At 68.5% G+C, this 110,280-nt stretch carries 107 protein-coding genes (1 of these 107 only partly in view); 48 read left to right on the top strand and 59 right to left on the bottom strand.

From position 1 onward, the window contains the following. The 4 genes from OCL97_RS03695 to OCL97_RS03680 form a co-directional block, all read left to right on the top strand. Window positions 1-37, top strand: partial view of an aldo/keto reductase gene (locus tag OCL97_RS03695; RefSeq protein WP_304782197.1) — the 3' portion only. The gene continues 854 nt to the left of window position 1, outside the view; the window shows 37 of its 891 coding nt (coding positions 855-891); the start codon falls outside the window, past its left edge; it ends in the stop codon at window positions 35-37. 66 nt (window positions 38-103) lie between these two features. Further along, window positions 104-1,120 (top strand): type 2 periplasmic-binding domain-containing protein, encoded by a 1,017-nt coding sequence (locus OCL97_RS03690; protein ID WP_377367698.1) that lies wholly within the window; start codon window positions 104-106, stop codon window positions 1,118-1,120. Further along, window positions 1,120-2,982: a tripartite tricarboxylate transporter permease gene (locus OCL97_RS03685; RefSeq protein ID WP_377367696.1), complete on the top strand. Its 1,863-nt coding sequence runs from the start codon at window positions 1,120-1,122 to the stop codon at window positions 2,980-2,982. The genes OCL97_RS03690 and OCL97_RS03685 overlap by 1 nt, the downstream gene beginning before the upstream one ends. Next, the gene (locus OCL97_RS03680) at window positions 2,979-3,800 is read left to right on the top strand and encodes a methyltransferase domain-containing protein (protein ID WP_377367694.1); all 822 of its coding nucleotides are present in this window, start codon (window positions 2,979-2,981) and stop codon (window positions 3,798-3,800) included. Before OCL97_RS03685 ends, OCL97_RS03680 begins: the two co-directional genes overlap by 4 nt. Here OCL97_RS03680 and OCL97_RS03675 read toward each other — a convergent pair. Both OCL97_RS03675 and OCL97_RS03670 read right to left on the bottom strand, forming a co-directional pair. Further along, the gene (locus OCL97_RS03675; protein ID WP_377367692.1) at window positions 3,779-4,795 is read right to left on the bottom strand and encodes an ATP-grasp domain-containing protein; all 1,017 of its coding nucleotides are present in this window, start codon (window positions 4,793-4,795) and stop codon (window positions 3,779-3,781) included. The genes OCL97_RS03680 and OCL97_RS03675 overlap by 22 nt on opposite strands. Next, complete coding sequence (locus OCL97_RS03670) at window positions 4,795-7,569, bottom strand: TonB-dependent receptor (RefSeq protein ID WP_377367690.1); 2,775 nt, start codon at window positions 7,567-7,569, stop codon at window positions 4,795-4,797. Before OCL97_RS03670 ends, OCL97_RS03675 begins: the two co-directional genes overlap by 1 nt. A gap of 195 nt (window positions 7,570-7,764) precedes the next feature. Here OCL97_RS03670 and grxD point away from each other — a divergent pair, with 195 nt between their 5' ends. Both grxD and OCL97_RS03660 read left to right on the top strand, forming a co-directional pair. Continuing rightward, the gene (gene grxD, locus OCL97_RS03665; RefSeq protein ID WP_304782194.1) at window positions 7,765-8,109 is read left to right on the top strand and encodes a Grx4 family monothiol glutaredoxin; all 345 of its coding nucleotides are present in this window, start codon (window positions 7,765-7,767) and stop codon (window positions 8,107-8,109) included. A 6-nt stretch (window positions 8,110-8,115) separates the two neighbouring features. Beyond that, entirely contained in the window at window positions 8,116-8,535 is a 420-nt protein-coding gene (locus tag OCL97_RS03660; protein ID WP_377367688.1) for an acyl-CoA thioesterase, read from the top strand. A gap of 3 nt (window positions 8,536-8,538) precedes the next feature. Here the strand turns inward: OCL97_RS03660 and OCL97_RS03655 are convergent, their stop codons facing one another. The 6 genes from OCL97_RS03655 to OCL97_RS03630 all read right to left on the bottom strand — a co-directional run bounded on the left by OCL97_RS03655 (window position 8,539) and on the right by OCL97_RS03630 (window position 14,009). Further along, complete coding sequence (locus OCL97_RS03655) at window positions 8,539-8,916, bottom strand: hypothetical protein (RefSeq protein ID WP_377367686.1); 378 nt, start codon at window positions 8,914-8,916, stop codon at window positions 8,539-8,541. Window positions 8,917-9,001: 85 nt separating this feature from the next. Continuing rightward, window positions 9,002-9,619 carry a 30S ribosomal protein S4 gene (gene rpsD, locus OCL97_RS03650; protein WP_304782186.1) on the bottom strand — a complete coding sequence of 206 codons (618 nt, stop codon included), beginning with the start codon at window positions 9,617-9,619 and terminating at the stop codon, window positions 9,002-9,004. Between the two features lie 293 nt (window positions 9,620-9,912). Then, complete coding sequence (locus OCL97_RS03645; protein ID WP_305339194.1) at window positions 9,913-10,581, bottom strand: M48 family metallopeptidase; 669 nt, start codon at window positions 10,579-10,581, stop codon at window positions 9,913-9,915. A 168-nt stretch (window positions 10,582-10,749) separates the two neighbouring features. Further along, entirely contained in the window at window positions 10,750-12,000 is a 1,251-nt protein-coding gene (locus OCL97_RS03640; protein WP_377367684.1) for a DUF1254 domain-containing protein, read from the bottom strand. A 150-nt stretch (window positions 12,001-12,150) separates the two neighbouring features. Then, the gene (locus OCL97_RS03635) at window positions 12,151-13,224 is read right to left on the bottom strand and encodes an NAD(P)H-dependent flavin oxidoreductase (RefSeq protein WP_377367682.1); all 1,074 of its coding nucleotides are present in this window, start codon (window positions 13,222-13,224) and stop codon (window positions 12,151-12,153) included. Window positions 13,225-13,229: 5 nt separating this feature from the next. After that, a complete protein-coding gene (locus OCL97_RS03630) occupies window positions 13,230-14,009 on the bottom strand; it encodes an RNA methyltransferase (RefSeq protein WP_304782173.1) in 780 nt (259 codons plus the stop codon). Window positions 14,010-14,068: 59 nt separating this feature from the next. Between OCL97_RS03630 and bla the strand changes: the two genes are divergently transcribed. Further along, window positions 14,069-15,085 (top strand): class A beta-lactamase, encoded by a 1,017-nt coding sequence (gene bla / locus OCL97_RS03625; protein ID WP_377367680.1) that lies wholly within the window; start codon window positions 14,069-14,071, stop codon window positions 15,083-15,085. Window positions 15,086-15,209: 124 nt separating this feature from the next. Continuing rightward, window positions 15,210-16,430 carry an NADP-dependent isocitrate dehydrogenase gene (locus OCL97_RS03620; protein ID WP_304782167.1) on the top strand — a complete coding sequence of 407 codons (1,221 nt, stop codon included), beginning with the start codon at window positions 15,210-15,212 and terminating at the stop codon, window positions 16,428-16,430. A 46-nt stretch (window positions 16,431-16,476) separates the two neighbouring features. On the opposite strand, the gene OCL97_RS03615 is transcribed toward OCL97_RS03620, so the two are convergent. From OCL97_RS03615 to OCL97_RS03605, 3 genes are all read right to left on the bottom strand, one after another. Beyond that, on the bottom strand, window positions 16,477-17,298 hold the full coding sequence (locus OCL97_RS03615) for a flagellin (protein WP_304782164.1): 822 nt from the start codon (window positions 17,296-17,298) through the stop codon (window positions 16,477-16,479). A 385-nt stretch (window positions 17,299-17,683) separates the two neighbouring features. After that, complete coding sequence (locus OCL97_RS03610) at window positions 17,684-18,487, bottom strand: pseudouridine synthase (protein WP_377367677.1); 804 nt, start codon at window positions 18,485-18,487, stop codon at window positions 17,684-17,686. Window positions 18,488-18,581: 94 nt separating this feature from the next. Next, window positions 18,582-21,560, bottom strand: coding sequence for a TonB-dependent receptor (locus OCL97_RS03605; RefSeq protein ID WP_377367675.1), 2,979 nt, complete (start codon window positions 21,558-21,560; stop codon window positions 18,582-18,584). Window positions 21,561-21,731: 171 nt separating this feature from the next. Between OCL97_RS03605 and OCL97_RS03600 the strand changes: the two genes are divergently transcribed. Next, window positions 21,732-22,469, top strand: a complete 738-nt coding sequence (locus tag OCL97_RS03600; protein WP_377367673.1) for an IclR family transcriptional regulator — start codon at window positions 21,732-21,734, stop codon at window positions 22,467-22,469. A gap of 43 nt (window positions 22,470-22,512) precedes the next feature. Next, on the top strand, window positions 22,513-23,331 hold the full coding sequence (locus tag OCL97_RS03595; protein WP_377367671.1) for a thioesterase family protein: 819 nt from the start codon (window positions 22,513-22,515) through the stop codon (window positions 23,329-23,331). 11 nt (window positions 23,332-23,342) lie between these two features. Here OCL97_RS03595 and OCL97_RS03590 read toward each other — a convergent pair whose 3' ends face one another. The 3 genes from OCL97_RS03590 to OCL97_RS03580 form a co-directional block, all read right to left on the bottom strand. Further along, window positions 23,343-25,526 (bottom strand): S9 family peptidase, encoded by a 2,184-nt coding sequence (locus OCL97_RS03590; RefSeq protein WP_377367669.1) that lies wholly within the window; start codon window positions 25,524-25,526, stop codon window positions 23,343-23,345. A 100-nt stretch (window positions 25,527-25,626) separates the two neighbouring features. Continuing rightward, the gene (locus tag OCL97_RS03585) at window positions 25,627-26,400 is read right to left on the bottom strand and encodes a GNAT family N-acetyltransferase (RefSeq protein ID WP_377367667.1); all 774 of its coding nucleotides are present in this window, start codon (window positions 26,398-26,400) and stop codon (window positions 25,627-25,629) included. Window positions 26,401-26,525: 125 nt separating this feature from the next. After that, window positions 26,526-27,341 carry an SDR family NAD(P)-dependent oxidoreductase gene (locus OCL97_RS03580; protein ID WP_377367665.1) on the bottom strand — a complete coding sequence of 272 codons (816 nt, stop codon included), beginning with the start codon at window positions 27,339-27,341 and terminating at the stop codon, window positions 26,526-26,528. A gap of 173 nt (window positions 27,342-27,514) precedes the next feature. Here OCL97_RS03580 and OCL97_RS03575 point away from each other — a divergent pair, with 173 nt between their 5' ends. The 3 genes from OCL97_RS03575 to OCL97_RS03565 are packed head-to-tail and all read left to right on the top strand — an operon-like array spanning window position 27,515 to window position 29,515. Further along, complete coding sequence (locus OCL97_RS03575) at window positions 27,515-28,090, top strand: DUF2939 domain-containing protein (protein ID WP_305338122.1); 576 nt, start codon at window positions 27,515-27,517, stop codon at window positions 28,088-28,090. 58 nt (window positions 28,091-28,148) lie between these two features. Continuing rightward, the gene (locus OCL97_RS03570) at window positions 28,149-28,529 is read left to right on the top strand and encodes a VOC family protein (protein WP_377367663.1); all 381 of its coding nucleotides are present in this window, start codon (window positions 28,149-28,151) and stop codon (window positions 28,527-28,529) included. Window positions 28,530-28,588: 59 nt separating this feature from the next. Beyond that, the gene (locus OCL97_RS03565; RefSeq protein WP_377367661.1) at window positions 28,589-29,515 is read left to right on the top strand and encodes a hypothetical protein; all 927 of its coding nucleotides are present in this window, start codon (window positions 28,589-28,591) and stop codon (window positions 29,513-29,515) included. Between the two features lie 345 nt (window positions 29,516-29,860). On the opposite strand, the gene OCL97_RS03560 is transcribed toward OCL97_RS03565, so the two are convergent. The 3 genes from OCL97_RS03560 to recA form a co-directional block, all read right to left on the bottom strand. Next, window positions 29,861-30,883 (bottom strand): IS110 family RNA-guided transposase, encoded by a 1,023-nt coding sequence (locus tag OCL97_RS03560; protein WP_377367659.1) that lies wholly within the window; start codon window positions 30,881-30,883, stop codon window positions 29,861-29,863. Between the two features lie 840 nt (window positions 30,884-31,723). Next, the gene (alaS, locus tag OCL97_RS03555) at window positions 31,724-34,363 is read right to left on the bottom strand and encodes an alanine--tRNA ligase (protein ID WP_377367657.1); all 2,640 of its coding nucleotides are present in this window, start codon (window positions 34,361-34,363) and stop codon (window positions 31,724-31,726) included. 274 nt (window positions 34,364-34,637) lie between these two features. After that, on the bottom strand, window positions 34,638-35,708 hold the full coding sequence (recA, locus tag OCL97_RS03550) for a recombinase RecA (RefSeq protein ID WP_304782116.1): 1,071 nt from the start codon (window positions 35,706-35,708) through the stop codon (window positions 34,638-34,640). 232 nt (window positions 35,709-35,940) lie between these two features. Here recA and OCL97_RS03545 point away from each other — a divergent pair, with 232 nt between their 5' ends. Both OCL97_RS03545 and OCL97_RS03540 read left to right on the top strand, forming a co-directional pair. Next, window positions 35,941-36,192, top strand: coding sequence for a hypothetical protein (locus tag OCL97_RS03545; protein WP_377367655.1), 252 nt, complete (start codon window positions 35,941-35,943; stop codon window positions 36,190-36,192). 2 nt (window positions 36,193-36,194) lie between these two features. Further along, window positions 36,195-36,596, top strand: coding sequence for a GFA family protein (locus tag OCL97_RS03540; RefSeq protein WP_304782110.1), 402 nt, complete (start codon window positions 36,195-36,197; stop codon window positions 36,594-36,596). On the opposite strand, the gene OCL97_RS03535 is transcribed toward OCL97_RS03540, so the two are convergent. Continuing rightward, window positions 36,597-37,697, bottom strand: coding sequence for a phosphatidylinositol-specific phospholipase C1-like protein (locus OCL97_RS03535; protein ID WP_377367653.1), 1,101 nt, complete (start codon window positions 37,695-37,697; stop codon window positions 36,597-36,599). A 161-nt stretch (window positions 37,698-37,858) separates the two neighbouring features. Here OCL97_RS03535 and OCL97_RS03530 point away from each other — a divergent pair, with 161 nt between their 5' ends. Next, window positions 37,859-39,370: an ATP-binding protein gene (locus OCL97_RS03530; RefSeq protein WP_377367651.1), complete on the top strand. Its 1,512-nt coding sequence runs from the start codon at window positions 37,859-37,861 to the stop codon at window positions 39,368-39,370. A gap of 110 nt (window positions 39,371-39,480) precedes the next feature. Here OCL97_RS03530 and OCL97_RS03525 read toward each other — a convergent pair whose 3' ends face one another. Beyond that, entirely contained in the window at window positions 39,481-39,966 is a 486-nt protein-coding gene (locus tag OCL97_RS03525; RefSeq protein ID WP_377367649.1) for an NUDIX hydrolase, read from the bottom strand. A 233-nt stretch (window positions 39,967-40,199) separates the two neighbouring features. Here OCL97_RS03525 and OCL97_RS03520 point away from each other — a divergent pair, with 233 nt between their 5' ends. After that, a complete protein-coding gene (locus OCL97_RS03520; RefSeq protein WP_377367647.1) occupies window positions 40,200-41,822 on the top strand; it encodes an EAL domain-containing protein in 1,623 nt (540 codons plus the stop codon). A gap of 34 nt (window positions 41,823-41,856) precedes the next feature. On the opposite strand, the gene OCL97_RS03515 is transcribed toward OCL97_RS03520, so the two are convergent. Together OCL97_RS03515 and OCL97_RS03510 are read right to left on the bottom strand one after the other, a co-directional pair. Further along, window positions 41,857-43,680 carry a DUF885 domain-containing protein gene (locus tag OCL97_RS03515; protein WP_377367645.1) on the bottom strand — a complete coding sequence of 608 codons (1,824 nt, stop codon included), beginning with the start codon at window positions 43,678-43,680 and terminating at the stop codon, window positions 41,857-41,859. A gap of 4 nt (window positions 43,681-43,684) precedes the next feature. Further along, window positions 43,685-45,538, bottom strand: coding sequence for a DUF885 domain-containing protein (locus OCL97_RS03510; protein WP_377367643.1), 1,854 nt, complete (start codon window positions 45,536-45,538; stop codon window positions 43,685-43,687). Between the two features lie 151 nt (window positions 45,539-45,689). Between OCL97_RS03510 and OCL97_RS03505 the strand changes: the two genes are divergently transcribed. Beyond that, the gene (locus OCL97_RS03505) at window positions 45,690-46,379 is read left to right on the top strand and encodes an SOS response-associated peptidase family protein (protein ID WP_377367641.1); all 690 of its coding nucleotides are present in this window, start codon (window positions 45,690-45,692) and stop codon (window positions 46,377-46,379) included. On the opposite strand, the gene OCL97_RS03500 is transcribed toward OCL97_RS03505, so the two are convergent. After that, on the bottom strand, window positions 46,376-46,849 hold the full coding sequence (locus OCL97_RS03500; protein WP_377367639.1) for a hypothetical protein: 474 nt from the start codon (window positions 46,847-46,849) through the stop codon (window positions 46,376-46,378). The genes OCL97_RS03505 and OCL97_RS03500 overlap by 4 nt on opposite strands. Beyond that, window positions 46,846-47,439 (bottom strand): response regulator, encoded by a 594-nt coding sequence (locus tag OCL97_RS03495; protein WP_377367637.1) that lies wholly within the window; start codon window positions 47,437-47,439, stop codon window positions 46,846-46,848. Before OCL97_RS03495 ends, OCL97_RS03500 begins: the two co-directional genes overlap by 4 nt. Window positions 47,440-47,644: 205 nt before the next feature. Between OCL97_RS03495 and OCL97_RS03490 the strand changes: the two genes are divergently transcribed. Continuing rightward, window positions 47,645-48,925 carry a M20/M25/M40 family metallo-hydrolase gene (locus tag OCL97_RS03490; RefSeq protein ID WP_377367635.1) on the top strand — a complete coding sequence of 427 codons (1,281 nt, stop codon included), beginning with the start codon at window positions 47,645-47,647 and terminating at the stop codon, window positions 48,923-48,925. Window positions 48,926-48,955: 30 nt separating this feature from the next. Here OCL97_RS03490 and OCL97_RS03485 read toward each other — a convergent pair whose 3' ends face one another. Continuing rightward, complete coding sequence (locus tag OCL97_RS03485; RefSeq protein ID WP_377367633.1) at window positions 48,956-50,929, bottom strand: DEAD/DEAH box helicase; 1,974 nt, start codon at window positions 50,927-50,929, stop codon at window positions 48,956-48,958. A gap of 260 nt (window positions 50,930-51,189) precedes the next feature. Between OCL97_RS03485 and OCL97_RS03480 the strand changes: the two genes are divergently transcribed. Further along, window positions 51,190-51,471 carry a hypothetical protein gene (locus OCL97_RS03480; RefSeq protein ID WP_304782073.1) on the top strand — a complete coding sequence of 94 codons (282 nt, stop codon included), beginning with the start codon at window positions 51,190-51,192 and terminating at the stop codon, window positions 51,469-51,471. Window positions 51,472-51,728: 257 nt separating this feature from the next. On the opposite strand, the gene OCL97_RS03475 is transcribed toward OCL97_RS03480, so the two are convergent. From OCL97_RS03475 to flgB, 10 genes are all read right to left on the bottom strand, one after another. After that, window positions 51,729-52,715: an SDR family oxidoreductase gene (locus OCL97_RS03475; protein WP_377367631.1), complete on the bottom strand. Its 987-nt coding sequence runs from the start codon at window positions 52,713-52,715 to the stop codon at window positions 51,729-51,731. Window positions 52,716-52,819: 104 nt separating this feature from the next. Further along, complete coding sequence (gene cckA, locus OCL97_RS03470; RefSeq protein ID WP_377367629.1) at window positions 52,820-54,886, bottom strand: cell cycle histidine kinase CckA; 2,067 nt, start codon at window positions 54,884-54,886, stop codon at window positions 52,820-52,822. A 111-nt stretch (window positions 54,887-54,997) separates the two neighbouring features. Further along, on the bottom strand, window positions 54,998-56,122 hold the full coding sequence (flhB, locus tag OCL97_RS03465) for a flagellar biosynthesis protein FlhB (protein ID WP_377367627.1): 1,125 nt from the start codon (window positions 56,120-56,122) through the stop codon (window positions 54,998-55,000). A gap of 1 nt (window position 56,123) precedes the next feature. Continuing rightward, window positions 56,124-56,882 (bottom strand): flagellar biosynthetic protein FliR, encoded by a 759-nt coding sequence (gene fliR / locus OCL97_RS03460; RefSeq protein WP_304782061.1) that lies wholly within the window; start codon window positions 56,880-56,882, stop codon window positions 56,124-56,126. A 5-nt stretch (window positions 56,883-56,887) separates the two neighbouring features. Next, window positions 56,888-57,151 carry a flagellar biosynthesis protein FliQ gene (gene fliQ, locus OCL97_RS03455; RefSeq protein WP_377367625.1) on the bottom strand — a complete coding sequence of 88 codons (264 nt, stop codon included), beginning with the start codon at window positions 57,149-57,151 and terminating at the stop codon, window positions 56,888-56,890. A gap of 141 nt (window positions 57,152-57,292) precedes the next feature. Continuing rightward, the gene (locus tag OCL97_RS03450) at window positions 57,293-58,831 is read right to left on the bottom strand and encodes a glycine betaine ABC transporter substrate-binding protein (RefSeq protein WP_377367623.1); all 1,539 of its coding nucleotides are present in this window, start codon (window positions 58,829-58,831) and stop codon (window positions 57,293-57,295) included. Further along, entirely contained in the window at window positions 58,828-59,604 is a 777-nt protein-coding gene (locus tag OCL97_RS03445) for an ATP-binding cassette domain-containing protein (RefSeq protein WP_304782053.1), read from the bottom strand. The genes OCL97_RS03450 and OCL97_RS03445 overlap by 4 nt, the downstream gene beginning before the upstream one ends. Before the next feature lie 103 nt (window positions 59,605-59,707). Next, window positions 59,708-60,013, bottom strand: a complete 306-nt coding sequence (locus tag OCL97_RS03440) for a flagellar hook-basal body complex protein FliE (RefSeq protein WP_304782049.1) — start codon at window positions 60,011-60,013, stop codon at window positions 59,708-59,710. Between the two features lie 11 nt (window positions 60,014-60,024). Continuing rightward, on the bottom strand, window positions 60,025-60,444 hold the full coding sequence (gene flgC, locus OCL97_RS03435; RefSeq protein WP_377367620.1) for a flagellar basal body rod protein FlgC: 420 nt from the start codon (window positions 60,442-60,444) through the stop codon (window positions 60,025-60,027). An 11-nt stretch (window positions 60,445-60,455) separates the two neighbouring features. Continuing rightward, the gene (gene flgB / locus OCL97_RS03430) at window positions 60,456-60,869 is read right to left on the bottom strand and encodes a flagellar basal body rod protein FlgB (protein ID WP_377367743.1); all 414 of its coding nucleotides are present in this window, start codon (window positions 60,867-60,869) and stop codon (window positions 60,456-60,458) included. A gap of 106 nt (window positions 60,870-60,975) precedes the next feature. On the opposite strand from flgB, the gene OCL97_RS03425 reads away from it, so the two are divergent. Then, window positions 60,976-61,251, top strand: a complete 276-nt coding sequence (locus OCL97_RS03425; protein WP_377367618.1) for a flagellar biosynthetic protein FliO — start codon at window positions 60,976-60,978, stop codon at window positions 61,249-61,251. Next, complete coding sequence (gene fliP / locus OCL97_RS03420; RefSeq protein ID WP_370690245.1) at window positions 61,251-62,048, top strand: flagellar type III secretion system pore protein FliP; 798 nt, start codon at window positions 61,251-61,253, stop codon at window positions 62,046-62,048. Before OCL97_RS03425 ends, fliP begins: the two co-directional genes overlap by 1 nt. Here fliP and OCL97_RS03415 read toward each other — a convergent pair whose 3' ends face one another. From OCL97_RS03415 to OCL97_RS03395, 5 genes are all read right to left on the bottom strand, one after another. Further along, on the bottom strand, window positions 62,049-64,976 hold the full coding sequence (locus tag OCL97_RS03415) for a tetratricopeptide repeat protein (protein WP_377367615.1): 2,928 nt from the start codon (window positions 64,974-64,976) through the stop codon (window positions 62,049-62,051). It abuts the gene before it with no gap. Between the two features lie 4 nt (window positions 64,977-64,980). Then, window positions 64,981-65,958: a MotE family protein gene (locus OCL97_RS03410; protein WP_377367613.1), complete on the bottom strand. Its 978-nt coding sequence runs from the start codon at window positions 65,956-65,958 to the stop codon at window positions 64,981-64,983. Further along, the gene (locus OCL97_RS03405; RefSeq protein WP_377367611.1) at window positions 65,955-66,572 is read right to left on the bottom strand and encodes a DUF6468 domain-containing protein; all 618 of its coding nucleotides are present in this window, start codon (window positions 66,570-66,572) and stop codon (window positions 65,955-65,957) included. Before OCL97_RS03405 ends, OCL97_RS03410 begins: the two co-directional genes overlap by 4 nt. Beyond that, on the bottom strand, window positions 66,569-67,561 hold the full coding sequence (fliM, locus tag OCL97_RS03400; RefSeq protein WP_370868426.1) for a flagellar motor switch protein FliM: 993 nt from the start codon (window positions 67,559-67,561) through the stop codon (window positions 66,569-66,571). The genes OCL97_RS03405 and fliM overlap by 4 nt, the downstream gene beginning before the upstream one ends. Before the next feature lie 101 nt (window positions 67,562-67,662). Then, window positions 67,663-68,259 (bottom strand): flagellar basal body-associated FliL family protein, encoded by a 597-nt coding sequence (locus tag OCL97_RS03395; RefSeq protein WP_377367609.1) that lies wholly within the window; start codon window positions 68,257-68,259, stop codon window positions 67,663-67,665. Between the two features lie 223 nt (window positions 68,260-68,482). Here OCL97_RS03395 and flgF point away from each other — a divergent pair, with 223 nt between their 5' ends. From flgF to OCL97_RS03365, 6 genes are read left to right on the top strand one after another with little or no spacing between them, the layout of a single operon-like run. Next, on the top strand, window positions 68,483-69,220 hold the full coding sequence (gene flgF / locus OCL97_RS03390) for a flagellar basal-body rod protein FlgF (RefSeq protein WP_377367607.1): 738 nt from the start codon (window positions 68,483-68,485) through the stop codon (window positions 69,218-69,220). 14 nt (window positions 69,221-69,234) lie between these two features. After that, window positions 69,235-70,023 (top strand): flagellar basal-body rod protein FlgG, encoded by a 789-nt coding sequence (gene flgG, locus OCL97_RS03385; RefSeq protein ID WP_304782025.1) that lies wholly within the window; start codon window positions 69,235-69,237, stop codon window positions 70,021-70,023. Between the two features lie 4 nt (window positions 70,024-70,027). Next, entirely contained in the window at window positions 70,028-70,768 is a 741-nt protein-coding gene (gene flgA / locus OCL97_RS03380) for a flagellar basal body P-ring formation chaperone FlgA (protein ID WP_305336826.1), read from the top strand. Between the two features lie 14 nt (window positions 70,769-70,782). Further along, complete coding sequence (gene flgH, locus OCL97_RS03375; RefSeq protein ID WP_377367605.1) at window positions 70,783-71,505, top strand: flagellar basal body L-ring protein FlgH; 723 nt, start codon at window positions 70,783-70,785, stop codon at window positions 71,503-71,505. 59 nt (window positions 71,506-71,564) lie between these two features. Next, complete coding sequence (locus tag OCL97_RS03370; protein WP_377367603.1) at window positions 71,565-72,038, top strand: hypothetical protein; 474 nt, start codon at window positions 71,565-71,567, stop codon at window positions 72,036-72,038. A 32-nt stretch (window positions 72,039-72,070) separates the two neighbouring features. After that, entirely contained in the window at window positions 72,071-72,568 is a 498-nt protein-coding gene (locus OCL97_RS03365) for a hypothetical protein (protein WP_377367601.1), read from the top strand. Between the two features lie 4 nt (window positions 72,569-72,572). On the opposite strand, the gene dxs is transcribed toward OCL97_RS03365, so the two are convergent. The 4 genes from dxs to OCL97_RS03345 all read right to left on the bottom strand — a co-directional run bounded on the left by dxs (window position 72,573) and on the right by OCL97_RS03345 (window position 76,638). Further along, window positions 72,573-74,495 carry a 1-deoxy-D-xylulose-5-phosphate synthase gene (dxs, locus tag OCL97_RS03360; RefSeq protein WP_377367599.1) on the bottom strand — a complete coding sequence of 641 codons (1,923 nt, stop codon included), beginning with the start codon at window positions 74,493-74,495 and terminating at the stop codon, window positions 72,573-72,575. A 24-nt stretch (window positions 74,496-74,519) separates the two neighbouring features. Then, window positions 74,520-75,401, bottom strand: a complete 882-nt coding sequence (locus OCL97_RS03355) for a polyprenyl synthetase family protein (protein ID WP_377367597.1) — start codon at window positions 75,399-75,401, stop codon at window positions 74,520-74,522. Beyond that, window positions 75,401-75,643 carry an exodeoxyribonuclease VII small subunit gene (locus OCL97_RS03350; RefSeq protein ID WP_304782001.1) on the bottom strand — a complete coding sequence of 81 codons (243 nt, stop codon included), beginning with the start codon at window positions 75,641-75,643 and terminating at the stop codon, window positions 75,401-75,403. Before OCL97_RS03350 ends, OCL97_RS03355 begins: the two co-directional genes overlap by 1 nt. Window positions 75,644-75,711: 68 nt before the next feature. Then, the gene (locus tag OCL97_RS03345) at window positions 75,712-76,638 is read right to left on the bottom strand and encodes a histone deacetylase family protein (RefSeq protein ID WP_377367595.1); all 927 of its coding nucleotides are present in this window, start codon (window positions 76,636-76,638) and stop codon (window positions 75,712-75,714) included. 37 nt (window positions 76,639-76,675) lie between these two features. Between OCL97_RS03345 and OCL97_RS03340 the strand changes: the two genes are divergently transcribed. The 5 genes from OCL97_RS03340 (at window position 76,676) to OCL97_RS03320 (ending at window position 81,105) form a co-directional block, all read left to right on the top strand. After that, window positions 76,676-77,251 (top strand): GNAT family N-acetyltransferase, encoded by a 576-nt coding sequence (locus OCL97_RS03340; protein ID WP_377367593.1) that lies wholly within the window; start codon window positions 76,676-76,678, stop codon window positions 77,249-77,251. Window positions 77,252-77,364: 113 nt separating this feature from the next. Beyond that, the gene (locus tag OCL97_RS03335) at window positions 77,365-77,874 is read left to right on the top strand and encodes a recombinase family protein (protein ID WP_377367591.1); all 510 of its coding nucleotides are present in this window, start codon (window positions 77,365-77,367) and stop codon (window positions 77,872-77,874) included. A 143-nt stretch (window positions 77,875-78,017) separates the two neighbouring features. After that, entirely contained in the window at window positions 78,018-79,202 is a 1,185-nt protein-coding gene (locus OCL97_RS03330; RefSeq protein WP_304781989.1) for a vWA domain-containing protein, read from the top strand. Between the two features lie 75 nt (window positions 79,203-79,277). After that, window positions 79,278-79,934, top strand: coding sequence for a TetR/AcrR family transcriptional regulator (locus OCL97_RS03325; RefSeq protein ID WP_377367588.1), 657 nt, complete (start codon window positions 79,278-79,280; stop codon window positions 79,932-79,934). A 1-nt stretch (window position 79,935) separates the two neighbouring features. Next, complete coding sequence (locus OCL97_RS03320) at window positions 79,936-81,105, top strand: MFS transporter (protein WP_377367586.1); 1,170 nt, start codon at window positions 79,936-79,938, stop codon at window positions 81,103-81,105. Here OCL97_RS03320 and OCL97_RS03315 read toward each other — a convergent pair. Genes OCL97_RS03315 through OCL97_RS03305 form a run of 3 tightly spaced genes read right to left on the bottom strand, consistent with a single transcriptional unit; the run spans window position 81,077 to window position 84,697 of the window. Further along, on the bottom strand, window positions 81,077-82,501 hold the full coding sequence (locus OCL97_RS03315) for a UdgX family uracil-DNA binding protein (RefSeq protein WP_377367584.1): 1,425 nt from the start codon (window positions 82,499-82,501) through the stop codon (window positions 81,077-81,079). The two genes, OCL97_RS03320 and OCL97_RS03315, sit on opposite strands and share 29 nt — an antisense overlap. Beyond that, on the bottom strand, window positions 82,501-83,727 hold the full coding sequence (locus OCL97_RS03310) for a putative DNA modification/repair radical SAM protein (protein ID WP_377367582.1): 1,227 nt from the start codon (window positions 83,725-83,727) through the stop codon (window positions 82,501-82,503). Before OCL97_RS03310 ends, OCL97_RS03315 begins: the two co-directional genes overlap by 1 nt. Before the next feature lie 43 nt (window positions 83,728-83,770). Continuing rightward, a complete protein-coding gene (locus tag OCL97_RS03305) occupies window positions 83,771-84,697 on the bottom strand; it encodes a LysR family transcriptional regulator (protein WP_377367580.1) in 927 nt (308 codons plus the stop codon). A 123-nt stretch (window positions 84,698-84,820) separates the two neighbouring features. On the opposite strand from OCL97_RS03305, the gene OCL97_RS03300 reads away from it, so the two are divergent. Continuing rightward, entirely contained in the window at window positions 84,821-85,366 is a 546-nt protein-coding gene (locus OCL97_RS03300; RefSeq protein WP_377367578.1) for a hypothetical protein, read from the top strand. Beyond that, window positions 85,363-86,781: an MFS transporter gene (locus tag OCL97_RS03295; RefSeq protein ID WP_377367576.1), complete on the top strand. Its 1,419-nt coding sequence runs from the start codon at window positions 85,363-85,365 to the stop codon at window positions 86,779-86,781. The genes OCL97_RS03300 and OCL97_RS03295 overlap by 4 nt, the downstream gene beginning before the upstream one ends. Window positions 86,782-86,793: 12 nt before the next feature. Here the strand turns inward: OCL97_RS03295 and OCL97_RS03290 are convergent, their stop codons facing one another. After that, window positions 86,794-89,040: a transglycosylase domain-containing protein gene (locus OCL97_RS03290; RefSeq protein WP_377367574.1), complete on the bottom strand. Its 2,247-nt coding sequence runs from the start codon at window positions 89,038-89,040 to the stop codon at window positions 86,794-86,796. Between the two features lie 152 nt (window positions 89,041-89,192). On the opposite strand from OCL97_RS03290, the gene OCL97_RS03285 reads away from it, so the two are divergent. From OCL97_RS03285 to OCL97_RS03265, 5 genes are all read left to right on the top strand, one after another. After that, window positions 89,193-89,465: a hypothetical protein gene (locus OCL97_RS03285; protein ID WP_377367573.1), complete on the top strand. Its 273-nt coding sequence runs from the start codon at window positions 89,193-89,195 to the stop codon at window positions 89,463-89,465. A 38-nt stretch (window positions 89,466-89,503) separates the two neighbouring features. After that, window positions 89,504-90,382 (top strand): transglutaminase family protein, encoded by an 879-nt coding sequence (locus tag OCL97_RS03280; protein ID WP_377367572.1) that lies wholly within the window; start codon window positions 89,504-89,506, stop codon window positions 90,380-90,382. Between the two features lie 26 nt (window positions 90,383-90,408). Then, the gene (locus tag OCL97_RS03275; RefSeq protein ID WP_377367571.1) at window positions 90,409-90,555 is read left to right on the top strand and encodes a hypothetical protein; all 147 of its coding nucleotides are present in this window, start codon (window positions 90,409-90,411) and stop codon (window positions 90,553-90,555) included. A 117-nt stretch (window positions 90,556-90,672) separates the two neighbouring features. After that, window positions 90,673-91,836, top strand: a complete 1,164-nt coding sequence (locus tag OCL97_RS03270; protein ID WP_304781954.1) for an MFS transporter — start codon at window positions 90,673-90,675, stop codon at window positions 91,834-91,836. Window positions 91,837-92,036: 200 nt separating this feature from the next. Further along, window positions 92,037-93,308 carry an MFS transporter gene (locus OCL97_RS03265; RefSeq protein WP_377367570.1) on the top strand — a complete coding sequence of 424 codons (1,272 nt, stop codon included), beginning with the start codon at window positions 92,037-92,039 and terminating at the stop codon, window positions 93,306-93,308. Here OCL97_RS03265 and OCL97_RS03260 read toward each other — a convergent pair. The 7 genes from OCL97_RS03260 to pcaF are packed head-to-tail and all read right to left on the bottom strand — an operon-like array spanning window position 93,305 to window position 99,370. Next, on the bottom strand, window positions 93,305-94,381 hold the full coding sequence (locus OCL97_RS03260) for a Glu/Leu/Phe/Val dehydrogenase dimerization domain-containing protein (RefSeq protein WP_377367568.1): 1,077 nt from the start codon (window positions 94,379-94,381) through the stop codon (window positions 93,305-93,307). The two genes, OCL97_RS03265 and OCL97_RS03260, sit on opposite strands and share 4 nt — an antisense overlap. 60 nt (window positions 94,382-94,441) lie before the next feature. Next, complete coding sequence (locus OCL97_RS03255; protein WP_377367566.1) at window positions 94,442-95,461, bottom strand: alpha/beta fold hydrolase; 1,020 nt, start codon at window positions 95,459-95,461, stop codon at window positions 94,442-94,444. Beyond that, window positions 95,458-96,042, bottom strand: coding sequence for a uracil-DNA glycosylase family protein (locus OCL97_RS03250; protein ID WP_377367564.1), 585 nt, complete (start codon window positions 96,040-96,042; stop codon window positions 95,458-95,460). The genes OCL97_RS03255 and OCL97_RS03250 overlap by 4 nt, the downstream gene beginning before the upstream one ends. Before the next feature lie 35 nt (window positions 96,043-96,077). Then, window positions 96,078-96,395: a DUF3253 domain-containing protein gene (locus OCL97_RS03245; RefSeq protein WP_377367562.1), complete on the bottom strand. Its 318-nt coding sequence runs from the start codon at window positions 96,393-96,395 to the stop codon at window positions 96,078-96,080. A gap of 2 nt (window positions 96,396-96,397) precedes the next feature. Beyond that, window positions 96,398-97,546: an acyl-CoA dehydrogenase family protein gene (locus OCL97_RS03240; protein ID WP_377367560.1), complete on the bottom strand. Its 1,149-nt coding sequence runs from the start codon at window positions 97,544-97,546 to the stop codon at window positions 96,398-96,400. A gap of 16 nt (window positions 97,547-97,562) precedes the next feature. Continuing rightward, a complete protein-coding gene (locus OCL97_RS03235; protein ID WP_377367558.1) occupies window positions 97,563-98,165 on the bottom strand; it encodes a hypothetical protein in 603 nt (200 codons plus the stop codon). After that, window positions 98,162-99,370 (bottom strand): 3-oxoadipyl-CoA thiolase, encoded by a 1,209-nt coding sequence (gene pcaF, locus OCL97_RS03230; RefSeq protein ID WP_377367556.1) that lies wholly within the window; start codon window positions 99,368-99,370, stop codon window positions 98,162-98,164. The genes OCL97_RS03235 and pcaF overlap by 4 nt, the downstream gene beginning before the upstream one ends. Window positions 99,371-99,478: 108 nt before the next feature. On the opposite strand from pcaF, the gene OCL97_RS03225 reads away from it, so the two are divergent. Beyond that, on the top strand, window positions 99,479-99,937 hold the full coding sequence (locus tag OCL97_RS03225) for a PaaI family thioesterase (protein ID WP_377367554.1): 459 nt from the start codon (window positions 99,479-99,481) through the stop codon (window positions 99,935-99,937). Continuing rightward, entirely contained in the window at window positions 99,937-100,935 is a 999-nt protein-coding gene (locus OCL97_RS03220) for an LLM class flavin-dependent oxidoreductase (protein ID WP_377367552.1), read from the top strand. The genes OCL97_RS03225 and OCL97_RS03220 overlap by 1 nt, the downstream gene beginning before the upstream one ends. Here OCL97_RS03220 and OCL97_RS03215 read toward each other — a convergent pair. Both OCL97_RS03215 and OCL97_RS03210 read right to left on the bottom strand, forming a co-directional pair. After that, complete coding sequence (locus OCL97_RS03215; RefSeq protein WP_377367550.1) at window positions 100,932-101,429, bottom strand: hypothetical protein; 498 nt, start codon at window positions 101,427-101,429, stop codon at window positions 100,932-100,934. The genes OCL97_RS03220 and OCL97_RS03215 overlap by 4 nt on opposite strands. After that, window positions 101,426-102,703: a NupC/NupG family nucleoside CNT transporter gene (locus OCL97_RS03210; RefSeq protein ID WP_377367548.1), complete on the bottom strand. Its 1,278-nt coding sequence runs from the start codon at window positions 102,701-102,703 to the stop codon at window positions 101,426-101,428. Before OCL97_RS03210 ends, OCL97_RS03215 begins: the two co-directional genes overlap by 4 nt. Before the next feature lie 172 nt (window positions 102,704-102,875). On the opposite strand from OCL97_RS03210, the gene OCL97_RS03205 reads away from it, so the two are divergent. Beyond that, window positions 102,876-103,295, top strand: coding sequence for an organic hydroperoxide resistance protein (locus tag OCL97_RS03205; protein WP_377367546.1), 420 nt, complete (start codon window positions 102,876-102,878; stop codon window positions 103,293-103,295). Beyond that, window positions 103,292-103,792 carry a MarR family winged helix-turn-helix transcriptional regulator gene (locus tag OCL97_RS03200; RefSeq protein ID WP_377367544.1) on the top strand — a complete coding sequence of 167 codons (501 nt, stop codon included), beginning with the start codon at window positions 103,292-103,294 and terminating at the stop codon, window positions 103,790-103,792. Before OCL97_RS03205 ends, OCL97_RS03200 begins: the two co-directional genes overlap by 4 nt. A 360-nt stretch (window positions 103,793-104,152) precedes the next feature. Here OCL97_RS03200 and OCL97_RS03195 read toward each other — a convergent pair whose 3' ends face one another. After that, complete coding sequence (locus OCL97_RS03195) at window positions 104,153-104,848, bottom strand: glutathione S-transferase family protein (protein ID WP_377367542.1); 696 nt, start codon at window positions 104,846-104,848, stop codon at window positions 104,153-104,155. A 213-nt stretch (window positions 104,849-105,061) separates the two neighbouring features. On the opposite strand from OCL97_RS03195, the gene OCL97_RS03190 reads away from it, so the two are divergent. Then, window positions 105,062-105,448, top strand: coding sequence for a limonene-1,2-epoxide hydrolase family protein (locus OCL97_RS03190; protein ID WP_377367540.1), 387 nt, complete (start codon window positions 105,062-105,064; stop codon window positions 105,446-105,448). Window positions 105,449-105,766: 318 nt separating this feature from the next. Here OCL97_RS03190 and OCL97_RS03185 read toward each other — a convergent pair whose 3' ends face one another. Next, on the bottom strand, window positions 105,767-107,080 hold the full coding sequence (locus OCL97_RS03185) for a cytochrome P450 (protein ID WP_377367538.1): 1,314 nt from the start codon (window positions 107,078-107,080) through the stop codon (window positions 105,767-105,769). A gap of 156 nt (window positions 107,081-107,236) precedes the next feature. On the opposite strand from OCL97_RS03185, the gene OCL97_RS03180 reads away from it, so the two are divergent. The 3 genes from OCL97_RS03180 (at window position 107,237) to OCL97_RS03170 (ending at window position 109,266) form a co-directional block, all read left to right on the top strand. Continuing rightward, a complete protein-coding gene (locus tag OCL97_RS03180) occupies window positions 107,237-107,992 on the top strand; it encodes a hypothetical protein (RefSeq protein ID WP_377367536.1) in 756 nt (251 codons plus the stop codon). Between the two features lie 98 nt (window positions 107,993-108,090). Beyond that, window positions 108,091-108,741, top strand: a complete 651-nt coding sequence (locus tag OCL97_RS03175) for a glutathione S-transferase family protein (RefSeq protein WP_377367534.1) — start codon at window positions 108,091-108,093, stop codon at window positions 108,739-108,741. A 105-nt stretch (window positions 108,742-108,846) separates the two neighbouring features. Beyond that, window positions 108,847-109,266: a hypothetical protein gene (locus OCL97_RS03170; RefSeq protein WP_377367532.1), complete on the top strand. Its 420-nt coding sequence runs from the start codon at window positions 108,847-108,849 to the stop codon at window positions 109,264-109,266. Between the two features lie 43 nt (window positions 109,267-109,309). On the opposite strand, the gene OCL97_RS03165 is transcribed toward OCL97_RS03170, so the two are convergent. Then, window positions 109,310-110,104 (bottom strand): SDR family oxidoreductase, encoded by a 795-nt coding sequence (locus OCL97_RS03165; protein ID WP_304781883.1) that lies wholly within the window; start codon window positions 110,102-110,104, stop codon window positions 109,310-109,312. Window positions 110,105-110,280: the final 176 nt, after the last annotated feature.

The following is a 110,280-nucleotide window of genomic DNA, read 5'->3' as shown; positions in this document are numbered from 1 at the left end:
CTTCAGCGCTGACAACAACGAGCAGCGACGCGCCTGACCGGCCTGCGGCGCGTTGAGATTCCCGGCCGGCGCGCGCATGATGCCCCGTTGTCGGGAGAGACTCGTGCTGCAAACTCAGTGGCCTACCCAGCAGGTCACGCGGCGCGGATTTCTCGCGCTTGGCGCGGCCTCCGGCCTGGCGGCGTGCGCGCCCCGGCGTTCGGAAGGCCCCGTCCGGCTGATCATCGGCACCGCAGCGGGCGGGGGTAATGACGGCTTCAGCCGCCTGTTCGCCCAGCACCTGCAACGGCTCACCGGCCAGGCGATCCAGGCCGAGAACGACGGCCGCGCCGGCGGCCGGCTGGCGGCCAGCGCGCTCTCGAAGGCGCCGGACGACGGGTCGGTGATCGCCTTCCTGCCCACGCCGCTGATCTATGAGAACCTGCTGGCGGCCACCCAGGGGGTGCTCGATCTCACCCGCTTCCGGTGGATCGGCGGGGTCGGCGCGGACCGCCGGGTCCTGGTGGTCAACGGTCGCTGCGGCGTCACCGCCTTCGCGCAGCTTCGCACCCGGACCCAGCCGCTCATCCTCGCGGCGTCGACCGTGTCCGGGTCCAGCTATGTGGAGCCGCACATCATCAGCCACCTCACCGGCGCCCGGCTCAAGGCGGTCCCCGGATACAGCGGCGGCGCCCGGAACCTGGCGGTCCTCTCGGGGGAGGCCGACGGCGTGGTGGGAGACTTGGCCAGCCTTGGCCCCCTGCTCGAGACTCCGGGCGCCCAGGTGCTGCTGCGGCTCAACGACATCGCGGTTCCAGCCGCCGCCCAGGCGCCGAGCCTGGCCCGTGTCGCCGGCGGATCTGACTCGGCGCCCCTGCTGGCCCTGGTGGCCGCCACCGCGAGCCTCGGCCGCATGTTCGCCCTGCCCCCGGCGACCCCCGCCGCCGCCGTGGCGGCGTGGCGCGGGCGACTGGACCAGGTGGTGGCCGATCCTCAGTTCCGGGCCGCGGCCTCGCAGCGCGGGTTCGCCCTGGAACAGGTCGCTGGCGCCGAGGTCGAGGCGACCCTGGGCCGGCTGTTCGATCCCGCCGCACCCGTCCGACCCGCGTTGCAACGCGCCGTGGCCGCCGCGCGCGCCTGATGCCTGCGGGGATCGAAGCCCTGCTGGGACTGCTGGCGTCGCCCATGGTGTTCGCAGCCCTGCTGGCCGGCGCCTTGTCCGGCCTGCTGGCGGGGCTGACACCGGGGGTCAACGGCCGCGCGGGTCTGATCCTGGTGACCCCGATCGCCATCGGCTTCGGTCCCAGCGCCGGGGCGGTGTTCCTGATCGCCTTCCACTCGGTGGTGCACACCTCGGGCTCAATCCCCGCCATTCTCCTGGGAACGCCCACCTCCTCGACGGAGGCCGCCACCGCCATCGACGGCTACGCCATGGCGCGCCGCGGCCAGGCCGCCCGGGCCATCGGCGCCACCCTCAGCGCCTCGGCCTTCGGTGGGCTGGTGGGCGCCCTCTTCCTGTTCCTGGCGGTCCCGCTGGCGCTCGTCCTCGTCACCCATGTCGGCGCTCCGGAGATCGTCACCCTCTCGGCGCTGGGTCTACTCTCCATCGCCGCCCTGTCCGGCGGCTGGCTGGCGGGGGGCCTGATGGCGGTGGCCCTGGGGATGCTGATCGCCTGCGTCGGGATCGACCCCTTCTCAGGAACACCGCGCTTTACCCTCGGCCTCCTCACGCTGTGGGACGGCGTCAACGCCGCGGCCCTGGTCACCGGCCTCTTCGTCGTCCCGGAGCTCTGCGCGCGGGAACCCGCGCCGCAAGCCGAGCCCCCGCCACCCACGCGCCTGGACGGCGTGCTGAAAGGCTGCCTCGAGGTGATCGAGCATCGCTGGATCCTGCTGCGCAGCTCGATCATCGGCGTGGTGGTCGGCTTCATTCCCGGACTGGGCGCCAGCGCCGCTGTCTGGATCGCCTATGGCCACGCCCGCCAGACCCACGCCTCGGCCATCCCCTATGGCGAAGGCGCCATCGCCGGGGTGATCGCCCCGGAGGCGGCCAACAATTCCAAGGAGGGCGGGTCCCTGGTCCCCACCCTCTTCCTGGGCATTCCGGGGTCCTCGGGCATGGGCATCCTGCTGGCGGCCTTCGCCACCCTGGGCATCGAGGTCGGCCCCCGGATGCTGACCAAGGCCCCGGAGTTCATCTTCCTGTTGGGCTGGTCCAACATCGCCTCCAACCTCCTGGCCGTGCCCCTGTGCCTGCTGCTGGCGCCGGCCATGGCGCGGTTCGCCAGCCTCCGGCGCGAGCAGGTGACCCCCGTGGCCCTGGCTGCCGCCCTGGCGGCGACGGCGCTCACCCAGCCCGGCGTGTCGACCGTGGCGCAGCTCCTGGTCTTCTCGGCCCTGGGGCTGCTGCTCAAGTCCGCCAACCTGCCTCGCGCGCCCCTGCTGCTGGGGTTCGTGCTCGGTCCCGGCCTGGAACTGGGCCTCACCCGGTCGGCCATGATCTATGGCTGGAGCGCTCTGGCCCGTCCCGGCGTGCTGATCATCCTTGGCCTGGCGGCCGCCGTGATCCTCGGTTCAGCCTGGACGCGCTTCAGGTCCGGACCCGGCGCGAGGGAGGTCGGCACCCGGCTGACGCCGCACGCCATCGCCGTGATCGCGCTACTGGCCGCCCTCGCCCTATGGCAGGCGACCACCTTCGCCGCCCCGGCGGCGGGCATGGTCTATGTCGCGGGGGGCCTGGCCCTGAGCGCCGCCGCGCTCGCGGCGCTCCGCGTCTGGCCCCACCGGGCGGTCACACCTTGGCCCGACGCGCCGGACGCCCCGATGCTGGCCCTGTTCGTCGCGGCCCTCGGCGTCACAGGCCTGATCAGCCTGCCCCTGGCCGCCGGCGCGATGGTCTGCCTGGCCTTGGTGTTGAGGGCCGGCGTCGGCTACAGGAAGGCCGCCCTCGTGGCCGGGCTCACCGTCGGCGCCATCCTCGCCTTGGAGCGACTTCAACCGTGACCGGGACCTCACTCTCGCCCCACGACCTGATCGGCCTGGCCCGGGCGGGCTGGCGGCATGGGGCGACGCACTGCGTGGCCTGCGATGGCTATCACCAGGTCTGGGGGTCGTTGCGGGCCGCCGGCTTGAACGCGGGCCTGGCCTCCGACGAGCAGGGCCTCGCCCCACAGATCGCCGCGGCCCTGTCACCCGGCGCCCATGTGCTCGTGGCCGGCGCGGCGGACCCGGCCCTGCTGGACCTGGTGGTCCGGACGGCGTCGGGCATGCCGCTCAGCATCCTGGTGGCCGATCTCTGCCGCACGCCGCTCGCCGTGATCGACGAGCTGGAGCCCTACGCGGAGACAGACGTGCTGACAGAGCAGCTCGACCTGACCCGGCTCGACCATGTCGCGCGCTGGGACCTCATCCTGTCTCACCTGATGATCGCCCATGTCCCGGCGGGCGATCGCGTGGAGGTGCTGAAACGGCTGCGCCGCGCGCTTGCGCCCGGGGGGCGTCTGATCCTGGTGGCCCGGACCGTCGGCGAGGCCGCGCGCGATGAGGCGGCGGACGACGAGGCGGCCTGGGTGGACCGGACCCTGGCGCGGCTCGCGTCGCGAGGCGTCCCTACCCCTGGCGCGCCCGGCGAATTCGACGCCCTGCTGCGGGTCTATGCCGCTCACCGCACGGACCGTCTTTGGGACCTGGCGACCCCCGAGGCCATCGCCGGCCTGCTGACCGCGGGCGGGTTCGAGGTCGTCGAGTTCGCCAGGCTGGCCCGGGCGGACCGGGAGCCGGGCGCCGACGGCAAGGCGCGCTACGTCTTCGTCGCGCGCTGAGCGGCCTTGGCCAGCAGGAGCTTGCGCACCGCCGCGACCATCGGCGCCAGGGCGGCGGCGCTGCGGCCCCGCATGTGGCCGGCACGCGGCAGGAAGTTCATCGTGGCGTTGGCCTCGAAGACCAGCACCCGGCCCTCGCTGTCCAGGCTGGCGTCGAGACCGAAATAGTCGAGGCCGATCTGATCGCCGATGGCCCGCAGCGCGGTCCGCGCGGTCGCCGGCAGGCCCGCGAAGCCGCCGCCGACCCAGGTCTGGGCCTCGGCGAGCCGGTCGGGATGATCGGCCATCCCCCGGCCCGAGCGGCCGTGGATGTTCCAGGTCTCCGAGACCACGTGCTGCCGCAGGACGATCTCGTCACCGACGAAGAAGAACCGGGTCTTGCGATAGCCGCCGTCCGGCGAGCGGAAATCGACGAATTCCGTCAGATAGTACTCGTTGCGCCGGTCCCCATAGACGCCCTCGATCTCTTCCGGAGACTGAAATACCCCCAGCATCTGGCCATTGTGGGTGCCCGTGCGGCGGACGATGGCGGGGAACCGGAAGCCCGCCGCCTCCGCCTGACGCCGGACCCGCTCCAGGGTCGGATTGCGCAGCAGCAGGGTCTTGGGCATGTGAATATGCTCGATGCCGGCCAGACGCCGCGCCACGTCGTGCCGCCGCGTCTGCAGGATCGCCGCCGCCGGGTCGATCAGCGGCAGGTCGCACTGGTCGGTGAACTTCTCGATCACCGCCAGCGTCCCCGGATGCTGGTCGGCGTCGGAGACCATGTTCCAGAGGACGTCGACCTTGGAGGTCTCCCACCGCTTGGTCTTGCGGAAGTAGCTCGGCGTCATGTGCAGCCGGGTCCAGTCGAACTCGTCCTCGTCGAAGGCCAGCTTGAGCACCAGGTCGGCGTCGTTGTTCCCCCGCAGGCTCACGTTCACGGCCTGATCGAACTCGATCGCGCGGTCCGTATCGTTCCCGACGATCAGCCCGATGCGAACCTTTCCCGGCATCAGAACCGATACCTCGCGCCGACCAGATACTGCCGGCCGGTGTGCGTGTAGTCCTCGGAATTGCGGCGCTCGATGGAGATCCAGCGGTCCTCGAATTCATCGGTGAGGTTGATCCCCTCGAAGGTCAGGCTGAGCTGCTCGCTGAGCCGGTAGCTGGCGGAGACATCGACGTTCAGGGTGCTGTTCTTGCCCCGGGCGTCGTTGCCGTTGCCGCCGGGAACCGCGGCCAGGTACGCGTCGCGATGGGAGGCCGACACCCGGGCGCTGAGCCGGGCGTCCTCGTAATAGAGCGTCGCGTTCCAGGAGCGCGGCGACAGGCCCACCAGGGGCAGGACCGTGGTCGCCGCCGGCATGACCGAGGAGTCGGTGATGTAGGTCACGGTGGAGTCGGCGTGGGTGTAGTTCGCGATGCCGCCGAACCGGTCGAAGGGGGCGGGCAGGAAGCTGAAGGGCCCCTGCAGGTTGATCTCATACCCCTTCAGCTCGCCGCCCTCGGTGTTCAGCAGTTGGGTCACCAGGAAGATGGTGTCGGGGTTGTTGCGGGTGGTCAGCAGGCTGACCGGTAGGCCCGTGGCGCTGTAGGGCATCGTGGCCGCCGAGCTCTGAATGTAGGACTTCAGGTCCTTACGGAAGAACCCGACGCTGAACTGGGTCTCGCGGGCGGGATACCACTCGAAGCTCAGGTCGAAGGTGGTCGCCCGCACCGGGTCCAGCAGCGGGTTGCCGATGGTCAGGGTGTGGGCGGTATTGTTGATGGACCCGCCCGGCGTCAGGCTCGGCAGCTGCGGCCGAGCCATGACCTTGGCGGCGGCGAACCGGACGAGCACATCTTCGCGCGGCTCCAGCACCAGGTTCAGCGCCGGCAGGGTGTCGTCGTACTTGCGCGACACGGCCACATAGTTGGTCCCCACATAGCCGCGGGCGATGCTGGTGGTGGCCACGCGCCTCACGCCCACATTGCCCCGCAGCGGCATGTCGAACACCGAGGTCGTGAAGTCGGCCTGGACGTAGAGGCCCAGGTCCCGCTCGCCCACGTCCCGGTTGGCGGCCCGCTGGTTGTCCGAACTGACGCGGAAGTCGCCATAGGCGTTGATGCAGTTGCAGTAGAGGTCCACGAGGGCGGCGATCTTGTTCACGTCGGGCGCCAGCCAGGCGCTAGGGGTTCCCGCCGGCGCGTCGAGGCCACGCCCGAAGTCGCTGATCAGGGTGCTGATCTGCGCCAGGCTGACCCCCGGCAGCGGGACCGCCGCGTCCTGCAGGCCGTTGATCGTGTTGCGCCGCCAGTCGGCGGTGACGAACCTGTAGTCCTTGAACAGCAGGCCGCCCTTCAGGGTCAGACCGTCCGTGAGTTTGAACTCGCCATCGACCCCCACGGTCTTGAAGCGGCTGACCGTCTTGTTGGGCCGCATGCGCAGCACGGACGGGAAGCCCTGGGCCGCGCTGGAGCTGAACGCCCAGTTGGCCGGATCGGCGACGTCGAAATTGTAGTTGAGGGCCGGCAGGGTCTGGCTGCCGGAAAAATCGTAGCTGTAGCCGTCCTGATTGTAGCGGTCGAAGGAGACCGTCGTCTGGACAGGATTGTCCTGGATCGAGCGGGACTGGCCGATCACAGCCTTGATCCTGAATCGGCTGTTGAACTCATGATCCAGCCGCAGGGACAGCTGGCTGAACTCGCTGGAGAGTTCGTCGTAGCGCACCTCGCTGCGGATGTCGGTATCGTCGAAGGTGGCGCTCACCAGCTGGTTCTGCGCGCCGAACACCGGGTTGCGGATGGTGGTCTGGTCCAGGCGCGTCAGGTAGGTGGTCAGGTACTCTTCGCGCCGGCTGCCGTCGAGCAGGGCGAACATAGCGTCGAAGGTGACCGTGGTGGCGTCGGTGGGTGCGAACTGGACCGCCGCGGTCGTCCCGTACCGCCGCCAGTCGTGAGTGAAGCGCTCGTAGCGCGGAATGCGCGCGTGCCAGGCCGAGTTGACCGGGCTGTAGACACCCGCAGGACTGTTGCAGGCGCCGCCGTTCAGGAAGCAGCCGCCGGAATTGGTGGGGACCGAGGGGTTCTCCCAGCGCCCGCTGGTGGCGCCCTCCTCCAGGATGTTGCGGGCGCTGTAGGCCACCGAGACCAGGGCGCCGAGCTTGCCGTCGAACCAGGTGTCGGAGATCAGGGCGGTGACCCGGGGGTCGGTCTTCCGCGACAGGTCATTGTATCCGTACTGAAGGCCGCCCGCGGCGTGGAAGCCCGGATCGTCGAAGGGCCGGGCGGTGTCGAGGTCGATGGTGGCGCCCAGCGACCCCTCCTCCACCTCGGCGGTCTGCGACTTTCGCACCGTCACGCGGTTGAAGAGTTCGGAGGCGAAGACCTGGAAGTCGAAGCTGCGGCCGCGGTTGGCGCCGCCGGCGGTGTCCTTGCCCCCGGTGGTGGCGAGAGCCTCAAGACCGTTCAGCCGGACGCGGCTGAAATCCCCCGACAGGCCTCGAACGGTGATCGAGCGGCCTTCGCCGCCGTCGCGGTCGATGGCGACGCCGGGGATCCGCTGCAGGGCCTCGGCCAGGTTCAGGTCTGGGAAGTCGGCCATGTCCTCGGCGTTGATCACGTCGACGAGGGCGGTCTCGGTCTTCTTGATCTCGATGGCGCTGGCCAGGCTGGCGCGGAAGCCGGTGACGACGAGTTCGTCAACCTGGGCGCCCTGGGCCCAGGCCTGGCCTGAGCTGACCGCGGCCAGGACGACAGACAGGCCGACGAGCCTACAGGCCCTGCGCTTGTGAATGAGATCGGTCAATATGTGGATGGCTCCCCGCGAGCAGGGGGAATGGTCCGCCCGCCCCATGAATGCAAGCCTCGGCATGGAGACGTTAGTGACTATTTTTGAAGCGCTGTCCGCCCCTCGGACCCTGCGGCCAAACGCGCTGACGCTTGACCCGAGCGCCCCGGCTCCCTAGCTCTCAGGCGAAGTTTCCGACGAAAGATCCGTCCCATGACCGACGCCGCCACCGCCAACCCCGTCCACGAGTTCATCACCCGGACCGTCACCGACAATCCGGTGGTGCTGTTCATGAAGGGGGTGCCCGAGTCACCCCAGTGCGGCTTCTCCGGCCTTGTGGTCCAGGTGCTCGACCATCTGGGCGTCGACTTCGTGGGCGTGAACGTCCTGCAGGACGCGTCCCTGCGCGACGGCATCAAGACCTTCAGCGACTGGCCGACCATTCCGCAGCTCTATGTGAAGGGCGAGTTCGTCGGCGGCGCCGACATCGTCAAGGAAATGTTCCAGTCGGGCGAACTGAAGCCCCTGCTCATCGAGCAAGGCGTCCTCGCGGCCTAAGCGCCGGTGGCGCAGCTCCTCGAACCGCCCGAAGGCCAGCAGGTCTTCGAGACCACCTTCACGCCGCAAGCCTCGGATATCGACGCCAATGGCCACGTCAACAACGTGGTCTATCTGCGCTGGATCCAGGACATGGCCACCGCCCACTGGGCCGCGCGCCAGCCGCCGGCCAACCAGACCGGTTGGGCCTGGATCGTCCTGCGCCATGAGGTGGACTACCGCCGCGCCCTGCTGCCTGGCGAGACGGCGCGCGCCCGCACCTGGGTGGCGAAGAAACCCGAAGGGCCCCGCTTCGACCGCTACGTCCGCATCGACGGTCCCGACGGCGCCATGTGCGCCCAGGCGGTCACCGTGTGGTGCCTGATCGACTCCACCACCGGCCGCCCCAAGCGGGTGCCCCAGGACATGGTCGACCGGTTTATCTGAGACTCAGCTTCCCGGCCCCGTCCATGGGTAGAACGGGTTCAGCATGAACAGCGGCGTACGGCCGGCCACCCCCAGCTCCGCATAGGTGAAGGTCAAATCGGTGTGTCCCATGGCGAAGGACCGGCAGGGGTCCAGGCGCTTGCGGCCGAAGGCCAGGGTCACCGCGTCCCCCTTCCGCTCCACGAAGAAAGCGAAGTCCTCCTTCTTGGTGCAGCCGTTGGAGGCGACCCGGATGGTCAGGGCCTCCCGGCCGGCGCTGGCTGAATAGAGCGGCTCCAGCTCTCCAAGCGAGGACCCCGCGGGGGCGACGATGGGCGGGGCGGCGGTGGCGCAGCCGGCGAGCAGGCTCAAGGCCCCGATCAGCAGAAGACGACGATGCATGGCCCCACTCCGCCACAGATCGCCCAAAAGCAAAAGGCCCCGGATCGCTCCGGGGCCTTCGCAAACTCGGGTAGGTCGAAACCGATCAGGACGAATAGAATTCGATGACCAGGTTCGGCTCCATCTTCACGGGGTACGGGACCTCGTTGAATTCTGGCGCGCGGATGAACTTGGCGGTCATCGCCTTGGTGTCCATCTCGATGTAGTCGGGGGTGTCGCGCTCGCCCGATTGCAGGGCTTCGAGCACGAGGGCCATGTTCTTGGAGCGCTCGCGGACGGAGACGATGTCGCCGGCCTTCACGCGGTAGGAGGCGATGTTGACGCGCTTGCCGTTCACCAGCACGTGGCCGTGGTTCACGAACTGACGGGCGGCGAACACGGTCGGCACGAACTTGGCGCGGTAGACGATGGCGTCCAGGCGCGATTCCAGCAGGCCGATCAGGTTCTCGGAGGTGTTGCCCTTGCGGCGGTCAGCTTCCTCATAGGTGCGGCTGAACTGCTTTTCGGTCAGGTTGCCGTAGTAGCCCTTCAGCTTCTGCTTGGCGCGCAGCTGCAGGCCGAAATCGGAGACCTTCTGCTTGCGACGCTGCCCGTGCTGGCCGGGGCCGTACTGGCGAGTGTTCACCGGGGACTTCGGACGGCCCCAGATGTTTTCGCCCATCCGGCGGTCGATTTTGTACTTCGCGGAATGCCGCTTGGACATAGTAGCTCTTTCAACACGATCCGGGCCGGCGCCTTCATAAGTGAAGGTGCGATTTCAACGGCGGCGTCCAGATCACCCGTCATAGGTGTCCACAGCCGCCAGGGTGACCCGGCGGCGCGAAGGGGCGGTTTATGATGCGACGGGACCCGTAAGTCAATCCGGCTGGTCGGCTAGGCGCCCGAGGGCTCAGTCCCGCGGATTGCTACGTCGCCGCGCGGCCGTCCGGCCAACTGCCCATGGCTGCTCCCGACCGGTTGGCTATCATGGGAGGGTCTGGCCGAGCATCGCGCCTTTTACAGTGACGCGCCCAGTACAGCTCTGAGCTCGTTGAGGCGCCGCGCGTCTGCGGGGTGAGAAGAAAGCGCTTCTGGCGGAGCGCCTTGCGTCTCTCTGCGTTCGATCATCCGCTCCCAAAACCGCAGCGCCGCGAGTGGCTCCATCCCTGCTTTCTTCATTAGTTCCACGCCCACGCGGTCGGCCTCGAGCTCGTGGGTGCGGGAGTAAGGCAGCAGAACGCCGTAGGTGGCGCCAAGGCCAAATATGCCTGCGACCAGTTGGGCGTTCTCGCCGTTCTCGCCTCCGAACGCCATCTGCGCCAACGTCATCCCGACTTCAGCGGCCAACTGCTGACTCACCCGCTCCGCCGGATGGCGCGCCACCACGTGGGCGACTTCGTGTCCTAAAACAGCGCCGAGCTCATCGTCGGTCGTGGCGAACTCCATCATCCCTTTGAACACAGCCACCTTCCCATTCGGCAGCACGAAAGCGTTCAATTCCGGGGAGTCGAAGACGACGAATTCCCAAGTGAGATCGTCGCGCGTCGAGGCGCCGGTGATCCGTGCGGCGACCCTGGCCAAGCGTTCAACCATCGCCGGACTGCTGGAAACCGGCGTCTTGGTAAGCATCTCGGCCCAGGCTTGATCTGCGAGGCCGACCAGCTGTGAATCCGGGACGAAGGCCATCTGGCGGCGGCCCGTTTGGACATTGTCGCTACAGCTCGCCAGTGGAACGGCGAGAAGCCCTTTTAACAAGGCGCGGCGACCCACAGCTGAACAAGAGAAACACATGTCAGGGCTGATGCGCCTCGCCTGGACCCGCTCCCCCCGGTCTGGCGATTCCCGCGAAGAGACTCACGCCGAAACCACCGGCGGCAGGCGATAGCCGCCCTCCAGAAGTTCGGTCTTCGGCAGATAGGCCCGCATGAAGAGGGCGAAGGGTCCGGCCGGGGCGGGCAGCCAGTTGGCGGTGCGTTCGCCGCCCGGATCGGCGTGGCCGATCCAGATGTCCAGGGCGCCGTCGGGGCCTGTGACCAGGCCCTGGGTGCGGTCGCCGATGGCGTAGCGGGCGAGCGGATTTTCGGTGAAGAAGAACTGCCCGTCCGGCGTCGCCTCATAGAGGCTGAGCGACCAGAAGGAATTGACCGGCAGATGGCCGTCCGCCGGGAAGTGCAGGCGCCAGGCCTTCGTCCCGTCAAACAACGCCCCCTTCAGGTCGCCCTCGGCGCGCATGTACATGGCCTCGGCCGGCGGCAGGGCGGCCAGGCCCGACACCGCCACCGAGGCGCGCAGGCCGTAATCCTGGGCGAAGTCCCCGAGCCGGGCGGAGGGATAGGACCAGCCGCCGGTGAAGCCTGCTCCCGACAGCCCGCCCTTGCGCGCGGCGGCGCGGGCCTCGGCGACCCCGGCCTCGATGGCCGCGGCCTCTTCGGGCGAGAACCGGCTGGGGTCGAAGTCGGCGAGGCCCAGGGGCGCCATGCCGGCCAGGAAGGCGCGGTCCTGCACCTGGGGCGGGTTCAGCCCCATCAGCTGGGCGGCGGTCGCGAAATACTCCGCCCAGGGTGCGCCTCGGTGAGCGAAGGGACCGGGGGCGTCCGCCGCGGGCCCCTGCATGGAGAGGCCGTGCTGCACGGCCTTGGCGCCCTCCACGTCGTGGGGTCCGTCCACCAGGATGCGGGCGAGCGCCCAGACATGGTTGGTAGGCGAACGCACCACACTGGGGCCATCGGCGGCGTCGGTCGGTCCCACCAGGGTGAAGGTCCCGCCGTCCGGTCCCGTGGTGCGGGTCCCCAGGATGGCGAAGTTGTTGGTGTAGGCGTCCATCAGCGCCAGGGAGAAGTAGCGCTCGCCGGTGGCGGGCACATTGATCGTCACCGGACCCTGCGACAGGTCCACCTGGGCCGTGGAATAGAAGGTGTCGTTGTTGGGCGTCGTGACCGCCCGCGCATTGTGGTCGGCCAGCCGGCGCATGTGGCCAAAGACGTTCATCGGCGAGCCATTGGCCAGCCCCCGCGCCCGGGTGGTGGCGATCTCCACCAGCGGCAGGGTGAAGAGCCAGGCGTCGCGGGCGGCGGCCTGCAGCGCGGCCAGATCGGTCTTGCCCATCGTCATCGTCTCCCGCTAGAGCATGATCGCTTGAGACGGAACCGCGCAGCGGTCCCGGCTCAGGCGTGAATCATGCTCTCGCTTATATCTGGAGCCTGATCCACCGCATCGGCGGAATCGCGAAGCGATTCCACCTCAACGGATCAGGCTCTAGCGGCCCACCCGTTCGGCGAGGGCCTGGGAGGCCTGCTTGGCCTCCTCCCACCATTGGCCGACCATCTCGCCCGCATCGCCTGGCTTCGCAAGCCTGACGCCCTGGCCGGCCCACAGGGACAGCATCTGGGCCTCCCCCGCCTTGGCCGCGGCGGCGCGCAAGGGCTGGGTCAGGCGGTTCTGGATCGGATAGGCCGGGACGTCGTCCTCGACCCCGCGCATCTCGCGCATGAAGCGGTTCTCGATCCCTCGCGCGTGGCGGCCGGTGAAGGCCCGGGTCAGGCGAGTGGGGTCGTCGCCGGCGGTCTCCAGGGCGCTCCGCCAAGGCGCGCTCACGGCCGTCTGGTCGGCCAGCAGGAAGGCGGTGCCCATCTGGACTGCGTCGGCGCCCAGCGCCAGCGCGGCGGCGACGCCCTTGCCGTCCATGACCCCGCCCGCGGCGATCACCGGAATGTCGACGGCGGCGCGGATGGTGGCCACCAGGGCCATGGTTCCGACCAGACTTCCCTCCGTCTCCGCCAGGAAGTGGCCGCGATGGCCGCCCGCCTCGGCGCCCTGGGCGCTGATCCCGTCGGCGCCGACGGCGGCCCAGGCGCGCGCCTCGGCCACGTTGGTCGCCGTGCCCACCACATAGCTGCCCGCCGCGTGCAGGGCGGCCACCTGGGCCTTGGTGAGGATGGAGAACGTGAAGGAGGCGACGGCGGGCGCGGCCCGCACCAGGGCGGCGAACTGGCCCTCGAAGTCCGGGGCGTAGTCATTGGGCGCGGCCGGCAGGTGCGCGCTGAGTTCGGCGTACCAGGGGGCGAGGCGCGCCAGGGCGGCGTCGATCTCGGCGGCTCCAGGCGCGGCCACCAGGTTGATGAACAGGTTCACGCAGAAGGGCCGGTCGGTCGCCGACCTCAGGGCCGCCACCGCCGGCTCGATGTCGGCGGGCGCAAGGGCCCCTGCCCCCAAGGCTCCGAGTCCACCGGCCTTGGACACCGCCACCGCCATCTCAGGCGATGAGGCGCCCACCATCGGCGCCTGCAGGATGGGAACCGGCAGGGCGTCCAGGAAGGCCTTGAAGTCCATGGCGCCTACTCCGTGTCTTGCTTGGCCTTCTCGCGGGCCAGCTTGTGCAGGGCGCGGCCGCGGCCCTTGGATAGGGCGGTGACCACGCCGCGGAAGGTGCGCACCTCCTGGTCGGAGAACCGGGCGCGGCCCAGGGCCGAGCGCAGGTTCTGCATCATCGAGGGCTTCTTCTCCGGCGGGTGGAAGAAACCCGCCGCCTCCAGCTCCTGCTCGAAGTGGTCATAGAGGCCCTGCATGGCGGCGGCCTCGGCGGGCGGCGGGGCGTCTCGGAAGATGGCCGGCGCGCCCGTCGCCTGGGTCATGCGCCACTCATAGGCCAGGATGATCACCGCCTGGGCCAGGTTCAGCGAGCGAAAGCGCGGATCGATGGGCAGGGTCACCACCGCCTGGCACAGCGCGATGTCGGCGGTCTCCAGGCCCGCCCGCTCGCCGCCGAACAGCAGGCCGACCTTGCGGCCCTCGGCCACCTCGTGGATCAGGTTCCCGGCCGCCTCGCGCGGCGTCAGTATGGGCAGCTGCAACTCACGCGGCCTCGCCGTCGTCGCATAGACCAGGTGAAGGTCGGCGATGGCGGCTTCCACGCTGTCATAGACCCGGGCGGCGTTCAGCGGCCACTCTGCGCCTGAGGCCGACGACCAGGCGCGCTCCTGGGGCCAGCCGTCGCGGGGATTGACCAGGCGCAGGTCGGCCAGGCCGAAATTGGCCATGGCGCGCGCCACCGCCCCGATGTTCTGGGCGAGCTGCGGGGCGTTCAGGATGATGCAGGGCGGGGAACCTGTGGACATGGCGCGTTTTCAATCTCTTGCGCCCCACATGGCAAGCCCGGTGTGCGCTAAGGTGATCCATGCGCATCTCCCTCGCCGTCGCTTTCGTCGCCCTGGCCCTGTCCGCCTGCGGCTCCGGCTCTCCACAGACCGCGTCCGAGACGCCGCAACTGAACCTGGCCCAGCTCTCCACCGAGGTCTCCGCGATCGCCGAGCGCGCGCGGCCAGGCGTGCTGGGCGTGGGCCTGATGAACCTGGAGAGCGGCGAGACCTGGGACTTCAACGGCGAACGCCGGTTTCCCATGCAGAGTGTCTTCAAGGCGCCCCTGGGCGCCGCTGTCCTGGCCGAGGTGGACGCCGGCCGGCTGAAGCTGGACGACACCATCACCCTGGCCGAGGAAGACCTTTCCCCGCCGCTCAGCCCCATCGCCGACGCCTATCCGGCCCGGCGCGACTACACGGTGCGCGAACTTCTGACAGCCGCGACCGGGGTCTCCGACAACACCGCCGCCGACGTGCTGATGAAGAAGATCGGCGGCCCCGGCGCGGTCACCGCCTGGCTGGTGGGCAAGAAGGTGGAGGAGGTTCGCGTCGACCGCTATGAGCGCCAGCTCCAGCCCGACAGCATCGGCATGGCCTCATTCCGCCCGGCCTGGAAGAGCTCGCAGGCCTATATGGCCGCCCTCAACAATGTTCCGCCGGAGGCCCGGCGCAAGGCCGTGGCCATCTATCTCTCCGATCCGCAGGACACCGCCACCCCGCGCGGGGCCCTGAACTTCCTCGACAAGCTGGATGACGGCGAGCTGCTGTCGCCGGCCTCCAGGAAGCTGCTCCTGCAGATCATGACCGACACCACCACCGGCCAGGACCGGCTGAAGGCGGGCTTCCCCGCCGGGGCCAGCCTCGCCCACAAGACCGGGACCGCGCGGACCGACCAGGGCGTCACCCCGGCCGTCAACGATATCGGCATCGTCACCCTCGCCGATGGTCGCCGCTACGCGGTGGCGGTTTTCCTGTCGGGCTCGACCCTGGACGCCGCCGGCCGCGAGAAAATCCTGGCTGACGTCGCGCGCGCGGTGACCCGGGGCGTGGGTTGATGCTCCCTCGCTGAGAGCGCCTTGCACCTAAACGGCCTTGGCGGGCTGCCCGCCCTTTGCGTCGAGGCCGACGCCTAGTATACGGCCCCAAAGCTAATTTTACGCCCCGGAGCGCATCGCCCTCATGGCCAAGATCAAAGTCGCCAATCCTGTCGTCGATATCGATGGCGATGAGATGACCCGCATCATCTGGCAGTGGATCAAGGACAAGCTGATCCTGCCCAATCTCGATATCGACCTTGCCTATTACGACCTGGGCATGGAGAGCCGCGACGCCACCGACGACAAGATCACCGTCGAGTCGGCCGAGGCGATCCTGAAATACGGCGTCGGCATCAAGTGCGCGACCATCACGCCCGACGAGGCCCGCGTCGAAGAGTTCAAGCTGAAGAAGATGTGGAAGTCGCCCAACGGCACGATCCGCAACATCCTTGGCGGCGTCGTCTTCCGCGAGCCGATCATCTGCCAGAACGTACCCCGGCTGATCCCCGGCTGGACCCAGCCGATCATCATCGGCCGCCACGCCTTCGGTGACCAATACCGCGCCACCGACTTCAAGGTGCCTGGCCCCGGCAAGATGACCATCAAGTGGGAAGGCAAGGACGGCCAGGTCATCGAGCACGAGGTGTTCGACTATCCCGGCTCGGGCGTGGCCATGGCCATGTACAACCTGGACGACTCGATCCGCGACTTCGCCCACGCCTCCTTCGCCTACGCCCTGCAGCGGACCTATCCGCTGTATCTCTCCACGAAGAACACGATCCTCAAGGGCTATGACGGCCGCTTCAAGGACATCTTCGCCGAGATCTTCGCCGCCGAGTATGCGGCGCAGTTCAAGGAAGCGGGCATCACCTACGAGCACCGCCTGATCGACGACATGGTGGCCTCGGCCCTCAAGTGGTCAGGCGGCTTCATCTGGGCCTGCAAGAACTACGACGGCGACGTGCAGTCCGACCAGGTCGCCCAGGGCTTCGGCTCGCTGGGCCTGATGACCTCGGTGCTGATCACCCCGGACGGCAAGACCATGGAGGCCGAGGCCGCCCACGGCACCGTCACCCGCCACTACCGCCAGCACCAGAAGGGCGAGAGCACCTCGACCAACTCCATCGCCTCGATCTTCGCCTGGACCCGCGGTCTCGAACACCGCGCCAAGCTGGACGGCAACGCCGAGCTGGACCGCTTCGCCCGCACCCTGGAGCGCGTCTGCGTCGAGACCGTCGAAAGCGGCTCGATGACCAAGGACCTGGCCCTGCTGGTGGGCGACAGCCAGGGCTGGCTGACCACCGAAGGCTTCATCGACAAGGTCGCGGTGAACCTCGACAAGGCCCTGGCCCAACCGGCCTGAGCCGACAGCGCGGACCGCGCCTCGCGGCGCGGTCCGGCAATCTGATCTATCTGAACAGGTTCAGCACCGTCGCCGAGGAGGTGTTGGCGATCGACAGCGCCTGCACGCCCAGCTGCTGCTTGGTCTGCAGCGAGGTCAGCCTGGCGCTCTCGCGCGCGAGGTCGGCGTCCACCAGGTTGCCCACGCCGGCGTCGATGGAGTCCTGCAGCTTGCCGACGAAGGTCAGGTGGGCGGAAATCGCCTTGGACCCGGTGCCCAGTTTCGACAGCGCCGTTGAGACATTGCCGATGGCCGTTCCGACGTCGGTCACCATCTGCTCGGCCAGGGCCTGGGTCCCGACCGACGAGGTGTTGGCCAGGCCGATGCCACTGAGCGAGAGGTCCTGGGCCAGGACCGTGATCTTCGACGTTCCGTCGTCATTGGCCAGGGCCGCGACCGTTGTGCCACCGGAACTGATCATGTTCACACCGTTGAAGGTTGCGTTGGAAACCGACTTCGCGACCTGATCCCGCAGGGCCTTGAAGTCCTCGTTGAGGGCCGTGCGGGAGGCTGTGTCGAGACTGGAGTCAGACGCGGCCAGCGCCTTCTCCTTCATCTGCAGCAAGAGGTCGGAGACCGCCTCGCCGCCGGCGATCGCCACATCGACGGTCGATTGCGAACGCTGGAGGGAGTCGCGGACCGCGTTCAGGGACGAGGAGGTGGCGCGCTGATTCTGGGCGATGGCCCAGATGGCGCCGTTGTCCTTGGCCGAGGCGATCTTCTTGCCCGTGTTGATACGGGCCTGGACTTCCATCAGCTCACTACTGGTTTGATTGAGATTCTGCAGGGCGATCATCGCCCCTATGTTGGTATTGACGCTATTCGGCATCTTACAAACCCCACATTTTTTAGGTTTCATCCATTATTTTTAATGGATGTGAGCATTTTTGCTCTCCCTTATCTATAGCATGTGAGTCTTTCGGGCCGACTAAGAGAGTATTGAGGATTCGTGAATCGAAATTCGATTGACGATGATGCGGACGAAGTGTCGCATCCAGCAGTCCGGGCGCCCCATCACCCGGGCAACCCGAGGCCACGCTTGGCGTAACGGCGTTTTTGGGGGGTGAAGACTCCCGGCCGGACTCGCCCCCGGCCGCGCCGACTCGTCGGCCAATCAATTCAAGCGTTCGAAATCTTTGGTCTGCTCAATTCAAGTCTTCGAAAGCTTTGCGAGAGGGGCGGCGGCGGCCCGCCAGGCCCCGGAGCGCGGTCGGTCAGGACGATTTCTTGCCGGTCTTCAGTCGTTCGGGATGGGCCGGCGGGTTGATCAGTTCGACCCGCTCCTGGGCGGTGACCGGACGCCAGCGGCCCTCCGGCAGGTCCCCCAGCTTCAGCGAGCCGATCCGCACCCGCAGCAGGTCGACCACGTGCAGGTCGACCAGTTCGCACATCCGCCGGATCTGGCGGTTGCGGCCCTCCTTCAGGACAAAGCGCAGCAGCTGATCGCCGATCAGGGTGACCTTGGCGTGCCGCAGCTGCCGCCGGTCCAGCTGCAGGCCGTGGCGCAGCATGGCCAGCTTCTTGTCGGTGATCGCGCCGCTGACCTTGACCCGGTATTCCTTCTCCAGGTCCGACTCCGGGCCAATGACGGCCTTGGCTACCACCCCGTCCTCCGAGAGGATCAGCAGGCCCCGGGAGTCCATGTCCAGGCGGCCGACCGGGGCCAGCCGGTTCTCCAGGCTGGGGATCACCGCGTCCGCGCCGAACAGGGCGCCGGCGGTCAGCAGCCGCACGGCCGGGATCTGGTTGGGCTCGGCATGGGCCGAGACGATCCCCACCGGCTTGTTGATCACCACCGTCAGGGTAGATTCCAGCTTCGACTGGGCGCTGTCGCTCAGCACCAGGGTCTGGCCCGGCTCGATCTTGCGCCCGGCGTCCTCGACCGTCTGGCCGTCGATGCTCACCAGGCCCTGTAGGATCAGCCCCTCGGCCTCGCGCCGCGAACACACCCCGCTCTGGGCCAGCCAGCGGTTGACCCGCTGCGGCTCGGCTTCGTCATAGGTCTTGGTCCAGGCCATGGCGGCTCTCTAGCAGCCGGCGCCGGGCCGCGCCAAAAAAAGAGGGCCGCCCCTGAAGGAGGCGGCCCAGTTGATGCTCGACTTGGAAGGACGTCTAGAAGCGCTTGGTGACGCTGAGCTTGTAGGTGCGGCCCAGCGGGTTGGCCGTGGCGGGATCGTAGCTGAGGTCCCGGCGCGCGAAGGGCGGATCGGCGTCGAACAGGTTGGCAACGGTCACCGTCGCGGTGGTGTCCCACGGCAGATGGACGCGATAGGTCACGTCGGTGGTCACGAAGGCGTCCAGCTTGGCGCCCTCCGGCAGGATGTAGCCGAAGACCGCGCCGTTGGGTCCGAAGATGTTGGTGCCCCCGAACCGGCCGTCGCGGGTGTCCTGCATCGAGTCGATGTAGCGCAGCGTCGCCCGCACGTTGTGGATGTCGCGGCTGTACTCGGCGAACAGGCTCCCGCGCAGCTCGGGGAAGGAGCTGCCGCCCGCCGTGCCGCCATGGGTGCCGGCCAGTTCCTGGGCGCCCTGAACCTGGATGCCCTCGATGAAGGAGGCGCCGTTTTCGTAGGCCAACAGGTAGGAGCCATCGAGGCCGAAGTTCATGTCCCCGCCCAGGACGTCGTCGACCCGGTAGGTGGCCGCGAAGTCGACGCCTGAGGTCTTGGTCCCCGTGCCGTTGATGGTGGTCAGCCGCACCCGCTGGATGTTGTTGGGCGCGCAGACGCCCGACTGGAAGGTGAAGCGCGCCACCAGGGCCGCGAGACCCGGCGTGGTGCAGCCGTTGGGCAGGGTCGTCGAGGCGCCGTTCGGGAAGATGGTGGACAGCAGGCCCGCGCCGGATTCCGCCTCGATGGTGTCCTTGAAGTCGAAGGACCAGTAGTCGAGCGTGGCGTTGAAGGCGCCGAACCGGAAGATGGCCCCAAGGTTCAGGGTGTCTGCGGTCTCCGGCTTCAGGTTCGGGTTGCCGCGGGTGTCGAAGGCCCGATACCCGCTGGTCTGGGTGATGAAGGCCTGGGTGGTGTTGGCGTCCGGCAGCAGGTTGGACTGGGTCGGCGCGCGGAAGGTGGTGCCGGCCGAGGCCCGGAAGGCCAGCCAGTCGGTGGCCTGCCAGCGGACCGCCAGCTTCGGGTTGGTGGTGGAGCCGACATCGCCGCTGTGCTGCTCGTGGCGGACAGCCAGCTGGAATGACAGGTCATCGGTGATGGGAACCTGCAGCTCGCCGAAGGCGGCGTAGACGTCGCCCTCCAGGTCCTGCTGCGAGAGCGGGCCCAGGAAGCCGAACACGCCGTTGCCGAAGCCGGTGGTGCAGACGGTGACGTTCTCCTCCGGGCACGGGTTCAGCGCGATGTTGTTGATCGCGTTGACGTCGCGGCTGAAGCCGTTGCCACGGTACTGGGCGCCCGCCGCCCAGCCGATCTTGCCGGCGCCGAAGTCGATGCCCAACTGGCCGTTGAGCACCGCGTCCACCACCGTCAGCGTCGTCTCCGACTGGTAGCCATAGGGCTGGAACAGCCACTGGCCGATGGCCTTGCTGTTGGCGTTGGCGGCCGCTGAGCCGGGGACGTAGTTCGGGTTGACCTCGCCGCTGGCCGCATTGGCCGCGATGCCGGTGGAGAAGGGGTTGTAATAGAGGCAGTTGCCCACCCCGGCGACGCCGCCCTGGACGCCAGGCGCGATCGGATCGGTGTCGCAGCCGGGGCCGCCCAGGCCGTTCAAGGCGTAGTACAGCCGCGCGACGGGGATGTCGTAGGTGACGATGTCGCTGCGGTTGATCATGTGGGTGGCGGCCACGTCCCAGCCGATGCCGCCCGCGAACTCTCCGCTCAGCCCCGCCGAGACGCGAATGCCGTCGAAGAACCGCTGGTCGGGCTTGGAGTCGCCGGTCAGCGGGTTGCCGCCGACGCCGTAGGGCCGCCAGAGCAGGATGTTGGCGGCGGTGAAGCCAGAGGTGTTGACTGACGTCTGCTGGGCGGTGGTCAGCTGGCCGAACAGGCTGCCCGGCAGGCAGGCCGCGACGCCCGCCGTGCCGCAGAGGCCGGGATTGCTGCGCGAGATCAGGAACGAGCCCGAGGCCGCGCCGGGACCGAAGGCCTGGGTCGGGCCATAGGAGGGCGAGGTGCCCTCATGCGGCACGTCGTGGCTCGCATAGAGGGCCTCGGCGTGGAACTTGGTGGTCTCGGTCAGGTCCCAGTTGAACTGGGCGTAGAGTTGATAGTGCTCCTCGGTCTCCACCAGGTTGTTGAACCGGCCGAACTGGAAGTAGCAGCTCTGGGTGCCCGCCGCCGAGGTGACCAGGGTGTTGCCAAGCGCCGTGCAGCCCGGATCGACGATGCGGCTGGTCCCGGAGATATAGGTCCCCGGATTGCCGAAGCCCGACCAGCTGCCATTGGGGTTTTCGAGATAGGAGTTTACCGCCCAGTCGCGCTCGAGGGTGTCGAGCTCAGAACGGTGCCGGTAGCCTGCCGAGATCAGGGCGTCGCCCCGGTCGCCGACCCAGCCGTAGTTGGCGCTGATGCTGTAGTCACCGTCCGAGCCGTCGATGGCCGTGTAGCTGCCGGTGACTTCCAGGCCGTTCAGGTCGGTGCGGGTGATGAAGTTCACCACCCCGCCGATGGCGTCGGAGCCATAGGTGGCTGCGGCGCCGTCCTTCAGCACCTCGATCCGGCCGATGGCGGCGCTGGGCAGCAGGTTGGTGTCGACGCCGGACCCGCCGGGAGAGCCGGCCAGCCGGCGGCCGTTCATCAGCACCAGGGTGCGGATGGCGCCCAGCCCGCGCAGGTTGATGTTGCCCGAGCCGGTGGTGGCCTGGCTGGCGAACTGGTTGGCCTCACCGAGCACGCTCTGCACGCCGGGGATCGACTTGATGATGTCGACCATGGCGGGGGAGCCCTGCTTCTGCAGGTCCTGGGCCGACAGCACGTCGACGGGAAGGGCGGCGTCTTCAGGGGTGCCACGGATATAGGAGCCCGTGACGATGACCTCGGCCACCTCGTTGGCGTCCTGCGCCTGGGCCGCTCCGGCGGCGAGACCCGCCCCCAGCAGAATCGCAACGGCAGACGCGCCGCGCAGGCTGTCCAATCTCAGCATGGTCTTCCCCTAATGACTTTCGGTCGCCTCTCACTGGGCGCCGATTGCGAACAGTGTTGTCACCGCTTGAACCGAAAGTCCATATCTTGGATTTCTGTTCCATTATTTAGAACCTGAAGCCGTTTCACTATGTGGAACAGCCTGCTAGGCTTCACGGAGTCGGAGGGGACGATGGACACCACGGTGGCCAAGGGGATGGCGGTTCTGGAGGCCTTGGCGCGCGCCAAGCGCCCCATGCGGCTGGCCGCCCTGACCGAGCAGCTCGGCTTGCAGAAGAGCAATGTCCACCGGCTGCTGAACACCTTCATGGAGTTGGGCTACGTCCAGCAGGACCCGGAGACCTCCCGCTACTTCGCCTCCCTGAAGACCTGGGAGCTAGGCGCGGGGATCATCTCCACCAACAGCCTGCGACGCAGCGTGGCGCCCCACCTCCAGGCGATGCAGGAGAAGACCCGCGAGACGGTGATGCTGACCGTGCCCGTCGATGACGAGGTGCTGTTCCTTGACCGCGCGGCCCAGGTCCGCGCCCTTCGCTACGTACCGCTCAACGGCACCCGGGCGCCCATGGTCTTCACCGCCGCCGGCCGCGCCATCCTCAGCCGCCGGCCAGACCCGCGAGACGCTGTGGCGCGCAGCATCGCGGCCTGTCCCCCCGAGGCGGGATTTGTGCTGTCCCAGGTTCTTGAGGACCTCGAGAAGGCCCGGCGGGACGGCTATGCGAGCCTGGTGGGCGGCTTCACCCCCTGGGCGCGGGTGGTGGCGGTGGCCCTGCCCGGGCCCGGCGGCGCCCCGGCCGCGGCCATCGCCATCTCCGGCCCGGAGGAACGCATGGCTGGAGACCACCTGGCCGAGGTTCTCGACGTCCTGCTCGCCACCGCAGCGGAGATCGGCGAGGTCAGCCCGACCTAGGGAGGTCTTCCCTGACCTTGCGGCGGCAGGGTAGAGACCGGGCATGACCCAGTCCGACTCCATCTCGCTTACCCCCGTCTCCGCCGGACGCTGGACCACCTTCGCCGGACCGGAGTGGCAGAACCCCGGCGGCGGCCTGTGGGGCGGCTACGCCATCGGCCTGTTCATCCGGGTGCTGGAAGCCGAGCCGGACGCGGTGGGCGAGGCCCTGTCCCTGACCCTCACCTACGCCTCCGCCCTGCCCTCGGGCCAGGTGGACATCCGCACGCGGCGGCTGCGCCAGGGCGGGTCGATCGGTGTCTGGGAGGTGGAGCTGCTGGGCGCCGGCTCCGACCAGGTCGCCGTGCACGGCATGGTGACGATGGCGCGGCGGCCCGAGACCCCGCCCTTCGCCTTCGCCGTCATGCCCGAGGCCCCGACGCCGGAAAGCCTCCCCAGCCCCGACCACCCCGGCACGCCCCTGCACTACGGGGCCCTGGCCTTCGAACGCCGCGGCCAGGACATCTTCCCGCCGCAGGTCAGCGGCGATTCCCGCTCTCTCGTCTGGGTCCGCTCGCGACGGGGGCCGTGGGACAAGGCCCTGCTGGGCATGGTCACCGACAATTCCGCGCCGCGCGCCATGTACGCACTCGGCCGCACCATCAACAACACCACCCTGTCCCTGACCGTCTATCTGCACGCCACCGTCGAGGAGCTCGCCAAGGTCGGCGACGACTTCATCCTGATCGAGTGCGAGGGCCGGGTCGGCGGCGGCGGCGCCTCGGACGAACGCTCCAGCTACTGGAGCCGCGATGGCAAGCTCCTGGCCACCAGCGAGCAACTGACCTGGTACCGGCCGGTGCAGAGGCGTTCGCCGGAGTAGTCGGCGAGCCCCTACTCCGCCGCCACCGGCGCCAGCTTCCGCCCGAAGAAGTCCAGCGTCGTGCGCATCCGGTGCAGCAGGTGGGTCTGGGTCCAGCCGGCGCGGTGGCGCAGGCCGGGATACATCATGGTCTCGAAGGTGGTCCCCTGGGCCTGCAGCGCCGCCATCAGCCGGGTGGAGTTGTCGAAGGTGACGTTATCATCGGCCATGCCGTGCATCAGCAGCAGGCTGCCGGACTTCAGCCGACCGACGCGGTTCAGCACGTCGGAATCGGCGTAGCTGGCCGGATCGGTCTTGGGCGTGCCCATGTAGCGCTCGGTGTAGTGGGTGTCGTACAGCGTCCACTCCGTCGGCGGCGCCCCGGCCACCGTCGCGGCGTAGGGGCTGTTTTCCGCCGTCATCAGCAGCAGGCTCATATAGCCGCCATAGGACCAGCCGGTGACCCCGATGCGGGCCGGATCCACATAGGCCAGCGACTTCAGATAGGCGACGCCGGCCATCTGGTCGTCCACCTCCAGCTTGCCCAGCCGCCGGTCGATGGCGGTCTTGAAGGCTGTTGACCGGTTGGGCGTCCCGCGGTTGTCGAGGGAGAACAGGATGTAGCCCGCCTCCAGGAACAGCTGGTCGGCGGGGTTGTGCCAGATCTTGCGCACCGTGGCGCTGCCCGGCCCGCCATAGACCTGGACGATCACCGGATAGCGCTTGGCCGGATCGAAGCCGGGCGGCGTGCGCAGCGACCACCAGAGGTCCTGGCCGTCGGCCGCCTTCACCGTCCCATAGGTCGGGGTGCGAAGGCGCGCCGCATAGGGGGCGTAGGGGTGGCTCTGGTTGAGACTGTTCTCCTCGATCCAGCGCACCAGGGTCCCGTCGGCGCGATAGAGCCCGGTGCGCGGCGGCGTGGCGGGGTCCTCATAGGCGCCGACGAAGGCGCCGCCGGCCCTGGCCATCTTCACGGTCCACCAGCCGCCGGCCGGGGTCAGGGCCCTGGGCTCGGCCGGGCTCCGGAAGGCGACTTCGTACAGCCGCCGCTCGATGGGGTTGTCCTTGAACGCCGTGAAGGTGACCACGCCGCGCGCCTCGTCGACGCCGGCGATCGCGTCCACCGGCCAGTCGCCTTGGGTGACCGCGCCAACCGCCTTGCCGTCGGCGCCGTGCAGGTAGAGATGGCGCCAGCCGCTCTTCTCCGACGACCACAGGAAACCGCCATCCTTCAGCGGCCGGAAATCGTCGGTCAGCTCCACCCAGTGCGGGCTGGTCTCGGTCAGCAGGACCCGGGTCTCGCCCGTGGCCGGGTCAGCGGCCAGCAGGTCCAGGCGGCGCTGGTCGCGGCTCTGGCGCTGGAGGTAGAGGGTCTTGCCGTCCTTGGACCAGTCGACGCGGGCCAGGTAGATGTCGGTCTCCGCCCCCAGGTCGATCTTCACCCGCTTGCCGGTGGCGACATCGGCGACATGCAGGGTGACCACCGAATTGGGCCGGCCAACTCGGGGATAGCGCTGGTTGACGATGGTGGCGCCCGTGGCCCCGATATCCAGCCGTTCCACAACATCGACACCGGTCTGGTCGACGTGGGTGAGCGCGATGCGGGTCTCGTCGGGGCTCCACCAGTAGCCGGTCTGTCGGGCCATTTCCTCCTGGGCGATGTAGTCGGCCGTGCCCCAGGACGTCAGCTCGCTCCCGTCGGCGGTGAGCGCCCGCTCGGCGCCGCCCTGGGAGGGGACGACGAACAAGTTGTCGTCACGCACGAAGGAGACGAAGCCGCCCCTGGGGGACACCTTGGCGTCGATCTCGTCGGCGGCGGAGTTGGTCAGGCGGCTGACCTTGCCGCCGGCCACGGTGTAGAGCCACAGATCGCCCTCCACCGGGACCAGGATGAACCGGCCCTCCTCATCCCAGTCATAGGCCACCACGCCCCGGGTCTGGACGCCCTGGCGTTCACGGCGGCTCTTCTCGGCCTCGGAAAGCTCCCGGTCCTTGGGGATCAGGTCGCGGGCGTCCAGCAGCAGGCGCGGCTCGCCCCCCGCGACGTCGGCGGCCCACAGGTCGGTCATCCGCACGTCGTCGGCCTTGGCCTTCAGATAGCTCACCATCAACCCATCCGGCGAGAGGGTCACCCCCCGCGCCCGAGGCCCCGTCAGGTCCGGCGCCGCATAGACCCGCTCGGCCGTCAGTTTCTCCGCGTTCGCCGCACCGACCATCAGACCCGCCTACCCAGGAAAAGCTTCATCGCTCGCTCCACAAGGCCGGGGATGAAAGGCGTGGTCGGGGGGATTGGCAAGGGTGAAGGCCCCGGCGGCCCTAGCCCTGCCCCGCGCTCGGGCCGGGCAGGATCCAGGCCGAGAGGTGGGCGACGGTCTCGAAGCCCAGGCTCTCATAGAGCGGCAGGCCCGCGTCGGTGGCGCCCAGGTGGAAGCGCGCCATGCCGCGGCGCCGATAGTCGTCGATCACCTGGGTCAGCAGGGCGCGGCCCATGCCCTTGCGCTGGTGTTCCGGCGGCGTCGCCATCAGCGAAATCCCCGCCGTGTCTCCGGTCGGCGTCACGGTGACGGTGCTCGCCGGCCTGTCGCCGTCCCAGGCGATCCAGGTCTCCACCCCGGCGGTCTTCGTGACACAGACATCGATGCACCGGGCGATGGCGTCGCGCGACGTGTCGAAGGCCGCGGCGGCGAGATCGCCGGCGATCGTCACCAGCTCGGGGCCGAGCGCGCGGGTGATCCTTACCGGCCGGCTCGGCGCGACCGGCGTCCCGGCCCGCAGCACCATCAGCGGCGAGGTCCCCACCGCCGTCAGTCCCAGCCGCCTCGCCACCGGCGTGAGGGCCTCCAACACCCCCGGGCACATCACCGCCTGCAGCGGCAATCCCCGCTCTTTCGCCCGCGCCACCGACGAGATCAGGAACCCCTCGGCGTCGGGGTCCGCGCCCAGGGTCAGCCTGTTGAAATCGGCCGAGGGCTCGCCGGTCAGGCCCAGGACGCAGTCCCGCGTCAGGCGCATCTCCACCCCTGGCACGTCGCCCATCTGGGCGACCAGCGCGCGCACGCACAGCCGCAACAGCTCGTCGGTTTCATCCATCGCCATCATCCGCCTGCGCGCGACGGGCGGCTGGCGACCTCTCCGCCCGGCGCCGCCAGATGGGTCTTCAGCCGCTCGGCCACCTGGGCGATCGGCTTCACGACTGAAGACCTGTCCTTCCCGGCCTAGACCAGTTCGGACGGCTTGAGGTTCAGTTCCTTCAGCAGCGGCTCGGCATAGTCGACCCGGCCGGTGAGGGTCTTGGGGTCGCCGCTGGCCAGCTGGTAGACCGCCTCGGCGATGTACTCGATGGGCTGCACGCGGTCCTTGGACTGCTCGTTGATCAGGCCGTGCACCGCCACGCCGGGGGTGTCGACCAGGCCCGGCGACACCACGTTCACCGCGATGTTGTCGGCATAGACCTCCGAGGCCAGGCCGGTCGAGAACCGCTCCAGGGCCGCCTTGCACAGGCCATAGACGGTGCCGCCGCGGCCGCCGCGATAGGGCTTTTGCGGATGGATGCCGGCGGGCGAGGAGATGTTGACGATGTGGCCCGTCTTGCGCTCGATCATCGAGGGCAGGACCAGCTGCGACAGGTGGAACGGCGCATAGACCTGCACCTCCATCATCAGCTTGAAGCGCTTCTCAGTGAACTCCACCACCGGGGTGAAATAGGTGATGGCGGCGTTGTTGATCAGGATGTCGATGGGGCCGTAGGTCGCCACGGCTTCCTCCACCAGACGCTCGCGCTCGATGGATTGCGCCAGGTCGGCCTTGATGAAGGTGGCTTCGCCGCCGGCCTTCTTGATCCGCTCGACGGTCTCCATCAGGGTGCCGGGCAGGCGGCTCTCGCCGTCCTGGGCGGTGCGGGCCGAGACGACGACTTTCGCGCCCTCCATGGCCAGGCGGGCGGCGATGGCCTCGCCGATGCCGCGGCTGGCGCCGGTGACCAGGGCGACCTTGCCCTTGAGATTTCCATTGGGGTTGATGCTGGCCGACATGAAATGGCGCCCTCCCTGGGCTTCGTTATGGTTCAAACAATCCGCAAACCTCGCGCTCTTGAGCGCCGGGCGCAAGCGCCGCAATGGCGCTGCGGCTCGCCTTCTGGGAGGAACCACTAGGAAGCTTGGCCGCTCATGTTAATCATCGTGCGACTTCAGAGAGGCTTCAGCCCATGTGGCGGACCATCTTCAACCTGATCCTGGTGCTGCTGCTGGGGGCCTGCGTGGCCTTCGTCGCCGCGCCCTGGTTCGCCTTCCGCGCGCTCAAGGCCAACGCCCGCGACGGCGACGTCCAGGGCCTGGCCGAGCTGGTGGACTATGACGCCGTGCGGGGAACCCTGAAGGGCCAGCTTGGTCCCACGCCCAACGCCACCACCGCCCCGGCGCCGACGATCTGGACCGACCCCCTCGGCGCCATGAAACGCGCCCTTGAGCCCCTGACCCCGCCGCCGCCCGCCGTGGAGCGCTATGTCAGCGTCCAGGGCCTGCATGACCTCACCCGGGGCTACGAGCCGGGCAAGGGACCGCCCGAGCCTCCGGCGCCCCAGGGCCTCGGCGACCAGGCCCTCACCCTGGTGCAGGAGCCCTGGCCCTCCCTGCGCTACTGGGGACCCAATCGCTCGCGCTTCGTGGTGCGCGGCCCCGACCAGCCGGCTCGCGAGACGGTGTTCACCTTCCAGCGTCGCGGCTGGTTTGAGTGGAAGCTGGTGCAGATCCGCCTGCCGACCGAGGCCAAGGCTCAACCATAGTTCTTGTTTTGTTCTCTTCCCCTGCTAGGCTGACCGCCAGCAAGAGGGGAAGAGTTCCATGTCCATCGGATACGTCACCATCGGGGCGCTGGATGTCGCGGCCGCCCTGCCGTTCTACGACGCCGTGCTCGGCGCCATCGGCTATCATCGCGCCTTCCTGGACGGAGGCTGGGCCGGATACGGCCCCAAGGACGGCGACGCCAACACCTTCATCTGCCCGCCCTTCGACGGCGAGCCCGCCCGCCCGGGCAACGGCATCATGGTGGGCTTCCTGGCCCCCTCCAAGGAGGCGGTCGCCGCCGCCCATGCCGCGGCCATCGCCCACGGCGGCGCCGATGAAGGCGCGCCGGGGCCCCGGCCCGCTGACTCCACCAGCTTCTACGGCGCCTATGTCCGCGACCCGACCGGCAACAAGCTCTGCATCTTCATGAAGCCTTAGCTTGACCCGCGGGGGGCGGGACGGGATCGTCCCGCCTCGTCCCCCATCTGGAGTTGCGTATGCGCGCCCTTATCCTCGCCTCGGCCCTGATGGCCGCGACGCCCCTGAGCGCCCAGGCCCAGGTCTGCAAGGCCTGGAGTTCGCCGGTCCTGGTGGCCTCCATTCCGTCCAAACCCATCAATGAGGCGAGCGGCCTGGAGGCCTCGCGGACCTATCCGGGTCGGCTCTATCACAACAACGACTCCGGCGACGGTCTGCGCTTCTACATCACCAACATGGCCGGCGGCGGTCTCCAGACCGTCAACCTCAAGGGCCCCAAACCCGCCGATATCGAGGAGCTGTCGCTCGGCCCCTGCGGGTCCAGGACCTGCCTCTATCTGGGCGATGTCGGCGACAACGCCGGCGCCCGTTCGGAGGTCAGCTTCACACTCCTGGCGGAGAAGAAGACCTACGCCGAGACCGAGACACCCCTGCGGGTGGTCCGCGCCCGGTACCCGGACGGGGCCCGCAACGTCGAGGCCTTCGCCCTGCATCCCAATGGCGAACTCTTCGTGGTGACCAAGCCGGTGGACGCCAAGGTGACCAACCCAGGACCCGCCTCGGTGTACCGACTGTCGGCCAACCAGCTTGCGCAGACGCAGGGCGTCCAGGTCTTCGCCAAGCTGGGGGAGCTGGACCTGCCGAGGCTGCTCTCCGACCTGCCGTTTTACGGCTGGATCCCCACCGGCCTGGACATCAGCCGCGACGGCAAGCGCGCCGTGCTGCTGACCTATATGGCGGTGGTGGAGCTGGGCTTCGACCTGGCGAAGGGCGTGCCCGCCAAGTTGACCGCCGGCGACAACGTCTCGGTGTTCCAGGCCCCGCCCCTGGCCCAGCAGGAGGCCATCACCCTGCTGCCCGACGACAGCGGCTTCCTCTACGACAGCGAGGCCGCGCGAAAGGCCGAGACCTTCCCCCTGCACAAGGTGACCTGCACGGCGCGGTAGGAAGAAGATCGACCACGAACGTCACGGTCGACACCTTCCAGCCGCTTCCAGACTGGAAGCCCATGTCGCTTCTCGACCCTGTGTGGACGGCTCTCTGTCGGCAAGGTCGTTCTTGAACTTCTGCAGAGCTGGTTGGTGCGGCCATGTGTTCGGCCTTTCGATGCGGCGCTTAAGGCCGCGGGCCATAATGCCTTGATCGCTGCGTACCGGGTCCCGACCAATTGCACGCACTCGAGGTGCAGGGTCGAAGCGGGGGCTCCCAGTCCGGCGGTTTCAACCGGCTTGTTGCATCAGTTCAGTTCGCCCTTTCCAACCTCGTGAGCCCAGCCTGGGGCCGGGCGTGTCTTATGCCGCTAGCGGGGCGCGGTAGCGCGCGCCGGTGATCATCATCGCCCACACAGTCCGGGCGGTCTTGTTGGCCAGCGCCACGGCGGCGACCTTCGCCTTTCGCCGGGCGAGTAGCTGCGTCAGCCAGGGTCGCTGCTTGGCGCTGCGCTCGGCGTGCGGGATCACCGCCATGGCGCCGACGACAAGCATCTGTCGGAGGTAGCGATGACCAGCCTTGCAGATCGAGCCGAGCCGCTCTTTGCTGCCACTAGAGTTCTGTCGGGGGACCAGGCCAATCCAGGCTGCAAGGTCACGGCCGGTGCGGAAGATGCCTGGATCGGAGACCGCGGCGACCAGCGCGCTGGCTAGCACCGGGCCAACGCCAGGGACCTCCATCAACCTGCGGCCGAGCTCGGTCCTTCGCGCGTCGGCCATGATCTTCCGATCGTTCTCCAGGACCTGCGCCTTCACAACATCCAGCTGAGCCGCCAGCATCCGCAGGCAGGTGCGCGCCGCCACCGGAAGGCGATGATCCTCAGCGTCGGCGACAATCTCCAACAGTCGCTCGAGCCCAAGACGCCCGACGGGCGCTACGATGCCGAACTCCGCCATGTGAGCCCGAAGCGCATTGGAAAGCTGGGTGCGCTGGCGGCACAACACCAGCCGCACCCGGTGCAGCATCATCGCGCTCTGCTGCTCTGGGGTCTTGATGGCCACGAACCGCATCGTCGGCCGGGTCACCGCCTCGCAGATCGCCTCGGCATCGGCCGCGTCGTTCTTGCCTCGCTTCACATAGGGCTTCACGTACTGCGCCGGCATCAGCTTCCCTTCGTGGCCAAGCGCGACCAGCTCGCGTGCCCAGTGATGAGACGAGGCGCAGGCCTCCATGCCGACCAAGCACGCCGGCTGCTTGCCGAAGAACTGCAGCAGCTGCGAGCGCCTCACCTGACGCCGGATCACGACCTCACCCGCCGCGTCCACCCCATGGATCTGGAACACCGACTTGGCGAGATCCAGACCTATCGTAACCACCTGACCCATAGCTCTCCTCCTGTTCTGCAGGAGCACATGCTCCCGCCGTTGGAGGAGAGCCGTCCACATCATCAGTTGCGGACGGTGGCGTCTATTTTGGTGCAACGCAGCCGCCGCCAACATCAGTAACGAGCCGCGCTTGGCTTAGCCGGTGGGTGTCGGTGATGGCTCGCTCTAGCATCCGAGTACGGATCGGATGGGATGTGTAGCGAAGCGCCTCGCGCAAAATGCCCTCTGCTTTGGCGATCTGAGCTGACGTGAGAACAATCTCACACGGCCGTCCGGCGCCGGGAGAAGTGGCCAAAGAGCTAATTCGAATTCCTCGATCATCATCGTAGCTGAGGTCCGGGCCTGGGTTCTCGCGAGGATCAGGAGATTCGTCAGGCTCGGCCTTGATCCAAAACGACAATCCATGATGGTCCGCCCGCCACACAACTGACCCTAGAGAAGTATGGTCGCTCCAGCTCCATACTCGGCCATTTAGGAGCGTAAACTCACTCTTGACCTCTGCGGGAACCCCATCCGGGCGGTGGCAAGCATAAAGGGTCAGCGCAACGCTGAGGCCGACGGCGAGCAAGGCAAGAGATTTGCGCACACTCGCAAGCTAGAGGTTGTAAGGACTGCTTTCCACCCAAAGGCGACCTCCTGAGCGTCCGCTTCTCGGCGGGACGGTGTGAGACACTCACAAGCCCGGGGCCATGTCGGCCGGCGCCGCGGACAGGGGCTGAGTCAGACGTGCCCGACGTGCCGGACGGGCCCGCGCTTCCGCACGTCGCGCTCCGCGCATGAAGTAACTGGCGGCGAGACGCCGCGCCCCGTTCGTGAGGTTCGTGGTTCCTCTTTCCGGCCTTAGCCCAACGCCGCCTTCACCGCCGCCACGCCCTCGGCCGCCTTCGAACCATCCGGAGCGCCGCCCTGGGCGAAGTCGGGGCGGCCGCCGGCGCCCTGGCCGCCCATGGCGATCACCGCGGCCTTGGCCAGTTCGGCGGCGTTGAACTTGCCCGCCGCCGCGCCCATCACCGCCACGGCTATGGCCGCCTTGCCGTCGGCCACGCCGACCATGGCGATGACGCCGTCGGGGACCTGCTTGCGGTATTCCTCGACGATGGGACGCAGGTCCTTGCCGCCGACCCCGTCCATGACGCGAGCCATGAGCTTGGTGCCGGCGATGTCCTCGATGGCCGCGGCCTCACCCCCCGAACCGCCGCCACCCATGGCCAGCTGACGCCTGGCGTCGGCCAGGTCCTTCTCCAGCTTGCGGCGCTGGGCGTCGAGGGCGTCGACCCGCGCCAGGACCTCGGCGACCGGGGTCTTGAACTGATCGGCCAGAGCCTTGGCGACGGCCGCCTGGTCGTTGAGATAGCGCCGGGCGGCTTCGCCGGTCAGCGCCTCGATGCGCCGGATGCCGGCGGCGACGCCGGTCTCCGAGACGATCTTGAACAGGGCGATGTCGCCGGTGCGCGCCACATGGGTGCCCCCGCAGAGCTCGACCGAATAGTCGCCCTCGCCCTCCAGGGCCTTGCCGAGCGCCAGCACGCGCACGCTGTCGCCGTACTTCTCGCCGAACAGGGCCATGGCGCCGGCCTCGATGGCCTCTTCCGGGGCCATCTCCTTGGTCACCGCCGGCTGGTTCTGGCGGATCACCGCATTGACCTCGGCTTCGATGGCGTCGAGTTCAACGGGCGTCAGCGGACCGCCGTGGCTGAAGTCAAAGCGCAGGCGCTCGCCGTCCACCATCTGGCCCTTTTGCGAGACGTGGGGACCCAGCACATTGCGCAGGGCGGCGTGCAGCAGGTGCGCGCCTGAATGGTTGGACCGCGTGGTCAGCCGCCGTTCGGCGTCCACAGCCAGGCGCACGCGGGCGCCGGGGGTCAGCGCCCCCTGGGTGATCTCCAGGACGTGGACGTGCAGATCCCCGGCCTGCTTCTGGGTGTCGGTGATGCGGCCCTTGCCGCCCTCCCACTCGGCCTCGCCCGTGTCGCCGGCCTGGCCGCCGCTCTCGGCGTAGAAGGGGGTGCGGTCGAACAGGGCCTGGACGGTCTGGCCGGCCTGCGCCCTGTCGATCTCCGCGCCGTCGGCCACCAGGACCAGCAGTTCGGCCGTGGTCTCGACCGCGTCGTAGCCCAGGAAGACCGTCGCCCCCAGGCGCTCGCGAATGGCGAACCACTCGCCGGCGGCCGAGGCCTGGCCCGAGCCTGTCCAGGCCTCGCGGGCCTGGGCGCGCTGCTGGTTCATGGCGGCCTCGAAGCCCTCCATGTCCACGGTCATGCCCTTGCCGCGCACCGCGTCCTGGGTCAGGTCCACGGGGAAGCCGTAGGTGTCGTAGAGCTTGAAGGCGGTCTCGCCCGAGAGCACCCCGCCCTCGCTCATCTTGGCGGTGGCCTCGTCCAGCAGGGCCATGCCGCGGCCCAGGGTGCGGCGGAAGCGTTCCTCCTCCTGGCGCAGGGTCTCGATGATCACCGGTTCGGCGCGGCGCAGCTCGGGATAGGCGGTCCCCATCTCGGCGATCAGCACGGGCGCCAGGCGGTGCATCAGGGGCTCCTCGGCCCCCAGCAGGTGGGCGTGGCGCATGGCCCGGCGCATGATCCGGCGCAGGACGTAGCCGCGGCCCTCGTTGGAGGGGGAGACGCCGTCGGCGATCAGGAAGCTGGTGGAGCGCAGGTGGTCAGCGATCACCCGATGCGAGGGGCCGTTGGAGCCGCCGGCCACCAGGGACTTGGACGCCGCGATCAGGGTGCGGAACAGGTCGATGTCGTAGTTGTCGTGCACGCCCTGCAGGACGGCGGCGACGCGTTCCAGGCCCATGCCGGTGTCGATCTGCGGCTTGGGCAGGGGCCGGCGCGAGCCGTCGGCCAACTGCTCGAACTGCATGAAGACCAGGTTCCAGATCTCCACGAACCGGTCGCCGTCCTCATCGGGGCTGCCGGGGGGGCCTCCGGGGATGTGGGCGCCGTGGTCGTAGAAGATTTCCGAGCACGGGCCGCAGGGGCCGGTGTCGCCCATCGACCAGAAATTGTCGCTGGTGGAGATGCGGATGATCTTCTCGTCGGGCAGGCCCGCGATCTTCTTCCACAGCTCGGCCGCCTCGGTGTCGGTGTGGTAGACCGTGACCAGCAGCTTTTCGGCCGGGATGCCGAAGTCCTTGGTCAGCAGTCTCCAGGCGTGCTCGATCGCGCCTTCCTTGAAATAGTCGCCAAAGGAGAAGTTCCCCAGCATCTCGAAGAAGGTGTGGTGGCGGGCGGTGTAGCCGACATTGTCCAGGTCGTTGTGCTTGCCGCCGGCGCGCACGGATTTCTGCGACGAGGCCGCGCGCGGCGCGGGCGGGGTCTCGGCGCCGGTGAAGTAGTTCTTGAACGGCACCATGCCCGCATTGACGAACAGCAGGCTCGGGTCGTTCTGCGGTACGAGCGGAGCCGATGGAATGATCAGGTGATCATTCTTCTCGAAATAGCCCAGGAAGGCGCTGCGGATCTCGTTCAGGCTCGGCATGGCTCTAGACGCTAGACTTCAAAATGGGGCGCGTATTGCGCTGCGACATTGGCGTCCGTTTACGAGACTTGGAGGCCCCCGCAAAGAAAAAGGACGCCCGGACCGAAGTCCGAGCGCCCTTCTCTTGCGTGAACGACCGTGCGGGGTTCGGCCCTCCGCCGCCAGCCACGCGGTTGGCGGGGGCGCGGCGACGGGTTTCGAGGGCCAAGGCGGCCGTCCACGTTAACCGGTGGGCGTTGGCGGCGGCGAGGGAATGCCCCGCCGCCGGAGCCGCCTATTCCTCGTCTTCGCCCGGGGTGGGACCGACCAGCAGCTCTTCCTGGATGGTCTCCTTGGCGCCGCGCACCTGCTTTTCGATGGCGTCGGCGATGTCGGGATTGTTCTTCAGGAACTCACGGACATTGTCGCGGCCCTGGCCGATGCGCTGGCTGTTCCAGGAGAACCACGAGCCGGACTTCTCGATGACCCCGGCCTTGACCCCCAGGTCGATGATCTCGCCCAGCTTGGAGATGCCCTCGCCGTACATGATGTCGAACTCGACCTCGCGGAACGGCGGGGCCACCTTGTTCTTCACCACCTTCACGCGGACGTTGTTGCCCATGATCTCGTCGCGGATCTTCACAGACCCGGTGCGGCGGATGTCCAGGCGGACGGAGGCGTAGAACTTCAGCGCATTGCCGCCGGTGGTGGTCTCCGGGCTGCCGTACATCACCCCGATCTTCATGCGGATCTGGTTGATGAAGATCACCAGGGTGTGGGTCTTGGAGATCGAGGCCGTCAGCTTGCGCAGGGCCTGGCTCATCAGACGGGCCTGGAGGCCGGGCAGGCTATCGCCCATCTCGCCTTCGATTTCCGCCCGCGGGGTCAGGGCCGCCACGGAGTCGATGACGATGACGTCCACGGCGCCGGAGCGCACCAGGGTGTCGGTGATCTCGAGGGCCTGTTCGCCGGTGTCGGGCTGGGAGACCAGCAGTTCATCCAGGTTCACGCCCAGCTTGTTGGCGTAGGAGGGGTCGAGCGCGTGCTCGGCGTCCACGAAGGCCGCGGTGCCGCCGGCCTTCTGGACCTCGGCCACCACGTGCAGGGCCAGCGTCGTCTTGCCCGAGCTTTCCGGCCCGTAGATCTCCACGATCCGCCCCTTGGGCAGGCCGCCGATGCCGAGCGCGATATCCAGGCCGAGAGACCCCGTGGAGACCGACTCGATCTCCATGTGGCTCTTGTCGCCCAGCTTCATCACCGAGCCCTTGCCGAAGGCCCGATCGATCTGCGCCATCGCTGCTTCCAGCGCGCGCTGCTTGTCACCGTCTTCTCGTGCCACGAGCTTCAATGCCGATTGAGACGCCATAACCAAGCACTCCCTATTCCATGATTCCGCCAACCCGGTGGGGTAGATCGCTCTCCCCGCCGCCGGACTCAGGTGTACTTAATTTGTTCTCTGTTCACAAGATGTTCTTTTCCTCTGATGCGTCCGTAATTGACGCATCGACTCTACTTTCGGTACGGCCAAGCTGATTAAGGTCCTGGTCACCGAGTCACCTGCAACTCCACGTTTTGGCGTTCCCAATGACAGAGTTTCGATGAGGCCATCTCCTTCCCCCGCCTTCGACCACGGCGCCGCCCTGCGCGTGCCGCCGGCCCATGACGGCCGAAGCTGGACCAAGCTGCTCTATTGGCTCGGCGCCGATGGCCACGCCCTCGACGAGACCGGCCTGGTTCAGGTCTCCACCCCCAATGGCTGGATGGTGGCTCGCCCGGGTGACTGGATCGTGCTGTCGGTGGGGGGGCAGTTCCATGTCGCCCACGCCGGGCCCCGGGCCCTGGACGCCTGAGGATGCGCCGGGGCGCCTGTCTTTGCGGCGGGGTTCGGTTCGAGGTCGCAGGCGACCTCCCCGACATCCAGGCCTGTCACTGCCGTTCGTGCCAGAAGGCCCAGGGCGCGGCCTTCGTCGCCGTCCTGCCGATCGCCAAGGCTGACCTGCGCTTCACCGCCGGCGAGGACCTGCTGGCCGCCTTCGAGTCCTCGCCGGGCAAGCAGCGCCTGTTCTGCAAGGTCTGCGGCTCGCCCATTCTCAGCCGCGCCGCCGCCCTGCCCGACCGTGTCCGCCTGCGGGCCGGCGCCGTCGAGGGCCCGCTCGGCGTCAAGATCGCCTCCCACGCCTATACCGGCGAGGCCGTGGACTGGTGCGCGGTGGCGCAGGACGCGCCCCACTATCCCGGGGCCCGTCCCGCCTAGCTACTTCCCGGTCTTCGGGTTCAGCCGTGCGATCCCGCCGCCCGGCAGGCGGGCGTCATAAGGGCCGAACCGCGTGTCGGGAGTCATGTAGTCCGTCGAGACGTACTGCGCGCCCGAGGCGAAGGCGGCCTCCTGCCGGGTCCGGTCATTGGCGCGAGCCTCCGCGGTGTCGGCGTCGGCCCGCGTGCGCACGATCAGGCCGTTCGCCAGGGCCGCGTCGATGCGGGTTTTCAGCTCCGTGGGCTCATTCAGGGTGACGTAGCCGGCCGCCGGCCCCTCATCGGTGTTGATGAACATCGCCCGGCCCTCCAGGGAGGTGCGGGCTCCGCGATAGAGGGCGGGCTTGGCGCCGCTCTCGTCCATGGCGAACATCACCGTGCCCCGGGCCGCCTTCAGCCTTGGCCAGCCGCCGGCCTTCACGCCCGCGGCCAGGGTAGGCGCCTTGCCCTGCACCCTGTCGGGGGTGATCAGGGCGCTCTCGGGAAAGACCGAGCGGATGTCGGCGTCGATCTGGTCCATGGCCTTGAGGTCGAAGGCGAGCGCGCTGACGGCCCCGGGCACGCCCTCCAGCCCGCCCTCCTTCAGGTTCATGATCACCAGGATCGGCAGGTGGTCGGGGTGGGCCTTTGACCAGGCGCGGATCTCGTTCAGGCAGCCGATGAAGGTGGGGCAGCTGGACCGGTAGTCCAGGTCCTGCACGTGCATCACCTTGAGCCCCGGCGCTTTCAGGGGCGCGAGGTCATAGGGCGCGACCGGGGCGCTATTGGCCATCTTCATCGCCAGGGGCGCGGCGTAACGGCCGCCCTCGGGGTCGTTCAGCACATCCAGCTCCAGCTGACGGGCGCCAGCGTCCAGCTGCGCCGTCAGCGGCGGGTGGGCGTAGTCGAGGCCGTCAGCCTGCTTGGGCCTGACCCTGCGGATGAGCGCCATCTCGGTGGGCGCGATGGCCAGCTTGTAGCTGTTGTGGGTGCCGACCGCCTGGAGGGCGTTCATCGGCAGGGCGTCGACAGCCGCCCGCGTACAGCCGGCCGCACCAGATGGACGCTCCAGATCGCAGTTGGCGGCGACGGCGAGACCGGCGGCAAGGACCAGATGAAGCATCAACGTTTTCCCTCAGGCCGCCCCATGTCGGCCATCCGACGGAGCCTATCCCCACTTTGGTGCGGCCATTCCATCCAACCCTTGTCTTGCAAAGGATTTTTCAAGACTTGGCGTGCCATGCCTAATTCTCTGGTTACCACGACGACGGCCTCGGGGGCGACATGGACGCGGTCACAGATCAGGTTACGCATACGGCGACGAACGTCGCTGGGCAAAGGGCTGGCGCCGCCTATCGCGCCACCCTCGCCGCCCATAGCCTGGCCATCGGCCCGCGCCTGATCTTCGGGATCACCGCAGCCTCGCTCCTCGCCATCGTCGGTCATCCGGGGCTGGCTCTCGCCCTGGCCGGCCTGGGCCTTGGCATCGCTCTCCTGGTGGGCCGCACGGCGCTGCGCGCTCGCGTCGACCTCCTGGCCCGGCAGGACGAGAAGAACCGCCTGATCGCGACCCTGACCGAGGCCCGCGACGAGGCCATGCGCCAGGCCGGCCAGGCCGAGGCCGCCCGTGAGGAGGCCCGCCGCGCCAGCCTGGCCAAGTCAACCTTCCTGGCCACCATGAGCCACGAGATTCGCACGCCGATGAACGGCGTGCTGGGCATGGCCCAGCTCCTCCAGACGTCGGACCTGTCGGGGCTCCAGCGCAGCCAGGTCGACACCCTGATCAAGAGCGGCGAGCTCCTGATGGTGATCCTCAACGACATCCTGGACCTGTCGAAGATCGACGCCGGCCAGATGGAGATCGCCAGGAGTCCCTGCGACCTGCGCGCCCTGCTGTCGGAGATGGAGACCTTCTGGGCCCCCACCGCCGCCGAGCGCGGCCTGACCCTGGCCGTCGACGTCCACGACGCCGTGCCGGCCTTCGTGGCTCTGGATCCGCGCCGCATCCGCCAGGTGCTGTTCAACCTGGTGGGCAATGCGCTGAAGTTCACCAAGGAGGGGGCGGTCACCATCACGGTGGACCGCGACCTTAGGACAGACGCCCTGACCTTCGCCGTGTCTGACACCGGTGTCGGCATAGCCGCCGCCGACCTGCCGCATCTGTTCCAGAAATTCAGCCAGGGCGACGCCTCCGATGTTCGCCGGTTCGCCGGCGCGGGCCTCGGCCTGGCCATCTGCCGCGAGCTCTCGGCCCTGATGGGCGGCGACGTGGTCGTGGAGAGCGAACTGGGCGTCGGCTCGACCTTCCGGCTCAGCCTGCCCCTGGAAGAGACCGACGCACCGGCCGCCGAAGACATCGCCGCCCAGGCGATCGCGCAGGACGAGGCGCCCGTCCTTTCCATCCTCTGCGCCGACGACAACCCCACCAACCTGCTGGTGCTGGAGCAGTTGCTGGGCGCCATGGGCTTCCGTATCCGGGTGGCCAACGGCGGCCGCGAGGCCCTGGAGGCCATGACCACCGAGACCTTCGACCTGGTGCTGATGGACATCCAGATGCCGGAGATGACCGGGATCGACGTGCTCCAGGCCCTGCGCGCCCAGGCCGGCCCGAACCGCGAGACCCCGCTGATCGCCGTAACCGCCGACGCCATGACCCTGGGCGCCGACCGCTATCTCGACCTCGGCTTCGCGGGCTTCGTCACCAAGCCTGTCCAGGTCCAGAGCCTGGTCTCGGCCATGATGGCCGCCGTCGCCAACCCCGATGAGGACGGCGGCGACCTGGCGGCGACGGCCTAGAGCATTTTCCGATAAGTGTGAGACGGTTATCGGATCGAAAAATGCTCTAACTCTCTGAATTAGAGCCATTTTTATCAGGTCTGATTGAAGCAGTCAGATCGGAAAGGGCTCTAGCCGGCGACCGAAATCTCAAGCGGTGTCGCAGGCAGACGACCCTGGGCGATGTCCGGCAGCAGCTCGCGCAGACGCTCGGGATAGATCATCTCGTCGACGGCGGCGATCTCCGCCAGGCTCCACCAGCGCATGTCGTCCATCAGCACCACCTCGTGCGGCTCCCACGCCGCGCGGCTGGGCTCGCCGCCTGGGCAGCGGGCGACGAAGTAACTCTCCTTGAGGATCACCGTCTCGCCGTCGGCCAGGGTGAAGACACTGGCCCGCAACCAGACCGCGGGGCCGAGCTCCACCCCGGTGAAGCCGGTTTCCTCGGCGATCTCGCGCCGCGCCGCCTGCTCCAGGGTCTCACCCGGATCGGCCCCGCCGCCCACCGTGAACCAGAAGCTCGGCGCGTCGGCGGCGGCGTTGGCCCGGCCGCGCACCAGCAGGATGCGGTCTTGTGGGTCAAACAACAGGACCCTGGCCGTCAAACGCTCCCGCACGAACAACTCACCTCCGGCAAATGACCCTCCAATCCTAGTCTGCGGCTCCCCAGGTGTCGCTTCGGAATCCCGGCGGGTAACCGCCGTGGTCTTCGCCAAGCCCCCTTCCGGCGCTCTGTCCCCAAAACGCTGCGCCAGAAGGCCGCACCATCGGCGGGAGGGAAGAACGCCGTTTTCACAAGGCGTTAAGTGGCACGGGGCGAGAGTTCGCGCGGATCATGGGGACCCGCGCCTTGTCTGTCGCTTCACATCGGTTGCTCGGCTTCGCCTTCGCGAACGCGGACCTTCTTCTCGAGATCGCCGCTGATGGCGCGATCGCCTTTGCGATCGGCGCCAGCGAAGCCCTGTCCGGCTCCAGGGAGACGGCGCTCGTCGGCCGCGCCTGGCGCGACTTCATCGACGGCCGCGACCGCGCCATGGTCCAGGCTCTTCTGGACGGCCTGAGCGACGGCAAGCGTGGCGGCCCCCTTGTGGTCACCTTGGCCGGCGACGGCGCCATCGAGCGCGCGGCGGCCATGTCGGTCTTCCGCCTGCCCGGCAATGATGGCGCCATCTCCTGCACCTTCAGCCGCGCGGCCCCCAACGCCAGCCATGGCCTGCACGACAAGGCGGGCCTCGAGGCGGTTACAGCGGCCCTCTTCGAAACCGGGAAGGCCACTGGCCTCGACCTGGAACTCGCCTTCATCGAAATGGGCGGCCTCACCTCCCTGCGCAAAGTCCTGGGGCCTGCGTCGGCCAAGGACATGGAGCTGCGCCTGGCCGGCGCCCTGCGCGCCCAGTCCCACGGTGGTGGCGCGGCGGCCGACCTCGGCGGCGACCGCTACGCCCTTGTCCGCCACCACGGCGAAAGTGGCGAGGCCCTTGCCCAGCGCCTGATGCACCTGCTGGCCGTCGATCCGGCCCACGGCGTCAAGGCCATGGCCAAGACCCTGTCGCTAAAGGGCGACGCCTCCCCCGGCCAGTTGCTGCGGGCGATCCGCTATTCCCTCGACAACTTCATCAAGGATGGCCTGGACGCCACCGCCCCCACCTCGCTGAACGAGGCGGTGAGTCGCTCGGTGCGCCGAACCCTGGTGGAGGTCGGCGCCCTGGGCCAGGCCGTGGCCGACCGCAACTTCCGCCTCGTCTACCAGCCGGTGGTCGACCTCAAGAAGTCCTGCGCGGTGCACCACCACGAGGTCCTGGTCCGCTTCGGCGACAACGCCAGCCCCTTCCCCATGATCCGCATGGCCGAGGAACTGGACCTCATCGAGCCCCTCGACATCGCCGTCATCGACCGCACCATCGCCAAGCTGGTGCAGGACCCGACGCTGAGGCTGGCCGCCAATATCTCGGGCCGCACCATCACCAGCCCGGCCTTCGTCGAGGCGGACCGCACGATGCTGGCCGACAATCCCAAGGCCCAGGGCCGGCTGCTGCTCGAGCTCACCGAGAGCGCCGCCATCGAGGACCTGGCGCTCGCCGACCGCCACCTCCAGGCGCTGCGGGCCGAAGGCATCCTGATCTGCCTGGACGACTTCGGGGCCGGCGCGGCGTCATTGGCCTACCTGCAGCAGCTCTCCCTGGACATCGTGAAGATCGACGGCCGCTACATCCGCGAACTGCAGCACGGCGGACGCGAGAGCACCTTCATCCGCCACCTGGTGACCATGTGCGGCGAACTGGGTGTCCGCACCCTGGCCGAGATGGTGGAGACCCCCCAGGCCGAGGAAGCCGTGCGCCGCGCCGGGGTCGACTACGCCCAGGGCTGGCTCTACGGCGCGCCGGCCGACCTCGCGGCCACCGCCGCGGGCCTGGCCAACACCAACGTCAAGCCTGCCGCCCGCCGCGTCGGGTCAGTCGACAGCTGGGGCTAACTTCCAGCCGTGATCGCCGCGGGGGTTGGCTGACCTAGGCCTGCGTCGCCAGCCACTCGGCCATATGGCGCTCCAGCACGGTCATCGGCATGGACCCCGAGAGCAGGGCCGCGTCGTGATAGGCCTTCAGGTTGAACCTGGGCCCCAGCTTGGCCTTCGCCCCGTCGCGGATCTGCATCCAGCGGGTGTGGCCGACCTTGTAGCTGCAGGCCTGGCCCGGCGCGACGCAGTAGCGTTCCACCTCCCGCTGGGCGCGGCTCTTCGGATAGCCGGTGACGGCGACCATGTAGTCGGTGGCCTTCTCGCGGCTCCAGCCCTTGGAATGCAGGCCGGTGTCGATCACCAGGCGTGAGGCGCGGAACAGCAGGCTCTGGAGGAAGCCGGCCTCACCCAGCGGATCGCCCGTATAGGAGCCCGTCTCGGCCGCCAGCTGTTCGGCATACAGCGCCCAGCCTTCGGAGAAGGCCGAGAAGCTGCCCCCGGTGCGCCGGATGATCGGGATGCGGGTGCTCTCCTGGGCGAGCGCGATCTGCAGGTGATGGCCCGGCGCCGTCTCGTGATAAACCAGAGTCGGCAGATTATATTTCGGCCACTCGTGGGTGTCCTTCAGGTTGATGAAGAACGCCGCCGGGCGCGAACCGTCCAGTGCCGCGCTCTGATAGTAGCCATTGGACGCCCCGTCCTGGATGAAGGCCGGCACCCGCTTCACCTCCACCTTGGCCTTGGGCAGGGTGTCGAAGGCGAGCGGCAGGGTCTTGTAGACCTCCGCGATCTGCACGTTCAGGGCGGCGATCAACTCGGCGCGGCCCGCGTCAGTGTTGGCGTAGACCTGGCTCGGATCATTGTTCAGGCCGTTCAGGCGGTCGGCCACGGTCCCCTTGGTCATCCCCTGGCTCTTGAGGATGGTGTCCAGGCGCGCGGTGATGTCGGCCACCTGGTCGAGACCCAGCTGGTGAATCTCCTGCGGCGTCATGGTGGTGGTGGTCGAGGCCTCGCAGGCGTCGGCATAGTAGGCCTCGGCGTCCTTCAGGCGGCCGACGCCGGCCTCCGAGGTGGCGATGGCGCGGTTGGCCACGACGGCGGCGATCTGACGGTCAAGGGCCGGGTAGATTTCCTGCGCCACGATCTTCGTGGCCGCGGTCCCATAGTCGGCGGTCAGGCCGGCTGCCTTGGCCTTGGCGACCAGGGAGGTCACCAGCACGGTCTTCTCCGGCGGCTGGTCGCGCAGGGCCTTGAGCTGGGCCAGCGTCAGGTCACAGATGAAGTCCGGCGGCACAACGCCGGCGGCCACATCAGCCTTCATGCGCGCCAGGTCCTGATCCAGCACCTTGCCGAAGTCGTGCAGGCGCGAAATCCACGCGTCGGCGTCAGCGCTGGCGGTCACCCGGTGCTGGTTGTCCAGGAAGTCGGGGATGTCCTGATAGGCCCCGTTCTGCTGGCTGATCACATAGGGCGAGAACCGGCCGCCCACCGCGCCGAACCTGTATTTCTCGCCGTTCGAAAGCGCGTGGCTGTTCTGGTAGAGCACCACATCGAGGTCGACCTTCGACGCCGGCGACAGGGCGTTGCGGTCGATGGCGTTCAGGGCCGTGACCCGGCTGCGCACCCTGGCCAGGCGGGCGTCCCGCGCCGCCGTCGAGCGCTCGTCCAGCTGCCCTTTCAGAGCCGCCCGCGCGCCCTTGTCGAGGCCCAGCGACGTGGCGCGCTGAGGGCTTTCGTCCACCTGGTCCTCGAAGATTTGGTCCAGAAGAGTCTTGAGCTTGGCGTCCTCCGGGCCCTGGGCCAGGGCGGGCGCTGCGGCCATCAGGGCCGCGCTCGCGGTGGTCAGAAGGAAGCCGCGGCGATCAAGAACAGTCATGGGGTCAAGCCTTGTTGGTGGCGATGTAGGTGTCGATGACGGCTTCCAGCACCGTCAGCGGCATGGCGCCGGAGAGCAGGCCGGCGTCGTGGAACTTGCGGATGTCGAACCGGGGCCCAAGCGCCGCGCGGGCCTTGTCCCGCAGCCTCAGCCAGGTGAGCTTGCCCACCATGTAGCTGCAGGCCTGGCCCGGCCAGACGGAATAGCGCTCGATCTCGGTGGCCGCCGCGCTGGTGGGCGAGCCGTCGATCGAGGTCATGGTGGCGATGGCCTTCTCGCGGCTCCACCCCATGGCGTGCATGCCGGTATCCACCACTAGCCGCCCCGAGCGGAACAGCGACGATTGAAGATAGCCGATCTCGGCGATGGGATCGTCGGCATAGACCCCCATCTCCTGGGCCAGCTTCTCGGCGTAGAGGGCCCAGCCTTCGCCATAGGCCGACAGGAAGGAGGCCCGCCGCAGCATCGGAAGGTCGGCCTCCTGCTGCAGGGTCAGCTGCAGGTGATGGCCTGGAAGCCCCTCGTGATAGGTCAGGGTCGGCAGGCTCCAGGTCGGATACTCGGCGGTGTCGCGCAGGTTGATCCAGTAGATGCCTGGCCGGGACCCATCCAGGGTGGCCTGGTTGTAGTAGCCACCCGGCGCCCCGGCCTCGATGAACTTGGGCACCCGCTTGATGTCCAGCGGCGCCTTGGGCAGGGCCCCGAAATACTCCGGCAGACGCTTGGCCATCGCCTGGACCTGCAGGTTAAGGTCGGCGATCAGCTTCTCCTTGGCCGGGTCGGTGTTGGCGTAGTGGTATTTCTTGTCCTTGTAGAGGGCCTGGATCCGCGCGCCGACGCTGCCCTTGCTGTAGCCCTGGGCCTTCAGGATGGTGTCGGCCCGCTCCGACAGCTCCCTGGCCTGCTCCAGCCCGATCTGGTGGATCTCCGCCGCCGACAGGGTCGTGGTGGTCGAGTTGCGCAGGGCCAGGGCGTAATAGGCCTCGCCATCGGGCCGCCCGCCGATGCCGGCGTCATAGACCGCCCGGGGCCGGATCTCCGTCATGAAAGCGATCTGCCGCTCCAGGGCCGGCCGCACCTTCTCCAGGTAGATCTTCGAGGCGAAGGCGCCGTAGTCACCGGCGATCTGCTTGTCCTTCACCTTGGCCACCAGCTGGCTCGCCAGGGGTGAGCGGTCGGGCGTGGTCCGCAGGTTGTTCATCTGCGCGAGCGCCCCGTCGATGGCGAAGTCCGGCGGGATCATCCCCAGGCCCACATCGCGGCGGGCCCGTTCGGTCTCCTGGTCCATCTGGACCGCATAGGCCTCCAGCCGCGACAGATAGGCGTCGGCGTCATCCTTGGTCTCGATGACATGCTGGTTGCCCAGGAAGTCCGGGGTCGAGCGGTAGGACCCGCTGAGCTGCGACAGGACATAGGGGAAGCCCGCGCCCTCGGAGCCGTACTTGAAGCGTCGGTTGGCCTCATCGGTGTTGGCGATCCCGAAGATCACCGCGTCGTAGTTGATGGCGCTCATGCCGGTCAGCTGCGCGCGGTCGATGGCCTTCATCCGGGCCAGTTGATCGGCGGTGCGGGCGCGGTCGCGTTCGAGATCGGCGACGGAGGCGTCCGACAGGCGGCGCTTGGCGTCGGCCCGCGCGCCCTTGTCGAGGCCCAGCTGGGTGACCAGCTCCGGGGAGTCGTCCAGCGCCTCCTCGAAGAAGGCGTCCAGCAACTTTGCCAACTTCTCGTTGGCGCTGGGGCCCGTCGGCGGCGCGGGTGGCGGCGGAGCCGGTGGGAGCGGAGCAGGCGTCGCTGTGGCGCATCCGGCCAGGGCCAGGGCGGCGCCGGCGGTGAGCAGAAGTTGGCGGCGGCTATGCATCGCGCCCTCCCCGGTCTGTTACAAATGTTACGCGGGACCCTAGGGGTCCGCCCGCCAGGGCGAAAGTCGTGCCGCAGGTTAAATCATCGTAATCCGGACAGCGATCGCACGCGGTCTTGCCCGGCGCCGGGGCCGCGCGCATAGCACCTCCATGACCATCGAGTTCCATCTGCGGGTCCATCCGGGCGAGGATCTGCGCCGGTTCGAGACCACGCCGGTCTTCTGGGCGGACACGCCGCCGCCCCGGGCCTGGGACGTCCCCGTTAGGCCCACCGACAGCGCCTTCCTGATCCGCCAAGGCGCCGAGGGCCTGGAGGCGGTGGTCCGCCGCTGGTGGCTGGTCCCGGCCTTCCACAAGGGGCCGCTCCTGGCCTGGAAAACCCTTTGCGCCAATGCGGAAATTGAGAGCCTGGAGACCTCCCCGATCTTCCGGGAGGCCTATGCGAGCCGCCGCGCCCTGGTCCCTCTGACATCCTTCGTCGTCTATGAAGAGCCGCCCGGCTGGCGCAAGGGTCAGCCCAAGCGCCGCTGGGAAGCGACCTGGACCCCCACGGGTCCCGCCGACAAGGTCCGCTACTTCGCCGCCGTCTGGGACCGGGCCGAGACCGCCGACGGGACGCTGGAGAGCTTCGCCATCGTCACCGGTCCGGCCGGCGCCGACCTGGCGGGGCTGCAGGACAGCGAGCCCGCCGTTCTGACCCTGGCCCAGGGCCTGGACTGGCTGAAGCTGGACGGACCCGGCAAGGCCGGTCTGGTCACCCAGACCCCTGCCGGAACCTACAATCTGGAAGAGGCGCCGCGCGACGCCGTGATGTCGCGCGAACTGCGCCGGTCGCTCTAGGGGGCGGGCGGCTCGGCCTTGGCGTCGCGGTCGTAGCGGTCGACCACCTGGGCCAGCCCGGCCAGGATGGCCTTGCGCGTGGCCTCGTCGGCTTCGGTGCGATGGAGCAGCCGCAGGGACGCCAGATGCACCTTCACCCCCCGGTCGTCGCGCCGGCCCGCCTCGCCCGCGCGGTCCAGCAGTTCGCACAGGGAGCGGGCCGCGGTCGCCAGACTGTCGTCGGCGAAGGGGCCGCAGAATGAGATCAGCCCGGCTGATCGGTCGTACATCGCCTCGGGGTCAAATCCAGGCGTGGCCGCCATCGCGTCCATCGCCGCCAGCGCCGCGTCGATCTCCGACAGGCAGGACTCCCGCGACTCCTCCATCGCCGCGGCGCCGCGCTTCAGCGCCTCCGGCACGTAGAGGCCGCCGGGCGCCTTGATCAGATTGGCCAGCCGGGGGGTGACGTGGAACTTCCGGACGACGCTCATAGGGCGACTTTCTGCGGGGCGATCATGTTGTTGAGTTCGTCCTGGGTCATGTTGTCTCCGGCCAGGGCGCCCACCTCGGCCGGCTGGTCGTCACGGCGTCGACCGTCGGGGAATTCCGCGGGCATCCCCGCCTGCTTGAACCGGCGATCGGGGCCGATATAGGTGTCGGTCTCGATGAACATCCGCCGCCCCTGAGAGACCCACAGAATCCGTTCCAGGATCACCTTGGGCGTAATCGGCTTGGTGATGATGAAGTTGGCGCCGCAGTCGCGGGCGCGCATCACCTGACTCTTCCGCGAGTGGGCTGTGACGACGATGGCCGGCACCAGCCGCCGTTCCTCGTCGTTCTGGTGCCGCACCCAGTGGACGAAATCATAGCCGTCCATCACCGGCATCTGGCCGTCGGTCATGATCAGGTCGATCCGCCGCGCCTTGACGATTTCCATCGCCTCCATCGCCGAGGCGGCGCGCGCGATGTCCCGCATGCCGAAACTGGACAGCACACTGGCCAGCAGATCCAGCGCCTGGGCGTTGTCATCGACGACGAGGCCGCTGACGTTCTCCAGGTTTATGCGGGTGGTGCTCTGCATGGCCTCATAAGACGATCCGATGCGTAAACGAGAGCTTTGCAAGGCTCTGTTTACCCATTTTGGGTGTGCGAAACCTCAGCGGACCTGCGGGTGGAGGCCGAGAAGCCGCTCAGGAGCGGCCTGTTGACAGAACATCGTCGTGCGAAATGGCCGCGCAGGCATCGAAATTGGGGGTAAGACTCCACGACCCCATGACGGAGTATCCATGCGCCTGATCACGTTCGCGCCCTTGCTCGCCGCCTTGAGCCTCGCCACCGAGGCAGGCGCCGCCACCGGATCCTCGGCCGCGGACCTGGTGGCCAGCCCGGCCTTCAAGGCCGCGGTCGCCAAGCTGGACGCCGACCACGACCAAACCGTCGCCCACATCGTCACCCTGACCGAGATCCCCGCTCCGCCCTTCAAGGAAGCCGCCCGCGCCCAGGCCTACCTCGCCATGCTCGAGGCCCACGGCCTGCAAGACGTGGAGATGGACGCCGAGGGGAACGTCATGGGCGTCAGGCCCGGGGCCAGGACCAGGGGCAAGGGCCCCTATGTCGTCATCGCCGCCCACCTGGACACCGTGTTTCCCGAGGGGACCGACGTGAAGGTCCGCCGCGAGGGGACGAAATTGATGGCGCCCGGCATCGGTGACGACACCCGCGCGCTGGCCGTGCTGCTGGCCTATCTGCGGGCGATGGAGGCGGCCAGGATCACCACCACCGCCGATATCCTCTTCGTCGGCAATGTCGGCGAGGAAGGGCCCGGGAACCTGCGCGGCGTCCGCTATCTGTTCAATTCCGGCAAGTACAAGGGGAAGATCAGCGCCTTCTTCTCCATGGACGGAAACGACCCGGCGAACCTGGTCGACCAGGGCGTAGGCTCCAAACGCTACCACGCCGTCTTCCGCGGCCCCGGCGGGCACAGCTACGGGGCCTTCGGCATGGTCAATCCCATGGCCGCCATGGCGAGGGCGGTCACCGATCTCTACGCCATCAAGCCGCCCACCGAGCCGAAAACCACCTATTCGGCCAGCGTCACCGGCGGCGGCACATCGGTGAACGCCATCCCGAACGAGGCCTTCATGGACTTCGACATGCGCTCGGTGAGCGCCGAGGAACTGGCCAGGCTGGACGGCAAGCTGCAGGCGATCCTGGCCCAGGCGGTGGAAGCCGAGAACGCCCAACGCTCCACCCGCTTTGGCAAGGTCAGCGTCGAGGCCAGGGTGATCGGCGAGCGTCCGGCCGGTCGCACCGATCCAAAGGCCGCCATCGTCGTCGCCACCCACGAGGCCATCGCAGCCCTGGGCTACACGCCAAGCCACAACGCCTCGTCCACCGACGCCAACATGCCCATGAGCCTGGGAATCCCGGCGGTCACCATCGGCTCCGGCGGCGCGGGCGGCCGGGCGCACGCCCTGGACGAATGGATCGACGTCGAGAAGGGACCCAGCGTGAAGGGCATGAGCGTCGGCCTGGCGGCGCTGCTCACCGTGGCGGGGGTGGAGTAGCCTCCACCCTTCACGCCAGCGGAAGGGTGATTAGCCCTTCGGCCCGGCGTTGGACTTGTTCTTCTTGAAGGGCTTCTTGAAGGCCCCATCCTTGGGCGGACCCTTGAAGGTCTCGGCCTTGCCCTTGTAGCCGCCACCCTCCTTGGGCGGGCCCTTGGACTTGAAGTTCTCAGGCTTGCCCTTGTAGCCGCCGCCCTCCTTGGGCGGGCCCTTCCACTCAGTCTTGCCCTTGTAGCCCTCGCCCTTGGGCGCGCCGTCGCCCTTGCCCTTGTACTCGGGACGCGGGCCGGTCTTGAACGACCGGGCCGGACGCTCGCCGCCCGGCGCGTCGCGCGGCGGGGCGGTCTTCTGACCCGAGGCCGGAGCCACGGTGGGCTCGATCTTGATCTCGTCGTTCATGGTCGCCTTGACCGCCGCGGCGAACTTGGCCTCGGCGTGCTTGGCGATCTCGAACTTGGTGTCCTGGTCGAAGATCTTGATGGAGCCGATCTCCGGCTTGGTCACATGCCCCAGGCGGCAGATCATCGGGATCAGCCACTTGGGATCGGCGTTCTTGGCGCGGCCGACATTGATGCGGAACCAGGTGACCTCGCTGGGGTCCAGCCGCTCGGGGCGGCCCACCGGGCCTTCGCGCTCGGGGCTCCAGCGGTCGGCCCGCGGCATGGGACCCGAGGACGGGCCCTGGTTGTCGCGGGGATCGATGTGCAGGTCCTCGGCGGCCGGCAGTCGCGCGCGGTGCAGGCGGATCAGGGCCGCAGCCACCTCTTCCGGCGTGCGGGTGGCCAGCACCAGCTTCGCGAGCGCCATGTCTTCCTCGGCCAGGGGCTCGGTGAGGATCGGGTCCTCCAGCAGCCGGGTCTGGTCGCGCTCGCGGATCATCTCCGGGGTCGGCGGGCCCTGCCAGGTGGCCTCGATATTGGCCGAAGCCAGCAGCTGCTCGGCCTTGCGGCGGCGCGTATAGGAGACCAGCAGGACCGAGACGCCCTTCTTGCCCGCCCGGCCGGTGCGGCCCGAGCGGTGCAGCAGGCCCGCCTTGTTCACCGGCAGGTCGGCATGGATCACCAGGCCGAGGTCAGGCAGGTCCAGGCCGCGGGCGGCCACGTCGGTGGCGACGCAGACCCGGGCCTGGCCGTCGCGCAGGGCCTGCAGGGCGTCGGAACGCTCCCGCTGGCCCAGTTCCCCTGACAGGCCCACCACCGCGAAACCGCGCTCGCGCAGGGCCGCATGCATGTGGCGCACGCCGTCGCGGGTGTTGCAGAAGACCAGGGCCGAAGGGCTCTCGAAGAAGCGCAGCACGTTGACGACGCCGTTCTCGACCTCGTTGGGCGCCACGCGGATGGCGCGGTACTCGATGTCGCCGTGCGGCTCGTGCCGGTTGACGGTGTCGATCCGCAGCGCGTCGGTCTGATAGCGCTTGGCCAGCATCGCGATCTCGCGGGCGATGGTGGCGGAGAACAGCAGGGTGCGGCGGCCGGCCGGCGCGGAGTCCAGGATCTCCTCCAGGTCCTCGCGGAAGCCCATGTCGAGCATCTCGTCGGCCTCGTCCAGCACCACGACCCGCAGGGCCGAGAGGTCGAGATTGCCGCGCTCCAGGTGGTCCTTCAGACGGCCCGGGGTGCCCACCACGATGTGGACGCCGTTCGCCAGGGCCCGCTGCTCGCGGCGCGGATCCATGCCGCCGACGCAGGTCTCGACACGCGCGCCGGTCTGGGAATAGAGCCAGGTCAGTTCGACGCTGACCTGCATGGCCAGCTCACGGGTCGGTGCGATGACCAGGGCCAGGGGCGATCCCGCCGGCCCGAACTTTTCAGCCCCCTCCAGCAGGGTCGGTCCCGCCGCCAGGCCGAAGGCCACCGTCTTGCCGGACCCGGTCTGGGCCGAGACCAGCAGATCGCGTCCTGCCGCCTCCTCCGCCAGGACCGCGTCCTGCACAGGGGTGGGCTCGGCATAGCCTTGGGCCGCCAGAGCGCGCTCCAGGGCCGGGTGGGTCGGGGGGAAGGGCATAGTGTCGAACGTCCGATCGGTCAGCCGCGGCGTGGGAAGACGCCGGGGGGCGCGGCTAATGCAGCCTCGCGGGGGCTTATACAAGCCTCAAGTCAAGAAATCCCGATCAATACACACGCGCTTTCAGGGGAAGTGGAGACCGGTCCGCCGTCCGAAAGCGTGGCGCCGCGAAACATGTACGGCTCTTGGGACGCGGTCCTGCGAATGGGCGACGGGGATCGAAACGCCAGCTCAACCGTTACAGTCCCATGGCATATACGATGAAGAACGGTCGCACCCCGCCCACCACCACGGGGGAAGGCGAGCTGTCCTACAAGGGATTCAAGGGTGAGGTGGCCTATGAGATCATCGGCGCCCTCGCCGGTCTACGCCAGGGTGGCGCCGCCCTGCGCGGTTCCTTCATGACCACCGAGGAAATCGCCGACGCCGCCTTCAAGGCCTGCGACGGCCACCTTCGCCTCGCCGACGGCAAGGAATACCGCATCACCATGGTCGGCTACACGCCCGGCAGCACCACCGGCTATTTCGAGCTGAAGATCTAGGTCGGGCGCCGCGAAGCGGCGACAAGGAAAGCTCGACCACGAACCTCACGAACGACACGAACACCAACAGGTGTGATCTCGAACGCGAAGGGTTGTCTGGACCGCAGACGCGCGGGGATTGCAGGCTAGATCGGTGAGTATGGGTCCCGGTCTTCCGCTTCGCGGAAACCGGGATGACACTCTCGGGCGCCGGTGTGTTCCTGTTCGTGTCGTTCGTGAGGTTCGTGGTCGATCTTGTTTTGCCTGCCCAGCCCGCCTCAATACCCGCCGATGATCGGCAGCACCTCGCCGGTGATGAAGCTCGAACTCTGCGCCGAGGCCAGGAACACATAGGCCGGTGCGATCTCCTCCGGCTGGGCGGGACGGCCCATGGGGGTCTGGGCGCCGAACTTGCTGGTCTTCTCCTCGTCCTTGTCGGCCGGATTCAGCGGCGTCCAGACCGGGCCGGGCGCGACGGCGTTCACCCGGATGCCCCTGTCGATCAGGTGGCCGGCCAGGGCGCGGGTGAAGGCGTGGATGCCGCCCTTGGTCATCGAATAGTCCAGCAGGTCCTTGCTGCCGTCGATGCCGGTGATCGAGCCGGTGTTGACGATCACCCCGCCCGGCTGCATCACCGCCACGGCCGCCTTGGCCATGTAGAAATAGCCGTACAGGTTGGTCTTGATCGTCAGGTCGAAGTGCTCGTCGGTGAGATCCAGAAAGTCTCCCACATGCTCCTGATAGGCGGCGTTGTTCACCAGGATGTCGAGCTTGCCCAACTCCGCCACGGCCTTCTCCACCGCCTGTCTGGCGAAGCCCGGCGCCGCGACGTCGCCGGGGATCAGGATGGCGCGCCGGCCCTCGGCCTCGACGGCGAAGCGGGTGGTGTTGGCGTCCGCCTCCTCGGTCAGATAGGCGATGGCGATATCGGCCCCCTCGCGGGCGAACAGGATCGCCACCGCGCGGCCGATGCCTGAGTCCGCCCCGGTGATCAGGGCGACCTTGCCCTCCAGCTTGCCCGAGCCCTTCCAGAACGGGGCGTCGTACATGGGCTGCGGATCGAGCGCCGCCTCACTGCCGGGCTTGTCCTGGTGCTGCTTGGGGAAGGGCGGGACCGGATAGGCCCGCGCGCCGGCCTGCATGGCCTTGGGCGCCTTGGGCGTCTTGGGCGCAAAGGACGTCTCCTCGGCCGCCTCCACCTGATCCTGGATCTCGCGACCCCGCTCAGCGGCGGCCTCGGCTTGGGATTCGGGGGTCTCGGACATCGGATGCTCCTGCGCGGGGGTGTGCGCAGACAAGCGGCGGGGACGGGATGTTGTTCCTCGACCTATTCCCTCCCCCGCTGCGCAGGGGAGGAAGAGCCGGTCCGCTAAGCGGCCTTCTGAAGCTCCTGCTTCACGCGCTCGGCCAGGGTCTTGATGTCGATGGGCTTGGGCAGGAAGGAGACATTGGTCTCCCCCTCCAGCAGGTTGGAGAACTCGGCCTCGGCATAGCCGGAGATGAACATCACCGGGGCGCCGGCCAGGTAGATCCGGGCCTGTTTCAACAGGTCGGGGCCCTGCATGCCGGGCATGACCACATCGGAGATCATCAGGTCGATGGTGCCGGCATGTTCCTCGGCCAGCTCCAGGGCTTCTTCGCCGGACGCCGCCTCGATCACCTCGTAGCCACGAGCCCGCAGCAGCTTGGCGGCGACGCCACGCACCGCGTCCTCGTCCTCGACGAACAGGATGCGGCCGGCGCCGGACAGATCGCGCGCGGCCGGGCGGGTCGCCTTCTGGACCAGGGGTTTGTCAACGATGGCAGGGGCGGCGTGCACCGGCAGGAAGATGCGGAAGGCCGCACCCTCGCCCGGCTTGGAGTCGACGCTGATCCAGCCGTCGGACTGCTTGACGATGCCATAGACGGTGGCCAGGCCCAGGCCCGTCCCCTCGCCCACCGGCTTGGTGGTGAAGAAGGGGTCGAAGATCTTGTCGACCACGTCGGACGCGATGCCGGGGCCGTCGTCGGACACCTCGATCAGGGCCTGTTCGCCCTGGGCCGAGGGATAGCCGAGCGCATGGGCCTCGGCCTCGGTGACCCGGGCGGTGCGGATGGTGACGCGGGAACCGCCGTTCATGCGGGTGGCGTCGCGGGCGTTGACCGCCAGGTTCATCACCGCGGTCTCGAGCTGGCCGCGGTCGGCCCGCACGTGGGGCAGGTTGCGGCCGTACTCGGTCTCCAGCTTGACGTCTTCCTGCAGCACGCGGCGCAGCAGCACCTCGAACTCGCTGATCAGTTCTCCGAGGTCGAGGATCTCGCGCTGCACGGTCTGCTTGCGCGAGAAGGCCAGCAGCTTGCGCACAAGGTCGGCGGCCCGCGTGGAGGTGGAGCGGATCTCGCTCAGGCCCTCATACGAAGGGTCCCCCACCGGGTGGCGCGTCGACAGCACGTCCAGCTGCATGAAGATGGCGGTGAGCAGGTTGTTGAAGTCGTGGGCCACGCCGCCGGCCAGCTGGCCGATGGCCTGCATCTTCTGGCTCTGGGCCAGCTGCAGTTCGATCTGCTTCTGCTCCGACACGTCCACCAGATAGGCGACCCAGCGGCCGTCGCTCTTGGACAGGTAGAGGTGGGCGATCTTGGTGGGGTCCTTGGCCAGGCGCACTTCCAGCGCCCCACCGCCCCCGGTCCCGTCCTTCAGCCGCTGCGAGGCGTCGGCCCGGCTGGCGGTCTCGATCAGGTCGCCGAAGGTCGAGCCGACGCCGCCATAGCCGGGGGCGGCGGCGAGCGTCGGGTTAGCCTCGACGATGGTGGACTCAAACGGGTCCTCCCCCTCCAGCAAGGCCGCGCCGAAGGGCGAGGCCGCGGCGAAGGCGTCCAGCACCTTTGGAGGCGGCGGCATCGCATTGGAAAATGCGGTCAGAACGTCCATGGCCGCGGACGGCAGGGACAGAGGCTCGGCCGGCCCGGCGTTCAGGCGCACCAGGAAACGGCGGGCGCCCAGGGGCGAGATGGTGGCGTTGTGCTCGGTCCCGTTGGTGCGGATCGAGGCCTGGGAGGTGTCGCCCCGGCGCGCGGCGGTAAGCGCGGCGAACAGGCTGGCGGCGGACGGCCCGCCCTTGGGCAGGCGCTGCGCCATGCCCAGCACGGACCTCCACGCGCCGTTGGCGGCGTGGATGCGGCCGTCAGCGGCGGCGATGGCGGCGGGTTCTGAGAGCGCCTCGATCAGCTTGTCGGCGCCGGGCTCGCTCTCGGCGGCGGCTTCCACCGAGCCGCGCAGGGCGAAGAGACCCAGGCAGGCGACGCCGGCCAGGCCGATCAGCAGCATGAGGCCAGCCAGGGTCGCAGGCCCCGCATTGATGGCCGGGGCGGCCGCGAAGGCGACAGCCATGAGGAAGAACACCACCGCCGCGGCGGTCAGCGGATCAAACCGGCGTTTTGCGGTCGGCTCAGCCATGGGGTTTTCCAGGCGGGCGCCCTGAACGGGTTGGCCCGGCGAATCGGTGTTCAGCATACATGAAGCCTTGAGATTACGCGGCTTTACGGTGGATGGGCGCCCCGGCCGACATCATCCGGGCACCCGCACACGGGTGGGGGCCATCTTGGGCTTCGGCTGCGGCGCCTCGGCCCGCTTCTCGTTCTGCATGATGAAGCCGATGATCTTGGCGACGGCCTCATAGTGGTTTTGCGGAATGAACTCCTCGATCTCCACCGAGGCGTAGAGGGAGCGCGCCAGGGGCGGATCGACGATGACCGGCACGCCGGCCTCCTCGGCCACCTTGCGGATGCGCAGGGCGATGGCGTCCATGCCCTTGGCCACGCACTGGGGGGCGCCCTGGCCGCCGGCCTCGTACTTCAGGGCCACGGCGTAGTGGGTCGGGTTCATGACCACGACGGTGGCGCCGGGCACGTTCTGCATCATCCGCTGGCGGGCGCGCACCATCCGCAGCTGCTTCTGCTTGCCCTTGATGTGGGGGTCGCCCTCGGTCTGCTTGTACTCCTCCTTCAGGTCTTCCTTGCTCATCCGCTGGCGCTTCATGAAGCGCTGCTTCTGCCAGAACCAGTCCAGGCCCGCGATCAGCAGCAGGAAGCCGGCGATGGAGAAGGCCAGGGCGCGGATCAGCCTGGCCGCGAACGGCAGGATGGCGTTGGGGTCCATGGCCGAGAGCTGTGTGAACTCGGCCATGTGCGGCTTGACCACCAGATAGCCGATCCAGCCCACCAGCCCGATCTTCACCAGGGATTTGGCGAACTGCATCAGGGCGTCCACCCCGAACATCCGCTTCAGCCCCGCCATCGGCGAGATCTTCTTGTAGTCGAACTTGAACACCTTGCTGGGGGTGAACATCAGCCCGGTCTGGACCAGGTTGCCGGCCGCCCCAGCCAGGGCCGCGGCGAACATCACCCCCAGGATCAGCGGCGCCCCGGCCTTCATCACGTAGTACAGCACCTCCTGGCTGCCGCCGCCCGAGACGCTGATGGAGTCCGGGTGGGCGATGAAGGGCATCATGGCCAGGGCCAGGTCGCGGCACATCGCGCCGCCCGCGAAGGCGATCACGCTGGCGGCCGCGGCGAAGGAGGCCAGCAATGGCAGGTCCGGCGTCTTGGGGACGTCGCCCTGCTCCCTCGCCTTGCTGAGCTTACCAGCTGTGGCTTCTTCTGTTTTTGACTCGGGATCGCTGTCGTCCGCCATCTCAGCCGCCGAAGACCATGAGAAGATCGCGGTAACGGCTCAGCCAGACGGTGCCGATGACACCGAGGCTGAGCGCCAGGATCGAGAGGCCAAAGATCACCATCAGCGGTGAGGCCACGAAGAAGACCTGGAACTGCGGCATGACCCGGCCCACCAGGCCGATCGCCACGTTGAAGACCAGGGAGAAGACCAGCAGGGGCGCCGAGAGCTGAACTCCGAGCTTGAAGCAGTCGGCCACCGTCTGCACGGCCAGGGTCGCGGAATCGGCCACCGGCAGGTCGCGGCTGAAGGGGAACAGGGTGTAGGACTTCACGATGGCGCCGAGGAACAGGTGGTGCAGCCCCGTCGACATGATCAGGGTCAGGCCGATCAGCCCCAGGAAGGTGCTGAGGGTGGAGGAGCCCGGCGCGATGCCCGGCGCCGCGGTCTGGGCGAAGGACAGGGTCGTCTGGATGGAGATGATCTCGCCGGCGGTGGACAGCGCCATCAGGAAGATCCTCAGGATCGTTCCGATCATCAGCCCGATGATCACCTCCTTCAGCAGGCCGCCCACCATGGTCCCCATGGCGGCCGGGACGGGCGGCAGGTTGGGGGCCACCACCGGCAGCAGCATCAGGGTCATGAGGAAGGCGAAGGACAGTCGGATCCGTGGCGGCACCGTGGAATCCCCGACCCCCGGCATCAGCATGAGCAGGGCCGACAGCCGCGCGAAGACCAGTCCTCCGACATAGACCTGCTGAGCTGTGGCGTAGGACTCCACCCGCCTTACATCGCCGAGATGCGGGCGGCGATCTGGCGCATGAAGTTGTTCATCAGGGCGCCCATCAGAGGCAGGAAGAGCAGCAGGGAGATGAAGATCGCGACGATCTTGGGGGCATAGACCAGGGTGGCCTCCTGGATCTGGGTCAGGGCCTGCATCAGGCCGATGGCCACCCCCACCACCAGGCCGACGATCAGCACCGGCGCGCACAGTTGCAGCGTCAGCCAGATAGCGTCCCGACCGACGTCCAGAACCTCGGAGCCGTTCATGAAGGGCCTCGCGAAACAGGGGAGAATAACTGTCCCCATCTCGCGCAGACATGGTTAACGAAGGGCTACCGGCCCCAAGGACTTAGCCAAACGACTAATTGCTTATGAGCCCTGGGAACCACTGCAGGCGGCGCCCAAACCTCACTTCGAAAGCCCCCTCGCCGCCTCCGCGGGACTGGCCTTGTCGGTGTCGCGGTCGACGCTGTAGTTGGCGCCCTGCATGGCCGAGACCGGGATCGAACCCACCAGGGGCTTCAGCGCGGCGAGCAGGCGCGGGTCGTCGGCCCGCTGGGGCGAGACCAGGATCACCGCGTCATAGGGCGGCAGGGCCCCCTTGGGATCGGTGAGCACCACCAGCTTGTCGGCGGCGATCCGGCCGTCCGAGGAGAAGGCCGAGATCACGTCGGCCTCACCCCCGGAGAGCGCCCGGTACATGAAAGTAGGCTGGAAGGACCTCTGGGCCTTGAAACGGAAGCCGTAGGCGGCGTCGACGGCCTTCCATTCCGGCCGCGACAGGAACTCGATATCGGTCCCCAGGGTCAGCTTGGGGGCCTCGCGGGCCAGGTCGGCCAGACTGACGATACCCAGCGCCTTGGCCCGGTCGGCCTTCATGGCGAAGGCGTAGGCGTTCTCGAATCCCAGGGAGCCCAGGACGGTGACCCCGTCCCGCTTCTCGAGCTCGGTGGTCAGGCCGTCCAGCACCGCCTGGCGGCCCGGATTGTCCTGGCGGTTCAGGACATTGGTCCACAGCGTGCCCGTATAGTCGACATAGACGTCCAGCTCACCGGCCGCCAAGGCGCGGTAGGCCACCGCGGAGCCCAGGTCTTCCTTGCGGCTGACCGTGGCGCCGGCCCGTTCCAGGCGGTCGGCCATCAGTTCGGCCAGGATGTACTGCTCGGAGAAGTTCTTGGCGCCCACCACGTAGCTGGCCGGCTTGCCGAAGGTGGCCAAAGGCAGGATGGCGATCACGATCCCCACCAGCAGGCCCACCGCGCCGCCGATCATCAGCCGTCGGTCGCGCCTCGCAGCGCCCGTTTCGATCAGCCCCAGCAGCTGGTCGGCGGTCATCGCCAGGACCGCCGAGGCCGCGCAGCCGAACAGGACGCTGACCCAGTTCTCGGTCTGCAGGCCGGCGAAGATGTAGTTGCCCAGGCTGGTCTGGCCCACCGGGGTCGAGAGGGTCGCCGCCCCGATGGTCCAGACGGCGGCGGTGCGCACGCCGGCCATGATCACCGGCATGGCGAGCGGCAGCTCCACCTGGAACAGCTTCTGGCAGGCGGTCATTCCCACCCCGTCGGCGGCTTCCCGCACCGCCGGGTCGACACCAAGGATGCCCGTGGTGGCCGTGCGCAGGATCGGCAGCATCGAATAGAGGGTCAGCGCCAGCAGGGAGGGCAGGAAGCCCAGGGCCGAGAACCCGTGCCCGGTCAGCGACAGGCTCAGGGCCGAGACCACCAGCAGCAGCGGATAGAACAGGGCCAGCAGGGCCAGGCTTGGAATGGTCTGGATCAGGCCGGCGAAGGCCAGGACCGGCCAGCGCAGGCGTGGGCTGCGGCTGGCGGCCACCGCCAGCGGCAGGCTGATGATCAGGCCCAGCGCCAGGGCCGAGGCGCTCAGCAGCACGTGCCAGGCCAGGTATTCGGGCAGCAGGTCGAAGGCGGCGGCCAGGTTCGGGTTCACGAGGCGCTCTCCGACAGGCGGGCGGCCAGCCGCTCGGCCTGGCGTCGCGGCGCGTCCATCAAGGCGCGGACATCGGGGTCGACACTGGAGGCGCTGAGCCCGCCGGGCGTCCCGTCGGCGACGATCACACCGGCCTTCAGCACCACGATCCGGTCGGCCAGCAGCACCGCCTCGCTCATGTCGTGGGTGACCATCACCGTGGTCAGGCCAAGTTGGTCATGCAGGGCGCGGTAGTCGGTTCCCAATTGGTCGCGGGTCACCGGGTCCAGGGCGCCGAAGGGTTCGTCCATCAGCATCACCTTCGGCTCGGCCGCCAGGGCGCGGGCCACGCCCACCCTCTGACGCTGACCGCCCGACAGCGCCGCCGGCAGGCGCCCGCCCATCTCTCGCGGCAGGTCGACGAGGCCCAGCAGTTCCTCGACCCGGGCGGCCGTCCGCGCGGCGTCCCAGCCCAGCAGCTTGGGGGTGATGGCGATGTTCTCGGCCACGGTCAGGTGCGGGAAGAGCCCGATCTCCTGGAAGACGTAGCCGATGCGGCGGCGCAGGACGTGGACCGGAACCGCCCCCGCATCCTCGCCCAGCACGCGCACCGCGCCGGCGTCCGGGGCCGCCAGGCGGTTGATGGTCTTGAGCAGGGTGGTCTTGCCCGACCCCGATGGCCCCACCAGGGCCACGAACTCGCCAGGCGCAATGGAGAGGCTGACGCCGGCCAGGGCGGCATGGGCGGCGTAACGTTTCTCGATGGCCGAGAGTTCGATGGCGGTCTGTGGCATCCTCAGACCATAGAGCGCTTTCCGGCGAAGTGGACTCCGGTTCGCGGCCCGAAAGCGCGACAAAGCAAAAGCCCCGGCGCGGCGCGCGCCCGGGCAAGTGACCTCAGATCGGCATGCGCATGATTTCCTGATAGGCGCTGATCACTTGGTCGCGGACGGCCATCACCGTCTCCAGGCTGGCCTCCGCCGCTGAGATCGAGGTGACCACGTCGATCAGTTCGGCCTTGCCCGCCACATTGGCCTTGATCTGGTTTTCGGCATGCTTGGAGGCCTGCATGGCGTCGGTCATGGCCGACTTCACCAGGGACCCGAAATCGAGGCCGCCCTCGGCGGCGGCGCCGGTTGGCTTGGCGGCCCCCACCCCTTGAGTGGAGGCGTAGGCCTTGGCGGCGGCGAGCGCGGTCATCATGGCCTAGGATCCTATCGCTTCAGCAGATCAAGGGTGCGCGTTTCCATGGCGCGCGCCGTCTCGATCACGTTGAGGTTGGCCTCGTAGGCCCGCTGGGCCTCCTTCATATCCAGCGCCTCGACCAGGGTGTTGACGTTGGGGGTCTTCACATAGCCCTTGGCGTCGGCCGACGGATGGCCGGGTTCGTACTCGGTCTTGAAGTCACTCATGTCAGGGTCGACGCGGCTCATCCGCACCCCCATGCCGCCGTCGATCTTGACCGCGGTGAAGACCGGGGCCTGCCGCCGATAGGGGTCGCCGCCGGCGACTTTCGAGGTGGACCCGGCGTTGGCCATGTTCTCGGCGATGATCCGCATCCGCCCCTGCTGGGCGCGAAGGGCGGTGGTGGCGATCGCCTGGGCGACACCGCTGACCGGTTTGATCTCGGGCATCTATTTCGCCTCTATTTCCCGGGAGCCCGCGCGGCCATCCGCAACAGGTTGAGGGATTTCTGGTAGAAGCCGATCGCCGCCTCGTAGCTCATGCGGGCGTCGGACATCTTCATCATCTCCTCCTCCAGAACGACGGAGTTGCCATCGAGCGTGGTCTCGGAGTCCTTGACGACCCTGGATTTGAAGTCGCCGCCGTTGCGCTGGCTGGGCGGCAGCATGTGGCCCACCTGGGTCACGGAAACCCTGCTGGCCCCATTGCTGGCGGCCTTCATCTGCGCGGCGAAGTCGTAGGGCTTCAGGTCCTTGGGCGAGAAGCCCGGGGTGTCGGAGTTGGCGACGTTCTGGGCGATCAGCTTCTGGCGGTCGGACAGGTAACCCATCCGGCCGCGCAGCATCGAGAACAGGGGGATGTCGCCGATATCCATGGGAAACATGGTGAATAAATAGGGTTAATCGCTCCTTAAGACCCTTGCGGCACTTCTGGCCCTGACCGGCGCTTTCGGCCGGCCGCCTCCTCACCGTCTCATCGCGATGGACTTCGCTATCTTCGCCCGGGCCGTATTCGCCCTGGCCATCACACTGGGACTCGTGGGCCTGGCCGCCGTGGCCCTGCGCCGCTTCGGACCCGAGGCCCTGGCGCGCTTCAGCGCCGCCACGGGCCGCAAGGAACGCCGCCTCGCGGTCGTGGAAAGCCTGGTGCTCGATCCTTCCCGGCGACTGGTTCTGGTCTCCTGCGACGGCGAGGAGCGTCTGTTGCTGCTGGGCGAGGGCCAGGTCCTCCCGCCCGTGAAGAAGGGCCGCGCCTGATGGCCGGAAGGTTCAAGTCCCTCATCCAGCTGCGCGCCGAAGACTGGCGCCGGGCCTTCCTGCTGGCCGCGCTCATCACCCTGGGCAGCCTGATCCTGCCGGCCACGGCCCTGGCCCAGGCGGTGAACATCAACCTGGGCACCGGGGCGGGACTGACCGAGCGGGTCGTCCAGCTGATGGGCCTGCTCACGGTCCTGTCGCTGGCGCCCTCGATCGTCATCATGACCACCTCCTTCGTGCGGATCGTGGTGGTCCTGTCGCTGTTGCGCACGGCGCTCGGCTTGCAGCAGAGCCCGCCCAACGCGGTGATCATCAGCCTGGCCATCTTCCTGTCGGCCATCGTCATGGGCCCGACCCTGCAGAAGTCCTACGACGAGGGGATCAAGCCCCTGCTGGAACAGCAGATCGAGCTGCCGCAGGCCTTCGACTCCGCCAGCGAGCCGCTGAAGACCTTCATGCTGTCTCAGGTGGACCGCGAGGACCTCTCGCTCTTCGTGCGGCTGTCCAAGATCGAGCGGCCCCGGACCATGCAGGAAATCCCGATCCGGGTGGTGACCCCGGCCTTCATGATCTCGGAACTCAAGCGCGCCTTCGAGATCGGCTTCCTGCTGTTCATCCCCTTCCTGGTGATCGACCTGGTGGTGGCCAGCGTGCTGATGAGCATGGGTATGATGATGCTGCCGCCGGTGGTGGTGTCCCTGCCCTTCAAGCTGATCTTCTTCGTCCTGGTGGACGGCTGGCGGCTGGTGGCGGGCAGCCTTGTGGAAAGCTTCCAGCGCGGAGCCGGCGGGGGCTGATCAGCCCTTGCTCGGCGGGGCCGCGGCCTGGGCCGTCCTGGCCGGGGTCGGGGTGGCGGCGGTGCGCAGGCCGACGGGGGCGGGCCTGTCGCGGAACCGCACCTTCATCTTGGCGACCCAGCCCGCGAAGGCCTCGTTGTCGGCGGTGATGCGGCCGAAATCGGCGACGCTGAGCCGGCCATCCTGAACACCCGACAGCGCCACGCGCAGGGCGTCCGGATTGCGGGCCTGGTCGGTGAAGCCCTGGTAGCGTTCACGCAGACGCGACAGCGCCCCGTCGTCGCCGGCCAGGCTGTAGGCGACGCCGGCGCGGAGCAGCTTGCCCTCCTCCTCGGCGGCCAGCGGGCCCGGATACTTCCAGCGGTCGGCCAGCGACTTTTCGAACAGGACGCCGGCGCCCGCCCAATCCTTCTTCTTCCACACCACCTCGGCCCGCAGGTCGGAGCCTTCGCGGGAGGTGTCGCGCTCCATGACCTCCAGGGCCGCATCGAGGCGACCGAGGGCCATCAGGGCGCGGGCCTCCACCAGGCGACGCTCGACGTTGAGGGCGGTGGGCAGGATGGTGGTGCGTGAGCTGTTGATGGCCATCAGCGCCTGCTCGGGCTTGCGGTCCATCAGGTAGATCAGGGCCAGGTCCGTCGCCACCTGGGCCCGGGGCACGCCGTCGAGACGATTGTCGGCCTGGTACTTCAGGAGATCGGCGGCCTGGTCCAGCAGGTCGACATCCACCAGCCGGCGGACCAGCTTGCGGACCATCTGGTCGCCGTCGGCGCCCAGGGGGGTGAGTTCCTTGAAGTCGTAGAACAGGGCCAGCGCCTGGATCGGCTCCAGCCCGTCGGCGGTCCCGCTGAGGAACAGGGCGCGGAAGGCGCCGGCCAGGTCGTTCTGCAGCTGCAGGGCTTCCGGCAGGTCGGGCAGCCTTTGCCCCGCCGACCGCAACGCTTCCAGCGCCTCGCGGTAACGACCCTGGTTCAGATAGAGCTGGCCCAGCGCACGGATCGTCTCCAGCTCGGTGGAGTCGCCGCGCCAGCGGTAGCGCAGGCCGTCGAAGACGTTGGCGGCCTGGACCGGCGTGATCTTGCCCGAGGCCAGCCGGATCTGGGTGGCGCGCAGCAGGGCGGGCGCCGACAGCGACTCCACCGGGGCGCTGGTGACGGCGGCATAGATGCGCAGCGCCCGCTCCGGGTGCCCCTGGGCTTCCACCACGCGGGCCTGGACCAGGCGTGTGGCCAGTTCCTCCAGCGGCGCGGTCTTGTCCATCAGGGCCAGCTTGATGCGGGCGTCGGCGCCATCGATGTCCCCGAGCGCGAGGGCCGCCTGGGCGTCGCCGCGGGCGAAGCGGGCCTTCCAGGCCGGGGAGAACTGGTCGAAGGCCTCGGCGCCGGCGGCGAACTGACTACGGGCCTCCGGCCACTGGGCCAGTTGGGAGGCGACGTAGGAACGCCACAGGGCCGCCGAGGGGTCGTCAGCCAGGATCGGCGCGGAGAAGTCTGCCTCCGCCTCCTTGTAGCGCCGCGCCATCACACGGGCGATGCCGCGCAGGCCGCGGAACTCCGGGTCGTCCAGCAATTCCTGGTGGGTGCGCGCCGTGTCGTTGAGCACCCCGATGGCTTCGAAGGAGAGCTCCGAGCCCACCAGGAAGCGGGCCAGCGCCATGCGGGCGGCCACGGGCGCGTCCCGGCCCTTGCTGGCCTCATCCATGGAGGCGTTCAGCAGGGCGTTGTAGCGGACCAGGAAGCCGCCCTTGCCGGTCTTCGGCCAGTTGGCGTAGTCGATCAGGGCCGGCATCCCGGCCGGCTGCGGAGCCCCGAGATCGGCCTCGGCCCGTTCGACGCCCGCCGAGATCGGCGACAGGGTCAGGCCAGTCGGCCGGCCGATCTGCACCAGATCGCCCTCGTGGCTGAGGTTCAGATCGTCAACATAGGACTCCAGCGCCATGCCCTGGGCCGACGGCAGCACGGCCATCTGAACATATTCACGGCGGCTGGGCACGCCCTTGGCGGGACCGAGCGCGGTGACTACCGACAGGGTGTCACCCACGATGGGGTCGCCCACCTTCAGAGTTCGGGTCGTGCCGGAGACCACAGCCTTGAGGGCCGCTGGTCCGCCGACATCATCGCGGACGATACGGACCTGGCTGCTCTGGCTCTGGGCGCCGGGGCCGATGGCCACGGTCCAGACCGCCCCCTGGGCCGAGGCGAAGAAGGGGGTGCCCTTTGGCGCGGCGATGCGGACGGCGGAATAGTCAGAGCCCTTGAAGCTCTGCACCTTGGAAAACTGGCGAAGGCCCCGAGGGGCCCTGGAGACGTCGAGATCGGCGGGCGCGTCGAACACAACCCATATGGCGTCACCCCTTCGGAACACCGCCGCCCCGTTCGGATTGGCCCAGGGGAAGGTCAGCATGACCTGTCCGTTGACCAGCTTGGCGTCCATCGCCACCACGCCGCTGGCCGGGACGGGATTGGGGCGCGGCGGCTCTGGCGCGACGATCGGGACCGAGGTCGCCGCGAGTTCGGGCTCGGGCGGCGGGGGCCGTTCGAACAGGTTGATATAGGTGGCGCCGTCGGCGTTCCCGACCTTGGCCTCGGCGTTCTCGGTCAGGGTCAGGACCAGTTCCAGCCCGCCGCCGGAGTGGCGGGCCTCGGCGGTCTTCAGCCACTTGGGGGGATCGACCCGCAGTCGCGAGATATCGGGATTGGCGTCCCGGTTGAACTTCAGGGTCAGGACCTGGCCGTCGCGTCTGGTGACGGCGCGCGCGCCGCCCGCCCAGTGCAGCTCGATGCGCGAGAAGTCCTTGGCCTGGGCCACGTGCACGTCCAGCGGGCCGCGAGCCGCGACCTGCGCCGGCGCGGCCACGCCGGTGGGCGCGATCACGCCGGCGATGCAGATCGCCGCGACGCTGGAGTGAAGGGCCCGGCGCAGGCTCAATGGACTAGCCGGCCTTCGGCGGAGCCGCCGCCGCGGGGGTGGCGGGTTGCGCGGTCGGAGCGGCGGCGGCCGGGGCCGCGGCCGCCTGCTGCACCGGCGCGGCCTTCGGCGCGGGTTTGCGGGCGGCGACCTTTTTCGGCGCGGCCTTGCGCGGCGCCGCCTTGGGGGCCGGAGCCGGTTCGGCGGTGGGGTCGATGGAGGCCTGCTTCGGCGCCGCGACGTTCGCCGCGGCGTTGGAGGCCGCGCCCTCGGCGTTGGCCGCGACCCTGCGGGCGTCGGCGAAGCGACGTGACAGGCTCTCGGTCAGGCGCTTGGCCTCGGCCGGCGGCATGGCGGCGATGATGGCCGAGAGCGAGCGCTCCTTCATCTTGCCGGCGATGGGCAGGCGCACGGAGTCGTCCAGCAGGACCATGCGGGGCGCGGCGTCCTTGGCCTTCATGCCCTCGAACACCTTCACCAGGCGGTCCACCTCGCCCTGCTCCTTGCCGTCGGCCTGGTTCAGCAGGGTCTGCATGTCGCCCTTGAGGCCGGTGAGGGTCTTGACCTTGGCGTCGAGCTTGGCCTCGGCAGCGGCCAGCAGGGCCAGTTGCACGTCGAGGTCCTGCTCGCGCTGATCCAGTTGGCCCCGGCGCGAACCCAGGCTCTGCAGGATCTGCAACTCGGCGGGCGACAAGCCCGCCTCCTTGGCCAGTTCGGCGGCGGTGGGGGCGCAGACGGCCGGAGGCGCCTTGGGCGCCAGCGACAGGGAAGAGGCGTCAAGGGCCGAGCCGACAGCCGCGCCCTCGGCGCCCACCGTGGCGGCCGGCGCCTTGCCGGCGTCAGCGCCGTCCTTGCCGTTCAGGGGCTTGGCGGCTTCCTCGGCGAAGGCCTTGGCGCCGGAGAACATGTCGGGCAGCGACTTGGCGCCGGCCATGGCGTTGACCGCCAGGACCCCGGCGGCGGCGATGCCCACCAGGGGCAGGATACGGGGGATATTCTTCATCGGCGGGCTCCAGCGACAGCCACGCGATCGGTGGGGCCGTCAAACAGGTCGTCTTCAAAACGGGGACGCTGGCGCGTGGGGGCGATATCGGAACGGACGAACCGCTCGGGCTCGGGCCGGGCGCGGGACTCACGCGCCGCCGACAGCAGGGCGCCCAGGCGATGGGTGACGCGCTCGACGTCCTCCTCATCCACCTCGACGGCCTCGCGGCGGAAGGGGATCGGCGCGCCGCGATCGGCCCGAGCCATGCGCTCGGCCCGGTCCATGCGGTCGGGGCGGTCGGCGCGGTCGGTGCGCTCGAGGCGGTCGGGATGGGTCGGGGCGGCGGCGGCGGGCGCGCCCTGCAGTTGGCGGTCCAGCTTGGCGGTCAGGGCGCGCGCCTTCTCGATGCGGTCTGCCAGGGCGTCGGTGGCTTCGTCGGTGGCGGCCCGCAGGTCGGCCAGGCCCTGCTCGGCGCGGGCGGCGGCGATGTCCAGTTCCGCCACGGCTCTGGCGAAGCCGTCGTGGCTGTCGCGCAGATGCTTCAGCCGGATATTGAGCCGGAAGCCCATCATCAGGGCGGCGGCCAGCAGGCCGGCCAGCATCAGGTTCATCCCAAGGGCGATCAGGCTCATTTCAAACTCTGCACGGCGCGCCGGGCGTGGGGCGTCAGGGGCGCTTCCACACGGATGGCGATGTGATGATTGCGGCGGCCCATACGGCCCCGGGTGAGTGGGATGGTTCCGGCCCGCAGCTCGATGAGGCTGTCGGGGGTGGCGTTGAGCATGATGGTCTGGCCGACCTCGAGGTTGAGGACCTCTTTCAGGCTGATCTGCTGTTCGTCCAGGACGGCGCGAACCTCCATCTGGGTGGTCCAGAGCTCGGTGGCCAAGTGGCCTTCCCAGATGTTGTCGCGGCCGAACTTCTCACCCATGAACTGCTGCAGCAGCATCTTCCGGATGGGCTCGAGGGTGGCGTAGGGCAACAGCAGCTCGATGCGGCCGCCGCGGTCCTCCATGTCCACCCGCAGCTTGACCAGGATCGCGGCGTTCGGAGGCCGGGCGATGGCGGCGAAGCGCGGATTGGTCTCCAGGCGGTCCAGGGTGAAGGTGACCGGGGTCAGCGGCTCGAAGGCCAGCTTGGCGTCGGCCAGCACCACCTCGACCATCCGCTGCACCAGCACGCGTTCGATGGTGGTGTAGGGACGGCCCTCGATGCGCATGGCCGCAGTGCCGCGCCGTCCGCCCAGCAGCACGTCGACGATGGAATAGATCAGGTTGGAGTCGACGGTCAGCAGACCGTAGTTCTCCAGCTCCTCGGCCTTGAACACCGACAGGATGGCCGGCAGGGGGATCGAGTTCAGATAGTCGCCGAACCGGATCGAGGAGATGTTGTCGAGGCTGACCTCGACGTTGTCGGAGGTGAAATTGCGCAGGGAGGTCGTCATGTACCGCACCAGGCGGTCGAAGACGATTTCCAGCATCGGCAGGCGTTCGTACGAAACGAGCGCGGAGTTGATGATGGCGCGAATGCCCGAGCGCTCGGCCGCCTCCTCGTCGGAGAGATCGAAGCCCAGCAGGCTGTCGATCTCATCCTGATTGAGGATGCGCTCAGAGCCGATCATGCTGTCGGCGGATTGCTCCGCATCAGCCCAATCTTCGCCCTCGGCGGCGTTCTGGTTTTCGAGTTCTTCGTCCATGGGGATACGCCGACCAGGGATAGGCCCTAGTTGATCAACATCTCCTCAATGAGGACGGCATTTACTTTTGAAGGCGCGATAACCAGGTTCACCCGCCGCAGGATCTCCATCCGCAGCTGGTAGGACCCCTGGCTGCCCTGCAGGTCTTCCGGACGCAGCTCGCGCAGGAAGGTCTGGAACATGTCCTGCAGCCTGGGCATGTTGGGTTCCAGCAGGTCGACCGTGTCCTGGTCGGGAACCTCGAGGGTGAGCTTCAGCTTCAGGAAGGTGGCGCGGCCGTCGGCCGTCTGCATGTTCACCACGACATTGGGCATGGTGTAGAACAGGACGCCGTCTGGACCTTCAGCGATCGTGCCGATGGTCTTTTCTTCCTTGCCCTTCTCGCCCTTCTTTTCCTTTTTCTTCTCCTTGCCGTGGTCGTCGGCCTTGCCGTGCGCCTCATCGGGCTTGGGCTTGAGGAAGATCATCGCCGCGGTCCCGCCGCCGCCCAGCACCAGCACCGCGGCCACGGCGCCGATGATGATCATCTTCATCGGCAGCTTCTTCTTGCCAGAAGCGCCTTCGCCTTCCTCGCCCTCGACGGCTTCGCCGGCCGGGGCTTCCTTGACCTTGTCCTTGGCCACGCGCGCGGCTCCTTAGAATCTATCGCCTCTGTGTGGGGCCGACATGGTTAAGGACTGGTTTTTTTGGGGGTGGCCGGGGCGGTCCAAGCCTGCCCGGCAAATTCGGCCGAAAAGACTCTGTTAACCTTCTTATTTGTTGATTTTACTGATCTTTCAGACTGGCTCGAAGCTTGCAGTCTTCCCTCCGACGAAAGTGTCGCAGGTTAAAGGTTCGAGCCCGTCGATGGACAACGCTCTCTATGTCGGACTGTCGAGGCAGATGACGCTGCGCCGCGAGCTCGACATCGTGGCCAACAACATCGCCAATGCCGACACCACCGGCTTCAAGGCCGAGAGCCTGATGCTGGAGACCGCGCCGCGGGCCCCGGCCAGGACCTTCGGCGGACCCCAGCCGATCAAGTTCGTGCTGGATTCCGGCGTCGCCCGCGACTTCACCCCCGGCTCCCTGCACAAGACCGACGCCCCCTTCGACCTCGGGATCGAAGGCATGGGCTTCTTCAAGGTCACCACCGCCGACGGCGAACGCTACACCCGCGACGGCCACTTCCGGATGGACGACATCGGCCGGATCACCACCCAGGGCGGCCAGGCCGTGCTGGACGAGGGTGGCGGCGAGGTCACCGTCGATCCCCAGAAGGGGCCGGTCACCATCGCGACGGACGGCACGATCAGCCAGGGCGCCGAGCGCATAGGCAAGGTCGCCGTCGTCCGCTTCGACACCCTCTCGGTCCTCGAGAAGGCCGGGGACAACCTCTATCGCAACACCTCGAACGCCCAGCCGCAGGCCGCCCCGGACGCCCGCGTCCACCAGGGCATGCTGGAGAGCTCCAACGTCAATACCGTCCTCGAGATCACGCGGATGATGGAAGTGACGCGGGCCTACGAGTCGATGGCCAAGATGATGGATTCCAACGCCGACCTGTCCCGCCGCTCGATCGAGCGGATGGGCAAGTCACAGTAAGGATAGTCTAAGAGATGCAAGCACTTCGCACCGCCGCGACCGGCATGGCTGCCCAGCAGCTCAACGTCGAGGTCATCTCCAACAACATCGCCAACATGAACACCATTGGCTTCAAGCGCCAACGGGCCGAGTTCCAGGATCTGCTCTACCACACCCTGGAAAGGGCCGGGGCGCAGTCGTCGGACCAGGGGACCATCGTCCCCACCGGCGTCCAGGTGGGCGGCGGTGTGAAGACCGGCTCGGTCTACCGCATCACCGAGCAGGGCTCCCTGACCGCCACCGGAAACCGTTATGACGTGGCCATCGAGGGCCGCGGTTACCTGCAGGTGCTCAAGCCCTCCGGCGAGACCGCCTACACCCGTGCCGGCAATCTCTCGGTCAATGACCAGGGCCAGCTCGTCACCGAGGACGGCTACCAGCTGCAGCCCGCGATCACGATCCCGGGCGACGCCACCGACGTGATCATCTCCAAGTCCGGACAGGTCCAGGTGACCAAGGCCGGGGCCACCACGCCGGAGACGGTCGGCAACTTGGAACTGGCCACCTTCGTCAACGAGGGCGGGCTGGAAGCCATCGGCGACAACCTGTTCATGGAGAGCGGCGCCTCGGGCGCGGCCACCACCGGGGCCCCCGGTTCCACCGGGTTCGGCGGCCTGCTGCAGGGCTATACCGAGGCCTCCAACGTCGACGCGGTCACCGAGATCACCTCCCTGATCGTGGCCCAGCGCGCCTATGAGATGAACTCCAAGGTCATCTCCTCCGCCGACCAGATGCTGCAGGCCGCCAACCAGTTGAAGGGCTAGGCTGATGCGCACCCTGATCCTCGCCGCCCTCCTGTCCCTCGCCGCGGCCCCGGCCCTCGCCGGCCAGGCCGTGACCCTGAAATCCGAAACCCTCGACGCCGACGGCCTCATTACCCTGTCGGACCTGTTCGACGGGGCGGGCTCGTCCGGCAAGGTCGCCGTCGCGACCCGGCCCGGGACCACCGCGGTCCTGGACGCCGGCGCCGTGCAGCTCGCGGCCCGCCGCGCCGGCCTCGACTGGGCCAACGCCGAGGGCATCCGCCGCATCGTCGTCCGCGCCGGAGCCGACGGCGGCTTCAGCGCGCCGGCCGCCCGGGGCAATGTCGAAGTCCTCACCTATGCCCGCAGCCTGTCGGCCGGCGAGATGGTCCACCCCCAGGACGTGGTCTGGGCCAAGGCCGCCGGCGCGCCTGCCGACGCGCCCCGCGACGCCGACGCCGTGATCGGCATGGCCGCCAAGCGCCCGCTCCGCGCCGGGGCCGCCGTCTCGCTCCGCGACGTCTCTTCGCCCCAGGTGATCAAGGCCGGCGACGCCGTCTCCGTGCTCTATGAGGCCGGCGGGGTCAGCCTGTCCCTCGACGGCAAGGCCATGGGCGCGGCCGGGATCGGCGACACTGTCTCGATCCAGAACACCGCCTCGAAAAAGGTCATCCAGGCCACCGCCAGCGGACCCGGCCAGGCCGTGGTTGGCCCCGCCGCCGACCATCTCAGGTCACTGGGCCGCGCCCAGTACGCCCAGCGTTAGAAAGCACCCGTCCCATGCGTCTGTCTGCTCTCGCCGTCGCCGCCCTCATTCCGCTGGCCGCCTGCTCCACCGTCAAGGAGGCCGTCGTCGGCCCGACCCTCGCCCCGGTGGGCTATCCCGCCGCCCTGGTGGCCCAGGAGCAGGTCTATATGGCCAGCAACCAGAGCCAGCCGGCGTCGGCCAATTCTCTGTGGCGCTCGGGCGCGCGGGCCTTCTTCATCGACCAGCGCGCCGCCCGAACCGGTGACATCCTCACCGTCCAGATCGACATCAACGACAGCGCCCAGACCTCGAACGCGTCGAACAGCCGGCGAACCTCCGGCATGGAGGCCGCCGCGCCGTCGCTGTTTGGCCTGTCGGGCAGCCTGGGCCGGCTGTTGCCGCCCGGAACCGACCTGGCCGCTGGCATCGAGACCAATTCCAACATGTCCAATTCCGGCTCCGGCGCGGTGACGCGGGCCGAGAAGATCTCCCTGACCATCGCCGCGGTGGTCTCGGCGGTCCTGCCCAACGGCAACCTGGTGATCCAGGGCACCCAGGAGGTGCGCACCAACGCCGAGGTGCGCCAGCTCACCGTGGCCGGCATTGTGCGCCCGGAGGACATCTCCTCCTCCAACACCATCAAGCACACCCAGATCGCCGAGGCCCGGATCAGCTACGGCGGCCGCGGCGACATCAGCAGGGTCCAGAAAACGCCTGCTGTGCAGTCGCTGGTGGAGCGTTTCACCCCGTTCTGACACCTTTGAAACCTTAGTGGGGCGGCGGCGTTTCCTCTCTTGAACGGGAGCGTCCAATCATGAAGCGCCGCGCGATCATCGGACTGGGCATTTCCTGCCTATTGGCTTCCTGCGCCCACCAGGGTCAGAGCAGCATGCCGGGCATGGCCTGGTCGCTGAACCACGCGGAGGGCGAGGGCGCCAAGCTGGCCTATGGCCAGCCGCAGAGCGACAACGTCCTGATCATGATGACCTGCCAGCCTCGCTCGGGTCGGGTCCTGGTTTCCATGAACGCCCCGTTGGACGCGCACACCGACGCCATCCACCTGGCCTCGAAGCGCAACAACAGCCGCCTGGCCGCGGTCGCCACCCCCGGCATGGGGGATGGCGCGGTCTATGTGGAGGCCCACGCGCCGGTCACCGACCGCGCCCTGGCCAGCTTCGCAAAGACCGGTGACCTGTCCGTGGTCACGAAGGGCCGCAAGGCCGTCATGCCGGTGAGCGGGGCCGAGCGCGGGGCCGTCGACGGCTTCTTCGCCTCCTGCCGCGCCTAGAGGCTGCCCGATTGCGGTGCTAGCGTGGCCGCATGAAGCTCGCCCTCGCCCTGTTCCTGCTGACCGCCACCGCCGCCCAGGCCCAGGACGGCCGCGTCTGGACCCTCGCCAACGACAAGACCCTGCCCGAGGTGGCCCTGGTCTATGGCGCTCCCAATTCCGATGATCTGGTGATGACCCTGCGCTGTCCGCGCGGGACAGGTCAGGTCACCGCGGCCTTCCTCGTCGAGGCCAGGCTGGCTGATCGTCGGGAAAACGAAGTCTGGGTCGACAAGATCGGCCGGCCCGCGCCCTGGCCCACCAGCGTCACCCTGGCGTCCGGCCTCGCCTCGGCCACCCTGCGCGGCCAGGCCAGCGCCGACGATCTGAATGGCGGCTCCCTGCTCTCGGCCGAGGTCGCCACCCGCGCGCCGGTCATAGCGGCCTTCAAGAAGACTGGCGTCATGACCCTGACGGGCCTCGGCGAAACCAAGAGCGCGCCGCCTGTCCCGCTGAAGCAGGTCCGGCCGTTCCTCAGCGCCTGCCGCTAGAAGCCTAGGCCCGGCGTCCCGCGCCGGCGGCGGAGACATTGTCCACGCCCATGGCGTTGAGCGCGCCACGCACAATGCCCTCGGCGTCGAGGCCGGCCTGGGCGTACATGATCTCGGGCTTGTCGTGGTCCTGGAAGATGTCAGGCAGCACCAGGGTGCGCACCTTCAGGCCGCGATCCAGGGCGCCATGCTCGGCCAGGGCCTGCAGCACAAAGGCGCCGAAGCCGCCCATCGAGCCCTCCTCCACCGTGATCAGGGCCTCGTGCTCGCGGGCCAGGCGCAACAGCAATTCGATATCCAGCGGCTTGGCGAAGCGGGCGTCGGCCACCGTGGTGGAGAAGCCCCGCGCGCCGAGCAGGTCGGCGGCCTTCAGGCTCTCGGCCAGACGGGTGCCCAGGGACAGGATGGCAACCGTGGTCCCTTCGCGGACGATGCGGCCCTTGCCGATCTCCAGGGGGGCGGCGAAGTCGGGGATGGCCACGCCCACGCCCTCTCCGCGCGGATAGCGGAAGGCCGAGGGTCGGTCGTCGATGGCCACGGCGGTCGCCACGGCGTGGGCCAGTTCGGCCTCGTCGGACGGCGCCATCAGGATCATGCCCGGCAGGGCGCCCATGAAGCCGATATCGAAGGAGCCGGCATGAGTCGGACCGTCGGCCCCCACCAGGCCCGCACGGTCCATGGCGAAGCGCACGGGCAGGCGCTGAATGGCCACGTCGTGGACCACCTGGTCATAGCCGCGCTGCAGGAAGGTCGAATAGATGGCGCAGAATGGCTTCATGCCGTCGGCGGCCAGGCCCGCGGCGAAGGTCACCGCGTGCTGCTCGGCGATGCCGACGTCGAAGGTGCGCTCGGGGAAGCGCTTTCCGAACAGGTCGAGACCAGTGCCCGAGGGCATGGCGGCGTTGATGGCGATGATCTTCGGATCGCGCTCGGCGTGCTTGATCAGCTCCTGGGCGAAGACCTTAGTGTACTGCGGCGCGACCGGGGCGGACTTGGCCTGCTGGCCGGTCACCACGTCGAACTTCACCACCGCGTGCAGCTTGTCGTCGGCGCTCTCGGCCGGGGCATAGCCCTTGCCCTTCTGCGTCACGACGTGAACCAGCACCGGGCGGTCGGTTATCTCGCGCGCGTTCTTCAGGATCGGCACCAGGGCGTCCATGTCGTGCCCGTCGATGGGGCCCACATAGTAGAAGCCCATCTCCTCGAAGAAGGTGCCGCCAGTGACCATGCCGCGGGCGTATTCCTCGGCCTTGCGCGCGGCTTCCTGCAGCGCCTTGGGCAGAACCCGCGCCATCGACTTGCCCAGATGGCGCAGGGACTGGTAGCCGCCGCCGGAGACCAGCCTCGCCATATAGGCGCTCATCCCGCCCACGGGGGGCGCGATGGACATGTCGTTGTCGTTGAGGATGACGGTGAGCTGGCCCGTGGTCTCGCAGGCGTTGTTCATCGCCTCATAGGCCATGCCGGCGCTCATCGAGCCGTCGCCGATCACGGCCACCACCCGGTTGTCCTTGCCGTGGGCGTCGCGCGCCGCGCAGAAGCCCAGGGCCGCCGAGATCGAGGTGGCCGCGTGGGCCGCGCCGAAGGGGTCGTATTCGCTCTCGCTGCGCTTGGTGAAGCCCGACAGCCCGCCGCCCTGGCGCAGGGTGCGGATGCGATCGCGGCGGCCGGTGAGGATCTTGTGCGGATAGGCCTGGTGGCCCACGTCCCAGATCAGAATGTCGTCGGGGGTCTGGTAGACATGGTGCAGGGCCACGGTGAGCTCGACCACGCCCAGGCCCGCGCCGAAGTGCCCGCCGGTCTGGGACACGACATCAATCATCTCGGCGCGCAGTTCGTCCGCCAGCTGCTTCAGCTCAGAAGCATTGAACCCGCGCGTGTCGGCGGGAGAGGCGACCTTGTCGAGCAGAGGCGTGCTTGGCGGCATGTTACGCGGACAAATCTCTTGAAATCAGTTTCGGCGCTCTAGCACGAAATCCACACTCGCTCGCAGGAATTCAGCCCGGCGACCGAAGGGATCCAGGTGCGCCTTGGTCTGCTCGACCAACAGATTCAACCGCTCCCGGGCGGCGTCCGCGCCCAGCAGGGTGACGTAGTTGGTCTTGCCCTTGGCGGCGTCCTTGCCGGCCTTCTTGCCCAGCACGGCGTCCTCGCCGTCATGGTCGAGCAGATCGTCGACGATCTGGTAGGCCAGGCCCAGGTCCTGGGCGAAGCCCATCAGGGCGTGACGTTCGCCCTCCCCGGCATGGGCCATGATCAGCGGCAGTTCGAAGGAGACCGCGATCAGGGCGCCGGTCTTCAGGCGCTGCATCCGGGCCACGGCGCCCAGGTCGTCGCGCACCCCCAGCAGGTCGATCATCTGGCCGCCGCACATGCCCCTGGCGCCGGACGCCTGGGCCAGGCGCAACACCATCTCGGCGCGGACATTGCCGTCCTTGTGGGTGTCGGGATGGGCCAGAATCTCGAAGCCGGCGGCCTGCAAGGCGTCCCCGGCCAGGATGGCGGTGGCCTCGTCATAGGCCACGTGAACTGTGGGCCGGCCCCGGCGCATCTCGTCGTCGTCCATGGCCGGCAGGTCGTCGTGCACCAGGCTGTAGGCGTGCACACACTCCACGGCGCAGGCCGCACGCAGCACCGGGCGTTCGTCCAGATCGAACATCTTGCCGGTCTCGATGGCGAAGAAGGGCCGTAGCCGCTTGCCGGGCCCGAGCGCCGCGTAGCGCATGGCCTCGGTCAGCCGGGCCTCCGGCCCCTCGGCGCGGGGCAGCAGCTCGTCCAGCGCGACGGTGACCAGGTCGGCGGCCTCGGTCAGCCGGTGGGCAAGCTCGGACATCAGGTGAATTCCGCCGCCTCGACCCCCGGGGCGCCGTCAGCGCCCATGACGATCTTTTCCACTCGCAGGCGCGCGGCCTCGAGCCGGGATTCGCAGTGCGCCTTCAGCTTGGCGCCGCGCTCGTAGAGTTCGATCGATTGCTCCAGGGGGGCCTGGCCCGACTCCAGCTGGGCCACGATCTTCTCAAGCTCGGCCAGGGCCAGCTCGAACGAAAGCCCATCGATGTCAGCGGCGTCGGCCATGTCGGTTCCTGAAGGTGAGCGTGCCAACCTAGAGAGGCCCGCCGCGCCCTGCAACGGGGCGCCCGTGGTTAGGCGGCCGACAATGCGCGGACGTGAGCCAGGGCCGAACGGCCCAGGGCCTCCAGGCCGTAGCCGCCCTCCAGGGACGACACCATCCGCCCCTGGCTGTGCTTGCGGGCCACCGAGGCGATGGCCCGCGTCGCCCAATCGAAGTCCGGCGCCTCCAGGTTCTGGAAGGCGTCGCCGACGGGATCGTAGGCGTGGGCGTCGAAGCCGGCCGAGATCAGGATCAGGTCGGGGGCGAAGGCGTCGACATGGGGCATGAGGCTCTCGAAAGCCTTGCGCCAGTCCGCCGCCGGCGCGCCTGGCGCAACCACCGCGTTCTTGATGTTGCCGGGCGCCGCCTCGTCCGGATGGCCGGTGCCGGGCCACATGGGCCACTGCTGCACAGAGGCGAAGAACAGGTCCTCATGGCCGGCGAAGGCGGCCTGGGTGCCGTTGCCGTGATGGACGTCGAAATCCACCACCGCGACCCGCTTCAGGCCGCAGGACTGGGCCACCCGGGCGGCGACCGCGATATTGGAGAAGATACAGAAACCCATCGGCCTGTGCGGCTCGGCGTGGTGGCCCGGCGGGCGGACAGCGCAGAAGGCCCTTTGCTGCTCGCCGGCGGCCACGTCCCGCACCGCCTGGACGACGGAGCCGGCGGCGCGGCGCGCGGCGTTCAGGCTGCCCGGCGACATGTAGGTGTCCTCGTCCAGCATCAGCATCCCCTGGCGGGGTGCGGCCTCGAAGATGGCCTGGACGTACATGGGCAAGTGGACCCGCGCGAGATCACTTGGTTCAACAAGCGGCGCGTCGCGGGGCTCGAGATCCAGGTCCGAGGCGTCGCTGAGGGCGTCGATCACGGCGGTCAGCCGTTCGGGCCGCTCGGTGTGCCTGGCGCCCGGGCGGTGGTCGAGCATGTCCGCATGGGTGTAGAGCGCGACAGTCATCCGAATCGATCCTAACCCCGAAACCGCTCCGAGCCGAATGTCCGAGATCACGATCCGCCGCGCGGTCCCCGCCGACGCCCCCGTCCTGGCCGATCTGGCCGCCCGGACCTTCAGCGACACCTTCGCCCACCTCTATGACCCGGCCGACCTCGCCGCCTTCCTCGAGGCCTCCTACAGCATCGCGGCGATGGCCGCCGACCTTACCGATCCCGCCAAGGCGCTCTGGTTGGTGGAGGCTGCTGGCGAGGCCGTCGGCTACGCCCAGTGCGGCCCCTGCGAACTTCCGCATGCGGAGGTCACATCAAGCTGTCGCGAACTTAAGCGCCTATACCTCCTGAAGGCCTTTCAGAACGGAGGGCTGGGCGGACGGCTGTTTGCGGAGGCCCTCGCGTGGATGGAAGCGGGCGAGGCCCGCGACCTGTGGATCGGCGTCTGGTCTGAAAACCATGGGGCGCAGCGGTTCTACCAGCGCGCGGGATTCGAAAAGGTCGGCGAGTACGGATTCAAAGTCGGGTCAACGACAGACCGGGAGTTCATTCTGAGGCGTTCTGCGGATAGGTTTTCTAACAAAGCCCTTAGAAAGGCCGGTCCCGTTGCAGGCGAAGCCAACTGAACGCCGATAATCGAAGAATTATTGCGGGGATTTAAGGTTCTACGCTTTGACGAGGCTCCCGGCTTTTGCGAGTTTGGCGTCAATCATCGCAGTAGCTGAAAGCGACGGGTGGGATGTTGAGAATTGGATATGTCCGGCTGCGTGACGAACGCTCGGCGGACGATACGGCGACGTTGAAAGCAATCGGGTGTCACGTGGTCCGGGCCGAGGAGCCTGCCGGCCCGATGACCGATGAGTCCACGGTCTTGTCCTCGATCCTCGACTTCATTGGCGAGGGCGATCAGTTGGTCGTGACCCGCCTCGAACATCTTGCCGGGTCCAGCCGCAACGTCCTCCAGGTGATCGACAAGCTCGAGGAACGCCAAGCCAGCCTCTACATCGTGGAGCCCGAGATCTGCAGCGAGGGCGAAGGCGGCCGGGCCCTGCGCGCGGCCCTGCAGGCGGTGCTCTCTGTCGAACCCCTGGGCATGCACCGGCGCCCGCGCGGCCGTTCAGCCATCGACGACATCCGCGCCCTCCAGGCGGCCGGGGTCGGCCCGGTGGAGATCGCCCGCCGCCTCGGCGTTTCGCGCATGACCGTCTGGCGCAAGCTGCGCGAGGTCGAAAGCCGCGCCGACGCCTGACCTGCTGCACAGCCCGGCGGGGAGGAGCGCCTGCCTACGGCGCTTTAGGACCTGTGCGGACGCGCCATACTGGACAGACGGCGCGCGGGCCTCCATCTTCGAGGATCAAACAATCGTTCGTCCCCCTATTAGGGAAGCCTGCCATGTTCATGCGCTTTTTCACCGAGCTTCGGGAAGCCAAGGTCCCGGTGACGCTGAAAGAGTACCTCATGCTCATGGAGGCGCTCGACAAGGTGGTCATCGAGCGCACCGTCGACGAATTCTACTACCTGTCTCGCTCGGCCCTGGTGAAGGACGAGAAGAACCTCGACCGCTTCGACCAGGTTTTCAGCCATGTCTTCAAGGGCTTGGAGAAGGTCGACGGGATCGGCGTCTCCGACATTCCGGCCGAGTGGCTGAAGAAGCTCTCAGACCAGTTCCTCACCGATGAGGAGAAGGCGCAGATCGAGGCCATGGGCGGCTTCGAGGCGCTGATGGAAGAGCTCGCCAAGCGGATGAAGGACGCCAAGGAAGGCAAGGGCGAGGGCGACGAGGGCAAGGGCGGCATGGGCCCCAAGGGCGACTCGCCCTTCGGCGCCAACGGCTACCACCCCGAGGGCGTGCGCGTCGGCCAGGACAAGGGCCGCCACGGCAAGGCGATCAAGGTCTGGGACAAGCGCGAGTACAAGAACCTCGACGACTCCGTCGAACTGGGCACCCGCAACATCAAGGTGGCCCTGCGCCGCCTGCGCCGCTGGGTGCGCGAGGGCGCGCCTGAAGAACTGGACATGAACGCCACGATCCGCGGCACCGCGGAAAAAGGCTATCTGGACATCAACCTGCGCGCCGAGCGCCGCAACAAGATCAGCGTCCTGATCTTCTTCGACATCGGCGGCTCGATGGACAGCCACATCAAGGTCTGCGAGGAACTGTTCTCAGCGGCCCGTTCTGAATTCAAGAACATGGAATTCTACTACTTCCACAACTGCCTCTATGAGAGCGTCTGGAAGGACAACCGCCGACGCCACGCGGAGAAGCTGAACACCTGGGATATTCTCCATAAATATTCCCACGACTACAAAGTCATCTTCGTCGGCGACGCCACCATGAGCCCCTACGAGATCACCTATCCGGGCGGCTCTGTGGAGCACTGGAACGAGGAAGCCGGCGCGGTCTGGATCGACCGGGTGGCCGGCATCTACGAGAACATGGTCTGGCTGAACCCCACCGCCGAACGGCACTGGGACTACACCCCCTCGATCGAGCTGATGAAGCAGCTGGTGGGCGACCGGATGTATCCGCTGACCATCGAAGGCCTCGACAAGGCGATGCGGGAACTCTCGCGCTAAAAGGGTCGCAGGCGGACAATCGTTTGCGGCACGCATTAGCCTGCTAAGCTGTTCGCGAACCTTGAGGATTCGCCTGTGACCGATCCGGTGCCGGCCAACGACCCTGATCCGCCCAACGAGGCCGCCACCAAGGCTGCGGTCTTCGCCGCCGCCGAGCGGTTGTTTGCCTTGCACGGCTTCCAGAACGTCTCGGTGCGCGACATCACCGCCGAGGCCGGGGTCAACCTCGCCTCGGTGAACTACCACTTCGGGTCCAAGGACGCCCTGCTGTTCGAGATCTTCCGGCGGCGCACCGGGGAGTTGAACCGGGAGCGGGCCCGCATGCTTCACGAGGCCCGCGACCGCCACAACGGCAAGCCGCCGGTGCGCGACATTCTGGCGGCGCTGTTCACTCCGCCGCTGAAGTGGGCCTCGCCCGAGAACGACCGGCGGATCTCGGTGCAGTTCATCATCCGCTCCCGCAGCGAGGGGACGGCGGAGATGCGCGAGGCCCTGACCAACGACGTCTCGCACCTGGCCCGCTTCGCCGACGCCCTGATCGCGGCGCGGCCGGATCTGCCGCGCGAGAGCGTCTACTGGCGGCTGCACTTCTGCCTTGGCATGGTCCACAACAACCGCTTCGCCGAGTTCGACCGCCTGCACGTACTGTCGGACGGAGCCACCCGCGAGAGCGACATCGATGGCCTGCTGAAGCGGATGCTCGACTTCGCCGAGGCCGGCTTCCTGGCCTAGGGTGGCGCCCGCCTTCGTCGGCCGGGTCTATCTGTTCAAGGCGCTGGACGCCTTCGTCCTGATCTACCCGCTCTACACCGTGATGTTCGTCGACCATGGCCTGACGCCAGTCCAGGTGTCGGCGACCCTGATGGCCTGGTCGATCACCGCCTTCATCCTGCAGATTCCGTCCGGTGTCCTGGCCGACCGCTATTCGCGGCGCTGGATCCTGGCCGGCGCGCAGATGCTGCGGGTGATCGGATTCCTGGTCTGGATCGCATCTCCCAGTTTCCTGAGCTGCCTGGTGGGGATGATGCTCTGGGGGGCCAAGAGCGCCTTCACCAACGGGGTGTTCGAGGCGCTGGTCTATGACGAGCTGCACGGCGAGGGGCGGGCCGATGATTACAGCCAGGTGATCGGCCGCGCCCAGGGGGTGGGCTTCGCCGCGGTCCTGGCCGCCTCGCTCAGCGCCTCGGTCTCGGTGCAGTTCGGCTACACCGCGATCCTGTGGGCGAGCGTCGTCGTGGTGCTGGGGGCCGCCGGCGCGGCGGTCGCCCTGCCCCGGGCGCGCAAGACGCTGCGCACGAACCGGCACTATCTGGCGCTGCTGAAGCAGGGCTTCCAGACCGTGGCCGGCGCGCCGCTGATCCTTGGATTCATCGCTTTCGCCGCGCTGAGCAACGCCTTTGGCGGTGGGCTTGAGGGGTTCTGGCCGATCTTCGGATCGGAGACGGGATTGCCCGCCTCCCAGGTCGCCCTCTTCGTGGCCGCGATCAGCGCCGCCCAGGCCGGCGGTTCACTCACCGCCCACCGCTTGCGCCGGGCGACGACCTCGGTGTTCTTCGCCCTGTTCGCGGCCATCGGCCTGCTGATCACCGGGGCGGCGGTCAGCCTGCAGCCCTGGTCAGTGGCCCTGATCATCCCGGCCGCCGGGCTCTTCAAGGTGGTGGACGTCAACTTCGACGCCCGCCTGCACCACGCCATCCCGACGGAGACCCGGGCCACCATCGCCGCGGTGAAGAGCTTCTCGGGCCAGGTCATCATGACCGGCATGCTGATGACGTTCGGCCTCCTGGCCCAGGGGGTGTCCTACCGGGCCGCCTTCATGGCCTGCGGCGCCGCCATCGTCCTGATCGGCCTTGGCGCCCTGGTCCGGAACCGGCTCAGGCCGCCAGCCCCCACGCAAACCTGAGATCCTGGACGAACAGGGCGTAGGCCTTAGCCTTCGCCGCGGCGTCGGGCACGCGCAGGAGGTAGGAGGGGTGATAGGTCACCACCCCCTGGGCCTGATCTGGCAGCTGCAGGGCGATCCCGCGGTTCTTGCCGATCGGCGTGGCCTTGCCGAACACGCTGAGGGCCGCCGTGGCGCCCAGGGCGACCACCACGCGGGGCCCGATGAGCCTGCGCTCTGCGTCCACCCACCAGCGACAGGCGGTGACCTCGGACGGACTGGGCGTCTGGTGGATGCGGCGCTTGCCGCGTAGCTCGTGCTTGAAGTGCTTCACGGCGTTCGTGACATAGGTCTCGGTGCGGGGCACGCCCGCCTCGGCGAGCGCCTTGTCCAGCACCTGGCCCGCGGGGCCGACGAAAGGCCGACCGGCCAGATCCTCCTGGTCACCGGGTTGCTCGCCCACCAGCATCAGGCGGGCGTGGGCGGGGCCTTCGCCGGGCACGCCCTGGGTCGCGTCCTTGTAGAGCCGGCAACGGCGGCAGGCGTCGACGCCAGCGGCCACCTCCTCCAGGCTCTGAGGCGCCAGCGCGTCATAGGTGGCGTCGCGGGCGGTCTTGGCCATCTGCCGGATCACGCGGTTCGGCTGGCTGGGAGCTTGGGCGACCATCAGGTTTGTCCGGCCCTCGGCGGCGGCGATCAAATCAGGAATGAGCCGCGCCTCCGGCAGGTTCCGCCAATAGCGCTTGGGCATCTCCTTGGTCATGGCGTCGACCTTCAGCCGGGCCGGGTTGAAGATCGAGGCGTAGTAGGTGCGCCAATAGTCCTCCAGGGCGTCCTCCCCCGGCGCGTCAGCCGGGTCGGCGCCGGGAGTGACCGCCAACTGCGCGCCGTTCCAGTGGATGCAGCTGTCCGGCGTCAGGATCGACCAGATCATGTTGGCGAAGCGCTTGGCGAAGAAGGGCGCGACCGACTCGGTCACCCGATGGGCCGGTTCGAACCAGGCGGCGTAGGCCTCCGGGTCGACGCCCACGGCCCGGAAGCGGACAAAGGCCTTCATCTTGTGAGCGGCCTTGCTGACCTGGCGGGCGAAGTCGTTGGCGCGGGCCACATCAGGGTCGGTGGCGATGCGCAGCAGGTTTGGCTCGGCCGCCATGCGCCAGAGCATCCGGTACAGCAGGGAAAACCGCTCGGCCGAGCGGTGCAGGATCACAGCCTCGGCCAGCTCCAGGAACTCGCGGCTGACCGTGAAGCCGCCTGGCGCTGGCGCCGCAAGGGGCTCTGGATCGGCGAACAGGTCGCCCTCCCCGTCCACGGTCCAGATCACGGTGTCGGGCGACGCGCCCTGGCCGCGCAGGCTCCGCGCCGCCTCGCGCCAGCCTGCGAAGTCGATCTCCGACGCCAGCCGGACGACGCGCATCAGAACAGGCTCAGCTGGGTCGGAGGCGCCAGCCGCGCCCGCAGGTCGGCCTTGTCGGTGAGCGCGCCCGGCCGCCAGTCGGCGGTGACAATGAAGGGCTTCAGCTTGTCGAGCCGGCGCGTCAGGCGCTTCACGTCCTCCAGGGTCAGCTGCTTGTAGCGGCGGATGTCGATCATGCGTTCGACGCTGCGTACGCCCAGGCCCGGCACCCGCAGCATGGTCTCGCGCTCGGCGGTGTTGAGGTTGACGGGGAAGTCGCCGCGATTGCGCAGGGCCCAGGCCAGCTTGGGGTCGATGTCGAGGTCCAAATCGACACCCTCAACGGTGATCTCGTCGTGGGTGAAGCCGTAGAAGCGCATGAGCCAGTCGGCCTGGTAGAGGCGGTGCTCGCGCATCAGGGGCGGGCGGACCGGGGGCAGGCGCGAGGTGGTGTCGGGGATGGGGCTGTAGGCCGAGTAGTAGACCCGGCGCATCCCGTAGGCCCCATAGAGGCCGGCGCTCTTGGCCAGGATCTCCCCGTCGGTGGCGGCGTCGGCGCCGACGATCATCTGGGTGGACTGGCCAGCCGGGGCGAACTTGGGAGGCTTGGTTTTCCCAATTTTTTCAGTGGTTTGATCGATACCCAGGCGGACTCGACCCATGGCCTTCTTGATACCGACCGCGTCCTTCTCGGGCGCAAGGTCGGCCAGGCTGGCGTCGCGGGGCAGCTCGACATTGATGGAGATGCGGTCAGCGTAGAGGGCCGCCTCATTGACCAGGGCCGGAGACGCCTCGGGGATCACCTTGAGGTGGATATAGCCCCGGAAGTCGTGGTCGATCCGCAGCGACTTCGCCACCCGGACCATCTCCTCCATGGTGTAGTCGCCGCTCTTGATGATGCCCGAGGAGAGGAACAGGCCCTCGATATAGTTGCGCTTGTAGAAGGACAGGGTCAGGTCGACGACCTCGGCCACCGTGAACCGGGCGCGTGGGGTGTTGGAGGACACCCGGTTGACGCAATAGGCGCAGTCATAGACGCAGAAATTGGTCAGCAGGATCTTCAGCAGACTGATGCAGCGGCCGTCTGGGGCATAGGCGTGGCAGATGCCCATGCCGCCGTCCGTAGAGCCGACGCCTTTCCCGCCCATTGAGTCCCGCTTCACCGTCCCGGACGAGGCGCAGGAGGCGTCGTACTTGGCGGCGTCGGAGAGGATTTCGAGTTTGCGCTTCAGCGTCAGGGCCACCATGCGATGACCCTAATGTTCTCATTTTGTTCTGTAAAGTTGCGGCCTATTGTGAAGCTGCGGAATTCCGCGACGGAGCGCCCTGCTCCCTCAAAACCTCGCGAACACATCCTCGCAGCCAACGGTGCGCCGCGTCGGCATCCATCCGGGGATGCCAGAGCATCGAGACGGTGAATTCAAGCGCAGGCAGGGGAAGCGTGAAACTGAACATCCCCTGGCGAAGCGTCGCGGTGTGGCGATCGGGTACGGTCGCGACAAGGTCTGACTCCCTCGCCAAAGTCAGGGCCGCCGAAAAGCCGCTGACGATGGCACCGACATTCCGCCCCGGCGCGGACGGAAGGAACGGAAGATCAACTGCGCCGCTCTCAAGGCCGTTTCGCGAGACGATGACATGCTGCGCGTCGGCGTATCTGGCGGCGGTCAATTTGCCGGTGCTCAGCGGGTGAGCATCACGGACGACGCCTACCAACCGATCCCGGAACAGCGCCTGGGTGCGCACCTCCGGCCCAAGAGATTCCTCGATGACGCCCGTTTCCAAGTCGACGCGGCCGTCGCGGAGCGGTGAGCTGTCCTTGTCCGGCTTTTGCATGAAGTTGAGCCGCACCCCCGGCGCTTCCCTGCCGACCCTCGCCAAGAGGCCGGGACCAAAGCTCTCAACGAAGCCGTCGCTGGCGCGAAGCGTGAAAGTCCGAACGAGGCCCGCGAGATCAAGTCTCTCATCGGGGCGCAGGACAGCCTCGACCTCCAGCACCAAGTCGTGGACCCGCCCGCGCAGGGCCAGGGCGCGCGGCGTGGGCGCCAATCCCCGACCAGCCCGGACCAACAGCGGGTCGCCGGTCGTTTCCCGAAGCCGGGTCAGGGCTCGGCTCATCGCCGATGGGCTGAGCCGCAGCCGCTTGGCGGCGCCCACAACGCTCCCTTCCGCCAGGAGGGCGTCCAGGGTGATGAGGAGGTTCAGGTCGGGCGCCGGCATGTTCCAAGCATATACCCGAATGCAGCGTCTGATGCACGAATATGATGCGAATGGTGCGTCTTCCGCCACCTTTCGCCCGCGCCTAACCTTTTGCTGAGAACCCGCTCAAGGAAGGAAAAACCCATGTCCGCAAACTCGTTACAGTCGTTCCTGGATGGCGTTAAGTCGAAGTGGGGCCCGCTGACAAGCGAGCTTGTCGCGGACTGCCGCGATCTCTTGGAAGACCTCCTTGAGGCCTCGCCCTCTGAGGAATGGCTCGCTGCGCTGCATGCCAATCGCTCACCAAACGAAGAACTGTACAGAGATCCCGAGCATGGATTTGTCCTGCTCGCCCACACCGAGCAGGCCGGCCTCTACCGGCCGCCCCATGACCACGGCCGCGGCTGGGTGATCTATGCAATGCAGCAGGGCGAAATCGAGATGGGCGCCTATGGCCGGATCGAGGCGCCAGACGGCGAGGTGCGCCTGGTGAAGCGCAACAGCACCCTCGTGCGCGCCGGTCAGGTTCAGGTCTACCTGCCAGGCGATATCCACGACACGCGCTGCATGACCAGCTCCGCCCTGGTTTTCCGCTTCACTGAACGGGACCTCCGTGTCGAGGATCGGCAGGAGCACCGCGTCACGCGCTATGTCGACCGGGAGGGTGTCTGGACCACCGACAGGTCGTGACCAGCGTGGTCGCCGCAGAACAGGCGCCGGCAGACCCAGGCTCGGGTTTGCCGCAGCCGGGGCGAACGGTCGCGGTCGTTTGCGTGCTGACCGCCATGAGCCTGGTGGTGCTGGACGCCGGGATGGCCAATGTGGCCTTGCCGTCGATGGCGAGTTCGCTGCAAGCGCCGCCCGCGACGGTGGTCCTTGTCGTCACCGCCTATCAGACCGCGCTCGTCATGGCGCTCCTGCCTTGCGCCGCGCTTGGCGAGTGGCTTGGCTATCGCCGGATATTCACGGCGGGGGTCGCCATTTTCACTGTGGCGTCGGCGCTCTGCGCTCTTGCGCCGTCGCTGCCCTGGCTGATCACGGCGCGGTTCCTCCAGGGCCTTGGCGGCGCCGCGGTGATGGCGTTGGGCGTGGCGCTCCTCCGCGTCTCGGTCCCTCAGGGTCGGCTTGGCGCGGCCGTTGGCTGGAACGCGCTTACCGTCGCCTTATCTTCCGCCGCGGCTCCCGCCCTGGGCGCTTTCATTTTGGCCGGCTTGGGCTGGCCCTGGCTCTATTGGGTGAACCTTCCGATGGGCGCCTTGGCGCTCGCCTGCTCCCGCGCCCTGCCGGCGGCCAAAGGCGCGGGGCGACCGGTGGACCCGCTCAGCGTCGCGCTGAACGGTTTGACCTTCGGGTCGCTGGTCATCGGGGCGGAGATGGCGCCAAGGCAGCCGCATATGGGCGCTCTGGTCTTGGCCTTGGGCGTCCTGAGCCTGTTGGCGCTGCTCCGCCGGGAAATGCCGAAGGCGGCTCCGATGGTCCCCCTTGATCTGCTGCGCGGCAAACCATTTCGAATCTCGGTGATCGCGTCGGTTTGCTGTTTCGCTGGCCAGACAACCGGCTTGGTGGCGCTTCCGTTCTACCTGCAGCACGAGCTTGGTCAGACGCTGCTCACGACCGGGCTGTACATGACAGCCTGGCCGCTGAGCGTCGCCGCAGCCGCTCTGGCGGCGGGTCGTCTGGCCGACCGCGCCCCCACCGCCTGGCTCTGCGCCCTGGGCGGGACTTGTCTCGCCCTTGGCTTGGCGGCGATGGCCCTTGTGCCGCTGGAGGGCGGGCCCAGGCTACTTGTTCCGTTCGTGATGATCTGCGGACTGGGCTTTGGCCTGTTCCAGACCCCCAACAATCGCAACATGTTCCTGTACGCGCCTGTGGAAAGGAGTGGCGCGGCCGGCGGCATGCAAGGCACCGCCCGCCTGACGGGCCAAACGGCCGGCGCCGTTCTGATGACACTGCTCTTCGCGGCGACCACCATCGACGCCGCCCCGCGCATCGGCTTTGGAATCGGCGCCGTGCTGGCCCTGCTCGCGAGTGGGGTGAGCCTCCTGGGGCTCGCCCCGCGCCGCGGATCGACGAGATGGCGACGGTCCGTCGCCTCGCATTTGTGAGCGGTCTAGGGGCTAGAGCTTAGGCGAGTCCGTCGAGGGGGCCGGGGCGGCCGGGGCCTCCGGACCTATGGGCGCAACCGGCGCGTCGGGCGGGGTCTCGGCGGTAGGCGCCTCAGCCCCTTCCGGCAGGGTCCCGTCTGCGGGTAGTTCGGGGATGGTCAGGTCCTCGGTCGCGATCGGGGGCGCTTCCACCAGCGCGGCCTTGGGGCGGTCGCGGTTGACGGCGTAGGAGACGAACTCCTTCCAGATCTTAGCGGGCAGGCCGCCGCCGACCACGCCGTTCATGGAGGCGTTGTCGTCATTGCCGACCCAGACGCCGACGACGAGATCGCCGACATAGCCGATGAACAGGGCGTCCCGGTAATCCTGGGTGGTGCCTGTCTTGCCGAAGGCGCCGGGCATGGCGGCCTCGATGCCGGTGCCGCGCTGGGTGGCCGAGCGCAGCAGGTCGCGCATGCCGGCCAGCTCGGCCTTGCCCAGCTTGCGGACAGTCTTGGGCTTGCGGAAGCTGGCTAGGCCGTGGGGGACGACCGGCGCCTCGCCCGCGTCGATGGCGGCGTAGGCGGCGGTGAGCTGGACCAGGCTCATGGGACCGGTGCCCAGGGCCAGGGTCAGGTCGTTGGGGATCGGTTCGGTGACGCCCAGGTCGCGCGCCGTGCGAACGATGTCGCCGCGGCCGACCTCCTTGGCCAGGCGCACGGCGGCCACGTTGGAGGAGCCGGCGAAGGCGGTGATCAGGGGCACCATGCGGCCGGCGTATTTCACCTCATGGTTCTTGGGCTTCCAGCCCGAAACCTCGACGGGGGCGTCGAGGATCGGACTGGTGGGCGTCCAACCCTCGCGCAGGGCGGCGAGGTAGACGAAGAGCTTGAAGGCCGAGCCCGGCTGGCGGGCGGCGTCGGCGCGGTTGAACTGGCTGACCTTGTAGTCGCGGCCGCCCACCATGGCGACGACACGGCCATCGGTGCGCATGGCGACAAGCGCCCCCTGGCCGGCGTTCAGCGCCTTGCCGTCACGGTCCAGGGCGCGGGCCAGGATCTTCTCGGCCTGGGCCTGGAGATTGGTGTCGAGGGTGGTCTTGACCACGGTCTCGCCGTAGCTCGCCTCCATCGCCGCCTTGGCCTGGGGGATCACCCAGTCGGCGAAATAGGAGCCGGTGGGGATGGGCTTGCGGCCACCATAGGGACGCACGCCCCGGGCGGCGCTCCTAGCCTGGGCCTTGGTGATCAGGCCGGTATCGGCCATGGCGCCCAGGACGATCCGCATGCGCTCGCGCGCGCCTTCCAGATTTTCGGTGGGCGCCAGACGCGAGGGGGCCTTGACCAGGCCGGCCAGCATGGCCGCCTCGCCGATGGACAGCGTCTCCGGCGTCTTGTCGAAGTAGTGCCGGGCGGCGGCCCGCAGGCCAAAGGCGCCGTCGCCGAAATAGACCGAGGACAGGTAGCGCGACAGGATCTCGTCCTTGGAGAGGCGAGCCTCCAGATAGACGGCGATGATCGCTTCCTGAGCCTTGCGGCGCAGGGTGCGCTGGCTGGACAGGAAGGCGTTCTTGGCCAGCTGCTGGGTGATGGTGGAGCCACCCTCGGCCACGCCACCGGCCCGGGCGTTGGCGTTCATGGCCCGGGCGATGGCCTTGGGGTCGACGCCCATGTGGCTGTAGAAGCGCCGGTCCTCGATGGCGATGAACGCGCCGGAGACGTACTTCGGCAGCTTGGCGACCTCGACAGGCTCTTCCTTGTAGGAGCCGCGCTTGGCGATGGGCCGGCCGTCGGCGGCCACCAGGACCAGGGTCGGATTTTCCAGCGGCTCCAAGGCCTGACCCAGCGGCAGGGAGCCCACCAGCCAGACCATGAAGATGAGGAGCAGGGCTGCGACCCCGGCCCCGATCTGCCAGGGCCGGCGCATCCACAACGGGGGGGCGCCGTCGCCGGCGGCGGTCACAGGGCTGGGACCGACCTCAGGTTCCGGCGCCGGCTGGGGCGTGATCTCGGGCTCGGGGTCTGGGTCGACCTCCGGAACCAGCTCCGGCTCCGGCTCAGGCTGCGGCGTGACCTGCGGCTCCGGCTCAGCGTCCGGTTCAGGCTCGGACTCCGGTTCGGGCGCTCCAGCGGACTCAGCGTCTTCGTCGGTGAATTCAGACTCTGGAAGAGCCTGCGCCTCCGACGACTGTTCCGGCGACGTCTCATCCCCCGGCGCCAGCTCCGGCGGCGGAGCCTTGTCGGGCTCGGGCGGATCGACCTCGGGGTCGTTGTCGGACATGCACGTCGCATTCAATCGGGCGCGGCCCGGGGGAGCGGCGTCCATACCACATGGGTGTGGGGCGCCAAGCGTGGCCGGAGCCAGGTGAGAGCTCCGGCGGAACGCCGAGGCGCGCCGGTCGTTGCAGCTTCACCCATTCCAAAGGAGCTCCCATGCGACTGATCCTGACCCTGGCGGCCGTTTCGGCCCTGGCGCTCTCCGCGGCCGCCTGCAGTGACAAGCCCAACGCCACCGGCGCCGCCATGCCCGACACCGATTCGGTGGTCGGAACCGGCGCGGCCACGGCCCCTGACGCCGGCGTCACCGGCGCCGTGCCCGCCGACGGCTCCCCGCCCCCGATGCAAGCCACCTCGCCGGCCGCCGAAGGCGCTGGCGTCGGCACGAGCGGCGGTCAGGGCGCCGGGAGCGGCACGACCACGCCCTAACCGGAACCTCCATCGCGGCCGCCCGTTCGTGGCGCACGATGGCCCGGCTGATAATTCGTCACGAGACCCGCTATCTCTATGAGCGGCCGGTGGGCTTTGGCCTTCACCGGCTGCTGCTGAGGCCGCGCGACAGCCACGCCACGCGCGTGGTGGAAGCCTCGATGGGCCTGTCACTGCGGGCCTCCAAGCGGTGGGTCTATGACGCGCTCGGGAACTGCGTCTGCCTGATGACGCCGGAGGGGCGGTCGCAGGAGCTGACGATCGTCAGCCAGCTCACCATCGAACGGTTTCCGGCCCCGCTGGCCCCGCTGCGGATCGACAATCCTCACACCGCCATGCCCATCGTCTACGACCGTGGCGACCGCACGATCCTGGATCCCTTCATCGACCCCGCGAGCGACGATCCCAACGGCATGTTGCTGGACTGGGTCCGCGCCCATGCGGGCGGCCCCTATGAGCCGGCTCTGGACTTTCTGCAGCGGCTGAACCGCTACATCCACCAGCACTTCGACTACCGCCAGCGCGACGAAGAGGGCACCCAGACGCCCGCCTTCACCGTGACGATGGGTTCGGGCACCTGCCGTGACTTCGCCTGGCTGATGGTGGAGGCGCTGCGGCGACTGGGCTACGCCGCGCGCTTCGTCACCGGATATCTCTATTCGCCGCATCATTCGAGCGTGCGGGGCGCAGGCGCCACCCATGCCTGGTGCGAGGTCTTCCTGCCCGACCTTGGCTGGCTGGAGTTCGACCCCACAAACGGCCTCGCGGAATCGGCCGACCTGATCCCGGTGGCCGTCAGCCGCACGCCCGAGGGGGCCACGCCGATCAGCGGCGTGATCCTTGGGGACCCGGGCAAGAGCGAGCTGTCGATTCACGTAGATGTGCGACCCGCCGACCCGCAGATGGAGGCGGCTTAAGCGTTAGGGGTTCGGGAGGACGAACCATGACCACAGGCTTCCATCAGCAAGACCCCAACATCAACTTCAGCGTGCCCCGCTCCGCGCCCAAGCCGCAGCACGGCCGAGCGCCGGACCAGAAGGTGGTGAAGGTGAATGAACAGAAGTCCATCCATCCGCGCCCAGGGCACTAAGGCCTTCATATTCCTCGCCGTGCGGGAGGAGGAAACACCTGGGTCCGACTCTGCTTAAGCTCCCCTCTGACGCCCTTTGGCGTTGGAGCCCGCACTCTTGCCCATCGGCCGCCGACCATGACCTTCACCCCGCGCCGCGCGGTGCTGACCTTGGGGGTGACCCAGACGATCGGCTATGCCTGTTCGAGCTACCTGCCCGCCACCCTGGCCAAGCCGATGGCCGCCGATGTGGGGATGTCCACCACGGGGGTGTTCCTGGCGTTTTCCGCGGCGCTGCTGCTGCAGGCGGTGACCGGCCCGCGTGTCGGCAAGCTGGTGGACCAGAGGGGTGGACGTCCGCCTCTCACCACCGCCAGCCTGCTGTTCGCCGCCGGCCTGGTCGGCCTGGCGATCTCCGAAACCCCCGTGGCCTTGATCGCATCCTGGCTGATCATCGGCCTGGGCATGTCGGCTGGCCTTTACGACATCGCCTTCGCCGGCCTGGTGTCCTGGTTCGGGGTCGACGCGCGCCGGTCCATCACCGGCGTGACCCTGATCGCCGGGTTCGCCAGCACGATCGGCTGGCCGCTCACCGCCTGGCTGGAGCACGAGATCGGCTGGCGCGGCGCCTGCCTGGTCTGGGCCGCGCTCAACCTGATGGTCGCCCTGCCCCTCCATCTCAGCCTGCCTCGCGCCCCGGCGCCACGTCCGGCGCCCGCCAGCGACGCCCCACCGGTCAGCGACGCGCCCGCGCCGGGCGACACCTCGAAGATGGTGCTGATGGCGTGCGCCTTCGCGGTGCTTGCGGCCATCGGCTCGGCGATGTCGGCGCATCTTCCGCCCCTGCTGAACGCGCTCGGTGTCGGCCCGGCCGCGGCCGTGGGCGCCGCAGCCCTGGTGGGTCCGGCCCAGGTGGCCGCGCGGCTGGCCGAGTTCGCCCTGGTGCGCCGCATCCACCCCCTGGTCTCGGGCCGGGTGGCGGTGGCCATGTTCCCCATCGGCGCGGGCCTGCTGATCGCCTTCGGCGCCATCGCCGCGGCCCCCTTCGCGATCCTCTACGGCGCGGGAAACGGGCTTTTCACCATCGTGCGCGGGGCCCTGCCGCTGGCCCTGTTCGGGGAGCGCAACTATGGGCGGCGGCTTGGCGTGCTCAACGTGCCGTCCCGGTTGCTGCAGGCGGTGTCGCCCTTCGTGTTCGCCCTGATGATCGAACGCTCGGCCAACCTGGCCCTGGCGGTGATGGCGGCAGGGTCGGTGCTGGCCTTTGGCGCGCTCTTGCTTTTGCGGAAACCGGCGGCCTGAGCGCGTCCCTTCGTCGCCAGGGGTTTCCCTGCTCCGGGACTCTGCTAGACCGGACGGATTGAATTTATCCGTTATTAAAAGGGAGAGCCCGCGCGGCTTTTCACTGCCCTGCGCGCGCGGGCCGGACGCCATTGGAAGAAAAAATCATTAGGGACGAACTGGAAGCGATCGGCGAAGCCGCCGCTCCGGAAGAAGAGACGATGGAGGCCAAGGAAGCGGCCTATGAAAAATTCGTCTGGGACAATCTGAAGCGTAACTATATCGGCAACTACCTGCACGGCATGCTGGGCATGACGGGCTTCCGGCTGGTCAATGCGCCGACCTTCCTGCCCGCCTATCTGCACATGATTTCCGGCTCCAACACCATCGTGGGCCTGGGCCTGGCCCTGCAGCAGGTCGGCAGCATCGTCTCGCCCATCGTCGGCGCCACCCAGATCGAGCATCGCACCAAGGTGATGCCCGCCGCCATGTGGATGGGGGGCCTGGCGCGGCTGCAGATCCTGGGCATGGCCGCCTCGGGTTGGCTGCTGTCGGGTCAGTCCCTGGTGATCGCGATCCTGGCCTTCATGTTCATGTTCGGCCTGTTCATGGGCGCCCAGCGCGTCGTGTTCGGCCTGCTGATGGCCAAGGTGATCCCGCTCAGCCGCCGGGGCCGACTGCAGGCCTGGCGCAACGCCACGGGGGGGCTGATCGCCGCCGTCCTGGCCTATTTCGCAGGGCGCTATTTCGTCGGGGCCAACCTGTTCGGCAACGGCTACGGCGTCACCTTCATCTTCGCCTTCGTGCTCACGAGCCTTGGTCTGTCGGCCCTGAACCTGCTGCTCCGCGAGCCGGAACCGCCGACCCTGCGCGCCCAGACCAAGCTGCGCGATCGCATCAAGGACTTCCCCGCCCTGATCGCGTCGGACCGGGGCTACATGTACTTCCTGATCGTGCAGATGCTGGCCACGGCCGGCCGCCTGGCGGTGCCCTTCTACATCATCTACGCCGGCACCACGATCGAGCTCAACGGCCGCAACCTGGGCCTGCTGTCCCTGGCCTATCTGGGCGCTGACACCCTCTCCAACCTGCTCTGGGGCTATATGGGGGACAAGACCGGCTTCCGGCGCATCCTGCTGGTGTCGCTGGTGATCTGGATCGCGGCCACCGTGCTGCTGATGAATGTCCACCTGATGCCCCTGACCTTCCTGGCCTTCTTCGGCCTGGGGGCGGCGCAGTCGGGCTACATGATGGCCGCCCAGACCATGATCCTGGAGTTCGGATCTCGCGACGAGATGCCCATGCGGATCGCCATCTCGGCCACCGCCGAGGGCATCATGGCCGCCATCGGCCCCCTGGCCGGCGGGATCATGGCCAGCACCCTTGGCTTCCCGGTGGTGTTCGGCGTCTCGATCGGCTTCCTGGTGGCGGCCCTGCTGCTGCTGATCGTGGCGGTGAAAGAGCCGCGGACGGCCCGGGTCGGGCGGATCTAGGCCGCCAGCCTGGCCCGCGCCGCCTCGGCGATGCGGGCTCGGGCCATCTCGTTGGCCACCTCGTGGGTGGGGCGGCGCTCGGCGATGGAGCGGGCCAGGACCTCGTCGAGAGTCTCGGTGAGGCGGTCCAGCTTGGCCGCCACCCAGGCCGCGTCGAAGGCGGTCCCGGCCTCGAGGGCGGCGATCTCGGCGGCGACGTTGATGATGCCGCCGCCGTTGATCACATAGTCCGGCGCATAGAGCATGCCGCGCTCGAAGAGGGCGCGGCCCACCTCGGGCGTGGCCAGCTGGTTGTTGGCGCCGCCGGCCACGATGCGGGCCTTCAGCCGCGGCAGGGTCTCGGCGTTGATGGCGCCGCCCAGGGCGCAGGGCGCGAAGACGTCGGCCTGGACCTCGAAGATGTCGGCGGGACTGACGATCTTGGCGCCCGTCCGCTCGGCGACCGCGCGCAGGGCCTCGGGGTTGGTGTCGGTGATCACCAGCCGGGCGCCGGCGGCGTGCAGCTTGTCGGCCAGGTAGGCGCCGACATGGCCGACCCCCTGGATGGCGACGGTGATCCCGGCCAGGTCGCGGTTCAGGGCCCTGCGCACGCTGAGCGCCACGCCGCGGAACACCCCCTCGGCGGTGACCGGGGACGGATCACCCGAGGCGGCGGCATGGCCCTCCAGACCGGCCACGAAGCGGGTTTGGCGGCGCGCGTGCATCAGGTCGGCCGGAGAGACGCCGACATCCTCGGCGGTCCAGTAGCGGCCCCCCACGGCGTCCACGGCCCGGCCAAAGGCCTCGAACAGGGCCGGTGTCTTCTGGGTGGGGCTGTCGCCGATGATCACGGCCTTGCCGCCGCCCAGGGGGATGTCGGCCATGGCGTTCTTGTAGGACATCGCCCGCGACAGCCGCAGGGCGTCCTCGAGCGCCAGGTCGGCGCTGGCATAGGGCCACATGCGGCAACCGCCCGCCGCCGGGCCCCGGGCGGTGGAGTGCACCGCGATGATGCACTTGAGGCCGGTTTTCTCGTCGAAGAACGCGTTGACGCTCTCATGCCCCTCGAAGGCGGGGTGATCGAACAGGGTCATGCTGAGAACACGCTCAAAGTGGGGAAGGATTTACCCGGCTCTACCCCTGCGCGTTCCATCTCACAACCCCGGCGATGTGGTGGCCTGGGCGCTCTGGCGCCTCGGCTTGGGGATGGGCGGGGCGCCGGAGGGCAAGGGGGCCTCGGGATCGCGGACATAGGTCAGGATGTCCTCCCACACCTTGGGACCCTGGTGATCGCGGGTCATCAGGTGCCAGCCGCGCTCGTAATAGACGGTGCGGTCGCCGGGCTTCAGGCGGCTGGCGGCCTCGAAGGCCGGGCGCTTGGGAATGATCTCGTCATGGGCGCCGTAGAGATAGAGGGCCGGGACCTTGATCTGACCGGTCGCATGGTAGGCCCGCTCCATCATCGCCACCAGGCCAAAGAGGGTGTCTGACCGGGCGCCCCAGACCATCAGCGGGTCGCGGCCCATGGCCTTGAGCTCCTCGCGGTTGTCGGTGGGGGCGACGCGCTTGGTCAGCCAGTCCGGCGGGACGTAGACCTTCGACCCGGTCAGCCGCGCGGCGAACCACAGGGTGGTCTTGTACGGCAGGGGCTGGGACGACCAGCCCCAGACGGCGGGCGACAGCAGCACCACGCGGTCGGCGGTGGGGGGGCGATCGGAGGCGAAGGCCTGGACGGTGACCGCGCCGCCCATGCTCTCGCCCGCGACGACGATCACCGCCTTGGGGTGCCTGGCGCGGACCACGGCGGCGATGGTGCGCAGGTCCTCCACCATCAGCTCGTCACCGCCCCAGATGCCCCGGTGGGGGGAACGGCCGAAGCCGCGCTGGTCGTAGGCGTAGGTGGTCACCCCCTGGCTGGCCCACCAGGGCGCGGCCAGGTGGAAGGCGTTGGCGTAGTCGTTCATGCCGTGGACGCCGATGATCACCGCCCAGGGTTCGGGGGTATCGGCCGCCCAGGTGGTCAGTCCCAGGGGCGCGCCGTCGAAGCTTATGAAGCGTTCGCCCTCCAGCCGGGGGCCGGAGAAGGCGGCGGGCGGCGTGCCGGCCTGCTGCACCATCAGCGGCGTGCAGGCGGTGAGCATCATGGCCGACAGGAGGACGAGGAGGCGCTTCACGGCTCTAGAATGGCTTGGACCCTTTGGCGAAGATAGGGCGTAACCTCGGCTTCGAACCAGGGGTTCCTGCTCAGCCAGGCGGTGTTGCGCCAGGACGGGTGCGGCATGGGGAGATAGTGCGGCAGGTAGTCCCGCCAGGCCCGCACCGTCTCGGTCATGTTTACTTTCGCGCGCTCACCCAGCGCCCAGGCCTGGGCGTAGCCGCCCACCAGCAGGGTCAGCTCCATCGCCGGCAGGGCGGCCATCAGCCGTGGCCGCCAGAGCTGGGCGCAGCGCGGCGGGGGCGGGTAGTCGGCGCCCTTTGGGCTGGTCCCGGGGAAGCAGAAGGCCATGGCGGCGACCCCGATCTCGGGCCGGCCGTAGAAGGTCTGCGCGTCGATCCCCATCCAGGTGCGCAGGCGCACGCCGGAGGGATCGGTGAAGGGCGTGCCGCTCTCATGCACCCGGCGGCCCGGCGCCTGGCCGACGATCAGCAGCCGGGTCCTGGGGCTCACCATCACCACCGGCCGCGGCGTATGGGGCAGATCGCCGGCGCAGGCCCGGCAGGCGGCGATGTCGGCGAGGACGGTGGGCAGGGACATTGGGCCTATCTAGGAACGACAGGCCCGAGCGCCAGCTAGACCTCAGTCTCGCCCGGCGCTTCCACCACCGGCGTCTCGGCCGCCTTGGCCAGGGCCGCCGCGCGCTCGTCGTCGGTGGGGAGGCGCAGGCGGTAGACGCCCTTGAAGGTGTCGGGGTCGGCGGGCTTGTTGTGGCGCAGGACGGTGAGGCGGCCCTGGCGGGCGAGGCCGCGGGCGGTGGCGCGGACGTGTCCGGTCAGGCGCTGCCAGCGCTCGCTGTCGGCGGCGCGGGCCACCTCCTCCGAGGAGGCGGACTTGCCGGGCGGCAGCTTGCCGACGATCTCCAGGATCACGGCCTCCATGTCGATGCTCATGGTCAGCCGCCCCGCTTCAGGGTCTCGCGGGCGATCACCACCTGCTGGATCTGGCTGGTGCCTTCGTAGATCCGGAAGATGCGCACGTCGCGGTAGAAGCGCTCGATCCCGTAGTCGGCGACATAGCCCGCCCCGCCGAAGATCTGCACCGCGCGGTCGGCGACCCGGCCCACCATCTCGGAGGCGAAGTACTTGGCGGCGGCGGCCTCCATGGTGACGCTCTCGCCGGCGTCGCGCTTGCGGGCGGTCTCCATGACCATGGACCTGGCCACCAGGGTTTCGGTCTTGCAGTCGGCGATCATGCCCTGGATCAGCTGGAAGGCGGCGATGGGCTGGCCGAACTGCTTGCGCTCATTGGCGTAGGCCACGCAGTCGGTGAGCAGCCGCTCGGCCACGCCGACGCAGACCGCCGAGATGTGCAGGCGGCCGCGGTCCAGGACCTGCATGGCCACCTTGAACCCCTCGCCTTCCCGGCCCAGGCGGTTCTCCACCGGCACCCGGACATTGTCGAAGTTCACGTCGCAGATGTGGGCGCCCTGCTGGCCCATCTTCTTCTCGGGCTTGCCGACGGTCAGGCCCGGCAGATTGCGCTCCACCAGGAAGGCCGAGACGCCGCCGGCGCCCGGCTTGGTGGCGTCGGTGCGGGTCATGACCGTGAAGAGGTCGGCCTTGTTGGCGTTGGTGATGTAGCGCTTGGAGCCGTTGAGCACGTAGTGGTCGCCGTCCAGCACGGCCCGGGTCTGGACCGCCGCGGAGTCCGACCCCGCCTCCGGCTCGGTGAGCGCGAAGGAGGTGATGATGTCGCCGGACGCGATGCCCGGCAGGTATTTCGCCTTCTGCGCCTCGGTGCCGAACATCACCAGACCCTGGCTGCCGATGCCGACATTGGTGCCGAAGGTGGAGCGGAAGGCCGGGCTGGTGCGGCCAAGCTCCACGGCCACCAGGCACTCGTCCTCCATGGAGAGGTCCAGGCCGCCATACTCGGCGGGGATGGAGAGGCCAAACAGGCCCAGCTCCTTCATCTCGCTCACCAGCTCGGGGGGCATGGCGTCCTCTTCGGAGACCTTGGCCTCCAGGGGGCGCAGGCGTTCGGAGACGAAGCGGCGGACCGTGTCGATCAACTGTTCGCGGGTTTCCAGGTCGAGGGCCATGGTGTCTCTCTCGGCTCTATTTGCAGGTGATCTTGTCGTCGGCGACCTCGGCCACCGCCGACAGGGTGACGGCGATGATGGGGTCCGACCACATCTCGTAGTTCGTCCCGCCGCCCGGCACGGCGCAGACCTGGGCCTTGCGCTTGGCGAGCTTGCCGGAACGGATGGCGGTGAGTTCGGCCTCATAGCTGACCGCGTGCGGCAGGCCGTTCCAGATCTTCAGGAAGGACTGCTTCTTGGCCGCCGAACCATCGACGGCGAAGGCCACCTTGCCGGGCGCGACCGCCTTGTAGGTGTCGGGGGCGCCGTCGGGCAGGGCCATGTCGACATGGCCGGTCTCGACGGCTTCAAGGACCGGCTTGCCGCCGGCCACGTCAAGGGTGGCGCGCTGGCCCGACATGACCTGGACGGCGTCGCCGATCAGCTTGGTGTGAGGGTCGAAGCCGGCTGCGATCAAGGCTTCCACGAGGGTCGGCGGCTTCTTCGGCGCTCCAGCGGCCGGCGCAGGCCCGCCGGCCAGGGGCGGAGCGGCGGCGGGCGCGGTCTTGACCGGCGCGTCCTGGGCGAAGGCCGGACCGGCGAAGGCCAGGGCGGCGGCGAGGACCAGGGGACGGATCATGCCTTGGCCAACGCCAGGGCCGAACCTTGGCCGACGCCGACGCACATGGTGGCCAGGGCTCGGTCGCCACCGCTCTGGTGCAGCGCGCGGGCGGCCGTCAGCGCCAGGCGGGCGCCGGACGCGCCGAGCGGATGGCCGATGGCGATCGCGCCGCCGTGGGCGTTCACGTGCTCGGCGTCGTCGGCCAGGCCCCAGGCGCGGGTGCAGGCGAGCGCCTGGGCGGCGAAGGCCTCGTTCAGCTCGATGACGTTGAAGTCGCGGGGCGTGACGCCCAGCCGGGCGCACAGCTTCTCCACCGCCGGGACCGGGCCCACGCCCATGATGCGCGGCGCGACGCCCCCCGAGGCGGCGCCCTCGATGCGGGCGAGCGGTTCGAGGCCCAGCCTCTGGACCATCTCGGCCGAGGCCAGCAGCAGGGCCGCGGCGCCGTCATTGACGCCGGAGGCGTTGCCGGCGGTGACCGTGCCGCCCTCGCGGACTATGGGCTTGAGACCCTGCAGGGCGGCCAGGGTGGTGTCGGGGCGCGGATGCTCGTCCTCGCTGACGACGATGTCGCCCTTGCGGTCCTTGATGGTCAAAGGCGCGATCTCGCCGTCGAAGAAGCCCTTGGCGCGGGCGGCGCCGACGCGGGCCTGGCTGCGCTGGGCGAAGGCGTCCTGGTCCTCGCGGTTGATCTGGTAGTCGGTGGCGACGTTCTCGGCCGTCTCCGGCATGGCGTCGACGCCGTATTCCTTTTTCATCTGCGGGTTCACGAAGCGCCAGCCGATGGTGGTGTCGTACATCTCCGGGGTGCGGGAGAAGGCGCTGTCGGGCTTGGCCATCACGAAGGGGGCGCGGCTCATGCTCTCCACGCCACCAGCGATGATCAGGTCGGCCTCGCCCGCGGCGATGGTGCGGGCGCCGGCGATGACCGCGTCGAGCCCTGAAGCGCAGAGGCGGTTGACGGTCATGCCGGGCACGGTGGACGGCAGGCCCGCCAGCAGCAGGGCCATGCGGGCGACGTTGCGGTTGTCCTCGCCGGCCTGATTGACGTTCCCATAGATCACCTCGTCCACCTGCCCCCAGTCGAGCTTGGGATAGGCGGCCATCAGGGCCTTCAGCGGATGGGCGGCGAGGTCGTCGGCGCGCACCTTGGAGAGCGCCCCCGCATAACGGCCGATCGGGCTGCGCAGGCCTCCACACAGATAGACAGTCCGGCCTTGCATGATCTCTCTCCGCCACTTAGGTCGCCTTGCGGCGTCGCCCGTTCGAGGCGGCAAACTAGTGTTTGGATCGGCGGCGGGCAAACGCTTCCGGAGTTGTGGGGAGCGCATATGGACGGCACCGAAGCAGAGACCGATTCCTGGGTGCACCTCGTGGTCCAGGGCGGCGAGTGGGCCGGCTGGTCGATGTACGGCAACGACCCCTTCGAGGATCACGCCGGGCCCTTCTACTACCGTATCGCCGAGGACGGCCGCCCGGTCTGCGCCATGCGGCCCGAGCACAAGCACATGAACGGCGGCGGCTTCATGCATGGCGGGGCGTTGATGACCTTCGCCGACTACTGCCTGTTCGTGATCGCCCGCGACGCCCTGAAGGACAGCCGCAGCGTGACCGCCACCTTCAACAGCGAGTTCGTCGGCGCGGTGCCGGAGGGCTCCCTGCTGGAGTGCCGGGGCGAGGTGGTGAAGGCCGGCCGCAGCATGGTGTTCGTGCGCGGGATCATGACGGTCGAGGGCGACGCGGTGCTGAGCTTCTCGGCCGTGCTGAAGAAGACCGCGCCGAGGACCTGATGACCTACACCCTCTCGGTCCTCGACCTCTCCCCGGTGAGCGGGAGCAACACCCAGGCCCAGGCGGTGCGCGAAAGCCTGGAGGTGGCCAAGGCCGCCGAGCGGCTGGGCTATCACCGCTTCTGGGTGGCCGAGCATCACAATATCGGCGGGCTGGGCTCGCCGGCCCCGGAGATCCTGATCGCGGCCGCCAGCCAGATTACCTCGACGATCCGGCTGGGCTCGGGCGGGGTGATGCTGGTGAACTACAGCCCCCTGAAGGTGGCCGAGGTGTTCATGGAGCTGGAGGCCCTGGCGCCTGGCCGCATCGACCTGGGCGTGGGCCGGGCGCTCGGCACAGATCAGCGGACCGGCGGCGCGCTGAGATCATCAGGCTCCGAAGCCTTCCCGCAGTATTTCGCCCTGCTGTCGGCCTGGCTGCTGGACGCCTCGGGGGCGGAGCCGATCACCGACGCCCATCCTGCCCGCGAGATCCACGCCAATCCGGCCGGCCCCTCGCACCCCGACCTCTTCCTGCTCTGCACCTCGGTGGAGAGCGCGCTGTTCGCCGCCCAGGCGGGCGTCGGCATGGTGTTCGCCGAGTTCATCGCTCGCGCCGACGGCGGTCCGGCGGTGGCGGCCTACAAGGGGAACTTCCGGCCGTCGGTGTTCCGCGCCGAGCCCTGGGCCGGGATCGCCACCATCGCGCTCGCCGCCGAGACCAGCGCCGAGGCCGAGCGGCTGGCCGCCCCGATGCGGGCCGGCAACCTCGCCACCCTGGACGGCGGCCGGCGCCGCTTCACCTCCATCCCCGAGGCCCAGGCCTTCCTGGCCGAGCGGGCGGACGATCCGCGACTGGCGGGCGTAATGGCGCGCTCCATCGTGGGCGATCCCGCGACCGTAAAGGCGCGGCTGGACGGCAAGGCGGCGAGCACCGGCGCGGACGAACTGTTCGTGATGGCGGTAGGACCCGACCTCGAGAGCCGCATCCGCTCACTCGAGTTGATCAAGTCCGCCTAGTGGGCGTGTTCCATGGCCGGCGCCTTCGCTGGCGCATCGGCCAGCCGCGCCTCGATGCGCGCCAGGCCGAAGACTGAGCGCCAGCCCTTCCTGTCGCCGCTGGAGGCGACGCGCCAGGGGGCTTCCTTGTCGGGCAGGGGCTTGCCGTCCACGTGGTCGGCGAGGATCACCACGTCGTCGTGGAAGTCCTTGTCCAGTTCGGCCAGCGAATAGACCGCCTGGAAGCCGTCCTTGCCGGTCATGACGACATAGGCTCGCAGCGGGTCGCCGTGCAGCCTGGGCCCCACCGGCAGGCCGCCGGCCCGCAGGACGTAGGTCAGGATCGGGCCCTCATAGGTCCGGGCGCCGCTTTTCACCTCGGCGCGCGGCAGGTCGGCGAGGTCGGCGGGGGTCAGGACCTTGGTCTTGCCGCCGGGGTCCACCACCGTCAGGGACTGGGCGAAGGCCGCGACGGGGGCGACCGCCAGGGCCAGGGCGAGAAGGAGCGCCCTCATTGGCCGAACAGTTCGCGGGGCATGGCGCCCACCACGGCGGCGGTCATGCAGGTGGCCAGGAAGCCGGCGACCAGAGCCTTCCAGACCATGCCGATGATCTCGTTGCGGCGCTCGGGCATCAGGACGCCCATGCCCGAGACGGTGATCCCGACAGAGCCGACATTGGCGAAGCCGCACAGGGCGTAGGTCATGATCATGCGGGTGCGCTCGGTCATCTCGCCGGCCGGGACCGCGCCCAGCTGGATGAAGGCGATGAACTCCGTCAGCATCAGCTTCACCCCCAGCAGGTAGCCCGCCTTGAGGGCCTCGTCCCAGTGGATGCCCAGGGTCCAGGCCAGGGGCGCGAAGACCACGCCCAGGATGCGCTCGATGGTGAGCGGCGATCCCAACACGTCCGGGAAGACCGTGAGCACGCCGTTGCCGATGGCCACGAAGGCCACGAAGACGATGAGGATGGCCGAGATGTTCAGCACCACGGTGAGGCCATCCATGGTGCCTTTGGAGATGGCGTCGATCGCACTGTCATACTTCAGAAGAGAATTGTAGTCGGCGTAGAAGCCCCCCTGCCCCGGCTTCTCCGGCACCATGATGCGGGCCAGCAGGATGCCGGCCGGGGCCGAGATGATCGAGGCCACCAGGACGTGGGCCGCGGCGTTGGGCAGGGCGTCCTTCAGGATGGTGGCGTAGGCCACCATGGTCGAGCCGGCGACGGTGGCCAGGCCCACGACGATCATCAGGAACAGCTCCGAGCGGGTCAGCTTGTCCAGGAAGGCGCGGATGACGATGGGGCTCTCGATCATGCCGAGGAAGATGTTGGCGGCCACGGCCAGGGCCGAGGCGCCGCCCAGGCCCATGGTCTTCTGGAAGATGAAGCCGAAGCCTCGGGTGATCCATTTGAGGATCTGCCAGTGCCACAGCAGGGCCGAGAGGGCCGAGATCACCAGGATCAGGGGGAGGACCTGGAAGGCGAAGACGAAGAGGCCGCCGGGGTTGGTGACGGCGTAGGGCTGGGCCCCGCCGCCCATGTAGCCGAAGACGAACTGGGTGCCCTGGGCGGTGGCGGCGGCCAGGCCGTCGACGCCGTCGTTGAGGGCCTGGATGAACCCCTGGGCGCCGGGCAGGCCAAACAGCAGCAGGACCAGGGCGACCTGGACGAAGATGGCCCCCAGGGCCAGCTTCCAGGGGAAGCGGCTGCGGTCTTCCGACAGGGCCCAGCAGACGGCCAGGGTCAGGGCGATGCCCACCAGGCTCTGGGCGTTCTCCAGACGAAACATGCGGTTAGACCCCAGCGCCGGGACTCACCGGCCGGCCCCCCTATTGAGGCGAACCCCGGGGCGGAGGCAACTGTGGTGGCCGTCGCGGATGGAAGAAAAGGCGCCTTGCCTGGGTTGACGTCCATTAAATTGTACACAATATGATTTTACACAATCAACACGGAGATGACCCATGCCCGCCCTCTATTCCACCCAGGCCCGCGCCGTCGGCGGCCGCGCCGGCCATGTCGAAAGCCTCGATGGCCTGCTGAAGGTCGACCTGGCCCTGCCCAGGGAGATGGGCGGCAAGGGCGGGGCGACCAACCCTGAGCAGCTGTTCGCCGCCGGTTACGCCGCCTGTTTCGAGAACGCCGTGCGGTTCCTCGCCGGGCAGCAGAAGATCGCGCTCACCGGCGCGGCGGTGACCACCACGGTCGAACTGCACCCGCGCGCGGAGGGCGGCTTCCGCCTGGGGGTGGCGCTGGATGTGGAGACCCAGGGCCTGGACCAGGCGGCCGCCGAGGCCCTGGTGGCCACGGCCCACCAGGTGTGCCCCTATTCGAATGCGGTTCGCGGCAATGTCGATGTTGCGATAACCGTAAGGGCGCAATGAGTCCCAAAGCCACCAAGACCACCGACGACCGACGAACGCCGACAAGTGACCGTCGGGGTGTCGCGGAACAGCTACGTCTCGATAACCAGCTCTGCTTCGCCCTCTATGCGGCGACGGGGCTGGTGACCCGGGCCTACCGGCCGCTGCTGGAGCCGCTCGGCCTGACCTATCCCCAGTACCTGGCCATGATGGCGCTGTGGGAAAAGGCCCCGCGCACGGTGAGCGACCTGGGCGAGGCCCTGGGCCTCGACTCAGGCACCCTCACCCCGCTGCTGAAACGCATGGAGGGGGCGGGCCTGGTGAGGCGGACCCGCGATGCGGCCGACGAACGCCGCGTGCAGATCACGCTTACCGACGTGGGCCAGGCCTTGCAGGAGAAGGCGGCGGGCGTGCCCCTCGCGCTCGCCTGCGCGCTGGATCTGCCGGGCGAGGAGATCGTGTCCCTGCGCACGACCCTGCAGGACCTGGCGCGACGGATGCGCGGGACGCAGGACTGAGGTCTCAATCGCCTGTCCCGCAGAGCCGGGCTTGGGTAGCTCAGCTCGCTCTCGACGGTGGCCGGCCGGAGACCGGCCGGAGACCGGCCGGATGACGGGTGGCGCTCCGTTCGACGGGCTTGGCTGTTCGTGAGGTTCGTGAGGTTCGTGGACGATCTTGAACCGCCTCGCGGCGTCGCGGCCTGAAGACTTGGAACCACGAACCTCACGAACGACACGAACGGTGGATCAAGCCCAGGTGTGCGCGATGAATCCAGGTCCGGCTGCGCCGGGATGAGCGGCGTGTCGGACAGGCCTGTCGCCCCCTCACCTGCACCGCAGGGTCCCTTCTCCCGCAAAAGGAGAAGGGACCCATGATCTTTAGGCCCCGGCCTGCTCGGCGGCCTTGGCCTTTTCCTTGGCGGCCATCTTGGCGATGAGGTCGCGGCGTTCGGCCAGGCCGCGGTGCAGTTCCACCAGGGTGGCGGCGGCGTGCTCGTTCCTCTGGATGGCGGCCCAGTAGGCGGCGACCTTGGGGGAGGCCGGGATGGGGTCTTCGACCCCGACGGTGGGGATCACGTTCTCCACCAGGAACAGGGCCGGGACCAGGGTGCAGTCGGCCATGGTCAGGCGACCGGAGACCGCGAAGCCATCGGTCCCGATGTAGTGCTCCAGCGCCTTGATCCCGCGGATCACCTGGCCCGAGAGCAGCTTGACGATGTCGGCGCTGCGGGTCGAGGCGCGGCCCTGGCCCGAGAGCATGAACATGTTGTTCATCAGGTAGATGTCGGCGATGCGCGACACCGTGCGGATGGCGGCGGTCTCGCGGGGCGTGGCGCCCAGCATCGAATTCTGGGGATAGATCTCCTCCAGGTACTCGGAGATCACCTCGGATTCCGGGATCACGTCGCCGCCCAGGTCGAGCACCGGGATGCGGGCCAGCGGCGAGGTCTTGTGGAACTCGCCGGTCAGGAAGCCCGGCGGCAGTTCGATGGCGATGTCGGAGATGCCCTTGGCGTAGATCTGCATCCGCACCTTGGCGGAATAGGGGGACAGGTCGCCGGAATAGAGCTTCATGAGATCGTCCTGGAAATCAGCGCCGCGAACGGCTGTTTGAATATGCGCTACAGCTAATGGCGTTCCGCCGGGGGTTCAATGGAGGGGCGACGTTCGCGGGTGCGATGGCCGGGCCGACCTTCGGCGGCCGAACGCGAGAAGATGACCTGCTAGGTAATGGCGTTGGGGCGGCCGATGCTGACGATGGACACACACCCACCGCAGGAAGCCCTCATGATCACCGCCCTCTCCCCGACCGACCTCGTCTTGCAGTTCATGAAACTCATGGAGGCCCTGGACTACGACGCGGGCCTCAAGCTGGTGTCCGACAGTTGCGAATACACCAACCCGCCGCCGCTCGGCACGGTGCGCGGGCCCGCCGGAATCCGGGCCGTGCTGGAGCCCTTCTTCGCCCCGACACGGGAGAATGACTTCCAGATCCTGCGGGCGGCGGCCTCGGGTCCCGTGGTGCTGCTGGAGCGGCTGGACCGGCACCTGTTTGGCGACAAATGGGTCGAGCTGCCGGTGACCGGCGTCTACGAGGTGCACGATGGCAAGATCACCTACTGGCGCGACTATTTCGACGCCGCGACGATCATGTCGCAATTGCCGGCGGCCTGAGGCGGCGGCCTTGACGAAGGTCGGGGGAAGCAGCTGAGGTCCATCCAGCCCCTCGGGATGACCGCAAGGTTGGAGAGCCCATGACCGTGCGAACCGAATTCGGTGCGAATTCGGTGACAGTGCATTTAATTCCCCTGGGAACTGAGAACCGGCATGTCAATTGAATGCACTGTCACCGTAATTCCCATCGCAATACACAGGGACCCAGGGGCGGAGCGCTCGGCCCCTGGGTGGCTGCTTCGCGCCGCCGCTTCGCGGTCCCGGATCAGCCTGACGGCTGTCCGGGATGACGGGGCTATTGTTCTAAGAGCGATCCCCCTACAGCTTGCGGGGGATCATCACCTGCATGGACTTGTAGCCCTTGACGAAGGTCGAGGGGACGCGCTGGGGCTCTTCGAGGACCTGGATCTCGGGGAAGCGGGCCAGGATTTCTTCCCAGATGATCTTCAGCTGCAGCTCGGCCAGGCGGTTGCCGACGCAGCGGTGGACGCCGAAGCCGAAGGACAGGTGCTGGCGGGGGCGTTCGCGGTCGATGATGAAGGCGTTGGGGTTCTCGATGACGCTGTCGTCGCGGTTGCCCGAGACGTACCACATGACGACGTTGTCGCCCTTCTTGATGGTCTTGCCGCCCAGCTCGTAGTCCTGGGTCGCCACGCGCTTCATGTGGGCCAGAGGGGTCTGCCAGCGGATGGTCTCCGACACCATCGAGGGGATGAGGTCGGGGTTGGCGCGCAGCTTGGCGAACTGGTCGGGGTTCTTGTTCAGGGCGTAGATCGAGCCGGAGATCGTGTTGCGGGTGGTGTCATTGCCGCCGATGGTCAGCAGGATGATGTTCCCCAGGTATTCGAACTGGTTCATGTCCTTGGTGGCCTCGCCGTGGGCCAGCATGGAGACCAGGTCGCCCTCGGGCGGCTTGGCCTTGCGATCGGCCCACAGGTTCAGGAAGTAGCCGGCATAGGCGGCCATCTCGGCGCGCTTTTCCTCCCAGGTGTCGACGACGCCGTCGCCGGGACGCGACATCACCATGTCCGACCAGCGGGTCAGGTTGCGGCGATCCTCCTGGGGCATGCCGAACAGGGTGGCCAGGGTCATGGCCGTGAGCTCCATCGAGACCTTGTCGACCCAGTCGAAGGGCTCGCCGATCGGCAGGTTGTCCAGGATCGTCCCGGCGCGCTCGCGGATCAGGGGCTCCATGATCTTCAGATTGTGCGGCGAGACCGCCGGGCTGACGGTCTTGCGCTGTTCGTCGTGCTTGGGCGGGTCCATGGCGATGAACATGGTCGGGCCCGCTCCGCCGCCGAAGGGGCCGCCGGTCATCTGGGCGCCGCTGGCCACCAGCTTGGCGATCATCTCCTCGCTCGGACCCAGGCTGATGCCGCCCTCCGACGAGAACACCGCGTGGTTGGTGTCGACCGCCATGATGTCGTTGTAGCGGGTGACCGCCCAGTGGGGTTCGAAGTCGCTGGCCGGCTGCCAGTGGACGGGATCCTCGGCCCGCAGGCGCTCGAAGTAGGGCCAGATGGCGTCGTCCCGGAAGAGCTTGGACTGGGCGACGTTCAGGCTCTCGATCGGCAGGGCATAGACCTCGTCGCGGGCGTCCTTGACCGCGTCCAGAGTGGCGCTCTCGCTCATCGGGTATTCCTCGCTTTAGCCAGGGCTTTCGAAGCCTGTTCTCCCACATTTCGCGGCTTGAACAGCGTTCGGCAAGGGCTAGCTGACGGGGGCGTCATTTTTGCGGGCCGGCGGGGTCGTTGACGGGTCCGGGCGGCGACGGTGTAGGCTCGCCCCATGGGTGGGATCATCGAGGCGCGCCGCGAACAGGCCGAGCGGCTGAGGGGCTATTTCGAGGTCCAGCTGCGGTTCGCCGAAGTCATCGCCGCCCGGACCTCGCGCGCGCTTTCGGAGACCTGCCTGGAGTTCACCAACCTGCACCGACGGTTTGGCCTGGGCCGGGCCGAGGTGGGGGCGCCCTCGGCGGGGTGGGCGCGCTACGCGGCGGGACTTGAGGACCGCGAGGCGGGACGCCTGGACTGGACCGTGGGCTTCTTCGCCCAGTCGGCGCCCGAGGCGAGCGGAGGGCCGCGGTTCGGCTGCTTCAGCTATGAGCTGGAGGAGGCCGGCGAGGTGGTGCGGATCCACTTCAGCAACCGCGACAGCGACGACGGCGTCGGGCCGCTGGCGCGGGCCAAGATCGACCGCCGCAGGTCCGAGCTGGCCGAGATGTTTCGCCATGTGCGCGCGCACCACCCGGCGGCGCGGACGGTGAAGGGCGGGTCCTGGCTCTACAATCTGGAGGCCTACCGCCGGCTGTTCCCGCCGCACTATGGCGCCTCGGCCTTCGAACCCGAGCGGGTCCGGCTGGACGGGACCTCCAGCTGGGGCCAACTGCTGGACTTTCGCGAGGCCGTGAAGCCCAACCTCCGCCAGGCCCTGCTCGACAACATGGCAGGCATGGATATCGCCGCGCCGTGGCGGGCTTTTCCCATGCGCGCCCTGGGCGCCCGGGCTTCAATCGAACCCTTCCACCAGTTCTACGGCCGCTAGAGGTCGGGCGGGCGGGCGAAAAAACCGGGGGCCGAGTCGCAGGACCCGGTGGCCGAGCGTCCTTGGAAGACGAAGACACCGCGGATGGAGACCGCCCGATGCCCCCCACCCTCACCGCCTTCAAGGCCTCCCCCGATCGCGGCCGGGGCCTGGCCCGCGACATGCGCGTCCGCTGGGCCTTCGAGGAGGTCGGCCAGCCCTATGAGGTGCGGCTGGTGACCTTCGCGCAGATGAAGGCGCCCGCGCACCTGGCCCTGCACCCCTTCGGCCAGATCCCGACCTATGAGGAGGGCGACCTGGCGATCTTCGAGTGCGGCGCCATGGTGCTGCATGTCGCCGAGCGCCATGCGGGCCTGCTGCCCGACGAGGCCAACGCCCGGGCGCGCGCCATCAGCTGGATCTTCGCGGCCCTGAGCACCCTGGAGCCGCCGATCACCGAGTGGGAGATCTCGAGGTTCACCGAGCGCGACAAGAGCTGGTTCGGCGAGCGCCTGGCCGCTGTCGAGGACCGCATCCGCACCCGGCTGGGCCAGCTTTCCAGCCGCCTGGGCGACGCTGACTGGCTGGACGGGGATTTCAGCGCGGGCGACCTGATGATGGTGTCGGTGCTGCAGCGGCTGGGCGGCTCGAGCCTGGTGGCGGAACACCCGAACCTGGCGGCCTACGTCGCGCGGGCGCAGGCGCGGCCGGCCTACCGGCGGGCGTTCGAGGCGCAGTACGCGGTGTTCCTGGCCGCGTCGAAGGGCTGAGGACCCGTCCACGCTTGACCTTGGACTCGACAATTCGCGCGCCCCGTTGTCGGATCGGCGTTCTCTGAAACGTCCTTGGAAGGACGAGGCGACGGAGGGCGATTCATGGAGGCAGGCGTAACCGACAAGACCGCCGGGGCGCGGTTCTGGCTACAGAGCATCGTGGCGCTGCTGGCGGGGTTCGCCGCGGTGGTGGTGCTGTCGCTGCTGGCCGACGCGGTGTTCCACCTGACGGGGGTGTTTCCCGCCAACGGCCAGGCGATGACCGAGGTGGGGGATAACCTGCTGGCGCTTTCGTACCGGATGGTGTTCGGGGCCTTCGGAAGCTACGTCGCCGCGCGGCTGGCGCCGGCCCGGCCCCTGCTGCACGCGCTGATCCTGGGCGCGGTGGGCGCGGCCCTGGCCATCCTCGGCGTGGCGACCACCTGGAACATGAACCTCGGGTCGCACTGGTATCCCATCGCCCTGGTGGTCACCGCCCTGCCCATGGCCTGGATCGGCGGGCTGTTGGGCCGCAAGGGCTGAGCCTTCTCCTCCCGCGCGAACGGGGGAGGAGAAGGCCTCTCGCCTAGGCGTAGTTGGCCAGCGCATTGCCCGAGGCGTCGCCGCAGCCGGAGCCGCCGTCGACGGGGATGATGGCGCCGTTGACGTACTTGGCCTGGTCCGAGGAGAGGAACAGGCACATGTCGGCGATCTCGTCCTTGGTGCCGTAGCGGCGCATCGGGTTGCGGCTCTTCACGCGCTCCTCGGCCTCGGCGGTCGGGGCCAGGCGGGCCATGCCCTCGGTGTCGGCGATGGGACCGGGCGAGATGGCGTTGACGCGGACACCGCCGGGGCCCCACTCGAGCGCCAGGCACTTGGTCAGCATGTTGATGCCCGCCTTGGCGGCGCAGACGTGGGACTGGAAGAGGCTGGCGCGCTCGCCCTGGCCGGCGGTGATGGAGATCAAGGACGCGCCCGGCCGACGCAGGAACTCGAAGGAGGCGCGCAGGACGTTGAAGGTGCCGATCAGGTCGATGTCGACGACGGTCTTGAAGCCGTTGGCGCTCATGCCCAGCGCCGGGGCCACGAAGTTGCCCGCCGCGCCCGACAGCACGATGTCGATTTCACCGAATTCCGAGTGGGTTCGCTTCAGCGCGGCCTCGACGGCGGCGTAGTCGCGGACGTCGGCGGCGATGCCGATGCAGGGCTTGCCGAAGGTGGAGACCTCCTTGGCGGCGGCGGCGATCTTCTCCTCGCTGCGGCTGATGATGACGACATTGGCGCCGGCGGCGGCGAAGCGCTTGGCGATGCCGAGGTTGATGCCGCTGGAGGCGCCGGCGACGAAGCAGGTCTTGCCGGCGAGTTGGGTGTCTTGGGCCATGGTGTTTCCTCTCGTTCTGTTGGGACGAGCTTAGGGCGGGGTTGCGGGGGGCGGAAGGGTGACCCGGCGTAGCGCTGCTCAAGATGCTCCCCTCCTGGGGCAGGGGAATCGCATATGGCGTTGGAGTCGAAATCTTAGGTCGAAGCGGATTCTGCAGATGTCTCCTTGGTGTTTGG

It is taken from the genome of Phenylobacterium ferrooxidans (assembly GCF_042714595.1).
In the GTDB taxonomy this organism is placed as follows: domain Bacteria; phylum Pseudomonadota; class Alphaproteobacteria; order Caulobacterales; family Caulobacteraceae; genus Phenylobacterium; species Phenylobacterium ferrooxidans.
Note: the sequence above shows the minus strand (reverse complement) of the source record. Positions and strands in the feature narration are given on the sequence as shown.

Bases quoted from the DNA above. Each gene is read 5' to 3' on its own strand.
- OCL97_RS03565 (WP_377367661.1), top strand. From the start codon at position 28,589: ATGCGCGCCCTTATCCTCGCCTCGGCCCTGATGGCCGCGACGCCCCTG.
- OCL97_RS03570 (WP_377367663.1), top strand. From the start codon at position 28,149: ATGTCCATCGGATACGTCACCATCGGGGCGCTGGATGTCGCGGCCGCC.
- OCL97_RS03475 (WP_377367631.1), bottom strand. From the start codon at position 52,715: ATGTCCGAGACCCCCGAATCCCAAGCCGAGGCCGCCGCTGAGCGGGGT.
- OCL97_RS03580 (WP_377367665.1), bottom strand. From the start codon at position 27,341: ATGTCGGCCAGCATCAACCCCAATGGAAATCTCAAGGGCAAGGTCGCC.
- OCL97_RS03620 (WP_304782167.1), top strand. From the start codon at position 15,210: ATGGCCAAGATCAAAGTCGCCAATCCTGTCGTCGATATCGATGGCGAT.
- flgF (WP_377367607.1), top strand. From the start codon at position 68,483: ATGGACAACGCTCTCTATGTCGGACTGTCGAGGCAGATGACGCTGCGC.
- OCL97_RS03595 (WP_377367671.1), top strand. From the start codon at position 22,513: ATGACCCAGTCCGACTCCATCTCGCTTACCCCCGTCTCCGCCGGACGC.
- OCL97_RS03350 (WP_304782001.1), bottom strand. From the start codon at position 75,643: ATGGCCGACGCCGCTGACATCGATGGGCTTTCGTTCGAGCTGGCCCTG.
- OCL97_RS03280 (WP_377367572.1), top strand. From the start codon at position 89,504: ATGGCCCGGCTGATAATTCGTCACGAGACCCGCTATCTCTATGAGCGG.
- OCL97_RS03260 (WP_377367568.1), bottom strand. From the start codon at position 94,381: ATGACCCTGTTCGATCACCCCGCCTTCGAGGGGCATGAGAGCGTCAAC.
- OCL97_RS03275 (WP_377367571.1), top strand. From the start codon at position 90,409: ATGACCACAGGCTTCCATCAGCAAGACCCCAACATCAACTTCAGCGTG.
- OCL97_RS03180 (WP_377367536.1), top strand. From the start codon at position 107,237: ATGGGTGGGATCATCGAGGCGCGCCGCGAACAGGCCGAGCGGCTGAGG.
- OCL97_RS03685 (WP_377367696.1), top strand. From the start codon at position 1,120: ATGCCTGCGGGGATCGAAGCCCTGCTGGGACTGCTGGCGTCGCCCATG.
- OCL97_RS03545 (WP_377367655.1), top strand. From the start codon at position 35,941: ATGAGGCCATCTCCTTCCCCCGCCTTCGACCACGGCGCCGCCCTGCGC.
- OCL97_RS03310 (WP_377367582.1), bottom strand. From the start codon at position 83,727: ATGGTGGCCCTGACGCTGAAGCGCAAACTCGAAATCCTCTCCGACGCC.
- OCL97_RS03240 (WP_377367560.1), bottom strand. From the start codon at position 97,546: ATGGCCCTCGACCTGGAAACCCGCGAACAGTTGATCGACACGGTCCGC.
- fliP (WP_370690245.1), top strand. From the start codon at position 61,251: ATGGCCGGAAGGTTCAAGTCCCTCATCCAGCTGCGCGCCGAAGACTGG.
- OCL97_RS03490 (WP_377367635.1), top strand. From the start codon at position 47,645: ATGCGCCTGATCACGTTCGCGCCCTTGCTCGCCGCCTTGAGCCTCGCC.
- OCL97_RS03530 (WP_377367651.1), top strand. From the start codon at position 37,859: ATGGACGCGGTCACAGATCAGGTTACGCATACGGCGACGAACGTCGCT.
- OCL97_RS03200 (WP_377367544.1), top strand. From the start codon at position 103,292: ATGAGTCCCAAAGCCACCAAGACCACCGACGACCGACGAACGCCGACA.
- flgB (WP_377367743.1), bottom strand. From the start codon at position 60,869: ATGGATATCGGCGACATCCCCCTGTTCTCGATGCTGCGCGGCCGGATG.
- OCL97_RS03605 (WP_377367675.1), bottom strand. From the start codon at position 21,560: ATGCTGAGATTGGACAGCCTGCGCGGCGCGTCTGCCGTTGCGATTCTG.
- OCL97_RS03445 (WP_304782053.1), bottom strand. From the start codon at position 59,604: ATGCCACAGACCGCCATCGAACTCTCGGCCATCGAGAAACGTTACGCC.
- OCL97_RS03225 (WP_377367554.1), top strand. From the start codon at position 99,479: ATGGACGGCACCGAAGCAGAGACCGATTCCTGGGTGCACCTCGTGGTC.
- OCL97_RS03630 (WP_304782173.1), bottom strand. From the start codon at position 14,009: ATGTCCACAGGTTCCCCGCCCTGCATCATCCTGAACGCCCCGCAGCTC.
- OCL97_RS03425 (WP_377367618.1), top strand. From the start codon at position 60,976: ATGGACTTCGCTATCTTCGCCCGGGCCGTATTCGCCCTGGCCATCACA.
- OCL97_RS03215 (WP_377367550.1), bottom strand. From the start codon at position 101,429: ATGAGGGCGCTCCTTCTCGCCCTGGCCCTGGCGGTCGCCCCCGTCGCG.
- OCL97_RS03495 (WP_377367637.1), bottom strand. From the start codon at position 47,439: ATGCAGAGCACCACCCGCATAAACCTGGAGAACGTCAGCGGCCTCGTC.
- OCL97_RS03220 (WP_377367552.1), top strand. From the start codon at position 99,937: ATGACCTACACCCTCTCGGTCCTCGACCTCTCCCCGGTGAGCGGGAGC.
- flgG (WP_304782025.1), top strand. From the start codon at position 69,235: ATGCAAGCACTTCGCACCGCCGCGACCGGCATGGCTGCCCAGCAGCTC.
- OCL97_RS03290 (WP_377367574.1), bottom strand. From the start codon at position 89,040: ATGTCCGACAACGACCCCGAGGTCGATCCGCCCGAGCCCGACAAGGCT.
- OCL97_RS03510 (WP_377367643.1), bottom strand. From the start codon at position 45,538: ATGCATAGCCGCCGCCAACTTCTGCTCACCGCCGGCGCCGCCCTGGCC.
- OCL97_RS03440 (WP_304782049.1), bottom strand. From the start codon at position 60,013: ATGATGACCGCGCTCGCCGCCGCCAAGGCCTACGCCTCCACTCAAGGG.
- OCL97_RS03610 (WP_377367677.1), bottom strand. From the start codon at position 18,487: ATGGCCTGGACCAAGACCTATGACGAAGCCGAGCCGCAGCGGGTCAAC.
- OCL97_RS03515 (WP_377367645.1), bottom strand. From the start codon at position 43,680: ATGACTGTTCTTGATCGCCGCGGCTTCCTTCTGACCACCGCGAGCGCG.
- flhB (WP_377367627.1), bottom strand. From the start codon at position 56,122: ATGGCGGACGACAGCGATCCCGAGTCAAAAACAGAAGAAGCCACAGCT.
- OCL97_RS03600 (WP_377367673.1), top strand. From the start codon at position 21,732: ATGGACACCACGGTGGCCAAGGGGATGGCGGTTCTGGAGGCCTTGGCG.
- OCL97_RS03370 (WP_377367603.1), top strand. From the start codon at position 71,565: ATGAAGCGCCGCGCGATCATCGGACTGGGCATTTCCTGCCTATTGGCT.
- OCL97_RS03245 (WP_377367562.1), bottom strand. From the start codon at position 96,395: ATGAGCATCGACATGGAGGCCGTGATCCTGGAGATCGTCGGCAAGCTG.
- OCL97_RS03285 (WP_377367573.1), top strand. From the start codon at position 89,193: ATGCGACTGATCCTGACCCTGGCGGCCGTTTCGGCCCTGGCGCTCTCC.
- OCL97_RS03205 (WP_377367546.1), top strand. From the start codon at position 102,876: ATGCCCGCCCTCTATTCCACCCAGGCCCGCGCCGTCGGCGGCCGCGCC.
- grxD (WP_304782194.1), top strand. From the start codon at position 7,765: ATGACCGACGCCGCCACCGCCAACCCCGTCCACGAGTTCATCACCCGG.
- OCL97_RS03330 (WP_304781989.1), top strand. From the start codon at position 78,018: ATGTTCATGCGCTTTTTCACCGAGCTTCGGGAAGCCAAGGTCCCGGTG.
- flgA (WP_305336826.1), top strand. From the start codon at position 70,028: ATGCGCACCCTGATCCTCGCCGCCCTCCTGTCCCTCGCCGCGGCCCCG.
- fliQ (WP_377367625.1), bottom strand. From the start codon at position 57,151: ATGAACGGCTCCGAGGTTCTGGACGTCGGTCGGGACGCTATCTGGCTG.
- OCL97_RS03300 (WP_377367578.1), top strand. From the start codon at position 84,821: ATGTCCGCAAACTCGTTACAGTCGTTCCTGGATGGCGTTAAGTCGAAG.
- OCL97_RS03315 (WP_377367584.1), bottom strand. From the start codon at position 82,501: ATGCGCGTCGTCCGGCTGGCGTCGGAGATCGACTTCGCAGGCTGGCGC.
- OCL97_RS03190 (WP_377367540.1), top strand. From the start codon at position 105,062: ATGATCACCGCCCTCTCCCCGACCGACCTCGTCTTGCAGTTCATGAAA.
- OCL97_RS03305 (WP_377367580.1), bottom strand. From the start codon at position 84,697: ATGCCGGCGCCCGACCTGAACCTCCTCATCACCCTGGACGCCCTCCTG.
- OCL97_RS03485 (WP_377367633.1), bottom strand. From the start codon at position 50,929: ATGCCCTTCCCCCCGACCCACCCGGCCCTGGAGCGCGCTCTGGCGGCC.
- OCL97_RS03540 (WP_304782110.1), top strand. From the start codon at position 36,195: ATGCGCCGGGGCGCCTGTCTTTGCGGCGGGGTTCGGTTCGAGGTCGCA.
- cckA (WP_377367629.1), bottom strand. From the start codon at position 54,886: ATGGCTGAGCCGACCGCAAAACGCCGGTTTGATCCGCTGACCGCCGCG.
- recA (WP_304782116.1), bottom strand. From the start codon at position 35,708: ATGGCGTCTCAATCGGCATTGAAGCTCGTGGCACGAGAAGACGGTGAC.
- OCL97_RS03270 (WP_304781954.1), top strand. From the start codon at position 90,673: ATGACCTTCACCCCGCGCCGCGCGGTGCTGACCTTGGGGGTGACCCAG.
- OCL97_RS03655 (WP_377367686.1), bottom strand. From the start codon at position 8,916: ATGCATCGTCGTCTTCTGCTGATCGGGGCCTTGAGCCTGCTCGCCGGC.
- OCL97_RS03195 (WP_377367542.1), bottom strand. From the start codon at position 104,848: ATGAAGCTCTATTCCGGCGACCTGTCCCCCTATTCCGCCAAGGTGCGG.
- OCL97_RS03405 (WP_377367611.1), bottom strand. From the start codon at position 66,572: ATGAGCCTGATCGCCCTTGGGATGAACCTGATGCTGGCCGGCCTGCTG.
- OCL97_RS03645 (WP_305339194.1), bottom strand. From the start codon at position 10,581: ATGGCCTTCGTCCCGGATTCACAGCTGGTCGGCCTCGCAGATCAAGCC.
- OCL97_RS03210 (WP_377367548.1), bottom strand. From the start codon at position 102,703: ATGTTTCGTCTGGAGAACGCCCAGAGCCTGGTGGGCATCGCCCTGACC.
- OCL97_RS03340 (WP_377367593.1), top strand. From the start codon at position 76,676: ATGTCCGAGATCACGATCCGCCGCGCGGTCCCCGCCGACGCCCCCGTC.
- OCL97_RS03480 (WP_304782073.1), top strand. From the start codon at position 51,190: ATGAAGAACGGTCGCACCCCGCCCACCACCACGGGGGAAGGCGAGCTG.
- OCL97_RS03640 (WP_377367684.1), bottom strand. From the start codon at position 12,000: ATGGGCAAGACCGATCTGGCCGCGCTGCAGGCCGCCGCCCGCGACGCC.
- flgC (WP_377367620.1), bottom strand. From the start codon at position 60,444: ATGCCCGAGATCAAACCGGTCAGCGGTGTCGCCCAGGCGATCGCCACC.
- OCL97_RS03615 (WP_304782164.1), bottom strand. From the start codon at position 17,298: ATGCCGAATAGCGTCAATACCAACATAGGGGCGATGATCGCCCTGCAG.
- OCL97_RS03235 (WP_377367558.1), bottom strand. From the start codon at position 98,165: ATGATCCGTCCCCTGGTCCTCGCCGCCGCCCTGGCCTTCGCCGGTCCG.
- OCL97_RS03505 (WP_377367641.1), top strand. From the start codon at position 45,690: ATGACCATCGAGTTCCATCTGCGGGTCCATCCGGGCGAGGATCTGCGC.
- OCL97_RS03170 (WP_377367532.1), top strand. From the start codon at position 108,847: ATGGAGGCAGGCGTAACCGACAAGACCGCCGGGGCGCGGTTCTGGCTA.
- OCL97_RS03345 (WP_377367595.1), bottom strand. From the start codon at position 76,638: ATGACTGTCGCGCTCTACACCCATGCGGACATGCTCGACCACCGCCCG.
- flgH (WP_377367605.1), top strand. From the start codon at position 70,783: ATGCGTCTGTCTGCTCTCGCCGTCGCCGCCCTCATTCCGCTGGCCGCC.
- OCL97_RS03560 (WP_377367659.1), bottom strand. From the start codon at position 30,883: ATGGGTCAGGTGGTTACGATAGGTCTGGATCTCGCCAAGTCGGTGTTC.
- OCL97_RS03365 (WP_377367601.1), top strand. From the start codon at position 72,071: ATGAAGCTCGCCCTCGCCCTGTTCCTGCTGACCGCCACCGCCGCCCAG.
- alaS (WP_377367657.1), bottom strand. From the start codon at position 34,363: ATGCCGAGCCTGAACGAGATCCGCAGCGCCTTCCTGGGCTATTTCGAG.
- bla (WP_377367680.1), top strand. From the start codon at position 14,069: ATGCGCATCTCCCTCGCCGTCGCTTTCGTCGCCCTGGCCCTGTCCGCC.
- OCL97_RS03500 (WP_377367639.1), bottom strand. From the start codon at position 46,849: ATGAGCGTCGTCCGGAAGTTCCACGTCACCCCCCGGCTGGCCAATCTG.
- OCL97_RS03175 (WP_377367534.1), top strand. From the start codon at position 108,091: ATGCCCCCCACCCTCACCGCCTTCAAGGCCTCCCCCGATCGCGGCCGG.
- OCL97_RS03165 (WP_304781883.1), bottom strand. From the start codon at position 110,104: ATGGCCCAAGACACCCAACTCGCCGGCAAGACCTGCTTCGTCGCCGGC.
- OCL97_RS03185 (WP_377367538.1), bottom strand. From the start codon at position 107,080: ATGAGCGAGAGCGCCACTCTGGACGCGGTCAAGGACGCCCGCGACGAG.
- OCL97_RS03355 (WP_377367597.1), bottom strand. From the start codon at position 75,401: ATGTCCGAGCTTGCCCACCGGCTGACCGAGGCCGCCGACCTGGTCACC.
- dxs (WP_377367599.1), bottom strand. From the start codon at position 74,495: ATGCCGCCAAGCACGCCTCTGCTCGACAAGGTCGCCTCTCCCGCCGAC.
- OCL97_RS03410 (WP_377367613.1), bottom strand. From the start codon at position 65,958: ATGAAGAATATCCCCCGTATCCTGCCCCTGGTGGGCATCGCCGCCGCC.
- OCL97_RS03575 (WP_305338122.1), top strand. From the start codon at position 27,515: ATGTGGCGGACCATCTTCAACCTGATCCTGGTGCTGCTGCTGGGGGCC.
- OCL97_RS03335 (WP_377367591.1), top strand. From the start codon at position 77,365: ATGTTGAGAATTGGATATGTCCGGCTGCGTGACGAACGCTCGGCGGAC.
- OCL97_RS03265 (WP_377367570.1), top strand. From the start codon at position 92,037: ATGGAGGCCAAGGAAGCGGCCTATGAAAAATTCGTCTGGGACAATCTG.
- fliM (WP_370868426.1), bottom strand. From the start codon at position 67,561: ATGATCGGCTCTGAGCGCATCCTCAATCAGGATGAGATCGACAGCCTG.
- OCL97_RS03585 (WP_377367667.1), bottom strand. From the start codon at position 26,400: ATGGATGAAACCGACGAGCTGTTGCGGCTGTGCGTGCGCGCGCTGGTC.
- OCL97_RS03675 (WP_377367692.1), bottom strand. From the start codon at position 4,795: ATGCCGGGAAAGGTTCGCATCGGGCTGATCGTCGGGAACGATACGGAC.
- OCL97_RS03590 (WP_377367669.1), bottom strand. From the start codon at position 25,526: ATGGTCGGTGCGGCGAACGCGGAGAAACTGACGGCCGAGCGGGTCTAT.
- rpsD (WP_304782186.1), bottom strand. From the start codon at position 9,619: ATGTCCAAGCGGCATTCCGCGAAGTACAAAATCGACCGCCGGATGGGC.
- pcaF (WP_377367556.1), bottom strand. From the start codon at position 99,370: ATGCAAGGCCGGACTGTCTATCTGTGTGGAGGCCTGCGCAGCCCGATC.
- OCL97_RS03535 (WP_377367653.1), bottom strand. From the start codon at position 37,697: ATGCTTCATCTGGTCCTTGCCGCCGGTCTCGCCGTCGCCGCCAACTGC.
- OCL97_RS03250 (WP_377367564.1), bottom strand. From the start codon at position 96,042: ATGTCCCTGCCCACCGTCCTCGCCGACATCGCCGCCTGCCGGGCCTGC.
- OCL97_RS03635 (WP_377367682.1), bottom strand. From the start codon at position 13,224: ATGGACTTCAAGGCCTTCCTGGACGCCCTGCCGGTTCCCATCCTGCAG.